This is a genomic window from Actinoplanes campanulatus (assembly GCF_014647795.1).
Taxonomy (GTDB): domain Bacteria; phylum Actinomycetota; class Actinomycetes; order Mycobacteriales; family Micromonosporaceae; genus Actinoplanes; species Actinoplanes campanulatus.
Window position 1 is genome coordinate 1 of the sequence record NZ_BMPW01000003.1, and the last position, 115,343, is coordinate 115,343.

Below are 115,343 nucleotides of genomic sequence, written 5' to 3' on the forward strand. Positions count from 1 at the left end.
CCGGGGCGAGCGACTCGCCACGGAGGATCGGCCACGAGAACGCCGGGTTTACCGAATGCGGGATCAGGTTCGACCGGCGCCCGCCCGGGGTCCGGCGATGCGCTGGGCCAGCCACACCGGGATCACTGAGAGGACGATCAGAACCGCGGCCACCACGTTGACGACCGGGGCCTGGTTGGGCCGGAACAGGTTGTTGAAGATCCAGATGGGCAGAGTGGTCACCCCGGGCCCGGCGGTGAAGGTGGTCACGATGATCTCGTCGAAGGACAGCGCGAAGGCGAGCAGCCCACCGGCCAGCAGGGCGGACCGGATCAGCGGGAAGGTGACGTACCGGAAGGTCTGGAAGCCGGAGGCGCCCAGGTCGGCCGACGCCTCCTCCAGGTTGGTGCCGGTCCGGCGCAGCCGGGCCAGCACGTTGTTGTAGACCGTCACCACGCAGAACGTGGCGTGGCCGACGATGATCGAGAACATCCCCTTGCCGATGCCGAGGTCGCCCATCACCGACCGCCAGGCGCTGTCCAGGGCGATGCCGGTGACGATGCCGGGCAGCGCGATCGGCAGCACCACGAGCAGCGAGATCGTGTCCCGGCCGAAGAACTGGAACCGCTGCACCGCGAAGGCGATCATCGTGCCCAGCACCAGGGCGATCGCGGTGGCGCCGAGCCCGGCCTGCACCGACGTGAGCAGCGCCTGCCGGGCGCCGTCGTTGGCCCAGGCGGCCGACCACCAGCGGGTGGTGAGGTCGTGCGGCGGCCAGGCGAAGGTGCGGTCGCCGTTGAACGAGTTGATCAGCACCAGCAGCAGCGGCACGTAGATGAACGTGAGCCCGAGCGCCATCACGGCACGCAGCGCCCAGCGGGCGGGGGCAGACAGCGTCACAGCTCCTCCAGGGCGCCGGAGCGGCGGACCGCGAGCAGGTAGATCACCATGATCAGCACGGGGACGGTGGCGATCGCGGCGGCGAACGGGAGGTTGTTGGCGGCGCCGATGTTGGCGTAGACCAGGTTGCCGATGAGCTGGGTCTTGCCGCCGACGATCTGCACGGTGATGTAGTCGCCGAGCGACAGCGAGAACGTGAAGATCGACCCGGCGAAGACCGACGGGACCAACGTCGGCAGGACCACCGACCGGAAGGTACGCCCGGCGCGCGCCCCCAGGTCGGCGGAGGCCTCCAACAGCGAGTCCGGCAGCCGTTCCAGTCCGGCGTAGACCGGCAGGATCATGTAGGGCAGCCACATGTAGGCGAGCACCAGGACGGTCGCGGGCAGCCCGTAGCCGGGCCCGTCGAAGAGGGTGTCCATGGGGCCGTTGTTGGCCAGCAGGATCCGCCAGGCGTAGGCCTTGACCAGGTAGCTTGCCCACAGTGGAGTGAGGATGGCGATGACCAGCCAGTGCCGGGATCTCGCCGACGCCACCTTGGCCATGAAGAACGCCATCGGCACGGCGACGACGACGCAGATGACGGTGACCGCCGCGGCCACGCCGACACTGCGCAGGGCGACGTTCCGGTACACCTCCTCGGTGAGGATGGTCCGGAAGTTCCCCAGGGAGAACTGCCGGACCACCTCGCCGGTGAAGCCGTTCACGGTCCAGAACGCCGACACCAGCAGCACCGCGAGCGCGCCGAGATAGGCGACGACCAGCCAGAGCAGGGGCGCCGAGAGCAGGCCGGCCAGGCGCAGGCGCGGGTGCCGGTGCAGGTACGAACCGAGACCTACCACGTCATCCCTTGATCGTCGTCCAGGCCTGGGTCCAGGCCGAGTAGTCCTTGCAGGTCACGTCCTTGCGCCCGTCGATGCACCGGGCGAGCGGGGTGGTCCAGTACCAGACCTGCTCGAAGTAGGCCTCGTCCTCGGCGTGGAAGGTGGCGCAGTGGTTCTTGTCCTTGGTCTCGGCGCAGGACAGCCTGTTGGACGGCGCCTCACCGAACCACTCGGCGACCCCGGCGTTGGCCGTGGGCGAGATGATGTGGTTCATCCACAGGTACGCGCAGTTGGGGTGCCCGGCCTTGGCGGACACCATCCACGTGTCGGACCAGCCGGTGGCGCCCTCGGCCGGCAGGATCGCCTCGACGGGCGCGCCGTCGGCCTTGGTCAGGTTGGTGATGACCTGCCAGGTGGTGCCGAGCACCGAGTTGCCGGCCTTGAAGGCCTGCACCTCCTTGGTGTAGTCGGACCAGTACTCGCCGATCAGCTCGTTCTGCTGCTTGAGCAGGTCGACGGCCGCCTGGAACTGGGTGTCGTCGAGGGCGTACGGGTTCTTGATGTTCAGTTCCGGCTTGGTCTTCATGAGGTAGAGCGCCGCGTCGGCGATGTAGATCGGCGAGTCGTACGCGGTGATCTTGCCCTTGTGCGGTGACGCCGGGTCGAAGACGGCGCTCCACGAGGTGGGCGCCGGGGTGACCGTGTCGGTGCGGTACATGAGCAGGTTGGCGCCACGGCCGTGCGGGGCACCGTAGGGCACGCCGTCGACCGAGTTCCAGGCCTTGTTCTTCAGGCCCTCGAAGACGTCCTTGTAGTTGCTGAGCAGATCGGTGTTGACCGGGGCGACGTCGCCGCCGTAGATGAGCCGCAGCGACGCGTCACCGGAGGCGGACACCACGTCGTACTCGCCGGTCTTCATGAGGGCGACCATCTCGTCGGACGTCCCGGCGATCTTGTTGTTGACCTGGCAGCCGGTCTCCTTTTCAAAGCCGGTGACCCAGTCGACGCTCTTGTCGGTGGAGCCGTCCTCGACGTACCCGGCCCAGGAGACGACGTTGACCTCGCCCTCGCCGGCGCCGAGAGCCGCCAACTTGTCGATCTTCGGGACGGTGAGGCCGCCGGGGCCGCTGCCGGCCGCGTCGCCGCCACCGTCACCGCCGCATCCGGCGAGCGTGAGCACGCCCGCGGCCAGTGCCGCCAACAATATTCTTCCGCTATGCATGCGCGGTCTCCTTCGCAACAGGGGGAATCTCGACGATGTGCTCGTCGTGCCAGGTCAGGTGCACCCGCTGGCCGCGGGCGGCCAGGGGCGCGCCGTCGTGGCGGTTCTGGGAGACGACGACGGCGCGGCTGCCCGCGTCGAGGTCGACGACATACCGGGTGACGGCGCCGGCGTAGACGACCTCGGCGACCGTGCCGGGCGCACCGGTGTCCGCGGAGATCTCGATCTTCTCGGGGCGTACCGAGAACACGCCGTCGCGGGCGAACAGCGCCCGGGACACGTCACCGGTGAACACATTGGAGGTGCCGACGAAACCGGCGACGAAGGAGCTGCGTGGCCGTTCGTACACCTCCTCGGGGGTGCCGACCTGGGCGATGCGCCCGGCGTCGAAGACCGCGACCCGGTCGCTCATGGTGAGCGCCTCGTCCTGGTCGTGGGTGACGAAGACGAAGGTGATGCCGACCTCGCGCTGGATGGCCTTGAGCTCCACCTGCATCTGCTCGCGCAGTTTCAGGTCGAGCGCGCCGAGCGGCTCGTCGAGCAGCAGCACCTTGGGCCGGTTGACCAGGGCGCGGGCCAGGGCGACGCGCTGCCGCTGACCGCCGGACATGGCGGCCGGGCGACGGCCGCCGAAGCCCTCCAGCCGGACCGAGGCGAGGGCCTGTTCGGCGCGCTCCCGGCGCTCCCGCCTGGCGACCCGGCGGACCTTGAGCCCGTACTCCACGTTCTCCAGCACCGTCATGTGCGGAAACAGGGCGTAGTCCTGGAAGACGGTGTTGACGTCGCGCTCGAAGGGCGCGAGCCGGGTCACGTCCCGCCCGCCCAGCTCGACGGTCCCGGCGGTGGGCAGCTCGAACCCGGCGATCATCCGCAGCACGGTGGTCTTGCCCGAGCCGGACGGGCCGAGCATGGAGAAGAACTCGCCGTCGGCGATCGCGAGGTCGACGCCGGCCACGGCATCGACCGCGCCGAACGACTTACGGAGCCCGGTCAGCCGGATGGCCGGGGTTGAGATGTCGGTCACGGCGAAAACGTATGGCGTCAGACTTTAAAGGTCAAGACAGCCCGGTAACCGGTTCGTTAACAGCCATACGGAAGAATCACGGCCCATGGGGACGTCCCGAGCCAGCGCGCGATCCGTGGTGTTCGCGCCACTCGACCCGCACAGCCGAGCCGAGACGGTCGTCCGTCGGCTCACCGACGCCATCACGTTCGGGCTGCTCACCGACGCCGAGCAGCTGCCCAGCGAGACCGACCTGGCGGCACAGTTCGGGGTCTCCCGGGTGACCGTCCGGGAGGCTCTGGTGGCGCTGCGGCAGCAGAACCTGGTGGAGACACGCCGCGGTCGTGGCGGCGGCAGCTTCGTGCGCGCGCCCACGGCGGCCGCCGACCGGTCCCTGCGGTCCCGGCTCTCCGAACTGAGCCTGCCCAACCTGCGCGACACGGCCGACCACTACGCGGCGGTCGCGGGGGCCGCCGCACGGCTGGCCGCCCAGCGCGCCGACGCCGACGACATCCTGCGCATCGAGGAGGTCGACGCCGACGTGGCCGGGCCGCTGCACCGGATGGAGCGGGCCTACCACCTGGAGGTCGCGGCGGTGGCCCAGTCCGCCCGCCTGGCCCGGGAGGAGATCCGGTTCGCCGGCGAGCTGGGCACGCTCCTCTGGTCCCCGATACTCCAGACCGCCGACAGCACCTATGATCCGCACGCGGAACACCGGGCCATCACGGCGGCCATCGCGGCCGGCGACGGCGACCTGGCCCGCAGACTCACCGAAGAACACATAGAGACGGCCGTCGAGCGGCTCGTTACGCTGCACTTGACGCTGGTCGAGCCGTAAAGGTGGGCCCCGTGGGACAGACGATCACAAGCGAGACGACAGCCCTGGCCGCACGCGTCACCACCCTGGCCGAGGCCGCCTTCGCCACCGCCGACGGGCTGCGCCGCCGGGCCGAGGATCTGTTCACCGGCGGGCGGCCCGCCTCGGCCGACCTGGCCGTGCTGCGCCCGTGGGTGACCGAGGCGCTGGGCGGGCTGATCAACGGGGCCGGGGTGATCACCGTCCCGCTCGCCGACGGGCGGCCCGGTCTGGAGTGGTGGATGGGTTCCCCGGCGCAGCGTTCCCGGCTGACCCTCGACCTGGACCCGGCCAGTGACACGTTCGTCGACGTGGGCCGTCAGCCGTGGTATTCGGTGCCCCGCGACACCGGCCGCCGCCACGTGACCGGGCCGTACGTCGACTACGTCTGCGCCGAGCAGTACGCGCTCACCTTCACCGTCCCGGTCACCGACCACGGCACGTTCGCCGGGATCGCCGGGGCGGACGTGTTCGTCGGCGACTTCGAACGCGCCCTGCGCCCGGCCCTGCGGGCGGTCGGCACACCGGTCGCGCTGGTCAACACGCACGGCCGGGTGGTCGCCGGCAGCACGGCCCACCACCTGGCGGGCTCCCTGATCCGGGACGCGCACATCCGGACGGCGCTGCTCACCGCGCTTCCGGCGGTGCTGCCCGGCGGGGTTCGGCTAACGCCGTGCGGCACCCTGCCCCTGGCGGTCCTGACCTGGCCGTGAGGTCGGCGCCCGGCATCGACCGTGGCAGGATCTGCTGGTGCGGATCGGGATGCTTGGATCGTTCGAGGTGCACGGCGACGACGGCGCCCTCACCGAGGTGCCCGGCGCACGGCTGCGCGGGTTGCTGATCGCCCTGGCGCTGGAGACCGGCCGGGTGGTGCCGAAGGCGGCCCTGGTCGACTGGATCTGGGGTGGACACTCGCCCGCCGACGCCACGAACGCCCTGCACCGTCTGGTCTCCCGGCTGCGCAAGGCGCTGCCGGACGGCGCGGTCGAGGGGCACGCCGAGGGCTACCGGCTGACCGTCGAGCCGGACGCGGTCGACGCCGTCCGGTTCGAGCGCCTGGTCACCACGGCGCACGCCCGGGCCGGCGACGACCCGGCCCGCCAGCGGCTGCTGCGGGAGGCGCTCGGCCTGTGGCGCGGGCCCGCCATGCGGGATGTCACGCTGCCGGACAGCGCGGCCTTCGGCGCGGCCGTCACCCGGCTGGAGGAGCTGCGCCTGGCCGCGCTGGAGGACCGGTACGAGTCCGGCGCCGGCCGCCCCGAACTGGTCCCCGAACTGACCACTCTGGTCGCGGCGCACCCGCTGCGGGAACGGCTGGCCGCCGCCCTGATGCGCGCCCTGGCCGCGGCCGGCCGGGGCAGTGAGGCGCTGCTGGTCTACCAGCGCACCCGGGAGGCGCTGGCCGACGCCCTGGGGGTGGACCCGTCACCGGAGCTGTCCGCCCTGCACGTCGCCCTGCTGCGCGGCGACGCCCGGCGGCCGGAGCAGCGGCGGACCAACCTGCGCGCCGAGCTGACCAGCTACGTCGGCAAGTCGGCCGACGTCACGGCGGTCCGGGAGCTGGTGGCCGGGCACCGGCTCACCACACTGACCGGGCCGGGCGGCTCGGGCAAGACCCGGCTGGCCGCGGAGTCCGCCCGTACCCTGCTCGATGATCTTCCGGACGGGGCGTGGCTCGTGGAGCTCGCCGCCATCGGCCCGGACGGTGACGTGGCGCAGGCGGCTCTCGCCGGGCTCGGCCTGCGCGACACCCTGCTCGGCGAGGCGCCGCCGGCCGGCCCGCTGGAGCGGCTGACCGCCGCCGTCCGGGACCGGGAGACGCTGCTCATCCTGGACAACTGCGAGCACGTGATCGAGGCGGCGGCGGAGTTCGCGCACCGGGTGCTCGGCGAGTGCCCGAAGCTGCGGATCCTGGCGACCAGCCGGGAACCGCTCGGCATCGTCGGCGAGGCACTGTGGCCGGTGGAGCCGCTGGCCCTGCCCGCGGACGACGGCGACGCCGCCGGCTCCCCGGCGGTACTGCTGCTGCGCGACCGGGCCGGCGCCGTCCGCAAGGACCTCGGGAGCGACCCCGCCACCCTGTCCACGATGGTCCGGGTGTGCCGGGCGCTGGACGGGATGCCGCTGGCCATCGAGCTCGCGGCGGCCCGGCTGCGGACCATGTCCCTCGATCAGCTCGCGCATCGCCTCGACGACCGGTTCCGCCTGCTCACCGGCGGCAGCCGTACCGCCCTGCCCCGGCACCGGACGCTGCGGGCGGTGATCGACTGGAGCTGGGAGCTGCTGTCCGGGGCGGAACGCACGATGCTGCGGCGGCTGTCGGTGTTCTCCGGCGGGGCGAGCCTGGAGGCGGCCGAGCGGGTCTGCGGCGGCGACCACCTGGAGCTGCTCACCTCGCTCACCGAGAAGTCGCTGCTGGTGGCCGAGGGGGACGGCGCGCCCCGCTACCGGATGCTGGGCACCATCAGGGAGTACGCCGGTGACCGGCTGGCCGAGGCCGGCGAATCGGAGCAGACCCGGCGGGCGCACCTGGACTGGTGCACCGAACTGGCCGAGACCGCCGAGCCGCATCTGCGCCGGGCCGGGCAGCTCCACTGGCTGGCGCTGCTCCAGGCCGAGCACGACAACATCGGGGCCGCGATGCGCGGGGCGCTGGCGACCGGTGACGCGCCCGCGGCGATGCGGCTGGCCGCGGGCGCCGGCTGGTACTGGTGGCTCAGCGGCAACAAGACCGAGGGCGTGGAGCTGATCCTGGCGGCCACCGGGACGCCCGGTGCGGTGCCCGACGACATCCGGGCCACCGTCTACGCGATCTTCACCATGTTCCTGACCGACGGCCCCGGCGACGAGCACCGGGCGGCCGAGTGGATCATCAAGGCGTACGAGCTGAGCCGGCACGCCCCACGCCACCACCCACTGATCGGTTTCACCGCCCCGCTGGAGCGCCTGCTGCGGGAACCGGGCGCGGTCCTGTCCGCCTTCGAACCGCTGCTCGACGACCCGGATCCGTGGGCCCGCGCGCTGGCCCGGCTGCATCTGGGCAAGATGCGGACACTGCTCGGCCACGGTGGACACGACGCGGACGCCCACCTCGAGACGGCGCTCACCGAGTTCCGGGCGCTCGGCGAGCGGTTCGGCATCTCGTTCGCGCTGATCGAGCTGGCGAACCGGATCGCCACCCGCGGCGAGTTCACCACCGCCTGCGGATACTACGAGGAGGCGATCGAGGTGGTCACCCCGATCGGCGCGGTCGAGGACGTGATCCGGATGCGGGCCCGGCAGGCGCAGCTGTACTGGCTGGCCGGTGACCGGGAGGCCGCCGCGACCGCGCTCGACGGGGCGCGGCGCTCGGCGGAGCGGGTCACCTGGCCGGGTTCGCTGGCCGAGCTGGCTCTCGCCGAGGCGCGCCTGGCCCACTGGGCCGGCGACCGGAAGCAGGCGTACCGGCGGCTCACGGCCGCGACCGGGATCCTGGGCGCGGACGCCGAGCGGCCGAACCTCCGCGGCGAGATCGAGGATCTGCTCGGCTACCTCACCGAGGATCACCACGAGGCCGGTACGCACCGCGCCGCCGCCTACCGCGCGGCGGTCGAGACCGGCCACGCGCCGCTGATCGCCCAGGTGCTCGTCGGCGTCGCCGACCAGGCGCTGCGCCACGACGACCCGGAGCAGGCGGCGCGGCTGCTCGCGGCGAGCACCGCGGTCCGGGGCCTGCCGGACTGCGCGCACCCGGACGCGGCCCGGATCGAGCGGACCGTCCGCGACCGCCTGGGCGAGGGGTTCGCCGAGGCGACGGCGGACGGCGCGGCTGCCGACTGGCGCCGGCTGGCCGAGGTCACGCTCGCCTCTCTCAGCGGGTGAAGACGTCCAGCGGGACCGCGTCGGCGATGGCCTGGAACCCGGCCGCGCCGGGGTGCAGGTGGTCGCCCGAGTCGTACGCCGGCCGGAACCGGGTGGGCACGGACGGGTCGTGGGTGGCCCGGTCCGCGTCGAGGACGGCGTCGCAGCCGCTGCCGGAGCCGCGCAGGAACTCGTTGATCTCACCGCGGGCCGACTCGCCGCGAGCGGTCCAGTAGCCCGCGCCCTCGTACGGCGTGAGCGTCGAACAGATCACCCGCAGCCCCGCCCCGTGCGCCCGCTCGACCAGCGTCCGGAGGGCGCCGATCAGCTCGGCGGCGGACGGCGGATCGGCCGCGCCCAGGTCGTTTATCGCGTCGTCCGAGATGATCACCCAGCGGGCGCCCGGCCGGCTGAGCACGTCGCGTTCGAACCGGTTCAGCGCGCTCTCACCGCGGTCGTCGGCGGTGAGCCGGTTGCCGCTGATCCCGGCGTTGAGCACCCCGACCGTGTGCCCGGCCGCGCGCAGGCGGTCGGCGAGCAGGTCGGGCCAGCGCTGGTTGCCGTTGAAACGGGAGCCGAACCCGTCGGTGATGGAGGCCCCGAACGCGACCACCGCACCGGCCGCGTCCGGGTTGCGCACGTCCAGCCCGGACAGGAAGTACCAGCTGCTCTCGGTCCTCGCCCCGGACAGCGTGCCGGCCGCCGCCTGGTCACCGGAGGCGACGTACGTGTCCTGCACCGCGATCCCGTGCGTGGTCCCGCCGGCCGTGGTGGGCAGGTGCACGGTGACCGCCACGTCCCCGTCCGCCGGCACCGGGAACGCCACCTCGTCGCTGACCGCGGTCTGCCCGGCCGGCACGGTCGCCGAGGTCGCGCCCCCGAACGTGACCGGCCGGGAGTCCGTGACGGTGCCGCCGCCGGTGCGGTTCGCCAGGTAGGCCGAGCCGATGACCAGCGGCCCGCTGCCGAACTCGTTGGAGAACCGGACACGGGCGCTGTCGCCGCCGATGCTGGTGTGCACGATCTGCCGTACCGTGTGATCTTGAAAAGACCGCCCACCGTGCTGGACCGCGGTCCCCCAGGTCCCCACCCACGAAGCCGGCGCGGCCGACGGGACCGGAGCCGATGGCGACGGCGGCATGGGCACGGGCGGCGCCGAACACCCCGCGGCGAGACTCAGCGCGAACGCCACCGCGCACCGCCGCATCGACATGCTGATCATCGGCGCACATTCTGCCAATCGACGGTCACCGCGCTGCTCGAGGTCAGCCCCACGGCGCCGGGCGCAGCGGCTCGCCGTTGACCTCGGTCTCCCCGGCCAGGCCCCACCACAGTTCGCCGCCGCCGATCAGATAGGCGTGCCAGGGCCCGACCTGGGCGCCGGACTCCAGCCCGTCGGCGACGGCCGTCAGGTAGGCGCCCAGCGACGGCCAGCCCTCGTCGAAGTAGGCCGGGTTGCTGGTCGGCGCGATACCGAGGCGGCCGTGGCCGGGGCCGTCGCGCAGGTCGATGACCAACAGCGAGACGTCGCAGGTGGAGAACGGGATCCAGCGCTCGTGCCACCACGGCTCGTCGTTCGGCGGGTGGACCGTGAAGCCGTCGACGTCCTCGGCGACGTCCATCCGGATCTCGTACGCCTCGGCGACCCCGGCCGCGGACAGCGGGACGCCCTCCGGCAGCAGATTGGCCCACCGGGTCAGGCCGTCGTGCCGTAGCAGCGACTCGACCAGCTCGTCCGGCATCGCCAGGCCCGTCCCGGCGATCCGCTCCCGGGTGGCCGGCGGCGCCAGCACCGACAGGCCGCCCGGGGCGTGCCGGCCCAGCCACCGCTCGATACGGATCCAGGCCGCGGTCACGTCACTCAACGATTTCTCCGGGTCAGCGGGGAAGGTCATGCCGCCGGTGGACGATCTTCTCGACGACGCCGCCGGGCAGCAGCCGCCGCAGCGCGAAGACGAGCGGCGCGTTGCTGCCCACCGCGTACCGTGCCTTCGGCCGCTTTGCCTCGATCGCCGTGACGATCGTGGCGGCGACCCGCTCGGCGGTGATCCCGGCCCGCTCGTTGCGGTTCAGCGCGGTCAGCATCCGCTCGAAGTCGGCCCGGTACGGCGAGCCGTCGCCGATGTACTTCGTGCGCCGCTCGCTGATGCCGGTCGCGATCGACCCGGGCTCCACCGTGGTCAGCCACACCCCGAACGGCGACAGCTCGTGCCGTGCCCCGTTGCTGAACCCCTTGATCGCGGCTTTCGAGGCGACGTACGACGAGCGGTACGCCAGCGGGAACGACGCCAGCATCGACCCGACCATCACCACCCGGCCGTGACCGCGGTCCCGCATCCCCGGCAGCGCGAGCTGCGTGAGCCGGACCGGGCCCAGCACGTTCACCTGGAAGATCCGCCGCAGCGCCTCGCCCGGCAGTTCCTCGATCGGACCGGACTGGCTCTCGCCCGCGTTGTTGACCAGCACGTCCACGCCGCTCAGCGTCCCGGCGAGGCCCTCGATCGAGGCGTCGTCGGCGAGGTCGAGTGCCACGTACTCGACGCCGGGCGCCCTCTGTTCCGGCTTGAGCGAGGACGGGTCACGGCTGGTGCCCAGCACGCGATAACCGCGGGCGGCCAGTGCCGCCGCGGTCGCTTTCCCGATACCGGACGAGGCGCCGGTGACCAACGCGGTGCGATTCACGTGAGCAACCTAGCTGCCCTTGACCGGCCGGTCACGCCGGGAGATCGTCACGCCCATGATCTCCGACGTGTGGCTGTCCGATTTCACGCCCGGCGCGGAGCTGTTCCGCAGCGAACGCGAGTTTCGCTTCCACGGCCACGGCATCACCCACAGCCCACTGATGTTCATCTCCTTCCCCGGTCCGGACGGTCCCCGGACCGCGATCCAGCTCCAGTTCCGCCCGGTCGACGTGCTGCGCGTCCAGCGGATCTACCCGGGTCTCGTGGTGCGCTGCGCCACCGCCGCGGAGGCCGCCGGGGTCACCGCGACGCTGACCCGCCCGATCGACGACGGCGCCCACGTCCTCCTGCTGGAGTCCGGGCCGGCCCGCGACTTCGTCGTCTGCCAGGGTTTCGGCTGGCGGGAGGGTGTGCTGCCGCGCATGCAGGCGGGCTTCTACAACGCACCCTCCCGGTACGACCCGATGTGGCCCACCGGCCCCTTCGCCGGCACCGTCAACGACCTCGACTTCTCCCCTCCCGCCGAGGTGGCCGCCACCGTGATCGAGGGCTTCCCCGACCAGACGTCGCGCCGGGACCGCCGCGGCTGGGCCTGGGTGTTGACCGCCCGCGACGGTTCCTCCCACACCACAGTGGGCGTGTTCCTCTCCGAGACCGACGCCGAGGAGGCCGCCGACCTGCTTCGCCCCACGGTCCGCTCCTGCCGGGTAGACCAGGTCCCGATCGCTTTCTGACCCGCCGGCTCCCCGTTGCCGTCTCGCGGTTGAAACAGCAACGGGCCCGGTGGGCGCACACGATCGGCCTCTCCGGCGGGCGGGCGCACACGGTCGGGCGGCCGAAGCCGCGACGGGCGCACACGGAAGACGGTGCGTGCGCGGCCACCAGGGCTATGTGCCACGTAGGCGACCACGAAGCCGCCACCGCGCGCGCCCACCCACCGTGACCGGCGGCACGAAGGAAGTGACGGGAGGCCCGGCCTGCCCGGGCCCCGATCTGCGCCCGGCGGGCGCGGCACGGGCGGGAGTGGGCAGCAAGATCGCGCCGACCGGACGGAACGGCCCCGACAAGGCGGGACGACGACACGCGTACCCGATAAGGATCGAAACGCGGGCCGGGACCACGAAAGATCTCGGGCCGGCCATGATCGAGCTGTTGCGCCGGTGTGGTTGCCGGGGTGGTGCCGCCGCCCCGCATAGGGTGGGAACTCTATGACTGTGCAGGATTCCGAAGCCGAGACCCGTCCCTGCGCCCACTGCGGGCGCCCCGTGCCGCAGCGCGCCTCCGCCGGGCGCCCGTTCCGCTACTGCCGTGACAACGACGGCGAGTGCCAGCGGGCCTCGCGCAACGTGCGGATGCGGCACCGTTCATCGCCGGGGCTGGCCGGGCAGGTGGCGCGCACCTGGGAGGTCGTCGACCGGCTCGACCAGTTGGTCGGCACGCTGACCGAGGCGCTGCACTCGGAGATGTCCCCGGCCGGGGTGGAACGCCAGCTCGCCGAGGTTCGGGCGGAGACGTCCGGGCAGGTGGCGGCGGCGCACGCGGAACGCGACGACGCCCGCCGCGACGCCGAGCAGGCGGCCGACGCGGCGATCGCGGCACAGCAGGTCGCGGCGGCGGCCACCGCCGAACGGGACGAGGCCCGGCGGCAGGCCGGTGACGCGCAGCGCGCCGCCGAGGAGGCCGGGCTCCGGGAGCAGGAGGCGGTCACGGCCCGCGACGAGGCGGTCCGGGCGGCGACCGCGGCCGCGGCGCTGCGCGAGCGGGCCGAGGCCGAGCGGGACGCCGCGGCCGAGGAGCTGGCCACGGCCGAACAGGATCTTCAGGGGGTACGGGCACAGCGTGACGCCACGGAACGGGACCTGAAGGCAGCGCTCCAGGACGCCAGGGAGTTCCGTGACCGGGCCGAGGAGGAGCAGCACCGCTCCCAGGAGCGGCTGACCGCGGCGCGGGCGGAGGCGGATCGCGCCACGACCGAGGCGGAGCAGGCCCGGCAGGCGGCGGCCGCCGCCGGACGGGACCGGGACGACGCGGCCGCCCGGGCACGGCAGGCGCACGCCGAGGCCGCCGCGAAACGGGACGAGCTGGCGGCGGTGGTCGCGGAACGGGACGGCCTCCGGCGTACCGGGGAGGATCTCGAACGTGCCGCCGAGCGCGCCGCGCGGGAACGCGCCGATCTGGAACGCCGCCTCGCGTCCGCCCGTGCCGACGCCGACGCCGCCCAGGAGCGGGTGGCCCAGTTGACCTCGCAGGTGAGCGATCTGGCGTCCGCGCTGGCCGCTCTGGGTGCCGCCCGCCCGGGCCCGCCGGCTCAACCTGCTCCGTCCGGCAACAGTTGAGCCGGCCCACCGGGTGTTTCGCCCGCTTTTCCAGGCCCTGGCCGTAAACTGGTGAAGTTTCTCACGTCCCACCGGCCTGTAAGCGGCGGAGCGGGAACCGATCACTACCGTGGGCGAGCCGGAGGGTGACCTACGGTTCCGTGATTTACGAGTGAATTCGACCCAGTGACCGACATCGCACCACCCGTAGAACTCCCAAACCGCCATAAGGTGGACCAAGGTCCACTCGGCGGCGGGCTCGGTTTGCCGGGTGGGGTGAGTGGCCGGTTACGCTCATAGCGTTAACACCGCCGATACAGGCGGCCGATAGGGACTTTGGCGGTGCCGGAATTCCGGTGGAGGAATCCGGCGGCCGCTCCTTTCGTTACACCAACGAGAGCAGCACCACTAAGCGAGGGGAAAGCCGATCATGGGCGAACGCATGCTGCGCGGCAGCCGTCTTGGCGCGGTCAGCTACGAGTCCGACCGTAACACCGAGCTGGCGCCCCGACAGTCCCGCGAGTACCTGTGCGTCAAGGGTCACCAGTTCGAGGTGCCGTTCGCCGTCGATGCCGAGGTGCCGACCACCTGGGAGTGCAAGTTCGACGGCAGTGTCGCCCGCCTGGTCGACGGCAACGAGCCGGAGCAGAAGAAGGCGAAGCCGCCGCGCACCCACTGGGACATGCTGCTCGAGCGGCGTTCGATCGCCGAGCTGGAGGACATCCTCAACGAGCGGCTGCAGGAGGTTCGCACCCGCCGAGGTCGCTGAAATCCGCACACACGAGAAGGCCGCCCCCTCCAGACGGAGGGGGCGGCCTTCTCGTGTTCCGACCGGCTAGCGGACTATCTCGCCCTCGATGGCGGCGGCCGGCGGGCGCGGCTGGTCGTCGTCGACGACCACGACGGTGACCGGGTCGCTCTGGTGCACGCGGACCCGGCGCGGCCCGAACAGGTCGCCGGTGGCGGCGCCGCCCAGGTTGCGCTGGGCGAACCGCTCCACTCCACGGCGGGCCAGGATCCGGCCCGGTGGCAGCAGCAGGAGCAGGCCGGCGACGCCGGTGAGGAAGCCCGGCAGGGCCAGCAGCAGCGCCCCGAAGAGGCCGATCAGGGAGTTGCTGACCTCCCCGCCGGGCGGGCGCCCCGCCCGGACCGCCTCCTGGAAGGCACGGAAGCCGCGAACGCCCTCGCGGCGCAGCAGTGCGATGCCGGAGACGCAGGACGCGACGAGCAGCAGGACCGCCCAGAGCGCGCCGATGGCGTCCGCCACCGCCAGGAAGACCACGATCTCCGCCACCGCCAGCAGCGGGAACGCGATCGGTAGGTAGGCAAGCCTGCTACGCCGCATGTCGAACTCCACTCACCGATGGGTGTCGCGAGCCCGTCTCACGACCGGCCCCGTCCAGCATGACACCTCACGGCCAGGTGGTGCTCTGCCGTTGCTTGCGGTTGAGCAGGTTGAGCAGGTCTTCCTTGCGGGCCTGAGCGCCCCACAGGGTGACCCTCAGCAGCTGTTCCTTGAAGATGTTGCCGCTCATCTTGCTGACGCCGTGTTCGCGCTCGGTGAACGTGATCGGCACCTCGATCATCCGGAACCCCTGCCGGTACGCCCGCCAGGCCATCTCCACCTGGAACGAGTAACCGGTGGAGGCGATGGTGCTCACCTCGATCTTGTCGAGGACCGACAGACGGTACGCCCGGTAGCCGCCGGTCGCGTCCTTGAACGGCATGCCCAGCGCCATCCGGATGTAGATGTTGCCGCACCGCGACAGCAGCAGGCGCCGCAGCGGCCAGTTGTGCACGCTGCCGCCCGGGATGTAGCGGGTGCCCAGGACCGCGTCGTGGTCGCCCAGCGCGTCCAGCAGGCTGGGCAGCTCCTCCGGGGCGTGCGAGCCGTCCGCGTCCAGCTCGACGACCGCGTCGTACCCCTTGTCCTTCGCCCACTGGAAACCGGCCTTGTAGGCCGCGCCCAGGCCCTCCTTGCCGGCCCGGTGCAGGACGAAGATGTGATCGTCGGCCTCGGCCAGCTCGTCGGCGATGGCGCCGGTCCCGTCCGGCGAGTTGTCGTCCGCGATCAGGATGTCGACGGCCGGGACCGCTTTACGAACCCGATCGGTGATCACCCGGACGTTGTCCGCCTCGTTGTAGGTGGGGATGATCACGAGGACCCGTCCCACTCCCGGGTAACCTTCCGCCTCGCTCACCGTTCCTCCGAAACCTGTACGCCGTCACTGTTGATAGTCCCCCGTCGGCGGCGCAACGGCAGCACACCGATGAGGGCGACGACCGTACCAAAGACGATGACCGCCTCCGGCCGAGCGCCCGAACGAGTCGCCAGCGTACGCGGTCCGTCCAGATTCATGTCACGCACCACCACCGCCGCTGTGTTGAAACCGGTCGAATCGTGCACATCACCTGTCGCGTCAACGAATCCGGACACTCCCACGGTGGACACCATCAGGGCCTCCCGGCCGTGCTCGACGGCCCGAAGGCGGACCATGGCCAACTGTTGGCGGGCCTCGGCCTCGTTGAAGGTGGCGTTGTTGGTCTGCACCGCCAGGATCTGGGCGCCGCCGGTCACCACGTCCCGGACGATCCCGTCGTAGGCGACCTCGAAGCAGATGACGTCACCGAGGACCGCGGCGCCGGTGTCGACGACCCCGGGCTCGTCGCCGCCGAGCATGTTACGGACCAGGTCGGCCTTGTCGCTGACCAGCCGGGCGATCGAGCGCAGCGGCATGTACTCGGCGAACGGCACCGGGTGGCGTTTCTCATACTGCTGGGCGTGGTCGGGGCCGGTGCCGGGCCGCCACAGGATGCCCACGTTGTAGATGTCGCCGGGCACCTCGGTGCGCTGGAGGGTGCCGACCAGGATGGGCGCCTTGATCGCGTCGGCGGCGGACTGGATGAGGGCGGCCGCGTCGGCGTTCTGGAGCGGGTCGATGTCGCTGGAGTTCTCCGGCCACACCACCAGGCCGGGCTGCTTCTGCCGGCCGGCGGCGACCTCGGCGGCCAGCGCTCGGGTGGCGTTGACGTGGTTGTCGAGCACGGCCCGCCGCTGGGCGTTGAAGTCGAGGCCGAGCCGGGGCACGTTGCCCTGCACGATCGCGACCGTGGTGGCGTCGCCGCCCGGCACGGTCAGCGGCAGGGCGGCCGGCGCGGCCAGCAGCAGGGCGGTCACGGCGGCGAAACCGGCGGCGGGCAGCAGGGTGCGGGGGCTCCACCGGCGCCAGGCCAGCGCCACTAGAGCGCCGCCGGCGGCCGCTACGGCGAAGGTGACCAGGGGGGCGCCACCGTAGGCCGCCAGCCGCAGGGTCGGCGCGTCACCCTGGCTGAACGCGATCCGCCCCCAGGGGAAGCCGCCGAACGGGGTGCGGTCGCGCAGGAACTCGCTCGTGGTCCAGATCAGCCCGGCCAGCAGCGGCCACAGCGCCCGCCAGCGGTCCACCAGCGGGGACAGCCAGGATCCGGCCAGGCCGGCGAGGCCCACGTACAGCGCCTGGAGGCCGGCCAGCAGCGTCCAGGGCAGCCAGCCGGCGGCGATCCGCGTCCACTCCAGCATGGGGAAGAACAGCACCACCCCGGCCAGCACGCCGAGCCCGAACCCGGCCCGCAGACGGCGCCGGTGCACGGCCGCGGCCAGCAGCGCCACCCCGACCGGTGAGAGCCACCACAGGTCGTACGGGGGAAGGGCCAGCAGCAGGGCCGCGCCGGCGGCGACCGCGAGGGCCACGGCCACCGGCGGGCGCAGCGGGCGCGCCGTCGGCTCCGGGCCGGCGCCCGGCTCGGCGAGCACCCGCGGGGGGAGAGTCATTTCCACCCGTGGCAGGCTACCCGCCCGCGACCTGCGACGACGGAGGGGCGCGGTCACGGTTCGACCACGCCCCTCGGGTGCTCCTGTCCTCTCCACGGCCGGTGAAATCCGCGGGATCTCGCCGTGACCTTCGGACCGACCCGCCGCGTGCCGGATGCCCGCGTCGTGCCGTTGTCTACTGGCCATGGACCGATCCCCGGAAGGGCCACCTGAACGCGGCCCGGTCCGCACCGCTCCGCGCGCCCCCGCCCCCTGGACCTGGCTGTACGCGCGACCCCTGCGAGGACTGCGGCCAGTGGGTGGAGGAGCGGAGCGGATCATGACCGCTCGCCGTGGAACAGGACCAGAAGACGGTACGTCGTCCACCCGCCGCCCTGTCAACCGGGGCCCCCGCGTTGCGGCGTGTCGTATTCACCGGCGTGTCACATCTCGTACCTGATCGAGTTACTCAGGAGTTCACCGGCGACCGCGGGATGGTCGGCCGACAGGAGACCGGCGGCGGCCAGAACGTACTGCTCGTCGATCACGGTGCGGGCCCGGTCCGGGGGCGCCCAGCCACCGGCCACATCGGACAGCACGGCGCCGAGGACCCGCTCTCCCCCACCGTGGCGCAGCACACCACCGGAGCCGAGCAGGAGACGTACGTCACACAACCCCGGACGGCCGCGCGCATGCCGGCGCAGAGCGACCACCGCGGCCGTCGCCGCCAGATCCCGGTCGTCGCCCGGTTCCGGCAACTTCTCCGCCACGGCCGCGGCCCGGGTGCCGTCCGCACCGGCGGCCACGCCCAGATCGCCCTCGACGGTGCGGGCCCGCCACAGGGTGCCGGCCACGTCCCGCCGGGGCCCGGTCTCGCTCTCCGGATCGGGAACGAGCGCCGAGTAGACGTCGGTGGTGGCGCCGCCCACATCGACGACCAGGATGCCGAACCCGGTCCGGTCGGCCAGCGCCTCGACCCCGGCGAGCACCGCGTCCGGGGTGGCGGCGCGCACCAGCGAGGCGAACCGGCGGCCCCGGGAGAGACGTTTGCCACCGATCACGTGACGCAGGAAGACGTCCCGGATCGCGGCGCGGGCCGGCAGCGGGTCCAGGACGCCGATGCGCGGCAGCACGTTGGCGGCCGGGGTCACCGGCACCCCGCGGGCGGTCAGGACGGCGAGCGCCTCGTCGCGTACGTCCGCGTTGCCGGCCAGGACCACCGGGAGCCGGATCCGGGCCGCGGCCAGGCGGCGGGCGTTGTGCAGCAGCACCTCGCCGTCGCCGCCGTCGGTGCCGCCCACCAGCAGCAGCACGTCCGGGCGGGCGGCGCGCAGCCGGGTGAGACCGGGCCCGCTCATCGGCCCGGCAGCGACGTGCACCACCTGCGCGCCGGCGGACAGGCCGACCCGGTGCCCGGCCTCGGCGGTGACCAGAGCCTCGTACCCGATCACGGCGAGCCGCAGCCCGCCGCCCGCGGAGGAGCAGACGCGCAGCTCGTCGCCGCCGCCCACGGCGGCGACGGCGGCATCCAGCCCGTGCAGCACGTCGGTCGCGGAGGTGGTCGGCACCTCGGCGCGGCGGATCAGTCGCGCGCCGTCCAGATCGATCTTGGCGGCTTTGGTGTACGTGGACCCGACGTCCACGCAGACCGCGGTCGTCACTTCGGTGGGACGACGACGGTGCCGGTCGCCGTGGTGGCGACGATCGGCTCGCCGAGCACCGCGGCGGCGGAGCCCTCGGTGCCGCGGCAGACCACCCGTACCTCGAAGTCGATCTTCCGGGAGCGGGTGCCCATCTTCACCACGGTCCCGGTGATCTCCAGCATGTCGCCGGCCCGCACCGGGGCCTTGAACTGCACGTCGTCGTAGGAGGCGAAGAGCCCCTCGTCGCCGTCCAGCCGGATGCAGATCTCGGTGGCCACGTCGCCGAACAGGCCGAGCGAGTAGGCGCCGTCGACGAGGTTCCCGGCGTAGTGGGCGTGGGCGTAGGGCACGTAGCGGCGGTGCGTCACGGTGATCATTTCGAGCTCCCGGCGAGGGCGTGAACGAGATAGGAGGCGACCTCGCGGGGCGTGGTGCCGCGGCTGAAGATCCGGTCGACGCCCAGCTCGTCCGTCATCAGCTCGTCGAACCGGGGACCGCCCACGATCAGCAGGGGCCGTTTGCCGGCCGGCAGCGCCTCCCGGAACGCCGCCGACATGGCCCGGGTGTTCTGGAGGTGCGCGTCGCGCTGGGTGACGACCTGGGAGACGAGCACCGCGTCGGCCTTCTTCTCCCGGGCGGTCTCCACCAGGTCGGGCACCGACACCTGGGCGCCCATGTTGGTGACCGACAGCTCGGAGTAGTACTCCAGGCCCTTCTCGCCGGCGATGCCCTTGAGGTTGAGGATGGCGTCGATGCCGACGGTGTGCGCGTCGGTGCCGATGCAGGCGCCGACCACGTTGAGCCGCCGCCGCAGCCGCCGTTTGATCGCGGCGTTGACCTCCTTGGCGCTCAGCAGCGGGAAGTCACGCTCGACCACCTGGACCTTCTCGGTGTCGACGAGGTGGTTCACCTTGCCGTACACGACGAAGAAGGTGTAGCCGTCGCCCATCTGCTTGGCGTGCACCAGCATGGCCGGGTCCATGCCCATCTTGCCGGCCAGCTGGAGGGCGGCGCCCTCGGCGCGTTTGTCGTGCGGGATCGGCAGGGTGAAGGAGATCTGCACCATGCCGTCGCCGGTGGTGTCCCCATAGGGCCGGATGATCACAGCGCCTCCGCGACCGGGTTGTAGTAGTCCTCGTCCTGCTTCTCGACGCCGTCCAGGCCCTTGCCCCGGTCCGCGGGCCGTTTCATGATCCCGAACGTGCCGTCCGCGATGGCGTTGAGCATGCCGTCGTCGACGATGCGCTCCAGCAGGTCGATCGCCTCGGAGAGGACCTGGTTCGCGCGGCCGCGGATGAACGGCCCGGGGGTGAAGTCCTCGTGCAGGTTCCCGGCGCCGTTGAGGACGTACCGGACGTTCTGCAGGGCGATGTCGCGGTCGGACAGCCAGGGCGTGACGACCGCCTCGGTCATCATGCCGACCAGCAGGATGCCCTGTCCGGTGAGCGCCCCGGCCAGGTTGAAGAAGCCGTCGAGCAGGTTGCCGCGGAACACGTCCCCGGTCATGTGCTTGGTCGGCGGCATCCACTTCAGCGGCGCGTCGGGGAACAGCTCACGGGCGAGCAGCGCGTGCGCCAGCTCCAGGCGGAACGATTCCGGCAGATCCGGATTTATCTCGAAAGCGTGCCCCAACCCGAGTTGCCAGTCCGCCAGGCCGGCCTCGTGGGCGAAGTACTCGTTCATCAGCTGCGACACCGTCACCGTGTGCGCGGCCTCGACGGCGTCGGCGGTGGTCAGGTAGTTGTCCTCGCCGGTGTTGATGATGATCCCGGCGCGGGCGTGGATCTGCCGGGAGAACCGCTGGTCGACGAAGGTGCGAATCGGGTTGATGTCGCGGAACAGGATGCCGTACATCGAGTCGTTGAGCATCATGTCCAGGCGCTCCAGCCCGGCCAGCGTGGCGATCTCCGGCATGCACAGGCCGGAGGCGTAGTTGGTCAGCCGCACGTACCGGCCGACCTCCTTCGACGTCTCGTCCAGGGCGGCCCGCATCAGCCGGAAGTTCTCCTGCGTGGCGTAGGTGCCGGCGAACCCCTCGCGGGTGGCGCCCTCCGGCACGTAGTCCAGCAGCGACTGGCCGGTGGACCGGATCACCGCGATCACGTCGGCGCCGGCCCGCGCCGCCGCCTGGGCCTGCGGGATGTCCTCGTAGATGTCGCCGGTGGCCACGATCAGATAGATCCACGGGCGCTGCTTCGGGTCCCCGTGCCGCTTGATCAGCCGGTCCCGCTCGGCCCGCCGCCGGTCGATCGTCCTGAGACCGGCCGCGGTGGCGCGCTTGGCCCGCTGCCGCGCCCTACCGGGAGAGGCCGGCATGGTGAACCGCACCGACCCCGCCGCGGCCTTCTGCGCCAGGACCGTCACGTCCTCCACACCGGTCGTCTCCATCGCGTGGAACACCGGCACGGCCACCCCGTGACCGAGCCCGACGTCCGCACGCACCGCGTCGACCAGCCGGTTCACCCACGGGATGCCGTCCGGGTCGGCGCCGGTCACCCCGGCCAGCCGCAGCACCGCACGCTCCACCGACACGGTCGTGTGCGACCGTGCCAGGTCGACCACCGGCTGCCCCGCCCGCGCGGCGAGCGCCCTTGCCCGCGCGACCACGGTCGCATCCAGATCCAGCTTCCCGGCCAACGAAACGCCTCCTGTTACCTCTCGAAAATCGTGTCGCCGTGCAGCACCGTGCGACGGCAGAGCGGACGGGCCGGTTCGGCGCCGTCGACGTCCGGCAGCAGGGCCGGGAGGCCGTCGGCCAGCCCGGCCGGGGTCTCCCAGGCCGCGAACGTCGCCGTCGCGCCCGGCTTGAGCACGCCCGCGTTCTGCACGGCGGCGGCCCGCCAGCCGCCCGCGCTGCTCGCCGCGAACGCCGACCGGACGCTCATCCGGAACCTCGGGTTCCGCGGGGCCGCGGCGGCCAGCACCACGGCCCACGGGTCGAGGGCCGTCACCGGCGAGTCCGAGCCGAACGCCAGCGCCACCCCGGTCGCGTGCATCGCCCCGATCGGGTTGCTGGCCAGCGCCCGGTCGGCGCCGAGGCGCTGCGCGTACATCCGGTCCGGGCCGCCCCACAGCGCGTCGAAGACCGGCTGGACCGACGCGATCACGCCGAACTCGACCATCCGGGCGATCATCGCCTTGTCGATCAGCTCGACGTGCTCCACCCGGTGGTGCCCCTCGCGCACCCTGTCGACGCCGACGCTCTTCGCGGCGATCGCGAAACCCTCCAGAACCGTCTCGATGGCGGCGTCGCCGATCGCGTGGAAACCGCCCTGGAAACCGATCCGGATGCAGTCCAGCAGATGCTCGGCGGCCTGCTCGGCGGTCAGGAACGCCTCGCCGCAGCCGTGGTCGCCGTCGTGGTACGGCGACCGCACCGACGCCGTCCGGGAACCGAGCGCGCCGTCCGCGTACAGGTCGCCGGCAGCGCCGTGCGCGCCCAGCTCCCGCGCCCGCTCGGCGCCGCCCAGCTCGCCCCAGTAGCCGAACACCTGCGGCAGGCCCTGCCCGGAGAGCGCGAGCACCGACGCGAAGTCCGCCTCGCTGGACGTCCCCGGGCCACCGCACTCGTGCACCGCCGCGATGCCCATCGACGCGGCCCGGGCCAGCGCGGTGCGCTGCGCCGCGGCCCGCTGCTCCGGTGTCAGCGAGCCGAGCGCCACGGCCCGCACCGCGTGGTGCGCGGCCTCCCGCACCCAGCCGGACTCGTGGTAGCCGTGCACCCCGGCCGCGACCGGCAGCAGCGACGACGAGGCGAGCGCCGAATGCACCGACGCCTGCGACAGGTAGACCTTGCGGCCGTCGGCGGCGCGGTCCAGCTGCTCCGCGGTCGGCGGCGTCTGGTCGCTCCAGGTCGACTCGTCCCAGCCGTGCCCGTGCACCACCCCACCGGCCGGGCGGGTCGCCGCGAACGCCGCCACCTTCTCCAGCAGCTCGCCCGGCGACCGCACCACCGACAGGTCCAGGCCGTCGAAAGCCAGACCGGTGTCGGTGGCGTGCAGGTGCGCGTCCACGAACGCCGGGGTGACCAGCGCGCCGTCCAGGTCGACGGTGACGTCGGCGGCCGGCGCGTCACCCGAGTCGCCCAGCCAGGCGATCGTGCCGCCCCGGGTGACCATGGCGGTGGCGCGGGGTTCCGCGGCCGAGTAGAAGCGGCCGTTGACGTAGCGAACCGAGGGTGTGTCAGTCATGCGCGTCAGTCTGCCGCGATCCGTGCCTCGAAGAGGGCGCGCACCGCGGGAACCTGGCGCAGCAGGTCCACCGCGAAATCGGCGTGACCCGGCACGAAACCGTTCCCGACCAGCATCGTCACGTCCGCGGCCAGGCCCTCGGCGCCCAGCGCGGCGGCCGGGAAGCTGGTCGCCATGGAGAAGAAGATCACGGTCCCGCCGGCCGCGGTGGCCAGGATCGCGCCGTGCTCACAGCCGGGCACGTCGACGCAGACCACGGTGACGTCGGCGGGTTCCCCGACCGCCTCGCTCACCGCGACCGGGTCCCGGGCGTCGGCGATCGCGATCTCGTCGGCGAGTCCGGCTTCGCGCAGCGCGTCCCGCTCGGCCTCGTTCAGAACCACGGCTTTGGTACGGGCGCCCGCGCGCCTCGCGGCGGCAAGGGTGAGGGATCCGCTCTTGCCGGCGCCGCCGAGCACCGCCACGGTGGCCGCCCTGTTCGCCCGGACCACCCGGTCGGTCAGCGCCGGGGCGCCGCACACGTCGTAGACGGCGAGCGCCAGCTCGGGCGCCAGGTCGTCGGGCAGCACCCCGACCACGGAACGGCCGAACAGGATCGCCGTGCCCTCGGCCGGCACCTGCTCGCTCAGCCCGTCCCACCCGGCCAGCCCGTCGGTGATCCGCAGCGGGGTCAGGGTCAGCGACACCAGCGTGGCGACACGGTCACCCGGCTTGACCGCCAGCGGCGACTCCGGGCCGACCTCGTCGACCACGCCGATCAGCATGCCGCCCGACCCGGTCACCGGGTTGTGCATCTTGCCCCGCGTCCCGACGATCTCCAGCACCTCGGCGCGAACGGCGGCTCCGTCGCCCGCGTGCTTCTGGGCGAGCTGCCGGTAGCTGGCGGCGTCCAGGTTGAGCCGCTGGACCCGGATGCGCACCTCGTCCGGCGCGATCCGCGGGTCCGCGTCCAGCTTCCACGCGGCCTGCGGCAGCACGCCGGCCGGCTCGATGACCCGCCGCAACCCGATGCTCATGCTCCCCATGCCTCTCTCACGTCAAAAACACTGTCATATCGCGGCCCTACCGTAAATCCTTCGCGTACCCGCTTTCTAGACCGGAGATTCTCCAGTACGTTGATCAGCAGTCCAAATGTCGGGAGGGATTGGCGTGGCAGAGACCGTGGCGGGACAGCCGTACGAGTACCAACGGCGTGAGCTGGTCGAGCCGGACTGGACCCGGTTCCCCGGCTGGCGCGACGTGACCGCCGCCCAGTGGCAGTCCGCCCAGTGGCAGCGGGTCAACTGCGTCAAGAACATCAAGCAACTGCGGGCCGTGCTCGGCGATCTCGTCGACGAGTCGTTCTACGCCGACCTGGAAGACGACCATCAGCGCCTGGCGACCATGTCGATGCTGCTGCCGCCGCAGATGCTCAACACCATGGTCCCGGACCGGGCGCCGGACACCGCGTCGTTCTACGCCGACCCGGTCCGGCGGTACATGCTGCCCGTCGCCACCGACCGGCACCTCGACTGGCCGTCACACCCGCACGCCACCCGTGACTCCCTGCACGAGCACGACATGTGGGTCGCCGAGGGGCTCACCCACCGCTATCCGACCAAGGTGCTGGCCGAGCTGCTGTCCACCTGCCCGCAGTACTGCGGGCACTGCACCCGGATGGACCTGGTCGGCAACAGCACCCCCACCGTCGACAAGCTGCGGCTGACGCTCAAGCCGGTCGACCGGTACACGCTGCACCTCGACTACCTCAAGGCCCACCCCGGGGTCCGCGACGTGGTGGTGTCCGGCGGCGACGTGGCCAACGTCCCGTGGAAGCAGCTCGAGGCGTACCTCATGGGGCTGCTGTCGGTGCCGACCGTGCGCGACATCCGGCTGGCCACCAAGGCGCTCATGGGGCTGCCGCAGCACTGGCTCCAGGACGACGTGGTCGAGGGCATGCACCGGGTCGCCGTGACGGCCGAGCGGCGCGGCGTCAACCTGGCCGTGCACACCCACGTCAACCACGTGAACTCGCTGACGCCGCTGGTCGCGCGCGCCGTGCGTACGCTGCTCGAAGTCGGCGTGCGTGACGTGCGCAACCAGGGTGTGCTGATGCGGGGTGTCAATGCCACCGTGGGTGACCTGCTCGACCTCTGCTTCGCGCTCCAGGGCGAGGCCGGGATCCTGCCGTACTACTTCTACATGTGCGACATGATCCCCAACGCGGAGCACTGGCGGGTGCCGGTGTGGCACGCCCAGCAGCTCCAGCACGACCTGATGGGCTACCTGCCGGGCTACGCGACCCCGCGGATCGTCTGCGACGTGCCGTTCGTGGGCAAGCGCTGGGTGCACATGATCGCCGACTACGACCGCGAGCACGGCATCTCCTACTGGACGAAGAACTACCGCACCTCGATCGAGGCCGACGACAGCGAGGCCCTCTCCAAGCTGTACGCCTACTACGACCCGATCGACACGCTGCCCGAGTCGGGCCAGGACTGGTGGCGCAAGCAGCAGCAGGCATGAGAAAAGGGAGGCACCTCGGTGCCTCCCTTTTCCTCTCGTGTTTTGACCGTTCTGGGGGCAGGGTGGTCTGGCGGTGTGGTGTGGGTGTGTTCGTGGTGGTGTGGGTGAGGGCGGTCATTTGCCCTTGTGGATGGCGTTCTTGCGGATGACTGGGTAGCGGGTTCGGCGTTTTCGGCGTCTTCCGGCGGGGCGTCCGGGTCCGGGGTGTCCGGGTTTCGCGTGGTCTGGTGGGTGCCAGGCGTTGTGCAGAGCGGGCGAAACCTGTCGGCGGGTCTGGCCGGGGGTCGGGGTTGTGGTGGTGGCGGGTTCCCAGGGCAGCCGGTGGTGGGTCAGGTGGGTGCGGGCCAGGAATAGGTGCAGGTAGGCGTAGGCGTGCAGGCGTAGCCAGGTGGTCAGGGTGTCGGGCTGTTGGGGGTGGAAGTCGCCGGCGTGGGCGGTGGTCTTCAGGTAGCGGAAGTAATGCTCGATGTCGTAGCGGGCCAGGTAGGTCATGACGAGGGTGAGCAGGTCGTGGCGGGTGCCGGAGTACCAGAGGGCGAGGCCGCCGGCGCGGCGGCTGGGGCGTAGGTGCTGGACCCGGGCGAGCAGGACGGTGCCCTCGACGATTGGCAGGGTGGACTGGCCGGTGAATCCGCGGCTGGCGCGGGTGAGTTTCGGGTGGACGTGGTGCCAGGCCCGGACGGTGACCGTGCCGTAGATGCCGACCGGGCCGCTGACACCGGCGTCCGGGGGCAGGTCCGGTTCGCGCAAGGCCAGCTGGAACCCGTGCCGGCGGGGACGGCCGCCGAGCGGGTGAGCGGCCCGGCGTTCGGGTCTGGTCCACATGGTCTGCGAGGTCGCCAGCCTGACCAGGACATCCGCGGGAATCCCGCGCTCGCGCAGCAGGTAGGTGATCCGGGCCGCGGGGTAGCCGGAGTCCAGCAGGAACAGTGACCGGTCTGTCATGCGGGCGCCGTCGGCCGCGCAGACCCGGGCGATGTGGTCCACGGTGACCTCCACCAGGTCGTCGTCGGAGGCGACCCGGTCGGCCAGGACCGGCACGACCCAGGAGTCCGGGGTCAGGGTCAGCCGGACGACGTGCTGATACCGCCACCCGGTCTTGATCAGCGCCGTGCCGCGCGGGCCGCCCGGGGTGTACTGCGGCTGCCGATCCGGGCTGGTGGCTGCGTGCGGCCGGGGCCACGCGGTGGTGTCGACGGCGTACACCCGGGGCAGGCCGGACCGCGCGGCGATGCGGCACGCCGCCCGTAACGCCCGGGTGGTGTCGACCGTGCCGTCGCGTAACGCCCGGTACGCCGCAGCGTGCCCGGTCACGGTACCCAGCGACAGATGCGCCGGGCAGCCACACCGTCCCTGATCCGCGGCCAGCCCGTCGACCAGCGTGAACAACGTCCTCGACCGGGAGGTCAGGACTCCCTCGCACAGCTCCCGCCGCCAAGAATCCAACAAGATCCGGCCCAGCTCGCTGTCACCGGTACCGGTAGCCGTTACGCTCCTCATCGAGGACCCTGCCCATTGATGATCTTTGTGTGAGAACTCAGATCATGGACAGGGTCCTCCCCATTCCGCTAGGCCTCGACCACCACGAATCCCCCCGATGGTCAAAACACGAGGAAAAGGGAGGCACCTCGGTGCCTCCCTTTCCTTCTCTGTTCGCCCTAGCTGAGGGCGTCCCGGACGTCGCGGCCCGCGTCCTTGACATGCTCGCCGGCCTGCTTGGCCTTCGCCGCCGTCACCTGGGCCTCGCCCTCGGCGTAGAGGCGCTCGTTGTCGGTCGCCTCGCCGATGCCCTGCTTCGCCTTGCCGGCCATCTCCTCAGCCTTGTTCTTGGCCTTGTCGGCGATGCTCATCGTCAGCCTCCTTGATCGGTTGCCCTCCCCCGACCAATGCCCGACAAGACCCGCTTTGAAACGACCCGTCCTTCCCTCAGGAGGCGATCTCCGCCAGGAGGCCCCTGATCTCCCCTTCCAGCTCCACGGCACCGATCTCGATCGCGGCGGCAAGGCTCTTTCGCAGCAGCACCCGTGCGTTCTCCGGGTCGTCCCGCGCAACCATCCGCGCCAGCAAGGTCCCGATGTAGGCGACACCGCCCGAATGCCCGAAACGGTCGAAAGTCAGGAACGCTTTCGTCAGGCGGTCCCGGGCGGACCGAGGGTTCCCCCGTTTCAGGGCCATCCGCGCCACCGCCATATCGATGACGGCGATCCCCAGCGGATCATCGATGCTTTCCCGCATGGGCAACTCGATGTCCTGCCGGATCCGCATGGCCTCGTCCAGCTCGCCATGCTCATACAGAGTGTCCGCGATTTTGGACAAGGTATCCGCCGCGGCACGAACATCCCCGAGCCGGTCGAGAATCGGCATGCGGATCTCACGCCGAATCCGCAATGCCTCCTCCCACTCACCTCGTTGCTCGAGAATCTGAGCGATCTCCTCCCATGTCACGGCAGTCGAGTTCAGGTCCCCGATCCGCTGGTAGACCGGCAGTTCAACCTCCCGGCGGATCCGCAGAGCTTCCGTGTGATCACCGAGTTCGGACAGCACGTCCGCGATTCCGCTCCACACCAACGCGATCTCCCGGGTCTCGCCGAGTCCCTCGAGCACCGGCAACTGAACCTCCCGCCGGATCCGCAACGCCTCGTCGAACTCCGCGCGCTCCAGGAGGATGTCGGCGATCTTGCCCCAGATGATCGCGACCTCCCGGCTCTCTCCGAGACGCTCGGAAACCGGCAACTGAATTTCCCGCCGGATCCGCAACGCCTCGTCGAATTTGTTCTGCTGATAGAGGACATCAGCTATCCGGCCCCAGATCATGGCGATCTCCCGGGTCTCACCGAGGCGCTCGAAGACCGGCAACGCGACCTCACGCCGAATCCGCAACGCCTCGTCGAATTCCCTCTGCTGGAACAGGACGTCGGCAATTTCCGCCCAGGTGACCGCGATCTGCCGGGTCTCGCCGAGGCGTTCGTAAACCGGCAGCTCAACCTCACGCCGAATCCGCAACGCCTCGTTGTACTCCCCTCTCCGGTACCGGGAATCGGCGATGACACCCTGACTGATGGCGGCCTCATGCTCGGAGCCCGCGGTGGTGAAGAGCTGGAAGGCCTGTTGCGCTGAACGTTCCGCACGGTCCAGCTCACCACGGGCCAACAAACGGCGAGCCTGTTCAACGAGAACCCGGGCATCCTCGAGACGGTCCTCATCGGACGACGCCTCCTCGGCGCCGTCTCCATTCGCCGCCGCCCGCTCAAGCAATGCGTCGCCGATGTCGCCATGGCCGCCGGCCAGCGCCGCGTCGGCCACATGCCGCAGCAGCGACACGGGGACCGGCATCGCACACCGGTCCAGCAGCGCAACGGCTTCCTGTCCCAGGTCGAGGGCATCCGAGGCCCGGCCGGTTCGAAGCTCCACCACGCCGTAGGACGCATTGGCCGCAACGATCACCGGATCGTCAGCGAGCAGGCCGAGCCGGGTCAGCTGCAACGCCAGCACCGGATCCCGATAGCGGCGTCCAGCGACGCCGCCCCAGGCGCTGTGCAGCGGCGATGCCGCCACGGTCGCCGTTTCCGCCCGCTCCTTCTCGGTGAGCGGGGCGAGCCGGCCGGCGGTCAAGCTGTTGGCGGCGCTGGCGGGCTGATCGGGTCGATAGACGTCGGCGAAGACGTCGACCAATCCCAGCGCGCGAAGCCGGTCCGGGGCTCCACCGGTCCGGGACGCCAAGACCTCCAAGACCGGCTCCGGGATCGGAAGGTCGAACAGTGTGAGAGCCCGAACCAGGGCGATGTTGTCGGAACCGGCCAGGTCGATCAGGGAATCCAGGGCCAGGTTCTCCAGGAAGCCGCGGACCTCGGTGTCGGAGGGCAGGTCGCCCTGGGAGAGGTAGGACTCCATGCCGGCCACGACGTTCTCGGCGCGGGACTCGTCGACCTCGTCGCTGTAGACCAGGCGGAGGGCGATCAGGTCCTGGAGGCCCGGGTTGCCGTGGCTCACCTCCACCGCGCGGCGGGCCAGGTCCTTGCGGGAGGCGCGGAGATCGTCCGTGGTCAGGGCCTTCTGGCGGGTGGAGAGTTTGCGCTGGGAGGCCTCCGACAGCGGCTCCAACTGGATCGGTTCGAGGCGGGTCTCCAGGCCGTTCACGGCGAAGCGGAAGCGGCTCGTGAAGAGCAGACGGCTGTCGGTCTCATCCGGGTCGAAGGCACGCAGGATCGCGGCGATGACCGGGGCGTGGGCGGCGGAAATCCGGTGGTCGCCGGTGGGGTGGGCTTCGAGGATCTGCTCCAGGTCGTCGACGATCAGCAGCAGGGGGCGCTGGCCCGTGCCGGATTGGGCGCACGGGCCGCTGACCAGGTCGATCAGCAGCGCTTCCAGGGTTTCGGGACGGTCGCGGACCCCGGGGAGCCGGCGTTCGATCAGCTCGCGGGCGTCGCGGTTGGTGGTGACGGCGGCGGCGATCGCGTCGAGGACGCCCAAGGCCGTGTAGTCGCCGAAGACGACGGCCACGGCGCGGTCGTTGAGGCGGTCGGCGATGCGGGCGGCCAGGCTGGACTTGCCCAGGCGGCCCTGGCCGTGCAGCAGAACGCCGGCGCGGTCGGTGTCGCGCAGCGTCAGCAGGGAACGCCGCAACTCACGGCGGCGGCCCACGAACATGCCGGGGGCGGCCACCGGGACGTGCTGCTTCTTCTTGTCCAGGAACGTCTTCGTGCCGTGGTCGGCCGACACCAGGGTGCGTTTGCGCTTCCCGGCGACGACCGGGCCGCCGCCCGTGGGGCCGAGCCAGATGCGGGCCAGGTGCCAGTCAGCCCGTACCTCCGCATGGGTTTGGGCGAGAAGCGCGCGGCGCGCGTCGCCGACGGCGACCGCCAGATCGGCGCGGGCGCCCAGGCGGCGGTAGAGCTCCTCGGCGAACAGGGTGGCGGCCACGTCGGTGACCGAGCCGTCCCAGCCGATCACCGCGGGGATGCCGGCGGTGATCAGACCGGTGGACATCGAATGGGCGATCACCGCGGTCGCGTCGTCCGGCTCGAGGACCAGGTCGCGGCGACCCTCCCCGGCGGGCAGGTGGCCGCGGGCGTCGGCGCCGGTCGCGGTGAGGCAGGCGGAGACGAAGACCAGGCGGGGCAGGGTGGAGAAGAGACGGACCAGCTCCGGCGCCGAGGTGGGACGGCCGTCGCCGACCTCGTCCTCCATCATCAGCACCGGTACGCCGGGGGCGTCCGCACTCGCACGCCAGTTGTTGACGCCGTGGCAGGAGAGGTGGACCACCGGCATGCCGCCCAGGTCGGCCAGCCGGTGACCCAGCTGCTCGGGGTCGCCGGTGTCCTCGACGACCAGGTCGACGCGGGTGTCGCCGACCGCGTCCAGGATGGCCGTCTCCTCGGCCTCGAAATCCAGCTCGAACTGACCGCGGGGGGACGACGCCATGAACATCAGGCCCAGGCGGTGGTCGTCCAGGGCCGGTGGGGTCTCGGCGCGGCCCAGGCGGCGCACCACCTCGAAACGGATCAGCGCGTCCTCGGCCAGGAATCCGCCCTGTGGCCGGGCCAGTACCTCGAACGGCGCCCGCAACACGGCCCAGACCTGGTCGGGCGGGTCCTTCGGAGCGCGTACCTCGAAGGTGGCCGGCGCACGCACCTGGGTGAGCAGGTCGCTGAGCTGGGCCTGATCGCCGTCCAGCCACGCGTAGAGGTCGCGGCCCAGCGCGACGAAGGTCGCGTCGCCGGCGTGCGCGTGGACCGCCTGCACGTAGCGGTCGGCGAGAGCGCGCAGCAGCGCCCCGTCGTCGTCCGTGAGCCTCCGGCGCGGGCCGATCCGCCGGCCCTCGGCCAGGATCTCGAAACCCGCGTCGTCCAGCACCAGCCCGGTGACCATCGCTCAGCCCTCCATCGACGCCGTTCACCGGGTCCTGACGGACAGGATCAGGAACGCAGCGTCGCCTTCGCCGCGGTGAGCGCGCGGTGCAGGCTGTCGCCGGACGGGTCGGTGTCCAGCAGCTCGGTGGTGATCTCGCGGAAGGTGGCGGTGTCCTCCCGGTCGGTGAGCAGGAAATCGCTGGCCGGGGTCTCGATGAAGACCACGTCCAGGTCGTCGTCCTCGGTGAAGGTGAGCAGCTCGAACGTGCCGCCCAGACCCGGATGGACGCCGAGCCGCAACGGCAGGACCACGATCCGGATGCCGGGCCGCTTCGCCATCGCGGCCAGATGGTCGAGCTGGGCGGTCATCACGTCACCGCCGCCGACCGGGCGCAGCAGGACGGCCTCGTCGACGACCTGGCTGAGGCTCGGCGGGAAGTCGCCGTCGAGCCGCTGCCACAGCGACTCCTGCCGTTTGAGCCGGACGTCGACGATGTTGCGGACCTGGCGGTCGCGGGTGGGGCGGCGCAGCACCGAGGAAGTGACGGCCAGCGCGTACTCCGGGATCTGCAGCAGTGGTGGGATGAAGGTGGCCTGGTAGCCGTACAGGTGGGAGGCGTCGTGCTCGAAGGCGATGAAATTCGTGAAATCCTCGGCGAAGTGCTCGTCGCGCCACCACATCCGCTGCCGTGAGGTGACCGAGAGTCGCACCAGGCGGCGCAGCTCCTCCGCGTCGTCCACGCCGTAGTGCCGGGCCAGGGCCTCGACCTCCACCGGGCCGATGGTGACCTTGCCGTTCTCGATCCGGTTCAGCTTGGACAGTGACCAGTGCATGGCACGGGCGACGTCGGATGCGGAGCGGTCGTCACGCAGCGTGCGCAGGTCCTTGGACAGGAGGGCCCGGGCGATCGCCGGGCCGGGCGTCGGCCCACCCATGGCTCCTCCCCTCTGGACACCACGCTCCCACCTTAGACCAGGTGCAAAGTGCACGCAGAGTCAGAATTGTGGCAATTTGCGCTATAAGCTGCTCTTGGCGTGGGTCAAGGGGCTCATGCCCGGTCACGTTAGATGGGGTGAGTGGACCATGGACGGTCTTTCCGGTGCGCCGCGCTGGCGCAAGAGCTCGTACAGCAGCAGTGGAGCCTGTGTCGAGGTCGCGCCGATACCCGAGCGGATCCTGGTGCGGGACTCCAAGAATCCGGAGGGTGCGGTGCTGAGCTTCGACCGGGAATCGTTCGCCGCCTTCATCGCGGGCGTGGCAGGCGGGGAATTCGACCGCCCCCGTTGATCGGGCTCCGGCCGGATCGGCCCTTCCGGGCGGTCGATCCGGTCTCGCACGGCCGCGCCTTCCGCAGCGAGATCCCATGCCACGCCGAGCGCTCTCCCGGTACCGAACGGCCCGGCCCTTCTTTCCAGCGCCCGGGCAGGTCGGCCCTTCTTTCCAGCGCCCGGGCAGGTCGGCCCTTCTTTTCAGCGCCGGACGGTCAGCTCAGGGCCGCGCGCAGCTTCCAGGACGATGGTCGGCGTGGGCGGTCCGGCAGGTCCACGCGGCCGGTGCACCAGAGCAGCACCTGGGCCGGATCACCGGGCGGAGCCTCCGGGAAGAGGCGCGCGAGCACGCCGGCGCACATCGCCGGTGGCGGTGTCCAGTCGAGACCGAGGCCCTGGGCGATGTCCCACGTGTGCACCAGGGTCTCGTCGACGCCGAGGGCCGCGAACCCGGTCGTGTCGGTCGGCCCCCAATGCCAGGCGCGCGCGTCCGGCCCGGCGACACGGAGCGCCGCACTCAGCATGGCGCCGCACGCGACCACCACGCTCAAGACCTCACGGGCCACGGCCGCCGGCTTGACGACCAGGTCGAACGGCAGGTAGGCCGCGGGCTCCCGGCCGGAGATCTGACCCGCATACGCCGCCAGGTCGTGTGCCACATGGGCCGCCGTCTCGCGGCAGGTCCACTCCAGCGGGCCGGCCCGCACCTCCCAGTCACGCTCCTGAACCGGCCGCAGGACCCGCATCATCTCGGCCACCGCGTCGTCGACGTCCCTGTGATCCATGGCCGCCATCATGCCCCCCTTTTCCATTGCGATCGTATCGTGAACGCGGGTAAGGTCAATGGCAATACAGTCGTATCGCATCGGGGGGTCCGTCATGCTCGTCGTCCCGCTCTCCCAGGTTTCCGCCGCCGACATCGCGCTCGCCGGCGGCAAGGCGACCGGGCTCGGCGAGCTGATCCGGCTCGGCGAGCGGGTGCCCGACGGGTTCTGTGTCACCACTGAAGCCCACCGGCGCGGTGCGCTCCCCGAGACCGAGGTGCGCGCCGCCTACGAGGCGCTCGGCGGCGGTCCGGTGGCGGTCCGGTCCAGCGCGACGGCCGAGGACCTGGCCGGCGCGAGCTTCGCCGGCCAGCATCTCACCGTCCTCGACGTCACCGGGCCCGAGGCGGTGCTCGCCGCGATCGCCGAGTGCTGGGAGTCGCTGCACGGTGAGCGGGCGAGGGCCTACCGCGATGCCCGCGGCGTCGGGCACGACACCGTGCGGATGGCCGTCGTGGTGCAACGGATGGTCCAGGCGGAGACGGCCGGTGTCCTCTTCACGGCGAATCCGGTCACCGGCCGCCGCACCGAGATGATGGTGGAGTCCGCCGCCGGCCCGGGCACCTCGGTGGTCGACGGGTGCGGCCCGGTGAGCCGCCGGATCCTGGCCGACGGCGCCGCGATGCCGGAGCTGTGGGCCCTCGGCGAGCGGCTGCAGCGACACCGGGGTTCCCCGCAGGACGTCGAATGGGCGATCGATCCCGCCGGCACCCTGTGGGTCCTCCAGTCCCGGCCGATCACAACCCTCTTCCCCGCACCGCCGGCGAGTGACGATCCGCGCGTCTATGTGGAGTTCGGTCACGTGCAGGGCATGTTGCGGCCGGTCACCCCGATGGGGATGGCGACGCTGAAGGACGTGATCAGCGCGATGCTCGCCTCGCTCGGTGTCCGGGCGGAGATCGTGGACATCGGCGGCCGCCTCTACGGCGACCTCACCGACCTGGCCCGCCACCCGGCAACCCGTAACCGCCTGGTCAAGCTCATGGCGGTGGACTTCGGCCCGCGAGCCCAGGCAGCCATGGAACACGTGCTGACCGATCCCCGGTTCGCGCCCGTCAAGGGCGGTTCGACCCGGTCCGCAGGCTCCCCGGCCACCGCGTTCCGGGCACTCACCGGCATCATCCGCGCGCTCGCCCGCCCCGCCGCGGCCCGTGCCCGCGTGGCTGAGGCCGTGGCCCGCCTCGCCGGTGAGGACGGTGCGGTCCAGGAAGACGGTCACGTCAGGGCCGCCATAGCGAGTGGCGACGACAAATCGGGGTTGCCGACTTCAATCCATTCGCCGACTTCGCCAACGCCTTCGACCTCGTCGGCATCACCGGCCTCAACAGGGTCCCCGGCGTCAACAAAGTCCCCGGCCTCAACAAGGTCCCCCGGCTTCGTCAGGTCCCCGGCGTCATCGGCGTCCTCGGCCTCAACAGGGTCCCCGGCCTCAACAGGGTCTCCGGCTTCAACGAACTCATCCGGGGCATCGGATTCCGATGATCTGACCTGGCCGATCGTCGCCGGGATGCTCGCATCCGCGCTGCCTGGGCGGTTGCTCGACGGCGTCGTCACCGACGATGAGATCCACACGGTCCTCGGCGGGCTGCCGCACAACGTGACCATCGAGATGGACCTGGCGTTGTGGCGGCTCGCCGATGCCGCCCGCGATCACGCCGATCTGCTGCTCGGCACCCCACCTACGGACCTCGCCGGGCTCTACCTGAGCGGCGGGCTGCCAGACATCGGGCTGGGCGCCTTCCTGGACCGTTACGGTCATCGGGCCGCCGCGGAGGCTGATCTCGGTGTTCCACGCTGGTCCGAGGATCCGGCTCCGGTGTTCGCGGCGATCGCCAACTACCTGCGCCTGGCCGACCTGGATCAGGCACCCGATCGCCGTTTCGCGCGCGCTGCCGAGCGTGCCGAGGCCGCGCTCGCCGACCTGGCCGTCCGCGCTCGGCGACGCCGCCCGGTCCGTGGAGCGCTGGCGGTGTTCCTGTTACGGCGAGCACGCGAGTTGGCCGGTCTGCGGGAGTCCGGCAAGTTCGCCGGCCTGTACCGTCTTGCCGCCGACCGCCGTCGCCTCCTGGAGACCGGAGCGCGACTCGTCGCGGCAGGCCGCCTCGCCGAGCCCGCCGACATCATGTTCCTGACCCCCGGCGAAGCGGCAGCCGCAGCGCGGGCCGCGGCCGAATCGGTGCCGGACCCAGCGGGCCGGCACACCGGTTCCCCATCCGGTTCCCCGGGTGAGACGAGCCTGACGACCGACGCCGGCATCGCGGATCTACCGGCGGTCGTCGCCGCCCGAAAAGCCTGGTACCAGGCCGAGTGCCTGCGGCGACACGTGCCACCGGTTCTGCTGTCCGACGGCACGGATGTCGAGGCAGCGCTCGCCGCGAACCGACACTTTTCCGACAGAGAGCCGCCGTCCGGCCAGGAAGGCGACACGACCAAGGCCACGCTGACCAGGCAGGAAGGCGACACGACCAGGGCCACGCCAACCAGGCAGGAAGGCGACGCGGACAAGGGCACGCTGACCAACCCGGAACACGGATCAGACCGGAACGCGCCGCTCGAGCGGGAACACGGATCGGACGGGGGCACGCCGTTCGGGTGGGAGCGCGGATCGGACGGGGTGGCGGCTTTGGGCGTACTTCGTGGGGTTGGCGCCTCGGCAGGCAGGGTGACCGGCCGTGCCCGGATCATCCATGATCCGGGCACGGCCCGGGTCGAGCCTGGGGAGATCCTCGTGGTGGCTACCACCGATCCCGGGTGGACGCCACTGTTCCTCACCGCGGCCGCCCTGGTCACCGAGACGGGGGCGATCATGGCGCATGGGCCCACCGTCGCCCGGGAGTACGGGATGCCGGCTGTCATCAGCGTTCCCGGTGCGACCCGGCTGATCGCTGATGGGCAGGTGGTCACCGTGGACGGTGCGGCCGGGACCGTGACCACCGCGTTGTGACAGCATCGACGCCATGCCCAAGAAGGTCGACCGTCAGAAGCGCCGTACCCAGATCGCCGACGCGCTCATGCGGGTCGCCGCCGAGCAGGGCCTCGAAGCGGTCAGCCTGCGCCACGTCGCGGCCGAGGCGGGCGTCTCCGCCGGGATGGTTCAGCACTACTTCCGCACCAAGGACGAGATGATGACCTTCGCGCTGGATGTGGTTCGGGAGCGTAACCAGATACGGGTTACCGACGCCGTCACCCATCTGGGCACCGCGCCGTCGCCGCGTGACCTGCTGCAAACGATCATCGGGACGCTGCTTCCCCTGGACGAGGTGACCCGTGCCGACGGGCGGGTCACCTTGGCGTTCCTGGCGTATACGGCCGTGCGACCACCGGCGTCCGCGGCCCTGCGCGAGGAGACCGAGCAGATGGTCGGCTTCATCGCCGGGCTGCTGCCGTGCCCCGATCCCGAGAACGCGGCGGCCGGACTGCTCGCCCTCATGGAGGGGCTGGGCGTCTACCTGCTGGGCGGGCAGTACACGCCGGAGCAGGCGCGCGGGATCCTCGACACCCACCTGGACCGCCTCTTCGCCGCGGCGCCCGAGCACACCGGCGGGATCGTGAGCGCCCGACCAGCGTGACCGGAAGCCGGCCGGCGAGCCCGTCGCCCCGGCCGGACCGGCACCAGACGAGCCGGTGACGACCAGCTCGGCCCGCCCCCGCGCACCGCGAGCAGCGGCAGGCGCGGCGACGACTGGCCGGACCCGCCCACACACCGATCACCGCGACCGGCGGCAGGCACGGCGGCGACGACTGCCCGGGCCTGCCCGGGCACCGATCTCCGCCCGGCGGGGGCGGCACAGGCTGGAGCGGGCAGCGAGATCGCGTCGACCGGACGGGACGGTCGTGATGAGGCGGGGCGAGGTCACGCGTACCGGAAAAAGAGCCGGAAGTGGAACGCGGACCTCGACCACGAAGGTTTTCAGGACGCTGCCGTGAGGTGTGGGGTCCGGGTCAGCCGACGACGTCGTCGGCGACGGAGGTGAGGACGCCGCGGACCGCTGCTAGGACCTCGTCGTCGACGCCCTGGCCGGCCAGGACGCCGAGCAGGTAGGCGCCGACCAGGTCGTAGTCCGCCGGGGTGATGCCCAGGCCGAAGTGCGCGCCGCGCAGATCGCGCCCGCTGTAGTCCTGTGGACCGCCGAGCACCTGGCTGAGCAGCGCGACCATGTGTTCCTTGAGGCGCGGCACGTCGGTCGCGGCGAAATAGCCGGACAGGCGGTGGTCGCCGAGAATCACCCGATAGAGCGCGTCGACGGCGGCCGTGACCGCCGGTCCCTCACCGATCCGTGTGTATAGGTCCACACCGAGAAGATAGAGCACCGGCGATGAAACGTCCGCCCGCCGCGGATTGGACCGCGACACTGCCGCCGTCGAGTGGGAGAGTTACCTGGTGAAACAGGCGCAGAGGCTCAAGGCCGTCCGGTACGACATCCGCGGCCCGGTGCTGCGCCGAGCCCAGGAGCTGGAGGACGCCGGGCACCAGATCCTCAAGCTGAACCTGGGCAATCCGGCGCCGTGGGGCCTGGCCACGCCGGACCCGATCGTCGCCGACGTGGTGCACAATCTCGCCGCCGCGCAGGGGTACAGCGACGCCCGCGGCATCTATTCGGCGCGGGTCGCGGTGGCGCAGTACTACCAGACCCAGGGTGTCACCTCCGTGCAGCCGGAGGATGTGATGCTCGGCAACGGCGTCTCCGAGCTGATCGTGATGGCGTTGCAGGCGCTGCTGGACACCGGTGACGAGGTGCTGGTGCCGAGCCCCGACTACCCGCTGTGGACCGGTGCGGTCTCGCTGTGCGGGGGCCGGGCGGTGCACTACCGCTGTGACGAGAGCGCCGGCTGGCAGCCCGATCTGGAGCATCTGGCGTCGCGGATCACGCCCGCCACCCGGGCCATGGTGATCATCAACCCGAACAACCCGACCGGCGCCGTCTATTCGCGCGAGGTCCTCGAGGGGATGCTCGACCTGGCCCGGCGGCACGGGCTGCTGGTGTTCACCGACGAGATCTACGACCGCATCGTGTACGACGGCGCGCTGCACCACACGGCCGCCGCCTTGGCGCCGGACGTGCCGATGATCAGCATGGGCGGGTTGTCGAAGACGTACCGGGCGGCCGGTTTCCGTTCCGGCTGGCTGGCGATCAGCGGTTTCAGCGGCCGGGACACCGACTACCTGGAGGGCCTGCAACTGCTGGCCAACATGCGGTTGTGCCCGAACGTGCCGGCGCAGCACGCGATCCAGACGGCGCTCGGCGGCTACCAGAGCATCAACGCGCTGATCCGTCCCGGCGGCCGCCTCTACGAGCAGCGCAACCACGCCTGGGAGCGGCTGGTCGCGATCCCCGGCGTCGACTGTGTCAAGCCGGAGGGCGCGCTCTACCTGTTCGCCCGCCTCGACCCGGCGGTCCACAAGATCTACGACGACGAGCGGATGATCATCGACCTGCTGGAGGAGCAGCACCTGCTGCTCTCGCACGGCACCGGCTTCAACATCGACACGCCGGACCACCTGCGCGTGGTCTTCCTGGCCCCGGTCGACGTGCTGGACGACGCGATCAGCCGGCTCGGCACATTCCTGGCCGACTACCGTCAGTGAGCGGACCTCAGCTCTCGGGGGCGGCGATCCGGGGTGGCCGGTTCTCGTACGGCGTGGACAGCACCACCGTCGTACGGGTGGTGACGTTCGCCGCCGTGCGGATGTCCTGCAACAGCCGCTCCAGGTCGGCCGGGCTCTTCACCCGCACCAGGAGCAGATAGAAGTCCTCACCCGCGACCGAGTAGCAGGAGTCGATCTCGGCGAGGTGGGCGAGCCGGTCGGGAGCGTCGTCAGGCTGTGACGGGTCGAACGGGCGGATCGCGACGAACGCCGTGAGGGGCAGGTCGAGCGCCTCGTACGAGACCCGGGCGGTGTAGCCGTTGATGACGCCGCGCTGCTCGAGCCGGCGGACACGCTGGTGCACGGCGGAGACGCTGAGGCCCACCCGCTCGGCCAGGTCGGTGTACGACAACCTGCCGTCCGCGGTCAGTGCCGACACGATCGCCTGGTCGATCTCTTCCACGGCGCCACATTACTGGTCGGTGAACAATCGGTCAGCAGGTGCCCGTGATGTCCAGCGGGTGGTCGGCCCGCAGGATGTCCTCCGGGTCCTCGGTGCCGGCCGGTGTCGGCGCCGAGGTGGCGGCGCCCGGCCGCAGCAGGCCCTTGCGGGAGGCGGCACAGTCCATCCACGCCATGTACGACAGCGTGTCCCCGGTCCACATGCCTTTGTCGGCCTTGCGCAGATTCTCGCTACGCGGGAACTCCCACTGAATCTCGTTGGCCGGATCATGGTCGACGATCATCCGATGGTCCAGCCGGCCGGCGATCATGGCGTCCCGGACGTCGTTCAGCGCGGCCTTCACCTCGGCCGCGCTGAACCCGGTGACCGCCTTCGCGGCCGGCAGCGTGATGCCGCCCGCGCCCTTCGGGTAGGACTCGGCGGGCGTGCCCTCGAACGGCCACCGAGCACACCCAGGCCGAGGGCCGCGCCGACACCGTCACGCCGGTCCATAGCCGTGGATGCTATGCCTCCGTTCAGCCTCCGGTCATCGACCGAGCGATCACCATCCGCTGAATCTGGTTGGTTCCCTCGACGATCTGCAGCACCTTCGCCTCCCGGAACCAGCGCTCGACCGGGTGCTCGGCGGAGTAGCCGTACCCTCCGAGGATCTGGACCGCGTCGGTGGTGACCCGCATGGCCATGTCGGTGGCGAACAGTTTCGCCTTCGCCGCCTCGATCGAGAACGGGCGGCCGGCGTCCTTGAGGCGGGCCGCGGACAGCAGCAGGGCCCGCGCCGCGGAGACCTGGGTGGCCATGTCGGCGAGCATGAAGCCGAGGCCCTGGAACGAGGCGATCGCCTTACCGAACTGCTCGCGCTCCTTCGCGTACCCGGTCGCGTAGTCGACGGCGGCCTGGGCGAGCCCGACCGCGCAGGCCGCGATGCCGAGCCGGCCGGCGTCGAGCGCCTTCATGGCGATGGCGAAGCCCTCGTTCTCGGCGCCGACCAGGCGGTCGCGCGGGACGCGGGCGCCCTCCAGCACGATCTGGGCGGGCGCGGACGAGCGCAGGCCCATCAGCCGTTCCGTCGCCTGCGGCAGCAGACCGGGGGTGGTGGCGTCGGCGAGCAGGCAGGAGATGCCGCGGGCGCCGGGGCCGCCGGTGCGGCAGAAGATGTTGTAGAAGTCGGCCCGGCCACCATGGGTGATCCAGGCTTTCGTGCCGGTCACGACATAGTCGTCGCCGTCGGCGACCGCGCGGGTGGCCAGGGCCGCGGCGTCGCTTCCGCCCTGCGGTTCGGAGAGGGCGTACGCGCCGAGCAGCTCCCCGCCGAGCATGTCCGGCAGCATCTTGCGCTGATCCGGGGTGCCGAAGGCGGCGACCGGGAAGCATGACAGGGTGTGCACGCTGACCGCCTCGGCGATGCCCAGCCACGTGCCGGCCAGGATCTCGAGGACCTGCAGGTACACCTCGTAGGGCTGGCCGGCCCCGCCGTCGGCCTCGGGATAGGGCAGGCCGAGCAGGCCGGATCGGCCCAGGGTGCGCAGCACGTCTCGGGGGAACTCGCCGCGCGCCTCGAAGTCGTCGACCTTGCCGGCGAGCTCGCGGGTGGCGAGTTCGGCGGTCAGGTCGAGCAGGTCGTGCGCTTCAGGGGTGGGAAGCATGCGATCCACGGTCATGGCCTCAGCTTAACGAGCGTTCAACCGGATGGTGTGACGAGTCCCGTCTCGTACGCCAGAACCACCGCCTGGGCACGGTCCCGCAGCTCCAGTTTCGCGAAGATCCGGGCGACGTGGGTCTTCACCGTCGCCTCGCTGAGCGTCAGCGTCTCGGCCAGCTCGGTGTTGGACAGGCCCCGGCCCAGCAGGGTGAGCACCTCCAGCTCACGCGGGGTGAGATGGGCCAGGTCACGGTGCACCGCCGGAGGCTGCTCCCCGACCGCGAACCGCTCCACCAGCCGCCGGGTGATCGACGGGGCGAGCAGGGCGTCGCCGGTGCCGACCAGGCGCACCGCCGCCGCCAGGTGGTCGGCCGTCACGTCCTTGAGCAGGAAGCCGCTGGCTCCCGCCGCCAGGGCGGTGTAGACGTAACGGTCCAGGTCGAAGGTGGTCAGCATGAGAATGCGGCAGCGCGGGTTGCGGGCCAGGATGCGGCGGGTGGCCTCGATCCCGTCCACCCCGGGCATCCGGATGTCCATCAGGACGACATCCGGCTCGAGGCGGCGCTCGGCATCGACGGCGGCGGCGCCGTCGGCCGCCTCACCCACCACCTCGATGCCGCGGGCGGTGAGGATCATCCGGAACCCGGTCCGGATCAGCTCCTGATCGTCGACGATGAGCACACGTGGCACCCGCTCCCCGCCCGGCGTCTCCGCAACGGCACTCATGAGGCTCCCAAGGTCGGCGGGGTGGTCATGACGCGTCCAGCGGGAGGCGGGCGCGAACCCGGTAGCCGCCGCCGAGACGGCGCCGGGCGTCGAGGTCGCCGCCGTAGACGGCGACCCGCTCGCGGAGGCCGGCGAGACCACGGCCCGCGCCGTCGCCGCCGCGGCCCGGTGGTGGGCCGCCGGTCAGCACGCTCGGGCCGGTGGTGAGCACCTCGACCCGCAGGGCATGCTCCGCATAACGGATGGTGACCTCGGCCTTTCCGCCGGCGCCGTGCTTCAGGGCATTCGTCAGCGCCTCCTGGACGATCCGGTACGCCGTCACGTCGATGCCGGTCGGCAGCGGGCACGGCTCGCCCGACACCCGGACGTCGACCGGCAGGCCGGCGAACGCGATCCGGTCCACCAGCGGGGTGAGCCGGGCCAGGCTGGGCTGCGGCGCGAGATCCTCCGGCTCGGTCTCGTCGGACCCGTCCGGCGTGGGCGCCAGCAGGCCCAGCAGGTGACGCAACTCGGTCATCGTGTCGCGCCCGGCCCGCTCGACCGCGGCCAGCGCCGACGCGGCCTCCTCCGGCATGCTCGCCAGCACCTCCCGCGCCGCGCCCGCCTGCACGATCATGACGCTGACGTTGTGGCTGACGATGTCGTGCAGCTCCCGCGCGATCCGCGCCCGCTCCGCACCGACCGCCGCCAGGGCCGCCGCCTCCCGCTCGCGCTCCAGCAGCCAGCCCCTCTCCCCCAGCGCCCGCTCGTGCCGCTGCCGGGCCCGGCGCAGCGCGAACCCGAGCGCCGCGGCGGCCAGACAGGCCACCACGAGTGCCACGACCAGCATCAGCGTCCTCACTCCGACACCTTGGCATGCCCGTGCGAGCGGCACATCAACCCGTGGTCGGCCCCGCCTACATCCCCGGTATGACAGACCCTGGGTGGTTGCATCCGGGAGCCGATGACGCCACTGTCGGTCGTCCGTAGCGTTCCCGGCATGACGACAGAGACGGTGGTGCGGCTCGATGGAGTGCGCAAGGAGTTCGGTGAGACGGCCGCCCTGGACGGCGTCTCGCTGGAGATCCGTCGCGGCGAGGCGGTGGCCGTGATGGGCCCGTCCGGCTGCGGCAAGTCCACCCTGCTCAACATGGTCGCCGGCCTGGACCGGCCGACCGCGGGCGAGGTGACCGTGCACGGCGAGCGCCTGGACCTGATGAACGAGACGGGGCTGGCGCTGTTCCGCCGCCACCACCTCGGCATGATCTTCCAGTTCTTCAACCTGCTCGACGACCTGTCGGCGCTGGACAACGTGGCCCTGGCCGCCCAGCTGACCGGGTCCTCGGCGGCCACCGCCCGGCGCCGCGCGCTGGAGCTCTTCGACGAGCTGGGGATCGCCGGCCGCCGCGACGTCTACCCGGCGGCCCTGTCCGGCGGCGAGCGGCAGCGGGTGGCGGTGGCCCGCGCGCTGATGAACAGGCCGGCGCTGCTGCTCGCCGACGAGCCCACCGGCGCTCTCGACAGCCGGGCCGGCGAGCAGGTGATGGACCTGCTGATCGACCTCAACCAGATCGGTCAGACGCTGCTGATCGTCACCCACGACGAGCGGCTCGCGCACCGCTGCGCCAGCCGGCTGGTCGAGCTGGCCGACGGCCGGATCGCCCGCGAGTCCGCCCTGGACCGGGTGTGAGCGCCGTGTGGGCGGCCGCTAAGGCCGCGATCCGCCGCCGGCGGCTCCAGACCTTCGTGATCGGCCTGGTCGCGCTCTTCTGCACGGCCACCGTGGTGGTGTCGCTGGCCCTGCTGGACGCGATGTCGGCGCCGTTCGACCGGGCCCTGGCTCAGCAGCGGGGAGCTCACGCGGTCGCCGCGTTCGACCCGGCCAAGGTGACCGACGCGCAGCTCACGGCCGCGCGTGACGGCGTGGAGGCGGCCGCCGGCCCGTTCGGGCAGGTGATGTTCGAGGTGGGCGGCGGGTCCGGCCCGGTCATGCGGGGCCCGCTGACGCTGGTCGGGCGGCCCGGCCCCGGTGGCGACGTGGACCGCCTCGACCTCTGGCGGGGGCGGTGGGCGTCGGCGCCGGGCGAGGTCGTGCTGAACGCGCCACCCGAGGATGAGACAAGCTTCGCCAGGGGCCCGTTCAGCCGGATCCCGTCGCTCACCGCGGACGGGACGACGCTGACCGTGGTCGGCTGGGCGTTCAGCGTGGGCGGCTCGGCGGACGGCTGGGTGACGCCGGAACAGATGACGGAGCTGCGGCCGACCGGGACGCAGATGCTGTACCGGTTCGCGGGCGACGTGTCCACGAGGGAGGCGGTTCAGCAGCGGCTCACCGGGGTGACCACGGGGCTTCCCGGGGGCGCGCTGATCGCGGCCCAGCCGTACCAGGTCGTCAAGGAGGAGGCGGCCGAGGGGTCCGGTGTCTATCTGCCGTTCCTGGGCACCTTCGGCGTGCTCGGCCTGATCATCGCGGTGATCATCGTGGGGAATGTGGTGAGTGGAGCGGTCATCTCCGGGTTCCGGCACATCGGGATGCTGAAGGCGCTCGGCTTCACCCCACGCCAGGTGGTCGCCGTCTACCTGACGATGGTGACGGTGCCGGCGACGGCCGGCGCGATCCTCGGCACCGTGCTCGGCGACCTCGGCGCGCGGCCGCTGCTGGAGGACACCTTCCGCGGGATGGGGTTCGGGCAGGACACCGGCGTGCCGGCCTGGGTGTGGGCGGCCGGGCTGGTCGGCATACCGGCGCTGGTCCTCCTGACCGCGCTGGTGCCGGCGTCACGCGCGCACCGCCTCTCCGCCGCCGAGGCGATCAGCGCGGGCAGCGCCCCACGGCGCGGTCACGGTCTGCGCGTGCAGAGAGCCCTCGGGGGAACACGTCTGCCACGCTCGGTCAGCCTCGGACTGGGGCACCTGTTCGCCCGTCCGGCCCGGACCGCGCTGACCATGGCGTCGCTGCTGCTCGGCGTGACCACGGTGACGTTCGCGACCGGGCTTTCCGACACGCTGATCCGGTTCTCGGCACTCGACGCGGCGGCCGGCGGTGACGTCAGCATCCGCCCGGAGCCGCCGGACGGGCCCACCGGGGTGACCAGCAGCCGCACCGACGACGAGGTGGAGGCGCTGCTGCGCGGCCTTCCCGGCACCGAGAGGATCGGGGTCGCGCTGGGCCGCCCGGTGTCGGCCCTCGGCCAGAGCGAGCCGATCCAGGTCAACTTCGTCCGGGGCGACGTCGCCGCGATGGGGTATGAGGACCAGCTTCTCGAGGGCCGCTGGATGGCCGCGCCGGACGAGATGGTGGCGACCTCGGAGCTGCTCAACAAGCGGGGGCTGGAGGTCGGCGACACGATCACCATGGAGTTGCAGGGCGTCCGGACCACCGTGACCGTCGTCGGCGAGACGCTGCAGAACCTGCCCGGTCCCGGGGACGGCCTTTTCGCCCCGTGGCGGGAGTTCGAGGACGCGGAGCCGTTCGACTACTTCTACCAGGTCGATCTCACCGAGGGCACGGACCGGGAGGCCTACATGCAGGCGATCCGCTCGGCCGATCCGGGGCTGTCGCCGTGGAGCCGTGGCGGCAGCAACGAACTCCAGGTGATCGTGACCGGCTTCTCCAGTGTGCTGGCCGTGCTGCTGGCCACGGTGGCGGCGCTGGGCGTGCTGAACACGGTGGCGCTCAACGTCCTGGACCGGCGCCGTGACCTGGGCATGCTGAAGTCCATCGGGATGACCCCACGCCAGGTGATCACCATGCTGGTCACCTCGATGGCGGCGCTCGGCGTGGCCGGTGGCCTGCTCGGCATCCCGTTCGGCATGGTCGCGCACCGGCTGGTGGTGCCGCTCTCCGCGGGCGCCGCCAAGGTGACGCTGCCGGAGTCGGTGCTGCGGGTGTGGGACCCGCTGCAGCTCGCCCTCCTGGTGCTCAGCGGTGTCCTGATCGCGGTGGTGGGCGCGCTGCTGCCGGCCCGCTCGGCGGCCCGCCTCACCATCGCCCGGGTCCTGCACAACGAGTAAGCCGCGCAACGACGTGGCTGCGCGCCAAGGCCGCGGACCACCAACCACGCCCGGCGGGCGCGGACCACCAACCACGCCCGGCGGGCGCGAGCCACCAACCACGCCCGGCGGGCGCGGCACGGGCCTGGGCCCCCGGTGGGCTCGCGGGGAGCGGACGGAACGGGGCCGTTGCGGTTGGCAACGGCCCCTTCCGTACGATATGCGGGTTTTAAGCGGCGGTGGGCAGCTCGGAGGCGAGCGACTCCTGCCAGATCGCCCAGCGGGTGTCGGGGCCGAGCGACTTCGCCTTCCGCATCGCCAGGCCGGCCCGGTGCACGATCTCGTCGTGGGTGAGCTCGCCGGGTTCGGTGACCGCCACGCCGATGCTCGCCGCCAGCGTGACCAGGCGGCCGTCGACGGCGATCGTGCCCAGGGCCGCGGCGATCCGGCCGGCCACCTCGTAGGCGTCCTCGGGCCGGGCCACGTCCGGCAGCACCACCGCGAACTCGTCGCCACCGAGGCGGACCGGCAGGTTCGGGCGCTGGGCGCAGCGGCGCAGCACCTCGGCGAACGCGACCAGCACCCGGTCGCCGGACCGGTGGCCGAGGGTGTCGTTGATCTCCTTGAAGCCGTTGATGTCGATCAGCAGGACGCCCGTCCGCCGGCCGCGGGCCCGGTCCGATGCCTGCCGGAACATGCCGCGGTTGCCGAGCCCGGTCAGGCCGTCGGTGAGCCCGCTCTCCCGCTGGGCCAGCGTCTGCCGGTACAGCACGAACCCGCTCAGCGCCGCCCCGGCGAAGGCGAGGCCACCCCACGGGAAGAGCTCGCCGTCGTTCCAGGCCCGCGCCAGCATCAAGATCTGCGCCAGCGTCCCGGCGATGAACAGCACCAGCGCACCGGCGGTGAACGATGGCGGCACCTGTCGACTCCGCGTCTGCAAAACCCCTCCTCCGTCCGGACCGGACCCCGGGGTGATCGGTCCCGCGCGAGCCGACTTGAGGAGGCGGACCCATAGGATCTGCTGATGGTCGTACCCCAGACACACGATGAGGCGGTCACCGCCGCCCACCGGCTCGCCGCGGTCCTGGCGCCCGGCGCGATCCAGCGCGACCGGGACGGCGCGGAGGTGGTCCCGTACGAGGCTCTGGCCGCCCTCGACGACTCCGGGCTGCTCGGCATCACCGTCCCGGTGTCCGACGGCGGCCCGGGGCTGGGCCCGCGAACCCTCGGCGAGGTGGCGCGGATCGTCGCGGCCGCCGACCCGGCGATCGCCCAGGTCCCGCAGAGCCACTTCCTGCTGGTGGACGTGCTCGCGGTGCACGCCGGCCCGGAGGCCCGCAAGCGCGCCTTCGGTGACGTGCTGGCCGGCCGCCGGCTCGGGAACGCGTTCGCCGAACGCGGCGGGCAGCACGCCCAGGATCTGCGCACCCGGATCACCGACGGCCTGCTGGACGGGGTGAAGTACTACACCACCGGGGCGCTGACCAGCGCGTGGATCGCGGTGAGCGCCCTCGACGAGACGGGGCGGCTGGTGCTGGCCCTGGTGCCGCGGGCCGCCGAGGGGGTGTCGGTCGACACCGACTGGGACATGCTCGGGCAGCGGGCGACGATCAGTGGGACGGCCACGTTCCGGCGGGTGCCGGTGGAGGCCGGGCTGCGTGTCGACTACGCGGGCGCGTACGAGGTCCCGCAGCAGATCGGGGCCCGGGCGCAGCTGGTGCACGCGGCCATCGAGGTGGGCATCGCGGGCGCGGCTCTGCGGGACGCCCGGTCCTACCTGCGGGAGAAGGCGCGGCCGTCCACCGAGGCGGTCCGGTCCGGTGCGGCGGCGGCCGTCGACGACCCGCACGTGCGGCACCGTTACGGACGGCTGGCGACCCGGGTGCGAGCGGCGGAGGCCCTGCTGGACTCGGCTGCCCGTACCCTCGAGGAAGTGGGGTTGATCCCCGCGGACGCCGAGGCCGCGGCACGTGGCTCGCTCGCCGTCGCGGCCGCGAAGGCCTTCGGCAGCGAGGTGGCGCTGGAGGCCGGGTCGGAGCTGTTCACCATGTGCGGGACGAGTTCGGCGGCCGCGAAGTACGACCTGGACCGGCACTGGCGCAACGCGCGCACGCACAGCGTCCACGACCCGATGGACTGGAAGTACGCGCACATCGCGGCCTACGAGCTGGCGGACCGGCTGCCGCCGAATCACGGGCAGCTCTGAAGGCCGGCCGTCGACGGCCGGCCTCCGAAGCTCTACCCCGTGTACCTGAACGACGCGAACACCACGTCGGCGCTGTGCGTGAAGCCGAGGCGGCCGTAGAGCCGGATCGCGTTCTCGTTGTCGTGGACCGCGTGCAGGAACGGCAGCTCGCCGCGGGCCAGGATGCCGGCCGCCACGGCGAGGGTGAGCCGTGCGCCGAGGCCCTTGCCGCGGTACGCCGGGTCGGTGCAGACCGCGCTCACCTCGGTCCAGCCGGGCATCCGGAACCGCTCGCCGGCCATCGCGACGAGGCGGCCGGAGTCCCGGATGCCGAGGTAGCGGCCGAGGTCGACGGTGCGCTTGAGGAACGGGCCCGGCTCGGCGCGGGCGACCAGGTCGAGCATCTCGGGGACGTCGTTCTCGGTGAGCAGGACGGCCTCCGGATCCTCGACGCCGGACATGCTCTGGCCGATCATCTGCACTCCCGGGGTGACCTGGTCCACCTCCCACCCCGCGCGCGGGGTGATGGACGGGCCGGTGAGGAGTGCGTAGTTGGTGATCGTCGCCAGATCACGCCAGGCGGCCGGGTCGGCTGGGTCGCTCAGCGCGGCGAACGGGGCGATATCGGGCAGGTATCGGGCGGCGTTGCCCGCGGCCTCGGCGAAACACGCCTGCGGCCCGGTGAGGGCGGCCCACACGGGGTTGTTCAGCACACCCCCGACCCTGCCTCCTGGCGGCGGGTCGCGCCAGTAGATATCCGTCTAACCACCCGCACGCTTATCTGTCGGGTTCCGTCATACGGTTGCCTCCCGGCGCGTGGACGGGGTCCCGGTGAGTTCCGGGATGTCGGCCGGCCACAGCGGCTTGGCGAAGTGGTAGCCCTGGCCGTAACGGCAGCCCATGGCGTCCAGGGCGGCCCGCTGACCGGCCTCCTCGATGCCCTCGGCGACGACCGCGAGGTCGAGGTTGTGCGACAGGGTGACGATGGCGTCGACCAGCGCGTGCTGCTGCCGGCTGGTCAGAATGTCGTCGATGAATGATTTGTCCAGCTTAACGACGTCCACCGGCATCTGCCGAAGGTAGCTGAGCGACGAGTAGCCGGTGCCGAAGTCGTCGATCGCGATCCGTACGCCCATGGCCCGCAACTGCTCGAGATCCGCCAGCACCTTCTCGGCATCCCGCAGCACGAGGCTCTCGGTGATCTCCAGGAGCAGCCACTGCGGCCGGGCCCCGGTCTCGGCCAGCGCCCGGCGTACCTGGTCGGCGAAGTCCGCGGTCCGGAACTGCCGCGCCGACACGTTGACGCTCACGTAGCGCAGCGTGGTCTCCGGGTTCTCGGCCCGCCACCGCGCGAACTGCCGCAGCGCCTCGCGGATGACCCACGAGCCGATCCCGACGATCGCGCCGCTCTCCTCGGCCGCCTCCACGAAGAAGAACGGGCTGAGCAGACCCCGGGACGGGTGCTGCCACCGGACCAGCGCCTCGACGCCGGTGATCCGCTGGTCGGACAGTTCCACGATGGGCTGGTACTGGAGGACGAACTGCTCCTCCTCGATCGCCTCGTGCAGGGCGGTACGCATCTCCAGCCGCTGCACCATGGCGGTGTGCAGGTCGCTCTGATAACGCCGCCAGCCGCTCTTGCCGCTGCCCTTGGCCAGGTAGAGCGCCAGGTCGGCGTGGCGCAGCAGCTCGGTGGCCGATTCGGCGTCCCGGCTCGTGGCCACCCCGATGCTGGCCGCCCCGCTGACCACGTGCGTGCCACCGTCGGCGTCGAACACCTCGATCGGCGCCCCCAGGGCCTCCACCAGCCGTGCCGCCACCGTCTCCGCGGCGTCCACGGTGTCGCTCTGCTCGACCAGGACGGCGAACTCGTCGCCACCCATCCGGGCCGCCGTGCTGCCGGCCCCGATGATCGCCGAGATCCGCTGAGCCACGGCGAGCAGAAGCTGATCGCCGACCGCGTGCCCGAGGGTGTCGTTGACCTCCTTGAAGTCGTCCAGGTCGACGAAGAGCACGCCGAGGGTGGCGCCGTCCCGCTCGGCCACGCAGAACGCCTGCTCCAACCGGTCCTTGAACAGCACCCGGTTGGCCAGCCCGGTCAGCGCGTCGTGGAACGCCTGGTGGGTGAGGTCGCTCTCCAGCCCGCGCCGGGCGGTCACGTCCCGCAGCGTCACCACGAGGCCGCCCACGGTCGGGTCGTCGCGCAGGTCCCGCAGGCCGCACTCGATCTCGATGGCGCGGCCGCCGGCACCCACCGCGGTCAGCTCGATGTCGTCCAGATCGCCGGCGTCCACCCGGTCGAGGACCTCCCGCATCGCCTCCGGTGACGCGATCAGCCCGGCGATCGGCGCACCGGTCGGGTCGGCGCCGAACAGGGTCTCCGCGGACGGGGTGGCGTAGCGGACGACACCGTCGCAGTCCAGGATCAGGATGACGTCGGAGGCGCTCTGGATCAGGGTGCGGAACCGGGCCTCGCCCTCCCGGCGGCTCACCTCGTCGGTCAGCCCGATCCGGTCCAGCACCGCGTTGATCTGTGCGCTGAGCGTCTCGAACGCCGGGCGCATCACGTGCAGGACGGGGTCCGGCGCGCCGAGCACCATGATCCCGACCCGTTCGCCGGGCAGCTGCTGGGTGGTGTAGAGGGCGTGCGGGAAGCCGCCCGAGTCCAGCCCGTCCGGCACATCGGCGGCGGCCACCAGCTTCACCCCCACCGTGGCGGTGCCCGGCTCGGGCACCGAGAGCTGGAGGTGGTACGGCTCGCCCGCGGGCATCAGCCGGGCCACCGCCTGGCGGATCGCGGCGGCCACGCCCAGGTCGGTGACGGCCGCGTTCAGCAGCGCCACGGCCTCACGCAGCGCCCGCTCCCGGAGACCGGCCGCCCGCTGGAGCCGGGCCAGGTCCGCGACCCGGCCCAGCACCAGCAGGAACATCACCGCCGCGGCGGCCGCGATGACCGGCGCGTCGGCCACGCCCTCCCGGCCCTGGAAGTATTCGACGGCCAGCACGGCCGGCGCGATCAGCGCGGCCGCGGTCAGCCAGAACAGCCGGTGGCGGCCCATCTCCGGGATGACCGGCTCGCCCGGCGCCGACAGCGACCGCATCGTCGGCGACAGCGCCGCGAAGCCCGTCGCCGCGTAGAAGACGATCCAGCCGAGGTCGACCGGGCCGCCCAGCACCCACGCGCTGTACAGACGCGACTGGCCGTAGAACACGTCGGCGACCAGCAGACCCACCACGGCGGCGCCCAGGGCGGCGACCGCGCCCCGCCGGCGGCCGGCGCCGGTGAACATCCGCAGGATCATCGCGAGCACCAGCACGTCGCCGAGCGGGTAGCCGATCGACACCAGCTTGCCCAGTCCCGACAGATGGTCGGCGCGGGCGCACGGCGCGATCCAGTACACCCAGGTCAGCAGGCCCAGCCCGACCGTCGGCACCAGCGCGTCCAGCAGCGCCGCGCGGTTGGCGGCGCCACCGCCGCGGGCCCGCGCCAGAAGCAGCAACCCGGCCGCCAGCGGCGGGTACGCCAGCAGGTAGAACAGGTCGGCCCACGGGTTGTGCCAGATGTCACCGGTGGTGAAGAGGACCAGCGCGACACTGATCAGAATCCACGGCAGCCGCCGCTCCGGGCGGTGCATCCGGACACCCAGCAGCACCGTCGCGGCGCTGGAATAGCCCAGCGCGGCCCACATGTAGCGGTGACTGTCGGGAACGGCGTAATAGACACCGGCGAGAGCCAGGATCCAGACACCGAAGCACGCGCGAACGGCTCGCGTCGACAAGGCGTACTCCGATCGTGAGGCGGCGGGCAATTGCCGACTCGCCGTATCGGGTCCGCGGGGGCCGACATGAGCCGCCCGCTGCGGCCGCAACCGTCCGGCAACCGGCCTCAGCCGGCCATCGCGTCCACCAGGCGCCGGGCCGACCCGGCCAGGTTCCACCGCTCGGCGAGCGCCAGCAGCGCGTCCGGGTGTCGTGGGGCGGTCGGCAGGACCGGGTCGAAGGCGGGCAGCGGCACGTCGGTGGCGACCTTGCAGACCGGCAGGGCGCGGCCCAGGTACTCCCGGGACGCCAGCAGTTTGGTCCGCACGCCGGGGGCGAAACCGGCGTCCGGGTCGTCCAGGGCGGCCAGGATGTGCTCGACCCCGCCGTACCTCTCGATCAGGCGCGCAGCGGTCTTCTCGCCGACGCCGGCCACGCCCGGCAGACCGTCGCTGGGGTCGCCGCGCATCGCGGCGAAGTCCGCGTACCACCGCGCCTCGACCCCGTATTTCGCCTGGACCAGCGCCTCGTCGGCGTCCTCCAGCTTGGCCACGCCACGGCCGCAGTAGAGCAGCCGGGTCCCGCGGGCGTCGTCGACGAGCTGGAACAGGTCACGGTCGCCGGAGACCACCTCGACCGGCGCGGGCTGCCCGTACGCCAGCGTGCCGAGCACGTCGTCGGCCTCGTACCCCTTCACGCCGAACGCCGGGATGCCGAGCGCCTCGAGGGTCTCCAGCAGCACCGGCACCTGCCGCTCCAGCGACGCCGGCACCTCCTCGACGTCGCCGTGGGCGACCCGGTGCTTCTTGTACGACGGCACCAGCTCCACCCGCCAGGCCGGGCGCCAGTCCGCGTCCAGCGCGCACACCAGCCGGTCCGGGCGGCGGGTGCGGATCAGCTGGGCGAGCATGTCGAGGAATCCGCGGATCGCGTTCACCGGTTCACCGGCCGCGGTTTGGGCCGCCTTCTCCGGTATGCCGTGGAACGCGCGGAAGTAGAGGCTCGGGGCGTCGACGGCCAGCAGAGGTCTCACGCGCACCACCCTATCGGCTCGGTGAACGAGGTGTTTCGCGGCCGAGTTTGATCTTTTTTGTTCAGCCACAAGAAATTCACGTTCGTCATCATCTGGAGACGTCCGGCTCCCGTAAACCTTCAATGTCCGAATCGGACGACATCGAAGGAGCCGTTGCATGCGCCTCTCCCCCCGTCCCCTGATCGCCGGCCTCACCGCCGGTCTGATCACTCTCGGTCTGCTGGCTTCCCCCGCCCAGGCCGCCCCGACCGGCATCCCGTCCAAGGCGACCGCACAGACCTACCTGAACGCCCTGACCGTGGCCGCCGAGGCGAACGCGAGCACCTACGACCGCGACCTGTTCCCGCACTGGATCACCATCTCCGGCACCTGCAACACGCGGGAGACGGTGCTGAAGCGGGACGGCACCAACGTCGTCACCAGCTCGGCGTGCGCCGCCACCTCCGGCACCTGGTACTCCCCGTACGACGGGGCCACCTGGACCGCCGCCTCCGACGTCGACATCGACCACGTGGTCCCGCTGGCCGAGGCGTGGCGTTCCGGCGCCAACGCCTGGACCACCAGCAAGCGGCAGAGCTTCGCCAACGACCTGACCCGCCCGCAGCTGATCGCCGTCACCGACAACGTGAACCAGTCGAAGAGCGACCAGGACCCGTCGACGTGGCAGCCGTCGGTTAGCTCCTATCGCTGCACCTACGCCAAGATGTGGATCGCGGTGAAGTACTACTGGGCGCTGAAGCTCCAGTCGTCCGAGAAGACCGCGCTCCAGACCATGCTCAACACCTGCTCCAGCTGACGCCTCATCCGCGCGACTCCGGCCGGCTCCCCGGCCGGCCGGTTTCGGCGAGACGGTGCCGCAGGTAGGCGCGGCACCGCGGCCACTCCTCGGCGACGACCGAGTACATCGCGGAATCCCGCAGACGGCCCTCCTCGCCCGGCGCCCACGAGCGCGACCAGTTGCGCAGCACCCCCTCGAACTGGGCGCCGAGCCCGGCGATCGCGGCCCGGGACCGGCTGTTGCGGGCATCGGTCTTCAGATCGACGCGGGCCGCCTCCCACACCTCGAAGGCGTTCTCGAACAGCAGGAGCTTGGACTCCAGGTTGACGCCGGTGCCCTGCGCGGAGGCCGTCAGCCAGCTGAAGCCGACCTCGATCGCGTGCAGCCGCTCGGTGCCGGGCCACTGGCGCGGGTCCAGGTAGGCGGTCGCGCCCACGGCGCGTTGCGAGACAAGGCAGATCTGAGCGTACGGTCGAAGCCAGCCGGCCTCCGCCCGCTCCAGTTGCAGGTCGATGTACGGCCCGACCTCGTCCGGCGCCGGCACCCAGGTCCACGAGAACGAGTCCCGGTCGCCCCCGGCGGCCCAGGCCAGCCCCTCGGCGTGGTGGTGGCCGAGCGGCTCCAGACGGACGCGACAGCCTTCCAGAACAGGATGATCCACAGCAATCCCCCATCGCGGCTTGACCGGCACGGGTGCGCCGGACCAGGTCCTCACCCGGGGCACCCCGCCCGCGAGCAGGGGGTTGCCGGCCAGCGAGCCGGGGCTTCGCGCTGGCGCTCATGACCTGTCCCGACCCTAGGGAATACTTGCCGGATGCTCAACGCGGTTCCGATCTGGTGATGGGCCGGGAGACGGTGGCCCCTGTCGCCGCCTTCCTCCCGGAGGGCTGACCCCCCGGCGTGCCGGTGCTCCCGGCGAGGGCCACGGCCACCCGGTCGAGGGTGGGGCCCGCGCCGGCCAGGGCGCCGTTGATCAGGGCGGCGAAGGTCAGGTGGCGGCCGTCGCGGGTGGTCACGTAGCCGGAGAGGGCGTTCACGCCGGTCAGCGTGCCGGTCTTGGCGCGGACGTTGCCGGCCGCGGCGGTGCCCCGCATCCGGTGGCGCAGGGTGCCGCCGACCAGGGGGCCCGCGGCGCCCGCAACCGGGAGGGCCGCCCGGAAGGCCGGGAACCAGGGGCGCCGCCGGGCCACCGTGAGCAGCGTGGTGAGTTGCCGGGCGGTGACCCAGTTGCGGCGGCTCAGACCGGAGCCGTCGCCCATGGTGAGCAGCCGGGTGTCGACGCCGAGGCGGCCGAGGGCGGCGGTCGCCGCGGCCAGCCCGGTCGGCCAGCTCCCCGGCCTCGTCGGCGTCGCGGCCCGGCCCATCGCCTTGACCAGCGTCTCGGCGATGCCGTTGTGGGAGAGCTTCAGGAGCGGCCGCAGCATCTCACGCAACGGGGCGGAGGCCCGCGTGGCGAGGGTCCGGGCCGTACGCGGGACCGGCCCCCGGCCCGTGCCCCCGGCGACCGTCACCCCGTGCCGGAGCAGCGCCGCCCGGAACACCCCGGCCGCGGTGAGGGCTGGATCCGGCACCGACACCAGCGTGGTCCCGGAGCGTCCGGGCGCAACGGATCCGGTGACCGTCACCGTCCGGCCGCCGTGGACCCGCACCGCGCTCACACTGTCGCCTCGCCCGGTGACCGCCCGGTTGACCACCCGCACGCTGCGGGTCGGCGGCCACACCGTGACCGACGGCCGCCGCCCGGCGGCGCCCCGGTAGCGGATCTCGACGGCGCCGGTGTCGGACCGCTCGTTCGCCGCGAAGGTGAGGGCCGAGACTCCGGCGGCCCAACCGGACGACTCGTCCTGCCACGACCAGTCCAGCCCGAACGGCACCCGGTCGAACCAGGTGTCGTCGACGACCAGCCGCCCGCTGAACCGTTTCCGGCTCCGGGCGACGTCCGCGGCCAGCCCGTCGAACCGCGCGACCGTCAGGGTGGGGTCCCCCTGCCCGCGCAGATGGAGGTCGCCGCCACGGGCGCGGACCGTGGTGCGGAACCGGTACCCCGGGCCGAGCACCTCGAGCGCGGCGGCCGCGGTGAGCAGTTTCTGGTTGGAGGCAGGCAGCACCCGCAGACCGGAATTGCGCTGGTAGACGGCGGCCCCGGCAGCGTCGCGCACGTCCACGGCGACGGTGGCGCCGGCCAGCCCGGCGCCGGTGAGGATCCGGTCGAGATCGCCGGTGACCCCGCCGGCCGCGGCCGCCGGGGCGGGGACGCCGAGCAGGGTGGCGGCCACCGCCACGACGAGGGCGCGGGCACGTCGCATGAAGGAGCCACCTCGGCGTCGGCGGGAACGGGACCGCCGCGATCGTCACACGGCGGCGCCCCGCCCGACGGCGGAATCCCCTACAGTGCGCCGAGAAGCGCGACCGTCCGCTGATCGGGCCCGTCGTAGTAGCGGTCGAGCACCCGCTCGAAGAGGGCCGGGTCGTCGGCGGCGCGGGCGAAGAGCGTCATCGACGAACGCAGTTTCAGGTCGTCGGGGTAGCCGAGGATCTCCTCGGCGGTGCGCCCGTGATGCTCCAGCATCGCCTCGGCGCACTGGAGCAGCCGCGGGCCCAGGACGGGGTGGCCGAGATAGTCGCGGGCTTCGCCGAGGTCCCGGACGGCGTAGGTCCGCGCCGTCGGGCTGGAGCCCAGCCCGGCCAGCTGGGGGAAGACGAACCACATCCAGTGGGTGCGTTTGCGGCCGGCTCTCAACTCGGCGAGCGCCTGCTCGAAGACGCCGTCCTGTGCCCGTACGAATCGGATCAGATCATCCACGCGCGCGTCGCGTCTCCCTGGCGTTGGCCTTCTGGATCGCGTCGACCAGCTCCGATTTGGTCATCCTCGACCGGCCGGAGATGTCCAGCTTGCGGGCCACGCCCAGCAGGTGTTCCTTGCTCGCGTTGGCGTCCACGCCACCCGCGGTGTCGGCTTTCGTGTCGCGGCCGCCGGCGGCCTTGGCGTCGCTCGGGCCCTTCTTCGCCTTCGGCTCCCAGTGGTCGCCGACCTTCTCGAAGGAGTGTTTGACCGCGGAGAAGGCGGTGCGGTGGGCGCGCTCGCCCTCGCCGTACTGGTCGACGGCGGAGTCGTGGGTCTTGACGAAGGTGTCCTGCGCCTTCTTCGGGGATCGCTTGAGGGTTTCGGGTAGTTCGTCACGTCCAGGCATACCGGAGAGGTTGCCCGCGGCCGGACCCGGCAAACGCCGGGCCGTCACCCGCCGGGAGCCGTACCGAACCGGGCGAACCTGACACCGGACGCGGTGGGGCCGGTTCGCCGGGCCACCCCGAGACCGCTGACACCCTCGACCGCGACCTCGACGATGTCGGCGTCGGCGAAGAGCACCGTCTCCCCGCCTGCGGGCATGGTGAGGATCAGCTCGCCGTGGTCGCGGACCTCCCCGCCGGCCGCGGTGAGCCCGCTGGCGCCGCTGATCAGGTACGGGTCGAGGTTGGGGTGCGGGGTGGCGATCAGCCGGTCGTCGCGTACCGAGAGAACCCAGGGAAGGCTGAGCGAGCCCGCCCAGACCGACCCGGGACTGGCCTCGGCTTCACCGAGGCGGGCGAGCACGCAGCGGCGCCCGGCCGCGTCGACGAAGGTGACCGTGGGGCCGAGGCGGCCCCGCCCGAACGCGCCCCAGGCGCGCGGCGTGAAGTGCAGGCCGTCGTAGCCGCCGACCGCGTAGGCGACCTCGTCGCCGCTGGAGACGAGCAGCACCCAGGCGCCGTCCAGCGGGAAGAGCCGCGGGCAGCTCCAGCCGGCCTGCTCGCGGGAGACGATCACACCGTCGTAGGCCCAGTGCAGCAGGTCGGCGGAGTGGTACTGGAGGACGGCGGCGGCCCCGCCGCGCATCGTGGCGCCGAGCAGCATCCGCCAGCCGCTTCCGGCCCACCAGACGTACGGATCGCGCATCTCGCTGACACCGGAGGGTGGCGTGGCTATCAGCGGGCCGGCCGGGTCCTGGCGCCAGCCGGTGATGCCGGGCGCCGCGACCGCGCGGGCCACCTCCCCGCCGTCGCGGGTGTGGAACAGCACCGGCCCGTCCGGACCGGCCACGACCGCACCGCAGCGGGCCGATCCGGGACCGGCGGGCGGCGCGGCCACCGCCTGCTCGGTCCACAGGATGAGATCGTCGGAGACCGCGTACCCCCAGGCCGGCTCCTGGCCGGAGAGGTACTCGTAGAAGAGCTGGTAGCGGCCGTCCGCCGCGAGGACACCGAAGAGGTCGCCGACCTGGCCGGCACGAGGGGTGAAGTGCAGCCGTGGCCGCGCTACGCGTTCCATGCCTCTGCCTAGCATCGCGGCGATGTCCGGCACCAGTGGGGGCGGCTGCCAATGCGGTGAAGCGGTTAATCTCAGGCGTGCCTTACACACCTGGGGAGACCGCCGAGCGGCTCGGCGTCAGCATCGACACGATCCGCTACTACGAGAAGATCGGGCTGCTGCACGGCATCCAGCGCAACTCCAGCGGCCGCCGGATCTTCTCCGACGACGACCTGTCCCGGCTGGGGCTGCTGCGCTGCCTGCGCGACTCGGGCATGCCGATCTCCCGGCTGCGGCGCTTCGCCGAGCTGTTGCAGACCGGTGACGAGGGCGCCGAGCAGCGGACGGCGCTGCTGCGCGAGCACGATCAGGAGATCGACGCGAAGATAGAGCAGCTGCGCCGGGAGCAGCGACGGGTCCGGGAGAAGATCGCGTGGTACACGTCGCGAGCCTGACCCTCTAGTAGCGGCAGCGCAGCACGACCAGGCTGTGCCTGGTCACGGTGAACTGCCCGCCGGCCCGCGCGGTCTTTCGCCTGGCGGCCAGCAGCGGGTCGGCGGTGTTCGCCGAGACCTCCCACGTCCGCCCGTAGTCGCGATCCGGCAGCGTGACCGCCACGTCCTCGTCGAGCGGGTTGAACAGCAGCAGGAACGAGTCGTCCCGGATCTCCTCGCCGAGGGCGTCGCGCTCCGGGATGCCGTGCCCGTTGAGGAAGACGGTCATGGTCATGCCGCTGCGGGTGTTCCAGTCCGCCTCGGTCATGACCTGGCCGTCCCGGCGCAGCCAGGCGATGTCGGGCAGTTTCGAGTCGCCGGCCGGGTCGCCGGTGAAGAACCGCCGGCGCCGGAAGATCGGGTGGTCGGCCCGCAGTTTGAGCAGCCGCCGGACGAACCCGGTGAGCACGTCCTCGTTGCGCGCCTCCACCCAGTCCACCCAGGAGATCTCGCTGTCCTGGCAGTAGACGTTGTTGTTGCCGCGCTGGGTGCGGCCGAGCTCGTCGCCGTGCGCGATCATCGGGACGCCCTGGCTGAGCAGCAGGGTGGCCAGGAAGTTCCGTTTCTGCCGCTCGCGCAGCACGATGATGTCGGCGTCCTCGGTCTCGCCCTCGGTGCCGCAGTTCCAGGACCGGTTGTGGCTCTCGCCGTCCCGGTTGCCCTCGCCGTTGGCGTCGTTGTGCTTCTCGTTGTACGACACCAGGTCGTGCAGGGTGAACCCGTCGTGCGCGGTGACGAAGTTGATCGACGCGATCGGGCGGCGGCCGTCGTCCTGGTAGAGGTCGGAGCTGCCGGTGAACCGGGACGCGAACTCGCCGAGCCCGGCCGGCTCGCCCCGCCAGAAGTCACGGACCGAGTCGCGGTACTTGCCGTTCCACTCGGTCCAGTTGGGTGGGAAGCCGCCGACCTGGTAGCCGCCGTCGCCGACGTCCCACGGCTCGGCGATCAGCTTGACCTGTGACACCACCGGGTCCTGGTTGACCAGATCGAAGAACGCGGCCAGCCGGTCCACCTCGTGGAACTCCCGGGCCAGGGCGGCGGCCAGGTCGAACCGGAAGCCGTCGACGTGCATCTCGGTCACCCAGTAGCGCAGGCTGTCCATGATCAGCCGCAGCGACTCGTGGTGCCGGACGTTGAGGCTGTTCCCGGTGCCGGTGGTGTCGTAGTAGTACTGCCGGTCCTGGTCGACGAGCCGGTAGTAGGCCGGGTTGTCGATGCCTCGGAAGGACAGCGTGGGGCCCAGGTGGTTGCCCTCGGCGGTGTGGTTGTAGACGACGTCCAGGATCACCTCGATGCCGGCCTGGTGCAGCGCCTTCACCATGGCCTTGAACTCCTGCACCTGCCCGCCCCCGCCGGCGAACGACGAGTAGCCGTTGTGCGGCGCGAAGAAGCCGATGGTGTTGTAGCCCCAGTAGTTGGTCAGGCCCCGCTCGACCAGTCCGCTGTCGTGGACGAACTGGTGCACCGGCATGAGCTCGACCGCGGTGACGCCGAGGCTCTTCAGGTACTTGATCATCACCGGGTGGGCCAGGCCGGAGTAGGTGCCGCGCACGTCGTCCGGGATGTTCGGATGCCGGATCGTCATACCCTTGACGTGCGCCTCGTAGATCACCGTCTCCCACATCGGGATCTTGAGCGGCCGGTCGTTGCCCCAGTCGAAATACGGGTTTATCACGACGGAGCGGGGTGAGAAAGGCGCTGAATCCGCATCATTATAAGAACCGATATCGCCGAAATCGTACGAGAAAAGCGCCGGATCCCACCGATAATCCCCGTCGATCGCCTTGGCGTACGGATCCAACAGCAGTTTGCCCGGATTGCACCGCAGCCCCCGGGACGGATCGTAGGGCCCGTGCACCCGGTAGCCGTACCGCTGCCCCGGCACCACCCGCGGCAGATAACCGTGCCAGACCAGCGCCTCCCGTTCCGGCAGGTCGATCCGGGTCTCCCGACCGTCCTCGTCGAACAGGCACAACTCGACCCGGGTAGCCGCCTCGGAGAAGAGCGCGAAATTGGTGCCGCCCCCGTCATAGGTGGCTCCCAACGGGTACGGGTTGCCCGGCCAGATATGCATGCGCCAACCTTGCCCAATACCGCCCCGCGCGGAAACTGTGACCAATCTCCCCCGGGTCGGGTTTCCCGATGGCGGGTACAACCGACAGGTGCCCCGTCGCTACCTGGAGGCCGGCCTCTACACACTCCCCATGGCGGCCATGACGATCATCGCGTCGCCGCACTCCGGCCGCCTGGTCGGCAGCCGCGGCACGCGCCTCCCCCTACGGATCGCCGGCACCGCGATGGCCCTCGGCCTGCTCCCGCTGACCTGGGCCACCGTCACCACCCCCGGATGGCAGCTGTTGGCCGGCTACCTCGTCTTCGGTTTCGGCTTCGGCATGGTCAACACCCCGATCACCAACACCGCGGTCTCCCGCCTCCCCCGCTCCCGGGCCGGCGTCGCCGCCGCCATCGCCTCCACGAGCCGCCAGGTGGGCGCCGCCCTGGGCGTCGCCGTCATCGGCGCGGTCGCCTCCGCGTCCGGCCCCACCACCCACGCGGCCTGGTGGATCATGCTCACCCTGAGCGTCGCGGTCCTGCTCATCGGCCACCTGACCGCAAACCCCGACGCCCCTCACTCTCCCCCGAGAGCTCACCGCCTGACGCCCGTCGCTCTTCTCAACCCCATTTCCGGTACGCACGTGCCGGCCCTCAACCGCACCACCCCGTCCCGCCGGCTCCGGCGACCACCTGCAACTCGAGCCCGTGCCGCCCGCACCGGGCTGAGCTGCCGGGCTGGGAGCGCGGGCGGTAGATGACAGTGAGGCATTCGACCAGCGGGGTCGGAGCTGTCTCAACCCGCCTGAGACAGTCCTGACAGCCAGCCGGGAAAAGGCATGCGTGACGCCCTGGCGTGGGCGGCCCCGGCGGGCCGCCTCGCGATACCTGGCAGGACCCGTTCCGCCCGCCTGCGCGGCACCATGATCACGATCGGCGGCGACCGGATGCCGATGCCGGGCCGGGCCTCACCGCGGCGAGCGGCTCCCAGGCCAGCGCCGACCGTTCCGCGTCCAGCATGATCCACCCCCGCGATCCGAACGGCCCCGGATCCACGACGAGCCCGGCGCCCGCCCCGAGAACCGGCTCCCCGGAACACGGGCGGCCCGAATCCACCACCGACCCGGCACCCGCCCCGAACGCCGGCTCCCCGGAGCCCGGGCGGGCCGGGGTCGGTTCGGCGACCGGAGACCGCGACTCGGGCGGGGCCGGGTGGGGCGGCGGCACGGTCCTGGAGGGGCGGCGGGTGAGCAGGAGCAGGGCCACGGTGACGAGCGAGATGGCCAGCCCGATGGTCAGGAGAAGGGGCACGCGGGTTCCGATCCGGGTGTCGCGGGAATGCGGTGACGGCGCCGAGTCAACGGCATTCCGGCGGCACCGGACATCCCTGTCCGCCCGATCGTGGCGGTAGTGCACGCGCCAGGGCTAACCGATTCACCCGGCCTGACGGACAATCGGGGCGTGAGTGATCTGTTGGACATCCAGCGCATCTACCTCGAACCGGCCGCCGCCGATCTGCCCCGGGGCCGCGAGATCCTGGCCCGCTTCCCGGAGGCGGCGATCGTCGAGGTGGAGAGCCACCAGCGGATCCCGGAGGTGCACGGTGACGAGGCGAATGTCCGGCGCTGGGTGCGGATCAAACGGGAGGCGCTGGTCCTGGGCGTGAAGAAGACGATGACCGCCCGCCCGAACGGCCGCTCCGCCGATTTCATCGCCCCGTCGACGGCGAACGGCTGCGCCATGGCGTGCGCCTACTGCTATGTCCCGCGGCACAAGGGATACAGCAATCCGATCACCGTCTTCGCCAACATCGAGCGCATTTCCGCGTACCTCCGAAGGCACGCGGCCCGGCAGGGCGGCAAGCCGCAGCCGAACGAATGCGACCCGGAGTCCTGGGTCTATGACATCGGGGAGAATTCGGACTGCTCGGTGGACGCGAGAATCAGCGACAACGTCCGGGATCTGGTCACGTTGTTCCGGGAGCTGCCGAACGCGAAGGCCAGCTTCGCGACCAAGCACGTCAACCGGGACCTGCTCGAATGGGATCCGCGGGGCCGGACGCGGATCCGGTTCTCGCTGATGCCGCCGGCCGATTCCAGGGTGCTCGACATCCGCACCAGCGGGATCGGGGAACGGATCGCGGCGATCGACGATTTCGTGGCGGCCGGCTACGAGGTGCACGTCAATCTGAGCCCGGTGGTGGTCCGGGACGGCTGGCTGGGGGATTGGGCCGAACTGCTGGAGCAGCTCACCGCCGGAACGAACGCGGCCACGAAGAGCCAGCTGGCGGCCGAGATCATCTTTCTGACCCACAATCGTGCGCTGCACGAGATCAACCTCGGCTGGCATCCGCGTGCCGAGGAACTGATCTGGCGGCCCGGCCTCCAGCAGGTGAAACGCTCGCAGAACGGCGATCTGAACGTCCGTTACCGCACCGGCGCGAAGGGCTCCTACGTAACGGCGCTCACCGATCTGATCGGCGAGCGTGCGCCGTATCTGCGCGTTCGTTATGCATTCTGAACCGGTGACAAAACCATATGACGTCTTCGATGCGGCAGCGGCGGACTACGACAGCGTGGGGGTGGATTTCGTCGGGCCGATGGGGTCGGCGCTGGTCGCCGCCGCCGATATCCGGGCCGGTGAGCGGGTGCTGGACGTGGGCTGCGGGCGCGGGGCGGTGCTGTTCCCGGCCGCCGCCGCGGTCGGGGAGTCCGGTTCGGTGACCGGAATCGACATGGCGCCGGCCATGGTGGCGCTGACCCGGGCCGCGGCGGCCGGGTTGCCGCAGGTCACCGTGGCGGTCGGCGACGGTCAGGCGCCGGACTTCCCGGCCGGCTCGTTCGATGTGGTGGCGCTCGGGCTGGTGCTGTTCTTCCTGCCGGATCCGGAGGCCGCGCTGCGGGCATACCTTCGGCTGCTGCGGCCCGGCGGCCGGCTCGCGTTCAGCTGTTTCGCGGCGTTCGACCCGGGCTACCGGGAGGCGATGCGGGTGATCGGCGAGCACACCGACGAGCCGTCTCAGCAGCCGAAACTCCCGGCGATGTTCGACAGCGAGGACACCTTGCGGTCCGCGGTCGGCGCCGCCGGCTTCGCCGACGTCACGATCGACGAGCTGACGGTACGCAGTGAGTTCCGCGACCTGGAGCATTTCCTCACCTGGGTGGACTCGCACGCGGGCCGGGCCGTGCTGCGCCGGGTTCCCGCCGAGCGCCGTCCCGGGTTGCTGGCCGCGCTCGCGCCGGTGCTGCCCGACCCGCCGGGGATGAGCACCGGGGTGCGCCTGGTCAAGGCGGTGCGCCCGGCGGACTGAGCCACCGGGCGCGTCCGCGAATGATCAGGTGAACCGGGCGGCGATCCAGTTCGCGACCAGGTCGGCGGACTGGATCACGGCGGTGTCGTGGGTGGCGCCCTCGATCGTCTCGAAGGTGAGCGAGACCCCGTACGCCTGGATCTGTCCGGCCAGCATCTCGGAGAGGAAGTAGGGGACGGCCTCGTCGTCGGTGCCGTGCACGAGCAGGATCGGCGAGCTCGGCGCGGTCTGCAGCGGGTTCTCGTAGGAGGCCATCTTGGTGATCACCGCGGCCGGCACGGTGCCGCCCTCGACCAGCTGCTCGGCGGTGAAGTTCTCGTAGGCGGCCATGATCTCGTACAGGCAGCCGGTCTGGAGGACGCCGAGCTGGGCCTCGGCGGGGGCGGCGAGGACGTTGGCGGGTTTGAAGCTCGGTTCGACGGCGGCCACGCCGAACAGGGCCATCACCAGGTAGCCCTGGACCGGGGTGCCCGCGATGTACGGGATGATCTCCTGTGCGTTGGAGAGCGGGGCGATCGCCACGGCGCCCTTGAGGACCAGGTTGCCGTCGTAGGACGGGGCGAGCTGACTGGCGAACAGCGAACCGGTGCCGCCCTGCGAGTGGCCGTCGACGACGTACTGGGTGGACAGTGCGGAGTCGAGGTTGCGGGCCGCCCGTACGTTGTCGATGATCGACCGGCCGGCGCTGGCTCCGACCAGGTAGGGGTGCTGCTGTACCGTCCCGAGCCCGGGATAGTCCGGCGCGGCCACCGTCCAGCCGCGTTCGAGCAGTTCGGCGACGGCGATCCGGGCCTCTTCCCAGAAGACCGCCTGGTTGGTGGAGGGTGCGCAGGTGTCGGCGAGCCCGGTGGTGCCATGTCCCCACGCCACGACCCGGTTCTTCTTGTTGGTGCGCGGGGTGAGGACCAGGCCGGTCGCGGTGATGACCCCACCGTTGATGTTGGTGGTGACGTACTGGATCCGCTTGCCGGTGGCGAGAGCGGACAGACTCGGCGGCAGGCTCGCGGTGGACGAGCTGAGCACGTATCCCGGCACTGTCGCGTACGCCGGTCCGGCGGTCGCGACGACCACCCCGCACGCGGCGATCACCGCGGCGAGGATGAGTCGGGAGATCTTCTTCATGGCACCCCGTTCCCTGCTGAATCCGAAATGGATGATCGATGGAGGCCACAGCCTAAAACCGCTCTCCCCCACCGTGGATCAGCATTCACGGGCACATGTCCGTGCCCTTTCAGGCATCCGCACACGTCAACTGAATGATGTGCCACCGAGATTCAAAAGATCCATTTAACCGGTCCTTCATGGTGTTAATCAGACACCGCTGGGGTACGTCTCCGGCTCGTGCGCGTCCACCCGGAGAGTGTGCAGTGGCCGCAGCGCCCGCGTCTCGGCGAACCACAGAAACGCGTCGTAACGTTCACCCAGCACGGTCGGCACGTAGTTGGCCCAGCGCTCCCGCTCCGCCCGGTAGACCACGCCGATCGCCCGGTGCGGCAGCACCGTGGTGAGCAGATCCGGTCGCGGGCCCTCGGCGGGGAAGACGAACAGCCCGCACGGCGGAGCGGCCGCGTGTAAGACTTCCTCCAGCGAACCGGGCCGCGCCTCGGGCACGCCCATGACCTCCATCGACTGTCCCCAGCCCGGGCCGGCCACCACCGTTCCCCGGTAGGTGCCGAAACCGACCAGCAGCACCTGGGCGTCGCCGTACCGTTCCCGCGCCAGCTGACCGATGGTGATCTCGCCGTACTGGGACTGATCGGTGGCCCGGGCGTCGCCGACGTGCGTGTTGTGCGCCCACACCACCGCCTTCGACGTGGGCCCGTACCGGCGCAGCAGCCGGTCCAGGGTCTGGTCCATGTGCCGGTCGCGGATGTTCCACGCCTCCGGGCCGCCGCGCACCATGGCCCGGTAGTAGCCCTCCGCCCCGGCCACCACCTCGGCGTTCTGCCACAACCCGAAGTCCCGGTCGCGGACCGCCGACAGCATCGTCACCACCCGGTCCTCGCAGGCGGCCGGCACGAGCTGGGTGGCCCAGCCGTACGCGTTGGGATCCTCGTTGAACGGCTCGAAGCACCGGTACGCGTCCAGCGCGGCCGGAACCAGATCCGGGTCGTGCTCGCGCAGCCAGGTGAGGATCTCGCGCATCGACTCCCACAGCGAGTAGACGTCCAGCCCGTGGAAGCCGACCCGGTCGTCCGGCGCCCGCCGCACGTTGCGGGCGTGCAGCCAGCGGGTGAAGTCGACGGTCTCCTCGTTGGCCCACATCCAGGTGGGCCAGCGGTCGTAGCGGACCAGCGCGTCCCGCGGGTCGGCCCGGTCGTCGCGGACCGCGGCGTTCACCCGCTCGCAGTCCGGCCAGTCCCCCTCCACCGCGACGAAGGAATACCCGCACTCGGCGATCAACCGTTTCGTGAGCTCGGCCCGCCACTCGTAGAACTCGTGCGTCCCGTGGGTGGCCTCGCCGATCATCACGACCCGCGCGGCGGCCGCACGATCCAGGAGGATCTCCAGATCCCCCGGATCCCGCAGCGGCCGGGCGATCGAGGCGACCTCGTCCCCGTACCGGATCATTACGGCCGGATACCCCGCGCGAAACGCCCTATACGTCCGATCTATGCCACGGCCGGTCGGCCCGGGTCACGGTGGCGCCGGCGGTCACCCGGACCCCGTACGCCGGACGGTCGTGCCCGTCGACCGGCCCCAGGTACTCGTGGCCGGTCAGGTGGCACCAGGCGGGCAGGTCGATGGGCGCGGCCGGGTCGGTGGCGATCAGGTGGACGACCGCCCCGCCGGGCAGCGTGGTCGTCAGTTTCCGCAGCTCGATCAGGAGCAGCACACAACGGCGGTCTCCACCGTCCAGAACGACCGGGCTCATGCCCCGATCATGCCTAACGGGGCCGGGCCGCCAGGATGCAGGTGTCGTCGTCCGGGTTGGCGCGGCGCAACCGGGCCAGCAGTTCGGCCAGCGGCTGCTCGGGGGCGGACCGCACCGCGTCGTCGACCGAGGTGATCACCGCGTCCAGGCCCACGTCCAGGCTGCGCCGCCGGTGCTCGACCAGCCCGTCGGTGTAGAGCAGCAGCACGTCACCGGTGTGGAAGCTGAGGACGGCGTCGCTGTACCGGGCGTCGTCGACCACGCCCAGCATCGGGCCGGGCGGCCGGGACAGCGGGGCCGTGTGCCCGCCCCGGCTCAGCAGCGGCGGCGGATGCCCGGCCTGCGCCCAGACCAGCTCGCCGCGCGCCGGGTCGAACCGGGCCACCACGGCGGTCGCCGACAGCTCCGGAGACTCCGCCTCCAGCTCGCAGGTCAGCCGGTTCAGGTGCTCGAGCAGCGTACCGGGATCGCTGGTGACCACGGCGAGAGCGCGCAGCGCGTGCCGCAGCTGGGCCATCGTGGTGGCCGCGTGCGTGCCGTGCCCGGCGACGTCACCGACGGCGAGCAGCACCGACCCGTCACGCAGCGCCGCCGCGTGGTACCAGTCACCGCCGACCAGCGTCTCGTGCCCGGCCGGCAGGTAGCGCACCGCCACCCGCAGCCCCGGCAGGTCGATCGGCTCGGCCGGGATCGGCAGGATGATCTGCTGGAGCCGGGCGGCCAGCTCGTGCTCGGCCGCGAGGGTGCGCTCCACCTCGGCCAGCCGTTCCACGTTGGTCTGCTGCTCGGTGACGTCCTGGACGATCCCGCAGATCCGCAACGGGCGCCCGCCACTGTCGCGCACCGCGTCGACGACCGTCCGCAGATGCTTGATCCGCCCGCCGATCCGGACCCGGGTGATCACGTCCACCCGCTCGGACCGCTCGAACGCCTCCCGGGCGGCCGCCTGGAGCGGACGGTCGTCCTCCACCACGATCCCGTCCGCCTCGTCCCGGCCGAGCGGCCCGAGCGCCGGGTCCCGCTCATAGATCCGGTACAGCTGCGGCGACCAGTAGATCTCCCCGCTGGTCAGGTCCCACTCGCCCCAGCCGAGGTTGCCGAGCTGCTCCATGCCGCCGAACCGGTGCAGCCGGTCCAGCCGCTCCCAGCTGACCAGCAGCCCCGGCCCGAGCCGCCGGGCCCGCACGGTGAACTCACCGTCCCCGATCCGCACCGCGCCGAGATCGGCCGGTTCCCCGGTCTCCATCACCCGCTGGTAGACCGCCCACCGCTCCTCGGCCGCCACGTCCGCCGCCGTCCGGGTCACCGGCATGCCGATCAGCTGCGACCCGAGCTGCCCGTCCGGAGTCACCGCCTCCGGGCTGGCCGCCGCCCACACCAGGTCGGCGAGCCGCCCGCGCCCGTCGATCTCGGCGAGCAGATAGGCCGCCATCCCCGGCAGCGAATCAAGAATCCCGCGCACGGTCGCCAGCCACGGCGTCCCACTCTCATCGACCCGGACCGGCACATCGCTCACCACCCGCGCTCCCACAGCGACCTCCCCGCCCGCTCTGGGTTTCCTGCTTACGCCAGCACAGGGCACCACGGCATCCCCCGATCATCCGGGCGGGTAGCCCCGGCAGGCGCTCCGTCGCACACGTCACCCGGACGAGCGTCCGACGTTCGGCCCCCATCCATCCGCTTCGCGGTCCCGGCCCCCCGATCACTCACCCTGACCGATCCGGTTCCCGCTCAAACCCTTCCCCGGTACGAACGAAGCGCCCCAAACTCAGCAACCACCCTCCACAGGGCACCACTCACCTCGCGGCGTCCCGTCGGCACACCACGGGTGGGCTAGACCCGTTTCGCCGGACAGCGTCGATGTGTTGATCTTCATGCTGCCCGGAGTGCCGATAGCGGACCCGGATGGCGGGTCTCGTAGGCGCCCGAGGCTGGAGTGCCCGCGGCGAGTGCCGTATCAGCCCTCGATGCAGCCCTACCGGCTCCTGAACTCGGACGTCCGCCAAACCGGGGCAGACCCAGGGCAGGTCCCCGACATCCACGATCCCCTCGACATCCGCAAGCTTCCCGCTCCCATCCGCCCATTCCGCAAACCCAACCCAACCCGTCCCACCGACCACTGTCACCATCCGCCAGCCCTCCACTACCTCCCACCGCTCTCCGCTTCCAGCACCCCCGACCTCCCCTTGGTAAACCCCTCCCGTCCAGCACCCCAACCTCCCCGCCCAGCCCTCATTCGCCGCCATCACCTCCATTACGTTCGGTCACTACCCAACCGCCACCACCACGTGTCCACACCCGACCACCACCACTCCAACGCCAGCCGCCACACCAACTCCCATCGGCCCAGCCCACCCCGGACCTTCCAGCACCTGATCGCTCCTACCGCCTTGCGGTCCCTGTCCCACGCGGCTCTCGACCCTGCAATCCGGCCAGCCGCCCCATGCATCCATCGAGCTCATCATTCGAGGCAGCCCGGCCGAATCTCGATGAAGCCGTTGTTGCAAGAGGTCACGCCCCGCCAAGCCAGCACGTCCCGATACCCAGCCGGCCATCCCCACGACGACGCCACACAGGCACTTCGCACCCTGCCCGGGCCGCTCCATCACGACACGCCCGTGCGCAGGCCGTTCCCATCACGGCATGCCCTTGCCCAAGCCGCTCCATCACGGCACACCCCTGGCCCAAGCCGCTCCACCACCGCACACCCCCTGGCCCAAGCCGCTCCATCACGGCACACCCCTGGCCCAAGCCGCTCCACCACCGCACACCCCCTGGCCCAAGCCGCTCCATCACGGCACACCCCTGGCCCAAGCCGCTCCATCACCGCACACCCCTTCGCGGCGGCCCGCCCGAGACGTGGACACGCTCCTCGTCCCCGACCCGCCCTTCTCCGACCGCCCGGGTCTCCCCTCGAGCCCTTCAACCGGCTCGGCGCGGGCAGCCACGGCATGCCCTTACTCCACCGGCCCCATAGCGCGCCGCCTTGGCCAGCGATTCCAGAAGCCAGGGGATTCACCGATGAGTCCTGCCGATACAGGCCCGTGATCCACAACCGTCCCCGGAGCGACCGCGGCACACCGACCCGCAGCACAGGTCGCACCACCGGGCGGAGACGACCCGGCCTCCCGCCTCCCGCCTCCCGCCGGACATCGCCTCCTCCGCGCCACCCCACTCTTCCGCGTTCCCGTCGCCCAACCGGAAAGAAGCCCATCCTCCACAGGCTTCCGTCCGCCAGCGCCAGGATCCGGAGCCAGCCCGAAACCAGGCAAGCAAGCAGGAGCGGGATAACAGTCCTATCCAGAAGCGAGCAGACCCAGATCCGGAAACCGTAACCAAGCCGGGAAAAGGCGCTAGCCCAGGCACGGAAACCCAAAGATTGCGCGGTGACGAAGTCAGACGTAGGCACGAAACCGGACACGCAGGCGAAAGCACACATAGGCCTGGAAGTAGCCACACAAGCCAGAGCAAGCACAGCATCACTAGAGACCGCGGGCGCGCGGGCACACAAGCACGAAACTCGAAAGGCCCGCGACCATGAAGGAAGCCACAAATTCCGAACCGAACACAGCAACCGCGGAAGCGCGCTGGCAAGCCGAGTCAGGCCGGCCCTCGGTCCGCCGAACACAGACGCGGACGGGAACACGAACGCGGCCGGAAACGCAAGCACGTATATCGACGAGGGCGCGAGCGCGGACACGGGCACGGGCGCGGACACGGGCACGGACGCAGACACGGGCACGGGCACGGGCGCGGACACGGGCACGGACACGGGCACGGACACGGAAGCGAGCACAGGCGCGGAAGCGAGCACAGGCGCGGACACGGGCACGGGCACGGACACGGGCACGGGCACGGAAGCGAGCACAGGCGCGGGCGCGGAAGCGGGCACGGCAGTGGCAGTGGCAGTGGACTGGCCGCATCGGAGTTGGGCGCGGCGCAAACGTTCGGCGTTGCGCTGGCGTAGGCCCCATTCGCGGTGACGTTCATGGGCGCGGCGGAATTGATCGGCGACTGGCGAATGATTACGCCGTTTGCTCGGATCGCCCATCGCTGCGATCACCCTTGGAGAAAATAGTTGCTGCTGCCGCATACCTATACTTTCCTACGTCCGCGAGAAGAACTGTAAGCCCGACCAAGAAGTCGATCATGCCAATTCCGGATCGAAGGAAATGTGAATAACAGACGTCGTTAATGACGCAACGACAAACATGCAACAGCTCAGCAATAATCGTCATCGAGTTCCGTCAGCTCACCGCGCATCGCATAGCCCAGCGCAATCACGCAGAACGATGACGCACTCAGCGCGCGGTCAGGCCGGCGAGCTGATTCGGTAGCGGCCCCACCCGCGCGACCAGCGAAGCGCGGTCAAGCCCAGCGCGACCAAGCCCAGCGCGGGCAGGGCGGCGCGGGCAGGGCGGCGCGGGCAGGGCGGCGCGGGCAGGGCTGCGGAGCATCACCGAATAGGGATGGCTGCCAGCAGAAACAGTGGTCGGCAACGGCGGTGGCACCCGATGGTCGCCGCCCAGTGACGGCACCAAGCAACAACAGCGAGTGGCCGACAACGCCGGCAGCCCTTCGATCGGGCGACCAGCGGCTGGCCACCAACGACGACAGCCGCCCCGCGAAGACAGCCGAACCCGGGACCGGCCGGCCCGTGACGATGACCGAGCGGCGAAGACGACCGACTCGCTCAGGACGACCAGCTTGTGAAGGCAGAGACCAGAAGTTAGGGATCGGGCAAAACCTATGAAGAGTGGGTAATTCGCAAACGGACGTCTGACACTGCGAGAGTACAAAAGGCCATTAAAGGTAGGAATCCTCAACCAAAGCGGGCCGAAGGGGCGGATCAAGCTATGAGAGGTGACCGCCAAGAGAGGGGCGCCGTGAGAGCGGATCGCTACGAAGTGGCGGGCTCTTCAGCAGGAGATCTTTCGGGGCCTGAGGAGCCAGCAGAGCAGGCATCGAGGGCCAAGTGACAGAGAAGCCACTAAATGGGGGTAATGGGGAGATGTCGCTGGAAAGTGCGCGGTTTACGGCGTACCGGGGAAAGGGGTTTAAAGCTCGAAAAGATCTCGCATCGCCTCGGCTAGGCGGGCCATGCTGGCGCCGGTCACCATGCCGATTCGTTCGGCGCCGGTGGAGGCTGGGAGGCGGCGCATGCGGTTGACGACGACGACGCCGGTGATCGGGTCCTGTTCGGTGAGGGCGACCGCGTACGGCGGAAGCTCGGTGACCCCCCGCTGCCGGACGATCGGCGCGCAGAAGGGTGCCGCGTTGCCGCGCTCGTTGTAGCTGTCGCCGGAGAGGACGAGGACGCGGTAGCGCAGATCGGCGCGATCACCGATGGTCCAGATCTCTCCGCGCCTCATGCCCGCGACAACCCGGATGTCGGCAGAGTCCGGATCGGCATGGCAGGAAGCGTACCGCCGCACCGATCTCCCCCGCGTTCGCCCCGCCCACGCATCGGAAACAATCGTTCAGGCCGCTCGCCGGGTGGCTTTCTGCTGGTACATGGCCTGGTCGGCGCGCCGGATCAGATCGTCGGCGCAGGTTCGGGCGTCGGAGTGGACGGCGCCGATGCTGGCGCTGACCCGGATCGACTCGCCGGCGACGACGATCGGCTCGGTCAGGGCCGCCCGGACCAGGGTGGTGAGCCGTTCGGCGTCCTCGCCGAGCAGGACGAACTCGTCGCCGCCGTAGCGGGCCGCGAACACGCCGAGGCCGCCGAGGCGGGCGCCGACCTCGGTGAGCAGCCGGTCTCCGGCCAGGTGGCCGAGCCGGTCGTTGACCTGTTTGAAGCCGTTGAGGTCGCAGAACAGCAGCACCACCGACGGGTGACCGGCCTCCTGTTCGCGGCGCAGCGCGGCGTCCAGGCGGTTCCACAGTTCGGCCCGGTTCGGCAGGCCGGTGAGCAGATCGTGGGTGGCCTGGTGGCGCAGCCGGCGTTCGGCCTGCTCGCGTTGCAGGCTGATCCGGGCGACCCGGACGCCGACCAGCGCGATGATCAGCAGGTTGCCGACGGTGAGCAGGGCGGCGTCGCCGGGCAGGCCGAGGATCTCGCGGACGCCGGAGACGGTGGGGATGACCGCGATCGCGCCGCCGAGGACGATGACCCGCCCGACGAAGAGGCGGGCGGGCGGCACCGGGCAGGGGTTGGCCAGGTCCGCCGCGCGGGGGTGCAGGGCGGCGAGGCCGACCAGCGCGTAGGCGACCACGAAGATCGTCTCGCGGAGGACGGTGGACTGGGCGGTGACGGTGCCGGTGGCGAGGATTCCGCCGACCGCGCCCGCCAGGTTGCCCAGGACGGACAGGATGAACAGGGCCAGCGGGGTGGAGAATCGCTCGCTGGTGCGCAGCACCCGGATCAGGGTGCCGAGGATGCCGGAGATCATCAGAACCGTGGCCAGCAGATTGGCCTGTTTGGCCAGCGGGACGCCGGCCCGGTCCAGGCTGGGTTCCAGCACGATGGTCCAGGTGAGGGCGGCGACGACCACGGCCACCACGCCGGCGTCGAGCAGGCCGCCGATGTCGGCGCGGCCACGGCGCAGCACCAGGGCGACGGCGGCGGCCAGCATGTGCAGGTTGCTGACCAGGACGATCAGGTCCCCGACGGCGGCGTTCCGGCCGCTCAGCAGAATGACGTTGTCGACCACCAGCCAGCAGAGGGCGAAGGCCATCAGCACGAACGGGCGCCGGTCGCCGGCCGGCACCCGGCCGACGAGGCGGATGATCGGGATCGCGGCGAGCACCGAGATCGCCAGCAGGATCAGGTCGCGGCCACCCTCGGACACCACCGGCATCGCGGCCGTGAGCGCGGTCGCGGCGCCGATGTAGGCCACCATTCCGAGGTTCCGGGTCACGTCACCTGCGATCGGTAGGCGCTCCGGGCACTTGAGGTAACCGCACCGGTGTTCACCACGTGGACGGGATCGAACCGCCGGGCTCCCGAACCCGTAAGAATGACCGCGGGGCCCGTAATGGGCGGGTAATCAGGAAGGACGTAGCACGATGTCGCAGAAGGCGCAGATCGGAGTCACCGGCCTGGCGGTGATGGGCCGGAACCTGGCCCGTAACTTCGCCCGGCACGGACACACCGTGGCGTTGCACAACCGGTCCTACGGCCGCACCAAGGAGCTCGTCGAGGAGTTCGGTCACGAGGGCAGTTTCCTGCCGGCCGAGACCGCCGAGCAGTTCGTGGCGAGCCTGGAGCGCCCGCGCCGTGTGGTCATCATGGTCAAGGCCGGCCCGGCCACCGACGCCGTGATCGACGAGTTCGCCCCGCTGCTGGAAGAGGGCGACATGCTGATCGACGCGGGCAACGCGCACTACGCGGACACCCGTCGCCGCGAGGCCGCGCTCAAGGCGAAGGGGCTGCACTTCGTGGGCGCCGGCGTCTCCGGTGGCGAGGAGGGCGCGCTGCACGGCCCGAGCATCATGCCGGGCGGCCCGAAGGAGTCGTACGACGCTCTCGGCCCGCTGCTGGAGGACATCGCCGCGAAGGTGGACGGCGAGCCCTGCTGCGTGCACGTCGGCCCGGACGGCGCCGGCCACTTCGTGAAGATGGTGCACAACGGCATCGAGTACGCCGACATGCAGCTGATCGCGGAGGCGTACGACCTGCTGCGCCAGGTGGGCGGCCACTCCCCCGCCGAGATCGCCGGCATCTTCGAGAGCTGGAACGAGGGCCGGCTGGGCTCCTACCTGATCGAGATCACCGCCGAGGTGCTCAAGCAGGTCGACGCCGCCACCGGTAAGCCGTTCGTGGACGTCGTGCTGGACCGCGCCGAGCAGAAGGGCACCGGCCGCTGGACCGTGCAGGCCGCCCTGGACCTGGGCGTCCCGGTGTCCGGTATCGCCGAGTCGGTGTTCGCCCGCGCCATCTCCGGTGGCGTCCAGGAGCGTGAGGCGGCGGTGAGCGCGGGTCTGCCGGGCCCGTCGGCGTCGGCCGGTTCGCACGCCGGTGACCTGGTGGCGGACGTCGAGCAGGCGCTGTTCGCCTCCAAGATCGTGGCGTACGCGCAGGGCTTCCAGCAGATCCAGGCCGCCAGCAAGGAGTACGGCTGGGACATCGACCCGGGCGCCATGGCGAAGATCTGGCGGGCCGGCTGCATCATCCGCGCCAAGTTCCTGGACTTCATCAAGCAGGCGTACGACAAGAACCCGGCGCTGCCGACCCTGCTCGTGGACCAGTACTTCCAGGACGCGGTGGCCGGCGCCCAGGACGCGTGGCGCCGGGTCGCGGTGACCGCCGCCCAGCAGGGCATCCCGGCGCCCGGCTTCTCCTCGGCGCTGGCCTACTACGACAGCCTGCGCGCCGAGCGCCTGCCGGCCGCCCTGATCCAGGGCCAGCGGGACTTCTTCGGCGCCCACACCTACCACCGGGTGGACAAGCCGGGCTCGTTCCACACGCTGTGGGCCGCGGAGGGCCGCCCCGAGGTCGACGCCTGATCCCACTGTGCGAGCCCGGCCGACGCGGATCGGCCGGGCTCGATTATCCTCAGCGGACATGACTGTGCCCCCCGGCATCGACGTGACCGTGCCGAACGCCGCCCGCATGTACGACTACTACCTGGGCGGCAAGGACAACTTCGCCGTCGACCGCGCGGCCGCCGACGCGGTCCTGTCCGTGGCGCCGGAGATGCGCGACGCGGCCCGCTCCGGCCGTGAGCTGATCAAGCGCGTGGTGCGGCACATGATCATCGAGCGCGGGATCCGCCAGATCATCGACATCGGGTCGGGCCTGCCCACCAGGGAGAATGTGCATCAGATCGCCCAGGAGATCGACCCGTCGGTGCGGGTGGTCTACGTCGACCGGGACGAGGTGGTCTGCCGCCACGGTCAGGCCCTGCTCAGCTCGGCGAACACCACGATGGTCCAGGGTGACCTGCGTGATCCGGCGGCGATCCTGGCCGACCCGGGCCTGCGGAAGCTGATCGACCTCGACGAGCCGGCCGGCGTTCTGATGATGTTCCTGCTGCACCTGATCCCGGACGGCGACGGCCCGCACGCCCCGGTCGCCGCGATCCGGGAGGCTCTGGCCCCGGGCAGCGTGCTGGCGATCTCGCACGCCGCCTCGGACGCCCGGCCCGAGCACATGGCCAAGATCTCGGCGATCTACCAGCGGGCGAACTCGCCGTTCACGCCCCGGGACCCGGAGACGATCCGGGCGTTCTTCGGGGACTGGCCGCTGGAGGAGCCCGGTCTGGTGCACCTGTGGCCGTTCGCCGAGCTGCCGGCCGGGGTGGACCCGGATCTGGCGGCGATGGGCTATGCCGCGGTCGCGGTCAGGCGCCGCTGAGCCTTCACCTCGTACATGGCGGCGTCGGCCCGCCCGATCAGGGCCTCCCGGTCGACGACGGCGCCGGCTCGGGCGACGGCGGTTCCGATCGAGACCCCGACGCGTACGGGCGTGCCGGCCACCTCGATCGGCGCCCGCAGCGACTCGGTGATCCGGTCGGCGACCGTCGTGCCGCCGCCCGGGTACTCGCCGCGCAGCAGGATCAGGAACTCGTCGCCGCCGATCCGGCCGACCAGGTCCTGCTCGCGGACCGCGGCGGTGAGCCGCCGGGCGACCTCCTGGAGCACGATGTCGCCGGCCTGATGGCCCATCCGGTCGTTGACCGGTTTGAACCCGTCGAGGTCGCAGAGCAGCAGGGTGACCTCGGCGAGCGGGCCGTCGCCGAGAGCGGAGATCTCCTCGTCGATCCGGTCGACGATATGCCGGCGGTTGTAGAGGCCGGTGAGCCCGTCGTGGTGGGCCTGGTAGGCGAGGGTGCGCGCGGCCCGGGCCCGCTGTGCGGAGAGCAGCCGCAACCGCAGCACCACCACCGGCACCACCAGCATCGTGGCGACCGGCAGCACCACGCTGGCCGGCCGGTCACCCTGCGCGGCCTGGACGGCGGCGATCATCGGGTTGGCGCAGAGGGCGGCGCCGAGCCAGCCGAGCGGCGGGTGTCCCACGGTGGCCGGGCCGGGCCCCGGCTGGGTGATGTGCGGGCCGGTCGGCAGCGCCGGACCGGCGGCCACGCACAGGTACGCCAGCATCATGAGCTGGGCGGTCCAGACGTGGCTGCCGTGCACGGTGAGCACCGCGACGAGTTCGGCGGCCATGGTGAGGATCCCGGCGGCCATCAGGAAGGCGACCGGGCCCCGTGCCTTCGGGGCGGTGACGCCGATCCGGATCAGGCAGCCGACCACCGCGGAGAGCAGCAGCAGGTCGGAGAGCAGCAGCGTCTTGCCGAGCAGGGTGGCGTCCGGGACGACGTTCGGGCGGATCAGCCATTCCCAGAGCGGCCCGGCGGCGCAGAGGCCGATCAGCGCGGCGTCGATGAGGCCGCCGGGGTCCTTGCGGCCGTGCCGGCGCAGCCCGATGCCCGTGCCGATCAGGAAGAGCAGGTGCGCGGAGGCGATCGAGAGGTCGGCGGCGGCGCCTTCGGCCCGGCCGAGGTGGTGGCCGGAGATCCAGTCCGGCCAGCGCAGTGTGGCGAGGCTCAGCAGGGCCATGCCGGTCGTGGCGATCAGCCACGGCAGGCGGTCGGTCAGGTGCCGGGCGGAGAGGGCGAGCAGGTAGACGATGACCGGGACGGTGGTGACCAGAGCGAAGACGACGGTCCGTGCGCCGGGGCCGGTCAGCGCGTAGGACGTGACCGCGGCCGCCGACAGTCCCACCACTCCGGCGTACACGGGCCAGGCGGGCGCCGTGGCACGCGGCCATCCCATGGGGGTTCCTCTCCTCGGCCCGGCTGCTGTCGGACATTTGATCGACCGCGCCGCGCCCGGCCTGAGGGAAATGCCGGGCTTGAGGAAGCGGGTCAGGCGGGCGCCGCGGCCGGTTCGGTGGCCGGTGCGTCCTCGGCGACGCGGCGGCTCAGCGCCCGGTAGGGGCGGCTGGCCAGGGCCAGTGTCGTGGCGATCACGCCGATCAGGCCGGTGAGGATGAAGACCAGGGCCATCCCGCGGTCGGCGCCGGTGCCGAACCAGGAGCCGATGGCGTCCGCGCCGGCTCCGCCGTCGCTCATGAACGGGATGAACACGAACTGGGTGATCGGGGAGATCAGGAAGGCGGTCAGCGGGGACGCCGCCTGTTCGGCGCTCTGGGCGAGGCCGAAGACCCGGCCCTGCCGCTCGTAGGGGACGACCCGCTGGAGGATGGTCTGCTCGGTGGCCTCCGCATACGGCATGAGCAGCATGTACACGTACATGCCGACGGCCATCGGGATGATCGACGCCCAGATCGGGAAGACCACGATGATCACCCACAGGACCACGTTGAGCAGCAGCAGGAGCCGGACCGGGCGAGAACCCAGACCGGTACGGGACACGAGCAGCCCGCCGAGGATGAAGCCGGTGCTGATCACGCCCCACAGCAGGCCCCACGTCTGCACCGAGACGAGCGACAGCCCGTACGCGTCGGCGAGGGCCATGAACACGCCGCCCAGGAAGTTGTTGAACGTGCTGAACAGGATGAGCGCGGTCAGACCCGGCACCCCGGCGATGATCCGGATCGTGCCGCGCAGGTCGACGCCGGGCCGGGCGGCCTCGCTGTGCTCCGGCTCCCGTTCCGGGATGCGCACGAACGTGAGGTGGACCAGCGACAGCGCGAGCACCGCCAGGGCCAGGACCAGCACCGAGAACATGCCGTCGAAGGCCACCAGCACGCCGCTGATCACCGAGGTGACCAGGAAGCTGGTGCCGGAGACGGTGCCGACCAGGCCGTTGGCGCGGTCCCGCCGGTCGGCGTCGATCAGCAGCGTGACCAGGGTGGGCAGCGCGATGGTGCGGATGTTGCCGGCGATCACGCCGAACATCAGCAGCAGCACGAACGTCCAGAGCCGCACGTCGGCCGGGTCCGTCCACGCCTGTTCGGGCACGGACAAGTGGACCGCGAAGGCGGCGCCGTAGAACGCGAGGGAGGCCAGGGCCGAGCCCTGGAGCGCGGTCTTCTTGCGATGACCGTCGACCAAGCTGCCGAACCAGACTCCGGTGAGCGCGGTCAGCACCAGGAAGATGCCGGAGATGACGCCGGTCGCGAAGACCGACCTCGTCTCGAGGTACACCCAGAAGGTGACGGCGAACCAGACGGTGAAGTTGATGACCGACACCAGCAGCGTGTTGAAGAGCAGCTGGTAGAAGGTCCGGACGTGCCCCGTGACGACGGTCATGGACTGCACGGTATTACCTGGACCCCGATTGAGGTCCAGCCGGTTTTCCGCTCAGGCGCGGACCGGATCGGCGGCCATCAGCGCGGCGTAGTCGTCGGCGGGCACCGGCCGGGACATGAAGAAGCCCTGCCCGTACCGGTAGCCCATGTCCCGCAGCCGGTTCAGCTGCTCCTGGTTCTCGATGCCCTCGGCGACCGCCTTGAGCTGGAGGTGCTCGGCGAGCTGGGCGACCGCGGCGGCGACCGCGAGCCGGCCCCGGTCGGCGCCCTCGGCGATGCCGTCGACGAACGACTTGTCCAGTTTCAGCACGTCGACCGGGAAGGCGCGCAGCAGGCTGAGCGACGACTGGCCGGTGCCGAAGTCGTCGAGAGCCAGGGGTACGCCCATCTCGTGCAGTGCCCGGAGGGTCTCCCGCACCTGCCAGCCGTCGACCACCGACGACTCGGTGACCTCGATGATCAGGTTGCGCGGGCGGAGACCGGTCTCGCTGAGCACGGCCGCGACCTCGTCGACGAAGCCGACCTCGCGAAGCTGGCGGACCGCCACGTTGACGTTGACGGACTCGACCGTGCGGTCCCCGTAGGTGGCGTGCCAGCGGGCGAGCTGTGCGCACGCCTCCCGCAGCACCCAGGCGCCGAGCGGCACGATCAGGCCGGTCCGTTCGGCGACCGGGATGAAGTCGGCGGGCGAGACGAAGCCGCGTTCCGGGTGCTGCCAGCGCACCAGCGCCTCGGCGCCGTGCAGGCGGCCGGTGACCAGGTCGTAGATGGGCTGGTAGAGCAGCCGGAGCTCGCCGCGGGCGATGCCGGCGCGCAGTTCGCCGGCGAGCATGGCGTGGTTGACCATGTCCTGCCGCATCCGCGGCTCGAACCGGGCCCAGGACGCCTTGCCGGCCTCCTTGGCGGCGTACATCGCGATGTCGGCGTTGCGCAGCACCTCGTCGGCGGTCGCGCCGGTCTCGGCGATCGCGATGCCGGCGCTGGCGTGCACCAGCAGGTGCTGCTCGCCGACGGTGAACGGGTCGGCGAGGGCCTGGAGGGCGCGCCCGGCGGCGGCCTCGGCGGCGGCCGGGTCGTCGGTGGGCAGCAGCACGGCGAACTCGTCACCGCCGAGCCGGACCGGCATCTCGCCGGCCGTGCACTGGGCGCGCAGCCGCTGCGCCACCTGGAACAGCAGCTGGTCACCGGCGGCCGGGCCGAGCGTGTCGTTGATCATCTTGAAGTCGTCGACGTCGATCAGCAGCGCGGCGGCCGGCTGGTCGTCCTCGATGCGTTCGGCGAGCGCCACCGTGAACCGGGCCCGGTTGGGCAGGCCGGTCAGGTTGTCGCTGAGCGCGAGGCGCTCCAGCTCGTCCTGCTGACGGCGGATGCCGCGCAGCGCGAGGGTGTTCTCCCGCAGGCTGAGAAGCTGGCGGGCGACGACGCATCCGGCGATCAGGAGCGCGCCGATGATCACGGTGCGCTGCCGGCCGCTCATGTCCTGGGCGCTGACGCTGATCACCAGGCCGGCCGTGGCGGCGACCGCGGCGAACGGGAGCAGGTTGAACAGCGACCGGTTCGAGGCCGGCACGGGCTGCCCGGCCGGCTGGTCGAGGGCCCGCCGCTGGAGGTAGGCGCTGACGGCGAGGGCCGCGCCGACGATCGGCAGGACGAGCACCGACAACGCCATCCGGGACCGGTCGTCCCCGGCGATCATCAGGATGGTGGTGACCACGCAGGCGACCGGGGCGGCGGTGAGGACCCGCAGCGCGGTGCCGTCGACGGCGGTGTCCGGGGCGGCGGCGGCCTTGCCGACGATCACCAGCAACAGCACCCCGCCGACGCCGACGACCGCGGCCACCAGCCGGGCGGCCAGCGAGGTGCCCTCGGGGGCCAGGTCGAACACGACGTACCAGAAGATGAGGGCGCTCGCGACGGCCACCGTCAAACCGTCGAGCACGGCGCGGAGCAGGGCGACCGGGGTCTTCTGGCGGCCGGGCAGGGCCAGGAAGGTGAACATCAGGAGACCGAGGCCGGCCAGCGTCGGGACGGCGACCTGCAGGGACATGCCGGTGTCGTTGTTGGCCCGGAGCATGGCGACCAGCGCGGCGACCAGCAGGAAGACACCGACCAGCGTCATCCGCCGCCAGAACCGGTGTACCGGCCGCGGCAGCCGGACCCGGGCGATCCGCAGGCAGGCGTACGCGCCGGCGGCCATCGCGATCGGGCCGCCGACGTAGCCGAAAAACAGCTCGTCGTCACCGCGGACGAGCAGCCACGCGAGGACGACGAGGATCGCCCCGGCGGAGACGAACACGGGCGCCAGCCCTCCGGGCCGTGGCCGGGCGACGCCGCCGGCGTTCTCGGGTTCGCTCATCGGAGATCTCGGCTCCTGCCCGGTAGGCATCTCCTTGCGGTCTACCAGTCGGCGCGGAAGCCCCGAATCTGAGTGGATTTCAGCCGGACAGTGCGGCCGACACCACAGCCCGGGCCTCCTCCTGGACGCGGGCCAGGTGGTCGGGACCCTGGAAGGACTCGGCGTAGATCTTGTAGACGTCCTCGGTGCCGGACGGCCGGGCCGCGAACCAGCCGGACTCGGTGACCACCTTGAGGCCGCCGATCGCCGCGCCGTTGGCCGGGGCGTCGGTCAGCACCGCGGTGATCGGCTCGCCGGCCAGCGTGGACGCGGTCACCTGCGACGGCGACAGCTTCGCGAGGATCGCCTTCTCGTCGCGGGTGGCGGGGGCGTCGATCCGGGCGTACGCCGGCTCGCCGAACCGCGCGGTCAGCTCCCGGTAGTGCTCGCTCGGCGTCCGCTGGGTCACCGCGAGGATCTCGGAGGCCAGCAGGTCCAGGATGAGGCCGTCCTTGTCGGTGCTCCACGGTCCGCCGTCGCGGCGCAGGAACGACGCTCCGGCGCTCTCCTCGCCGCCGAAGCCGATCGACCCGTCGAGCAGGCCGGGCACGAACCACTTGAAGCCGACCGGCACCTCGTCGAGGCGGCGGCCCAGGTCGGCGGCGACCCGGTCGATCATCGACGAGGACACCAGGGTCTTGCCGATGCCGGCCCCGGACGGCCAGCCGTCCCGCGACGAGTAGAGGTAGGCGATGGCCACCGCGAGGTAGTGGTTGGGGTTCATCAGGCCGCCGTCGGGGGTGACGATGCCGTGCCGGTCGGCGTCGGCGTCGTTGCCGGTGGCGATCTGGAAGCGGTCCCGCTGAGCGATCAGCGAGGCCATCGCGTACGGCGACGAGCAGTCCATCCGGATCCTGCCGTCCCAGTCCAGCGTCATGAAGCCGAACCGCGGGTCGACCAGCGGGTTCACCACGGTCAGGTCGAGCCGGTGCCGCTCGGCGATGGCACCCCAGTACGCCACGCTGGCCCCACCGAGCGGATCCGCCCCGATCCGCACCCCCGCGTTCCGGATCGCGTCGATGTCGATCACCGACGGGAGGTCGTCCACGTACGTGCCGAGGTAGTCGTACCCCTGAACGCTCTCCGAGGCCCGTGCCGCGGCCGCGGTGACCCGCCGCACGTCCTTGAGCCCCGCCGTGATCAGCGCGTTGGCCCGGTCCTGGATCCACCGGGTGGCGTCGGTGCCGGCCGGGCCACCGTCCGGCGGGTTGTACTTGAAGCCGCCGTCGTCCGGCGGATTGTGCGACGGCGTCACCACGACCCCGTCCGCCTTGGCCTTCGCCGACCGGTTGTGGGTGAGGATGGCGTGCGACAGCGCGGGCGTCGGCGTGTAGCCGTCACGGCTGTCGATCAGGACCGTCACCTCGTTGGCCGCGAACACCTCCAGCGCGGTGATCATCGCGGGCTCGCTCAGCGCGTGCGTGTCCCGGCCCAGGAAGAGCGGGCCGGTGGTGCCCTGCTCGCGCCGGTACTCCACGATCGCCTGGCTGGTCGCCGCGATGTGGTCCTCGGTGAACGCGGTCCGCAGGCTGGACCCGCGGTGCCCGGACGTCCCGAAGGCGACACCCTGCCCCGGTTGTGCGGGATCCGGGTGCTCGGTGTAGTAACGCGAGATGACCTTGGGAACGTCGATCAGGTCGGCCGGCTCGGCCGGCTCACCGGCACGCGGATGGTGGGACATGGCGGCTCCCTCGAGGACGGATCTGGGCGCTGCCACGGATCGTATCGACACGCCCTGCTTGAACCTTTCCCCACGCCGATCCGAACTACCTCATGTGACCCGGGTCTTACTGTTCCTGCTCGTCCTGCTGACCGGCACCCTCGCGCTGCCCGCCTCGCCAGCCGCCGCGCACGCCGCGCCGGTCGGGGCGAGCCCGGCGCCGGGCAGCCTGAACAACGCGGCGCCCACCGAGGTCACCGTCACCTTCAGCGAGCCGGTCACCCCGGTCGAGGGCCGGGTGCAGGTGATCGCCCCGGACGGTGAGCGGATCTCCGGCCGGGTCACCGTCGAGGGCGCGGTGGTGCGGATCCCGATCCGCAAGGCGGAACACCCGCTCGGCACGTACCTGATCAGCTTCCGGGTCATCTCCGCGGACAGCCATCCGGTCGGCGGCGCGATCACCTTCTCGGTCGGCGCGCCTTCGGCACGGCCCGAGGCGCCGGTGGAGTCGGCCGGGGCGCATCCGTCGGTCACCGCCGCGATTCCGATCTTCAAAACGATGGGGTACGGGGGGATCACGCTGATCGCCGGGCCCGCGCTGTTCCTGGCGTTCCTGTGGCCGCGGACCCGGTCCCGGCGCGGGGCGCTGCTGGCGATCCGGATCGGCCTGGGGCTCACCGCGGTGGCGACCGCCGGCGCGCTCGGCACCCAGGCGCAGCAGAGTTCCGGGGCCGCGCTGTGGCAGGTCACCGCCACCGAACTGGGTGAGGTGGGGACCAGCCGGTTCGGGTTGCTGCTGCTGGCACGGCTCGCGATCGTGGGCGCTCTCGCCGTACTCCTGCCTCCTCTCCTGCGGAAACCACTACGGACCGTGACCGCGCCGCGGACCGTGCCCCAGCCGGTCCTGGTCGGCGCCGGAGCGCCCGCGCCCGAACCGGCGCCCGCGCCGAGGCCGCAGCCGCGGGTCACATCGCGGAAGGTGCGGGCGTATGCCGTGCTCGGGCTGTCCGCGGCCGGTCTCGCGACGTGGCCGCTGACCGGGCACGCCATCGCCGCACCGCTACCCGCGGTGACCGTGAGCGCCGGAGTGGTGCACATGGCCGCCATGGCGGTCTGGATCGGCGGGCTGGTCACGCTGACCGTCTTCCTGCTGCGCCGGACCGAGCGGCGGGTGCTCGGCGTGATCCTGCCGGTGTGGTCGCGGTGGGCCGCGCTCTCGGTGTTGTGGCTGGTCCTCGCGGGGGCCGCGCAGTCGGTCATCCAGGTGGGCCGGGTGAGCGCGCTGTGGGAGACCGACTACGGCCGGCTGCTGAGCGCCAAACTCGGCATCCTGGCCGTGGTGCTGGCGGTCGCGGCCGGCGCCCGCCGCCTGGTGCTGCGCGGCTCGGCCGGAACCGGGCTGCGGCGGCTGGTCGGCGTCGAGGTGGTGGCGACCGTGCTGATCCTGGGACTGAGCTCGGTGCTGGTGCAGGTGGACACCGGGCGGATCGCGGCCGCCAAGGACCGGCAGATCACCGGCGCCGGCAAGTCCGAGACGCTGACCAGCGACCTGTACGCGGTCCAGTTCAACATCTACCCGGTGGAACTGGGCGAGTACAACACGGTGCACGCGTACCTCTACGCGCCGGACGGCTCGCCGATGCGGGCCGAGGAGTGGCAGGTCACGGCCCGGCTGCTGGACCCGGCCCTGGAGGCGGTGCCGCAGCCGTTCGCCCCGCTGCCGAACGGGAACCAGGCTCTCGGGTCGATGTCGTTCCCGCTGCCCGGCACCTACGAGATCACCTTCACCATCCGGGTCAGCGACATCGACCGGGCCAGCGTGAAGACGACCGTGACCGTCGGCGGATGACCTGGCCCGGCTAATGTTCGGCCCGTGCTGATCCTGCTCCCGCCCTCCGAAGGCAAGACCCCGGCCGCGGCCGGTGCGCCGGTCGACCCGTCGTCGCTGTGGCTGCCGTCGCTGACCGCCGCCCGGACCCGGGTGCTGAAGAGGCTGGTGGCGCTCTGTGCGCGCGGCAGCGAGCGGTCGATCGCGGACAGTCTGGCGGTGCTGGGGCTCAGCGCGGGGCAGCGGGACGAGATCGCCCGGAACGCCGCTCTTCTCCAAGCTCCCGCGGGCCCGGCGTCCGAGATCTACACCGGTGTTCTCTACGAGGCCCTGAATCCGGGCGATCTCTCCGCCGGGGCGCGGACCTGGATCGAGGACTCCGCGGTCGTCTTCTCCGGCCTCTGGGGCGCGGTCCGCCTCGGCGACCGGATCCCGGCCTACCGCTGCTCGGTCGGCGTCACCCTGCCCACCGTCGGCGGGCTCACCGCGTACTGGAAGAAGGCTCTGCGCCCGGCCCTGGACCAGGCGGCCGCCGGAACGCCGGTGCTGGACCTGCGCTCCGGCGCGTACGCCGCGATGTGGACCCCGGCGGAGAACGCCGCGGTCGTCAAGGTGCTGCACGAACGGATCGTCGACGGTGTGGCCAGGCGGTCCGTGGTGTCCCACTTCAACAAGGCCACCAAGGGCCGCCTGGTCCGCGCGCTGGCCGCCGAGGCGGCCACCCCGGACTCGGTGGACGAGCTGGTCACCGCACTGCGCGACCTGAAGTTCACGGTCGAGGAGCGTCCCGGGCCGGCCGGGCGGGCCCGTCAGCTCGAGGTGATCGTCACCGAGCTGTAGCTCACCTGGCTCATTCGGCCGACACGATGTCCACGACGAACCGCAGGTCGCCCTGCTCCGGGCCGTAGGCGAGGGCGGCCGGCACGTCCAGCTGGATCCGGCTGCCCACCTTCTGCCCGGGGATGGCCTGGTCCCAGCCCGGGATCAGCTGGCCGACGCCGATCTGGGCGGAGAACGGCTCGGACACGCCGTTCTTCCACGACGAGTCGATCTGCTCGCCGGTGAGGTAGTTGATCAGCTTGTAGTTGACCGTGATGGTCTGACCGGCCTTGACCGTCTCACCGGTCCCCGGCACCAGCTCCTTGACGGCCAGCGCGGTCACCGCGCCGGTGCCGGGCTGCACGTCGGGCTCGCTCGTGAGCGCAGCCGAACCGCCGGCCGCCGCGGTGGAGGTCGCGGTCGTAGGCACGGCCGAGGGCGGCACGGGCGCGGCCGGCTGGGCCGTCGCCGTGGGCTGCGACGCGACCGGCGCCTCGCTGCTGCCGTCACGGACCACGAAGAACACCCCTACCAGCACCGCGACGACGAGCGCGCCGCACAGCACACCGGCGATGGCCTGGCTTCGGCGCTTGTTGTCACTCATTCGCAAAACCCCTAGGTGTCGGAGACTCCGGTCACGCTACTCAACGATGTGATCGACACAACGGGGAACCTCCCCCGAATCGCCGATGGGGATGATCAACCGTAAGGTCCCCTCCCGCCTCCCCCTCTTCACCCCGGCCGTACGGGATGAGATCGTTTAACGCCCCTGTCCCGACGCCGCCCTGGAGGATCCTTGCCTCTGCTCGATCCCGGAGCGCGGCGGGAGTACCTCGAACCGGCCGCGGTGATCCTGGCCGGTGTCCTCGCCGTCGTGGCGTTCGGGCTGTTCATGCACGCCGGCGCGAACAGCGGCGGGCAGCCGGATGAACCGGATCCGATCGCCGTGCCCACGACGACCGCCGACCAGATCCCGATCCCGCTGCCCAGCGCGAGCCTGCCGCCGTCGGCGGTGCCGGTCGACGCGATCTCCATCGAGCGGGTCCCGGTCGCCGAAACCGTCGACCTGGCCGCCGAAGGCACGATCGACTGGGTGCACTGGGGCGAACAGGGCCGGTTCTCGCTGGAACGCGACGCCGGCGGCGAGTTCGCCATCCTGGAGGGCACGCCCACCGCGCCCCGGATCCGGCACGCCTCCAGCCCGCAGCGGTTCACCTGGCGCGGCGGCGAGCCGATGGCCAAGAGCTCCGGCGTGACCAGCGGAATCAACACCTGCGGCGCCGGCAACGGCTTCACCGTCACGGCGCCGGCCGGGACCGGCCGCAACGTCCTGACCGTGTACGTCGGGGCGATCCGCGCCCGCGGCGACATCCGCATCAAACTGTCCACCGGCGGCGAGCCGGTCACCGACATCCTCGAGAATCGAGAGCCGACGATGACGACCGCTGCCTATGTCATCTCCTATCAAGCCTCCGGAACTGGCAAGATCTCGGTCGAGTGGATCACCGGCGCAACCTTCGACGACAAGTGCGGCGGAGTGTCCCTGCAGGCCGCAACACTGAGCTGACCTGCGGAAACTCTCTACATCCGAAAGGGGAACCCTGTGTTCGCGGGCTGGGGATCGCGGGTCGCCCGCCTCCGTTGGCCGGTGCTGATCGTCGCGCTCGTCGCGGTGCTCGGCGCGGGCGTGTGGGGCTTCGGCGTGTTCGGTCAGCTCACCGAGGGCGGGTACAACGACCCGAGCAGTGAGTCGGCCCGCGCCGCCGAGGTGGTCGCCACCACCACGAAGGGCCAGAGCGGCGACGTCATCGCCATCTACACGCCGGACCAGGGCACGATCGACGACCCCGCGCTCAGCAAACGGATCAAGGATCGGCTCGCCGCGCTGCCGAAGTCGGCCGTCACCGCGCAGACGTCGTACTGGGACCAGCCGGACCCGGCCTTCGCCGCCGAGGACAAGTCCAGTGGCGTCGCGGTGGTCAGCCTGGTCGGCTCCGACGATGCCGCGAAGATGGATTCGTACGCCGAGATCGAGGACTCCTTCGCGGTGCCCGGGGCGCACGTCCAGCTCGGCGGCGGCATCCCGCTCGGGCACGCCTCGTCCGAGCGCTCGACCGAGGACCTGGCCTTCGCCGAGCTGGTGTCGCTGCCCATCGTCCTCGTGCTGCTGCTGGTCATCTTCGGCTCGCTGGTCGCCGCCTCGCTGCCGGTGCTGGTCGGCGGATGCGCGGTCCTCGGCTCGCTGGGCGTGCTGCACCTGATCGCGCTCAACCACGAGGTCAACTCGTTCGCCGTCAACGTGGCCAGCCTCCTCGGTCTGGGCATGGCGATCGACTACGGGCTGTTCATGGTCGGCCGGTTCCGTGAGGAGCAGGCCGACCACCCCACCGCCGAGGCCGTCCGCCGGACCGTGGCCACCGCCGGCCGTACCGTGGTGTTCTCCGCCACCCTGCTGATGACCGCCCTCGCCGGGCTGCTGCTGTTCCCGCAGGGCTTCCTCAAGAGCCTCGCGTACGGCGGGCTCGCCGCCGTCTTCCTCGCCATGCTGCTGTCGCTCACCCTGCTGCCGGCGCTGCTCGCCGTCCTCGGGCCGCGCGTCGACTACCTCCCGGTACGCCTTCCGTTCGCGGCCCGCACCGGCACCGGCGGCTGGCAACGGCTCGCCGCATGGGTGCTGCGCCGGCCGGTGCTCGTCGCCGTACCCATCCTGATCGCCCTTCTGGTCCTGGCGTGGCCGATCGCGGACGCCCGCTTCGGCGAGAACGACGAGCGGCAGCTGCCCGCCGGGGACCCGTCCCGGGTCGCGGTGGAGACGCTCAAGGCCGACTATCCGCAGTTCAGCGCGGACGGCGTACAGATCGTGGTGCGATCGGCGAACGGTGCGAAGCCGGACGTCGAGGCCTTCACCGACGCGGCCGGAAAGGTCGCCGGCGTCACCGAGGTGACCGCGACCGGCGGCAACGGCGAGGACGTCGTGGTGCTCACCGCCGACCTCGACGGCACCGACTCGTTCAGCACCGAGGCCCGGCAGGCCGTCGAGGACCTGCGCGCCCTCCCCGCACCGGCCGGCGCCGAGACACTCGTCGGTGGCGTCACCGCCCGCAACGTCGACAGCCTCGACGCCATCGCGGACGAGCTGCCGGTCATGATCGCCCTGCTGGTCGGCGCGACGCTGGTGCTGATGTTCCTGGCCTTCGGCTCGATCCTGCTGCCGATCAAGGCCGTCGTGATGAGCGCGCTCAGCCTCACCGCCACGTTCGGCGTCCTCGTGTGGATCTTCCAGGAGGGGCACGGGGCGTCCCTGCTCGACGTCACGCCGACCTCGCTGGAAGCCGGCATCGTCGTACTGATGGCCGCCGTCGTGTTCGGCCTCTCCACCGACTACGAGGTGTTCCTGCTCTCCCGGATGGTCGAGGCCCGGCTGCGCGGCGCCACCACCGACGAGGCGGTCACCCTCGGCCTCACCCGGACCGGCCGGGTGATCAGCGCGGCCGCCCTGCTGCTCATCGTCGTCACCGGCGCGTTCTCGCTGTCGTCGATCAGCACCATGCGCTTCATCGGCGTCGGCATGATCATCGCCCTGGTGCTGGACGCCACCGTCGTCCGGGTGCTGCTCGTGCCGTCCGTGCTCGCCCTGCTCGGCGACGCCTCGTGGTGGGCGCCGGGACCGCTGCGGCGTCTCCAGGAACGGGCCGGGCTCGCCGAATACGCGGGCGAGGAGGAACCTACCGGGCGTCACGCGTACCGGCCGCCGGCCCTCGACGGCACGGTGGTCAGCCGGGCGTTGCCGGCCGCGCCCGCGCAGGCGGCGCTGCCCGCTGCCGCCTCCCCCGAGGGCATGGTCCTCGACTACGAGGCGTTCCTCGAATACATCTCCGAGAAGGAGAACGGGACCGCGCCCTTCGACTTCCCGCTGCCGGGCTCGACGACCGTCGCCCTTTCCACCATCACCGGTACGCCCAGCGAATCGTCCCCGGACGCGGACCCGTCCGCCCCGCCCGCCGACGGTCCGGCAGCCGGCACCCCGTCGTCGGACGGCACCGCGGTCGACGACCCCACTCCGTCCGACGGCACTGTGGCCGATGACGCCCTTCCGTCCGACGGCATGGTGGCCGATGACGCCGTTTCGCCCGACGGCACTGTGGTCGACGACGCCGTTTCGCCCGACGGCATTGTGGTCGATGACGCCGTTTCGCCCGACGGCGCTGTGGTCGACGACGCCGTTTCGGCCGGTGATGCCTTTTTGTCCGCTGACGCCTCGGCCGCCGACGCCCTCGCGTTCGACGGCGCCGCAGTCGGCGGGGGCCCTTCCTCCGGCGGCCCTGTGGTCGAAGGCGCCCACTCGCTCGGCGGCCCCAGGGTCGACGATGCCCTTTCGTCCGACGGCGCCGCGGTAGACGCCTTCTCGTTCGACGACCCCGCGGTCGACGACCTCTCACCCGAAGACCCCACGGTCGGCGACGCACCTTTGCCCGGCGACGCCTCCTTGCCTGGTGGCGCCTTCTCGTCCGCCGATGCCTCCGCGCCTGGCGACGCCTTCTCGTCCGCCGACGCCTCGGTCGAGGATGCACTCTCGCTCGGCGACCCCCTGGCCGATGGCACCCTTTCGCCCAGCGATGCCCTTTTGTCCGCCGACGCGTCCGTCGACGACGCTCACTCGCTCGACGGCGCCGCGGTCGGCGGTGGCCCCGCCGAGGCGGCGGAGGTCTCGATCGCCGATGGTGGCGCCCCGGCATCGACCGGGGATGACCTGCACGGGGTCGAGGATCTCCCTATCCTCAGCGATGGCGGCGAGTCGCCCGAGCTGACCGAGGAGCCGATCACCTTCGCGGCCGTCGAGGACGCCCTCACTCCGACCGACCCGCTGTCCGCGGACCTCTCCCGCATCGCATCCGGCGAACTGGAACCCGCCGAGCTGGCACCCTCCCTCGACGACGACGCCGCTCCCGAGCCGGCCGACTCCGACGCCATCTGGGCCGAGGTCGAGGCGACCCTGGCCGCCGGAGCGGAGGCCGCGAACGTCGAGGTCCCCGTCCTGGAACCGACCTTCGACGAATTCGGTGTCTCGGCCACGCAGGTGATCCACCTGCCCACCGAGGCCGACACTTCGGCGACCCAGATCATCCAGCTGCCGCCCCCTGCCGAGCAGGCCAGCACCCTGGCCGACCCCACCCACGACCAGCACCCCGACACCTCCGCGACCCAGGTCATCCAGTTGCCGACCTCGATCGAGGAAACCATCGAGGAGACGGTCTCGGCCGACTCGGACATTCAGGACGAGACGCCGGTGGTCGGCCGGGCAGCGACCGAGCCGACGACCGAAACGTTCGCCCGGACCCCGGACACCGCTCCCCTCCAGAGCGAGACGACACCCGTCACCGCGACCGAGGCCCCGGCGCTGGACCCGTTCTCGTGGCGTTCCGATCCGAGGCTGGCCAACCTCGCCGCGCCGGGTTCCGAATCCTTCTCCTGGCTGGTCCGCCCCACCGAACCGAGCGGTGCCCCCACCGACCGAACCACGCCCACGACACCCGGCGACATCGCCGTCCAGGCCCCGGCTACCGCCGAAGCCGCCGCGGCTTCCGGTGTGGCGGAGACCATCGGCGCCGCTTCGGGTAGTTCAGGCATGGACGGCTACGGGTCCACATCCCGGCCGGACGCCACGCTTCCTCACCCACTCGCTGACCGGACCGGGCAGCGACGACCGCAGACCCTCGACGACTGGCTGGCCGCCTCTCGCCCGCAGTCTCCCGGCGACCTGCCCACGACCGGTGCACGCCGCCCGGAGACCCTCGACGAGTGGCTGACCACCACGTCGAGCGGAACTCCGGACACCGAGGTCACCACCCCGTCTCCCGCCGGCGACCCGGACACGGCCTCGACTGGCCCTTCCTCCGAAGACCCCGGCCGGAACGCCGAAGACCTCAACCGTGACGAGCCGCTCACCGTCGCAGAGCCGCTCACCGTCGCAGAGCCGATCACCGAGCCCGAGCCGACGACGGAACAGGTCACCGAGCCCGGATCGGCGACGGAACCGATCGACGAACCCCAGTCTGCGACGGAAACGATCGCCGAGGAGATCTACGAGGCAGAAGCGGCCCGCCATAGCGACGGGTTCGACGTCGCAACAGGTGTGGTCAGCGACGAGGCGATTCCCGCACAGGCTGAACCCTCGGTCGCGGAGGAAACCGAAACGACCATCGCCCCGGAGCAGCCCACCGCTACCGCGCCGCACGCCGACGAACAGTTCGATGAGCCCGCCGCGACCGAGACGACCTCGACCGGGGATTCCCCGGAGGAAGGGCCGTCCGTCTCGCTCGACGAGCCGACCGCGGAATCCAGCCCAGCCGACAGCCAGGACACGCTCTTCGCCGAGAACGCGGAAAGCGGCAACGACACGATCCTGATCGACGAGCCGACCGGGCTGGTCGAGGAGTACGCGGACGTCGAGCCCGCCCGGCCGAGCGTGACAACCGCGGAAACGGCAGTCGATGGAGGCGCCGTGACGGATGAGGTGGCCGCAACCGTCGCTGATCAGGACGTAATGCTCGACGATTCCGCGGAGGCCGGGGACGCCGAGGTGACCGACGAACCGGCAGCGGAACCGGTGACCCGCGAACCCGTCACGGCGGACGGCAGCGCAGCGATCATCGCCGAGCCGGCCGGCGAGACCCCCGCAGCCGTCGCAGAAACGGTCAGCGAGGCTCCGGCGGTCATCACGGAGCCGGTCAGCCCGGTGATTCCCAGGCAGGGTCGCCGGCCGCGGGCGCTCGACGACCTGCCGATCGGCGCGTGGAGTGAGGACGGTCAGCCGCTGGGACGCCGGCCGGAGACGCTCGACGACCGGCTTCGCGGGGCCGGGCGCCCGGCCACGCTGGCGGATCACCTCTCCGATCACGGCGGGGTTGCACGCCGCCCGGCGAACGGGGGGCCGGCCTGGGTCGCCGGTTCGGGCGAGCATCCGTACGATCGGCAGACCCGCCGTCCGGCTTCGCTGGCCGACCACCCGGGCCCGGCGCGGCCCTCTCGGGAGGCTGTCGCCGAGGAGCCCGAGCCTGGTTCCGCATCGAGTCCGTCCTGACCACGGGCAAGTTCCCGGCCGGCAACGGCTGATCTTGTCCGGCTGGCCGCGGGAGCTGTCTCAACGCCGTTGAGTCAGGCGCTGACAGCCAGCCGAACGGTTCCGGCCGGCTGTCAGCGCTGTCTCGGACGACCCGAAACAGCGCTCGCGGCCAGCCGGACAAATCGACCACGGCGCGCTTGCGAACGGCGGGGGGCCGCCGCGGGCGGCGAACGCCGTACCACTGACCGAAGAGTGCTCGCGTGGATGCCACCGTCGGCCGATAGGAGCGCCGGTAAGTACAGTGCGTGCGGGTAGGAACCAGAGGGGGACGTAGGAATGACCGGAGACCCGGGCGCCGTCAGTGTGGATCCGGACCGGCTCGCGGTGTGTCTCGCGGTCCTGGCCGAGGTGGAGGCGTTGTCGCCGGACCACCCGGACGCGGTGACCGTGCGGCGGGCGACCGCCGGACTGTTCAAGACGGTGAAGTTGCAGCGGCGGCGCGATCGCCGGCAGGCGGTGCTGGCCAACGACCGGGCGGTGACGGAGGCGACGGCCACCGGGGCGCCGGGGCGGATCGACGACGAGACGGCGGGCATTCCGCTGCGCAGCACGGTGCGCGGCGCCACGGCGGGTGTGCTGAAGCAGGCGCGCGGGTGCTACGTCTGCAAGCAGCGGTTCACCGTGGTGGACGCGTTCTATCACCAGCTCTGCCCGCGGTGCGCCGAGCTGAACCACGCGAAGCGGGACGCCCGTACCGATCTGACCGGGCGGACGGCGCTCCTCACCGGCGGGCGGGCCAAGATCGGCATGTACATCGCGCTGCGCCTGCTGCGCGACGGCGCGGATCTGACGATCACGACGCGTTTCCCGCATGACGCGGTCCGCCGTTTCACGGCGATGCCGGACAGCGCGGACTGGCTGCACCGGCTGCGGGTGGTGGGCATCGATCTGCGGGACCCGGCCCAGGTGGTGGGTCTGGCCGAGTCGGTGGCGTCACGCGGGCCGCTGGACATTCTGATCAACAACGCGGCCCAGACGGTACGGCGTACGGCCGGCTCCTACGCGGCGATCGCCGCCGCCGAGGCCGAGGCACTGCCCGGCGGAAGTCTGCCGGAGCTGGAGTATTTCGGCACGGCGGGCGCGTCCCCGGCGGCCGCTCTGACCTCCGGTGTGACCGAGTTGACGCCTCAGCAGATCACCGAGATGGCGCTGACGGCCCGTTCGGTGGCGATCGACGCGGGCGGCCTGGTGCCGGACACCACGCCGACGAACAGCTGGAGCGACCGGGTGCACGAGGTCGACCCGCTGGAGTTGCTGGAGGTGCAGCTCTGCAACGTGACGGCGCCGTTCATCCTGGTGAGCAGGCTGCGCCCGGCGATGATGGCGTCGAAGTTCCCGAGACGGTACGTGGTGAACGTCTCCGCCATGGAGGGGATCTTCGCCCGCGGCTACAAGGGCGCCGGGCATCCGCACACCAACATGGCGAAGGCCGCGCTGAACATGCTGACCCGGACCAGCGCGGACGACCTGTTCGCCGACGGGATCCTGATGACCAGCGTCGACACCGGCTGGATCACCGACGAGCGCCCGCATCCGACGAAGATGCGGCTGCACGAGGAGGGCTTCCACGCCCCGCTCGACCTGGTCGACGGCGCGGCCCGGGTGTACGACCCGATCATCCGCGGTGAGAGTGGCGAGGACGTGTACGGCTGCTTCCTGAAGGACTACGCGCCGGTCGCCTGGTGAGGGTACGCAGAACGGGCCGCACCTCGAGATGGTGCGGCCCGTTCGCGTGATCACTTGATCTTGTGCTGGTCCTTGAAGTTCAGTGCACCCAGCGGGCTCTTGTGCGTGTCGTACGCCTTGTACGCCTTGTCGTGCTTGTCGTACTTATTCGACTTGTAGACCTTGCCGGACTTTACTGACTTGTCAACCTTGCCTTTGTTGTACCACGGGCCGTCACCGTAAACACCGCCCCCGTAGACATCACCGTCTACGACAGCACCGCCCACGACAGCACCGCCCCCGTAAGGACCGCGCACGACAGCACCGCCCACGACGGCACCGTCGACGTCCGCGCCGTATCCGTACCGGAAGCTGTTCAGGCCGGCGCCGTACCCGAGGCCGCCCACGCCGTGGCCGTACCTGAACCCGACACGGTTATAGAACGGATTGACGTAGCCGCCCCCGATGTTGTACGTGTTCCCGTACAGGAAGTTCGGGCGGTACGGCCAGTCGCCTTGCCATCCGTTCCAGCGGTTCCAGCCCCAGTAGCCCCTATCGATCTGGAGAACCCAAATCCGGCCCCAACGGACATCCCACGCCGGTACGCAGTCGAAGTCTGTCCATGCACCGACCCCGGCGACCCAGCGGCCGGCATTGCGGCACGCCCACAGGTTGTTGTAGACGCCGACGACATAATCGTTGCCCCAGCCCACGTTCCAATCGCCCCAGCCGCCGCTCGCGACGGTCGCGGTACGGGGCGACTGGTCGGCGTCGGGCGCCGCCTGGGCGGGCGCAATTCCGAGCATCGCGCCGGCCGCCAGGGTCATACCCGCTAGTGCCAACATCCGCTTTGCGTTTTTCATTGTCACACCTTTTCAGGACAAATCGCCATGACGTCCGTAGCTCATCATGGGGTCCCGAGGGGAATCTGGCGTTTACCGGAATGTCGGCCGTTTGGCCGACCCGGAGAGTGGCCGTAAAGCCAGTAACGGAACGGTTGTGTTTAGCTCAAAAAGAACAGCTGACCAGCGGAAATGCACTTCTCACGGTAGCCCGCACGCTTACCTGGTGGTGACCCTGAAACGTCGCGCCGATGACGATAAAACGGTCATTAGGTAGCAAAATAGGCACCGTCTCCATCAGGCAGGGCGCGATAGGCGGGACGCAGCACCTCGACAATCGCGCGGCCATGATGGGCAAGCCCCGGAGCATCCAACTGATCGAGAAGAGCATCCGGCCGCAGGCCACCATCCCGCTCTCCCGTCCCTGCCCCACTCACTCCTCGCCCACTCGCTCCGGCCTCATCGGACCCACCCCCACCGGCCCCGGGCCTATCCGGCCCACGCCCGCCCGACCCAAGCCCGCCCGACCCAAGCCCGCCCGACTCACGCCCGCCCGACCCAAGCCCGCCCGACTCACGCCCACCCGACTCACGCCCACCCGACCCAAGCCCGCTCGGCTCGGCCACCGATCCGGCTTCGCCAGGATCTGGCCGCCCCCAGAAGGCGACCGGATCGGCGGCCGCGGCCCAGACCGCCCCCGCACTCCCGGCCACATCGGAACCTTTCGCCCGACCGGCGGCCGAGCCGAAGCCACTCGCCGCACCACCGTCCGAACCGGAACCCGCCGCACCGCCGACCGGGTCGAAGGTGCCCGCCGCACCGCCGGCCGCGCCCACCGCACCACCGGCCGGGGCGGAAGCGCCCGCCCCGGCGAGACCTGACGAGCTCTCGCGCGCGGCCGCGCCGGAGCCGATCGCGTCGACGGCCGCCGCCTCGCGCAGCCGCCGCAAGCGCATCAGGAGTTCGTCGCGTGGTCGGCCCCGCCAGGTGAACACCTCGAACGGATCGGCCTCGAAGGCGCGGGCCAGGGCATAACAGGTGGCGGCCAGGTGGGCGCACGGCATCGGCCAGCGCTCGCACGTGCAGTCCATCGCCACCTCGTCCAGCGACAACGGCAACAGGCTCAGCCCGGCCTCGGCGAAGACGGCCTCGACCCCGGCCGGCATCCGCCCGTCGAGCAGATCGGCCACGAACCGCGCCTCGGCGACCAGCGCCGTCTCCACCCGCGCCCACTCGGACGCGCCGAAGGCACGGACCGCGATCCGGGCCCGGAAGGCGACCGGATCGTCCGGCCCGCGGACCAGGGCGACGACCAGGCTGCCGGAGACGGTGAGGCTGCGCACGTGCCCGGCCCGCTCGTCACGGCGCCCACGAGCGAAGGTCGGCCCCATCCGCAGAGCCTCGAACATGCCGAGGAAGGCCAACGGGAACTCAGCCACCGAACACCTCCACCCGCGACGGAGAGCCACACCTGAGGTCAGTCAACGATCGCCTCCGGGGCCAGGGCGAACAGGTCGCGCAGGTCCTGAGTGGAGAGCGCGCTCAACCACCCCTCGCCGGACCCGACCACGCGCTCGGCCAGGACTCCCTTGTCGGCCAGCACACGGTCGATCCGCTCCTCCAGGGTGCCGAGGCAGACCAGCGTGTGCACATGGACGTCACGCCGCTGGCCGATGCGGAACGCGCGGTCGGACGCCTGGGTCTCGGTCGCCGGGTTCCACCAACGGTCCACATGCACCACGTGGTTGGCGGCGGTCAGGTTGAGCCCGGTGCCGCCCGCCTTCAGCGACAGCACGAACACTCCCGGCCGGTCGGCCCGCTGGAACTCGGCGACCATGGCGTCGCGGGCGCCCCGGGGCGTGCCGCCGTGCAGGTAGCGCACCGGCACCCCGAACCGGGCCGCCAGATGCGGGGTGAGCATCGCGCCGAACCGGGCGAACTGGGTGAAGCACAGCAGGCTCTCGCCGGCGCCGAGCGCGTGGTCGACGATCTCCTCCAGCCGGTCGACCTTGCCGGAGCGGCCGGCCAGCGGCGAGTTGTCCTTGAGCAGCAGCGCCGGGTGCACACACGCCTGTTTGAGTTTCGTCATGGCGGCCAACACCAGACCCTTGCGCCACTTCTCGCCCGGTTCGGCGAGCCGCTCCAGCAGGTCGTCGAGGACCGCGCGGTAGAGGCTGACCTGCTCGGTGGTCATCCCGCAGAGGTGCCGGACGTGCCGTTTGGCAGGCAGGTCGGCGGCGATGCCGTGGTCCGCCTTGGTCCGCCGGAGCAGGAACGGCCGGGTCGCCTGGCGCAGGCGGGCCGCGGCGTCCTCGTCCGCGTAGCGCTCGATGGGGACCGCGAACCGGGCCCGGAACGTGTGCGCCGACGCCAGCAGGCCCGGATTGACGAAGTCGAGAATCGACCAGAGCTCGGCCAGCCGGTTCTCCACCGGGGTGCCGGTCAGCGCGATCCGGTTGCGGGCCGGGAAGCGGCGCACGGCGCGGGCCGTCGCTCCGCCGCTGTTCTTGATGTGCTGTGCCTCGTCGAGCACCACCCGGTCCCACGAGACGGCGGCCAGCGCGTCGGCGTCGCGGACGGCTGTCGCGTAGGTGGTGAGCACGATGTCGGCCCCGGCGGCCAGGACGGCCGGTTCCTCCCGGTCGGCGCCGTGCAGCACCCGCACCCGCAGACCGGGCGCGAACCGGGCCGCCTCACGCTGCCAGTTGCCCAGCACCGACAGCGGGCAGATGAGCAGGGCCGGCCCCGCCCGGTGGTGCAGCAGCAGCGCCAGCAGCTGCACGGTCTTGCCGAGGCCCATGTCGTCGGCCAGGCAGGCGCCCAGCCCCAGCGAGTCGAGGAAGGCCAGCCAGGAGAAACCGCGAACCTGGTAGGGCCGGAGCGTCCCCACCAGACCGTCCGGCGGATCGAGCACCTCGAGCCGCTGGTCGAGCCGGCCGGTGAGCAGGTCGGCCAGCCAGCCCTCGCCGCGCGCGTCGGTCACCGGCAGCGGCAGCTCCTCGGGCGGCAGCAGGCGCATCACCCGCAGCGCGTCGCCCGCGGTCATCCGCCCGCCGCCCCGTTTCAGGAACGCCAGCCCGGCGGCCAGCCGCTCCGGGTCCAGGAAGACCCACCGGCCGCGGAGCCGGACCAGCGGCACCTTCGCCTTCGCCAGGTCGGCCAGGTCGTCCTCGGTGAGGGTGCGGCCGCCGAGCGCCAGGCCCCAGCGGTAGTCGACCAGCTCCCGCAGCCCGACCGCACGGTCGCGCAGGACCTGCGAGACCGGGTCGCGGCCGCGCACCTCCAGGGACAGCCCGAGGCTCGGCCGGCGGCGCCACCAGGCGGGCAGGAGAATGCCGTAACCCGCCTCCTCCAGCACCGCGGCGTGGCTCAGGAAGCGGTGGGCGCCCTCGGTGTCGAGCAGCATCTCGCCCGGGTGGACACCGCGCAGCGCCTCGGCCAGATCGGGGTAGAGCCGGGCGGCCCGGCCCAGGCCGGCGAGCAGCCGCTCCTGCGGGTGCGAGGTCCAGCGGCGCAGCGGGGCCGACCGGTCCCGCCAGACCTGGGCGGCCGGCACCAGCACGCTCGGCTCGTCGACCGCCTGGAGCAGGAACTCGAGACGCCACGCGTCCTCCGGCAGCGGCACCTCGTCGGGCATCACCGGCTCGTGCTCGCGGGGATCGCTCAACCGGAAGCAGACCCGCACCTCGGCGCCGCGCGCGGCCTGCTCGAACCAGGCGCCGAGCCGCCCGGCCAGTTCGTCGGCGAGCGCCGGGGTGGCGTCGAACTCCGGCTCCCCGGTCAGCGCGGCGAGCCAGCCGTAGTCGGCCAGGGTGACCCCGGCCTCGGCCAGCCGGGTCCGCACGAGCCCGTCCACCAGCCGCTCCAGCGCCGCCGTGAAGGGGTCGCCGCCGGTCTCCGGCCGCTCGGCACGGCAGGCCGGTGGCATCCGGTTGAGCAGGGCGGAGCGGCGGACCGCGTCGGCGCCGGACAGGACCGGCTGCCAGCGGGCCGAGGGACGTGGGCCCTCGATCCGGACGACCGGGAGCACCCGCCCGCGCCGGACCAGGCTCGCCGCGAACCCGCACAGCTCGACCAGCCACTCCACCGAGGGCGCGGCCCGGCCCTCGAACTCGGCCACCAGATCGACGTCGAGGAACGGCACCACCGCCAGCGGCACCCGCCACTGCCGGGCCCGCGGTGTGCCCCGGCGTGGTGGCAGCCCGAGATGCGGCGAGGCCAGCGGCCCGGCGCCGGTCGAGGGCAGCACCACCGTGGCCGTGCCGCCGTCGCCGGCCGGCAGCTCGGCGGACGGCACCGCGAACGGATGCTCCGGCGCCGCCCCGCGCCCGGCGGCGCCGTGGCCCGCGGCCGTGCCGTCCTCACCCCAGAGGGCCAGCGCCCCATCCGGCCGGAGGAGCCCGTGCAGGACCCGAACCCCGGCCGCGCCCGCGCGGACCACCTCGCTCATGCCGCCGACTCTAGGCCGCCCCTCTGACACTTCCGGGCCCCGAAGACGCCTCCGGCACCCCCGGCGTAACCAGCGTCACTCCCCGGTCCAGGCGGCCGCGAGCCGACGTCACTCCACGGTCCAGGCGGCCGCGAGCCGTCGTCACTCCACGGTCCAGGTGATCATCGGTGGGCGGACCCGGGCGCAGAGCGGCCCACCGTCGACATCGGTCAGGCCCAGGCGGCCGACCAGCACCCGGTCGCCGGAGCGAGCGGCCCGCAGCAGATCACCCGGGATGTCACCGAACATCAGCTTCGCCCGGCGGAACATCGCGAACGAGCCGTCCCCGGTGGCGCCCCAGCTCAGATAGAGGAAGCGGGCGCCCGGCCGGCCGTGCACCCACGGCCCGCCCACGTCGAGCAGGCCCTCGTCCCTCTCGCGGATGTCCACGTCCAGCTCCCAGACGGCACGGTCCGCATGCACCGGCCCCCGGTCCACGACCTCCCCACGCCGCTGCACCCCGACCTCCACGCCGCCGAGCCGCAGCGCCTCGGCCTGCGGGGCGCCGGACCGCCCGGGCAGTTCGTCCCCCTCGATCCGCATCCGCATGCCTCGACTGTAGGACCGCCGTGGTCCAGGTCCCCGCGTATCGCTTCCAGCCTCTTTTCCGGTACGCGTGAGGTCGCCCCGCCCGATCAGGACTGTTCCGCCCTACCCGCGAGCTCGCTGCCCGGTCCGGCCCGTGCCGCACGCGCCGGGCTGAGATCGGTGGCCGGGCAGGCCGGCCCGCCACCACATCCCCTCCCTGCCGCCGGTCACGGCGGCGCTCCAGGGCCCGCCGCTGCGGGCACGGTCGGACCTTGAGGACGGGTGGCCGCACACGGAGGACCCGGCGTGCGCGACCGCAGAGGTCATAAGCCATGTGAGCGCCCACGGCACCCGGACCGTGCGCGCCCACGCATCCCGAAGAGCCGCGACGATCCACTCCGCGTGGCCCTCGTCCATGCGGGTGGCGTGGATCCGGGCTGCGTGATGCCGGCGGTGGCGACGTGGGTGGAGGGTCGGCGGCAGCAACGGGACCCGCGCCACGGACGGCAGCGACGGGGTGGTGGCCCGGCCACCGATCTGAGCCCGGCGGGCGCGGCACAGGCCGGACCGGGCAGCCGGCTCGCGTGGCAGGGCGGAACGGCCCTGATAGGAACGGGACGGTGTAGCCGTACCGGAAACGGGTTGGGAGAGCGGGACCACCGATCACCGTGAGCAACGCCGAGCGGGTGACGTCACGCGGCGCTAGTGTGCGTTCATGGAGGGTGCCGGCGGGGCGTGGTGTGACGGCGCCCTGCTGCGATTCCGCTATCGCGACCCGCGGCGGCGGTTGGCCGGCGTGCGGGTGCTCTCCTCGGCGTTCCGCGCCGATCTGGCCTATCGTCCCGACCTGAAGACCTGGGAGCTGTGCCGGGAGCGGCCGCCGCTGTGGCGGCTGGAGTACCGGCTGGAGCTGGTCCACGCGGACGGCACCCGCAGCGAGGAGGGGCCGTTGGAGCTGCGCTGCCCCGGCTACACCGAGCCGGAGTGGCTGACCGCGCCGGCGGGGCCCGGGGTGTGGCGGCGGTTGCGGCTTCCGGTCCTGGGAGCGGCGCGGGTGTGGTCGCCGAACAGAACAGCCGGGCGGGTGCTGATGGCGCACGACGGCGCCGACTACGACCGGCTGGGTGCGCTGGGCCGGTTCGCGGCGACTTCTCCGGTGCCCTTTCACCTGGTGCTGCTGCCGGCGCGACGGCGGGAGGAGTGGTTCTCCGCCGATCCCGGCTATGCCGCGCTGCTCTGCTGCCGGATCCTGCCGCGGGTCCGGGCCGCCCTCGACGCCGGCCCGGTGATCGGCGCCGGGGTGAGTCTGGGCGCGCTGGCCATGCTGCACGCCCAGCGCGCGCATCCGGATGGTTTCGCCGGCCTGTTCCTGCAGTCGGGCAGCTATTTCCAGCCCCGGTACGACCGGCAGGAGTCCGGCTTCCCGCGATGGGGGCGGGTGGTCCGGTTCACCGGCCGGATGCGTGCCGCGTCCACCGGCCCGGCCGTGCCGGTGACGCTGACCTGCGGCGCCGCTGAGGAGAATCTGGCCAACAACCGGGACATGGCGGATTTCTTGCGGAAACAGGGGTATCCCGTGGCGTTCGCGGAGAATCCGGACGCTCATACGTGGACCGGATGGCGTGACGCTCTGCACCCGCACCTGACCGATCTCCTGCGACGGGTGTGGCCGGACTGACTCGAGAAGAAGGGGAGACGACGTGGCCGACGTCGAGCACACGATCGGAATGCTGCTGGGCACCGAGGACGACTGGCCACGCGCCTACGAGTCGCTGATGCGGCGGCTCGGGCTGGTCACCGCGGCGGACGGGCGCACCCATCGGGCCCAGCCGGTACGCGTCACGATCGAGCCGTTCAACCTGCGCGACAAGCCACGGCACGACCTGGTCATCGACCGTCTGGCGTACTGGTACTACCACCCGCGGGAGTGGCTCAAGAAGATCGCGCTGATGGACGACGTCTACCTGTTGAACAGCCCGTTCACCTTCCAGTCGATGGAGAAGCACGCGGCCTACTGCGCCATGATGCGGCTCGGGCTGAAGGTGCCGGAGACGGTCCTGGTGCCGTACAAGAACCCCCTCGAGAACTCCCGGTGGGCCTACACGGCGGCCCGTTACAACCGGCCGTTCGACCTGGAGGCGACGGCGGCCGGGATCGGGTACCCGCTGTGGATGAAGCCGTACGACGGGGGCGCCTGGGTCGGGGTGTCGAAGATCCGCGATCAGGAGGAACTGCATTCGGCGTACGACGCGTCCGGCGAGCGGCTCATGCACCTGCAGGCGTCGGTGGAGGGCTACGACGTCTTCGCCCGGAGCCTGAGCATCGGCCCGGAGACGATGGTGATGAGGTTCCGCCCGGAGCAGCCGATGCACGCCCGCTACGAGGTGGACCACGACTTCCTGTCGGCGGCCGCCGGCGACGAGGTGGTGACGATCTCCCGGCTGATCAACGCGTTCTTCCGGTGGGAGTTCAACAGTTGCGAGTCGCTGGTGCGCGATGGCGACGTGCACCCGATCGACTACGCCAACGCCTGCCCGGACGTGTCGCTGACCTCGCTGCACTACTACTTCCCGTGGGCCATGACGGCGCTGGTGCGGTGGACGGTCTACTGCGTGGTGACCGGTCGGCGGCCGCGGCTCGACATGAACACCGCCGGCTACTTCGCGATCGCGGACGATTCGGACCGGACATACGCCGAAAAACTGGAAGGTTATCGGGAACTCACCGATGACTACTTTGAAATAGAGAAATATCAGGAGTTCTGTGGCAAGCACCTCGGGACCATCGACGGCATCGTGTACGACTGGGTCGACTCCGACGAGTTCCGGTCGCTGCTGCGCGAGACCGTCCGCGCCATGTACCCGGTGCACGAGCACGAGAAGTTCCTGGCGCACTTCGGCGGACTGATCGACGCATGGATCCGTGACCAGGGGCGTTGACGCCGCAACAGGTACGCAACCAATATGTGTCCATGCATCTATGGGAGCGCTCCCTCAAGATAGCCACCGTCACCGCACTGGTCATCGCCGGAGCCGCGGCGCCGGCCTATGCCGAAGAAGTCGAACAGGTCGTCAACGGCGGTTTCGACAACGGCGCCGACCCCTTCTGGGCCAACGGCGGCATGACCATCGAGCTGGTCGACGGCCGGGCCTGCGTCGACGTCCCGGGCGGCACCACCAACCGCTGGGACGCCGCGATCGGGCAGAACGACATCGATCTGGTCGCCGGCGAGACGTACCGGTTCAGCTTCGACGCCTCCGGCGACCCGGCCGGCCACGTGGTCCGGGCGATCACCGGCCTGTCGGTCAGCCCCTACGACACCTACTTCGAGCAGTCACCGGTCCTCGGCGGCCTCACCCACTACGAGTACACGTTCACCGCCAGCACCAGCACCGCGCAGGGCCAGGTCGCCTTCCAGGTCGGCGGCAGCCCGGACCCGTGGCGGTTCTGTGTGGACGACGTCTCGCTGGTCGGCGGCGTGCCGCCGGAGGTCTACGAGCCGGACACCGGGCCGCGCGTGCGGGTCAACCAGGTCGCCTACCTGCCGGACGGCCCGAAGGGCGCCACCCTGGTCACCTCGTCGACGACCGCGCTGCCCTGGGAGTTGCGCACCGCCGCCGGCGCCGTCGTCGCCCGTGGAACCACGACGCCCCGCGGCACCGACGTGTCCTCCGGGCAGAACGTGCACACCATCGACTTCGGAAGATTCCGGAAGAACGCCACCGGGCTCACCCTCACCGCCGACGGCGAGACCTCACGGCCCTTCGACATCAAACCCGGGGCGTACGACAAGCTGCGCACCGACGCGCTCAAGTTGTACTACACCCAGCGCTCCGGCATCGAGATCCGTGACGACCTACGACCGGGGTACGCCCGCCCGGCCGGTCACGTCGACGTCGCCCCGAACCGCGGTGACGGCGCGGTGCCCTGCCAGCCCGGCGTCTGCGACTACACGCTGGACGTGCGCGGCGGCTGGTACGACGCCGGCGACCACGGCAAGTACGTCGTCAACGGCGGCATCTCGGTCTGGGAGCTGCTGTCGGAGTACGAGCACAACAAGGGCTCCCGCAAGGTGAACCTGACCATCCCGGAGAGCGGGAACCGCGTCCCGGACATCCTCGACGAGGCCCGCTGGGAGCTGGAGTTCCTGCTCAGCATGCAGGTGCCGGCCGGCAAGCCGAACGCCGGCCTGGTCCACCACAAGATCCACGACCAGGCGTGGACCGGCCTGCCGCTGCTGCCGCACCTCGACCCGCAGCCCCGTGAGCTGCACCCGGTCTCCACCGCGGCGACCCTGAACGTGGCCGCCACCGCCGCCCAGGCGGCCCGCCTCTACAAGCCGTTCGACGCGGCCTTCGCGGCCCGGGCGCTCGCCGCCGCGCGCACCGCCTACGACGCCGCCAAGGCGAACCCGGCCCTGTACGCCCCCGTGTCCGACGGCACCGGCGGCGGTCCCTACAACGACGACAAGGTGACCGACGAGTTCTACTGGGCGGCCGCCGAGCTGTACCTGACCACCGGCGAGAAGAGGTACGCGACCGACGTGCTGGCGTCGCCGGAGCACACCGCCGACGTGTTCGGCCCGGTGGCGTTCGACTGGGCGGTCACCGCGGCCGCCGCGAAGATGGATCTCGCCCTCACCCCGAACCGGCTGCCCGGCCTGTCCGCGGTGAAGGCCCAGGTCGTCAACGGCGCCGAGGAGTATCTGGCGGTCCAGAGACAGCACCCGTACGGCGTCGGCTACGCGCCCACGAACAACGTCTGGGACTGGGGCTCCAGCAGCATCATCGCCAACAACCTGGTGGTGATCGCCGCGGCCCACCGGATCACCGGAAAGGACCGGTACCGGGACGGCCTGCTGACGGGCCTGGACTACCTGTTCGGCCGCAACGCCCTGAACATCTCCTACGTCACCGGCTACGGCGAGGTCAACGCGAACAACCAGCACAGCCGCTGGTACGCCGCACAGCTCGACCCGTCGCTGCCGCACCCGCCGGCCGGCACCCTGTCCGGCGGGCCCAACTCGTCGATCCAGGATCCGGTCGCGCAGAACCTGCTCAAGGGCTGCACCGGCCAGTTCTGCTTCATCGACGACATCCAGTCCTGGTCCACCAACGAGCTCACCATCAACTGGAACGCGGCGCTCGCTCACCTGATCGGCTACGTCGCCGAAGACTGCTGAGTGCCCGGCTCGCCCTCCTCCCCTAGGCTGCCGGAAGGGACCTTCGGGAGGAGGGCACCGTGCGCGCCCTGCGTTTCGCCACCACCCTGTACACGAATCGGCTGTCCGTCGCCTACCACGGTTACCTGCGCGGCGACCCGATGTCCCGGCTGCACCTGGCGCCCGGCCGCCGCGACCCGTACGCGATCTACGACGGCCTCCGTGCCGAGGGCGACCTGGCGCCCACCCGCCTCGGCAACTACGTGACCCCGAGCCACCGGGTGTGCGACACGGTGCTGCGGGACCGCCGGTTCGGGGTGCGCGCCGCCGAGAACGTCGGCCCGCCGCCACCCGGCACCCAGGTGGACATGTCCTTCCTGGACCGCAACCCGCCGGACCACACCCGGCTGCGCCGCCTGGCCCAGCCCTCGTTCAGCCCACGGCAGATCGCCGGTTTCCGCCCCCAGGTCGAGCAGACCGTCGACAAGCTTCTCGAGGAGGCCTCCGCGGCGGAGACCTTCGACCTGGTCAGCGCGTTCTCCGCGCCGCTGCCGATCGCGGTGATCACGGACCTGCTGGGAGTGCCGGACGCCGACGCGAGCCGCTTCGCCGAGCACGGCGCCACCTTCGGCAGTGCCCTGGACGGGATCCGCTCGCTGCGGCACGCGGCCCGGCTCATCGAGGCCAGCCGCGAACTGGAGGGTGTCTTCACCCGGCTGATCGCCACTCGCCGCGACCTGCCCGCCGGCTCCGGGCCGGACGATGTGGTGGGCCGGCTGCTGGCCGCCGAGGGCGACCGGGTCGGGGCGGCCGAGATGATGCCGATGCTGCGCCTGCTGCTGGTGGCCGGCTTCGAGACCACGGTCAACCTGATCGGCAACGCGGTCGGCGCCCTGCTCGACCATCCGGACCAGTGGGCGGACCTCTGCGCCGACCCGGCCGGCCTCGCCGGACCGGCCATCGAGGAGACGCTGCGCTGGGACCCGCCGGTGCAGCGGACCGCCCGGTGCGCGCTGGAGGACGCCGAGGTGGCCGGGACGGTGGTCCGGCGCGGCCAGTTCGTGGTCACCCTGCTCGGGGCGGCCGGCCGCGACCCGGACGTGTACTCCGACGCCGGACGGTTCGACATCCACCGTGTCCCGGAGGCCGACCACCTGGCCTTCTCCAGCGGCATCCACTACTGCGTGGGTGCTCCCCTGGCCCGGCTGGAGGCGACCGTGGCGCTGCGGCGGCTGGCCGAGCGGATGCCCGGCCTGCACCGGGCCGGCCCGCTCCGGCGCCGCTCGTCCACCCTGATCCGCGGGCCGATCCACTTCCCGGTGGCGCGCTAGCGCCTTCTTCCGAAGAAGGCGCTAGATGCGGTAGGGCTGGACGGGCTCGGCGGGCAGCCCGAACAGGCTGGTCAGGCCGGTGATCCGCAGCTGCCGGTGGACGAACTCGTTCGGGTTGCGCAGCACGAAACGGGAGCCCAGGTCACGGGCCGCCTCGTAGCCGGTGACCAGCATGCCGATGCCCATCGAGTCCATGAACGTGACGAACGTCAGGTCCACGATCATCAGCCGGGGCCGGTCACGTTGGAGGGTCTCGAGCAGCACGCCCCGCAGCCCGTCGACCGTGGCCGCGTCGAGGCTGCCACGCAGGTCGACCACGAGCGCGCCGTCGGCCTGTCGCCGCGTGGTCATCACGGCCTCGCCCATCGTGCCCTCCGAGCCTGGCGAACTGCCCGTTCGCCCCACCGTACAGCCCTCGCGGCTGCCCTCGCAGGCTGCCGCGCAAGACCGCGATCACGGCGCACAACGCGTACGCCAAAGGGGTTTTCCGCGTCATGAGCCGCAGAATCCGCAACCGGAGGAGGGGGTTTCGGCGCATCGCGCCGGTCCGCGGTCCGATGTGCCAATCTGACGTTGCGGCGTGCCGATCCCTGGGCGACCGTGGCTGGCGACGGCGGCGGGGGCCGCCGGGGAGGAGGCAACCATGGCCAGGCACGGCATGTTCGCCACCCGTGACGTGGGATCGCTGATCAGCGGCACCACCGAGGAGGGCACCCGGCTGAAGAAGGCGGTGAGCGTCCGCCATCTCACCGCGATGGGCGTCGGGGCGATCATCGGCACCGGCATCTTCGTGGTCATCGGCGAGGGCTCGAGGATCGCCGGCCCGGCCGTCGTGCTGTCGTTCGTGCTGGCCGCGGTGGCATGCGCGTTCTCCGCGCTGTCCTACGCCGAGCTGGCGTCGAGCATCCCGGTCTCCGGCAGCGCTTACACCTACGCCTACGCCACCCTGGGCGAGGTGGTCGCCTGGATCATCGGCTGGGACCTGATCCTGGAGTACGGGGTGTCGGTGGCGGCGATCGCGCTCGGCTGGGGCGGCAACCTCAACGCGTTCCTCGACGCGGCCTTCGGGTGGAGCCTGCCGACGGCGATCGCGACGTCGCCGGAGGACGGCGGAATCTTCAACCTGCCGGCCGTGGTGGTCGTCCTGGCGATCACGTTTCTCCTGGTCCGCGGGGTCACCGAGAGCCTCCGGGTGAACCTCGTGATGGTCGTGATCAAGCTGCTGGTGCTGACGTTCTTCATCGTGGTGGCGTTCGCGAACTTCGGGACCGGCAACTTCACCCCGTTCGCGCCGCACGGCGTGGACGGGATCACCTCGGCCGCGGCGATCATCTTCTTCGCGTACATCGGGTTCGACGCCGTGTCGACCGGCAGCGAGGAGGCCCGCAACCCGGCGCGCGACCTGCCGCTGGCCATCATCGGCTCACTGGTCGTCTGCACCGTCTTCTACGTGCTGACCGTGATCGGCGCGATCGGCATCGCCACGCCCGAGCAGATGTCGGCCAGCGACGCCCCGCTCGCCGCCGCCCTCGACCAGGGGGCCGGGCTGAACTGGGCGGCCGCCGTCCTGGCGCTCGGGGCGGTGGTCGCGATCACCAGCGTGGTCCTGGTGATCTTCTACGGCCAGACCCGGATCTTCTTCGCCATGTGCCGCGACGGCCTGCTGCCCCGGCGCCTGGCCGCGGTCAATCAGAGGTACGGGACTCCGGCGCGGCTGACGATCATCCTGGGTGTGTCGATCTCGGTCCTGGCGGCGTTCGTCCCCCTGGGCACCATCGTCGAGCTGGTCAACATCGGCACGCTGTTCGCCTTCGTCCTGGTCAACATCGGCGTGATCGTGCTGCGCCGGACCCGGCCGGACATGCCCCGCCCGTACCGGGTCCCCTGGGTGCCGGTGCTGCCGCTGATCGGCATCGCCTTCGCCGTCTACCTGATGGCCGACCTGCCGCTGGACACCTGGATCCGGTTCGTCGGCTGGATGGCCGTCGGCCTGCTCATCTACTTCCTGTACGGCTACCGCCACTCCCGTCTCCGCGGCCCCGAGTCCCGCCGATCTTGAACGTGCTACCACCGGGATCGGTGGCGAAACGTCCAAGATCCGCTGGTTCGGGTGCTCAGGCGCGGTGGCGGCCGACGTGGTGGGGCGAGGTGGGAGCGGAGGCGGCGCGTTCGTCCCACGGGGAGGCGGACGGGGTGAGGTCGCGCAGCGGGACGTAGACGCGGGCGTCCACCGACTCGGCCAGCAGCAGGGCGGCCATCAGGGCGGTGGGGCGTTCGGCGGGGTCGCGGGCCAGGCAGCGGGAGCAGAGGTCGAGCACCTCGGGTGGGAGGCCGTCGATGTGCGGGAGGGGTTCCGGGTCGATGAACCGCTGGGCGACGACCATCTCGGTGTGGGTGCGGGCGGTCCACGGCAGGCGCCCGGCCAGACAGTGGTGGAGCAGCGTGCCGAGGGCGAACATGTCGGCGGCCGGGGTGGCCGGCCCGCCCTCGAAGCGTTCCGGGGCGATGTAGGCGGGGGTGCCCATGACCGGGCCGTCCGGGTCCGGGTCGGGTGAGCCGGCGACCGCGGCGATGCCGAAGTCGAGGACCTTCGCGCCGGCCGGGGTGAGCATGATGTTGGCCGGTTTGATGCCGCGGTGCACGACGTTCTCGGCGTGCGCGGCGGCCAGGGCGGCCGCGACCTCGGCGCAGACGCGCACGCCGATGCGCCAGTCGAGGCGCCCGGCGGCCAGGTGCGCGCTGAGGGTCTCGCCCTCGACCAGTTCCATCACGATGTACGGGACGTCCCGCCCGGCCGCCGGTGAGGTGCCGAAGTCGTGCACCCCGGCGACGTTGGGATGGGCGAGCCGCGCGGCCGAGCGGGCCTCGGCCCGGATCAGGGCGACGCCGGCCTCGCCGAGGGTGCCCTCCACCGCGGGCGCCATGATCTTGACGGCGACCGGCCGGTCGAGGACGTGGTCGTGGCCGCGCCAGACCTCTGACATGCCGCCCAGCCCGATGCGGTCCACCAACCGGTAGCGGCCACCCAGCGTCCGCATCGCACCCCCACCTCCGACCGGGCCCCTCCCGCTCGGGACTGCCGGATACCCCTGGCTATCCGGGCACAAACGCCACTTCCGCCCAGTGCGGTCGAATGGCCGGAACCACGATTTTCGGGGACGGTTAACGGCATCGTAATTAACCGTTTCCTGGAAACGCTCCCAAATAGCGCCTCCAATGTGGAGGCAGGGTGCTTTCGGGGTGGAAAGGAATGTGCCGGTCGTCACTCTTCGTATAGCCGGACCGGCCCCGCGATCGGTGCCGGTCCGTCCGCAGACGATTACCGTGCGCGACGCGCGTCAGGCCAGTTCGGTACGCAGGTCGTGCGCCCCGTCAGCCCTGGTCGCCTCGTAGTAGAGCCGCTGCCGCCCGTCCGGCAGCGCCACCAGGCTGAGGTAGCGCAGCCCGTACGGCTCGTGCGGACTGCCCACCGGCGGCCGGTCCTCCGCGGTGAGCTGCCCGAAAGTGCCGTCCGCCAGGCGCCGGCCGCGGGCCACCCCGGTGCGCTCCTCCCAGTTCTCGCCGGCCGTGGCCCGCCCGTCGTAGGCGACCGTGATCTCGTCGCCGTCGACCACCACCGACGAGACCCGGACGCCCCGGGCGTCCCACTCCCCCGGCCGGCCGGCCAGGGCGTTACGCACCCAGGTCCAGTGCACACCGTCCGGGCTGGTGGCGTACTCGGTGGTCATCCGGTCGGCGTCGGCCCAGCTCTCCAGGGGGTGGACCGACGCCCACAGGTGCCAGCCGTGCTCGTCGTGGTGCAGCACCGGGTCCTTGACACCGGCGGTCTCGTCGCCGGCCAGGACGGTGCGGGCGGGCGCGGTGGCCAGCCCCTCCGGGGTGCCGGCCTCGAGCAGGTCGACACGCCAGTGCTTGGTGCCCGGGGTGGCGGCGCTGACGTAGAGCCGCCACCTACCCTCGGGGGTACGGACCAGGGCGGGCCGCTCCAGCGACTCGGCGCCGAAGCGGTCCTTGCCGATCTCCGCGACCACGGTGAAGTGCAGGCCGTCGGCCGAGCGGGCCACCACGTTGGCGATCCCGCGGCCCTCGCCGATCGGGAGCCGCAGGCGGTAGGCGAGGTAGACACAGGAGTCCGCGAGGACCGTGCTGGGGGCGCCGGACCAGGCGCCCGGCTCGGTGCCCGGCGGTTCCACCACCACGGTGGAGTCCTCCCATCCGGGCAGGGGCAGGGCGGCGATTCCGGTGGTCAAGGTGGCTCCCTGAGGTCGGCGGCAACGCGTCAAGTTTGCATGATCTATGGGAAATGTGGGCTTTACCGGGCCCGGGCGTGTCGGTCCAGGCTCAGCCAGTCGTCGTAGTTCTCGCCGGTGACGTCCTGCAACAGGGCGATGTCGTCGGCGAAGTAGGGCAGCAGCGCGGCCCGCTCCGCCGGGGTGGTGACCGGCCGATTGCCCCGCTTGCGGTGCAGCAGGGTGAGCAGTGGCCCCCGGGCGGCCAGGCGCAGCGGCACCGGGAAGCGGTGGCCGAAGGTGCCGCCCGACCGCAACAGGCCGCGGATCGCCCGGTTCACGCGGTTGTCCTCTACGTAGTGGCGGTTCACGTTCTCCCGCGGGATCGCGGTGAGCACCCCGGTGCGCACGCCGAGGAAGGCGCAGACCCGGTCCAGCGTCTCGGCCGGTTCGTCCTTCAGGTCCCGGTAACGCAGGAGCAGCACCTGGTCACGGGAGAAGCGCTGGTAGAGGTGCTGGAGCTGACGGCCGTACAGGCCCAGGCCGATGTAGTGCCAGAAGTCGGCCCAGTGCGCCGCCTTACGGGCCTGCTCGGCGTGGCAGGCGGCCAGGAAGTCGGCCTCCTCCTCGAGGCCGGCCACCCACAGGTGGGTCCAGTTGGAGTGGGCCCGGTCGACCGGATCGCGCAGCAGGATGATCAGCCGCACGTCCGGGATCAGCGCCTTGATGCGGTCGTGGGCGGCCAGGTCGTACAGGTAGAAGGGGGTGGCCTCGCCCTTGAGGACACCGGGCGGCGGCGGGTCGAACAGCCTCTCGTAGTCCGGCCGGCGCCACACGTGTTCCTGGTAGGTCTGCACGTCGCCCGGCCCGCCGACGGCCGGCGGCGGCCCGTCGGAGAGGAAGAACTTCGGCTCCTTCACCTGCGGCAGGAACAGCTGCGGGTGCCCGGCCAGTGCGGCGTGCAGCGCGGTGGTGCCCGCCTTGGGCACACCGGCGATCAGGAAGTCGGGAAGTGACATGGAATCTCCCCCTCGGCTCAAAGTGACACTAAGCCTACAGATCCACTAGGAATTTGCGGGCGGCCAACTTGGTCAGAGATGCCCGATCCAATACCCAGGGTCATCGAAAATCAGCGATCCGGCCGAGCACCGGCCATCGAATTCCGCCGAACCGGACGATCACCGGTCGGCCGTACCGGCGACGGGGTGGAGGATCCCCCATCGACCGAACGGTCACCTGGTCAGCGAGGCCCCAGGATGCGGCGCCACCAGCGCAGAGCCGGCCGGAACCGGGGGCAGAGGCCGGGGTCGCAAAGCGCGCATTCCGACCCGGATCGGTAGTGCTCGTGCGCCCGAATCGAGTGCCCACAGACGCAGAGTCCGGTTTGAATCACCATCGCCTCACCAACGGCGGACGGCCCCGGAGGCTACGGGTGGCCGGTGGCTGTCCCCCCTGGATCAACCGTAACGCTCACGGTCCGCTGTCAGAGCGTCACCAAGACAGCCAGGAATCTATACAGCGCGTAAACAGACAGGTCCGGAAAGTAAGCAAATAGCAATCCCGCCGTCCGTCGATCTTGTCCTGATTTGCGGTGATCAACTGGGGCTTTATCCATTTGCCAGAGACTCTCCGGACTGATCCACAGTTATGACCAATGCCCGTTACGCTACGTAACGAATGTGTCCTTGATCGCGTGCGGCCACCTGCTAGTACTTGCTCCAGCCATACTGCGACTGTCAACTTCAGGTCACCTGTGACTTGAACCTTTCTCGCGGTCTGTTGACGCTACGTAATCCCTTGCTAGGTTGATTTCCTGCAGCGAGCGGCGGTGCGATCTCTTCAGGAATTCGCGCAACAAAGTCGCATTAGCCGCCCCCGGAAGGGACCGACATGGAGCTTTCGCACTTGAACACGAACACCGACAGTAACCGTCCGCAATCACCGACCGTGAGTGTCGTGATTCCCACCCTGAATGAGGAGCGGAACCTGCCGCACGTGTTCGCGAAGCTGCCGCCGATGATCAGTGAAGTGATCATCGTCGATGGCGGCTCCAAGGACCGGACCGTGGAGGTGGCTCGCGAACTGCGCCCGGACGCGGTGATCGTTCAGCAGACCCGGATCGGCAAGGGCAACGCTCTGGCGTGTGGCTTCGCCGCGTGCACCGGCGACATCATCGTGATGATCGACGCCGATGGCTCGACCGACCCGGCGGAGATCCCGCTCTTCGTGGACAAGCTGATCAAGGGCGACCACTTCGTGAAGGGGTCCCGCTTCAGCCACGGCGGGCACAGCCACGACATCACCAAGCTGCGCAAGCTCGGCAACGACGGCCTCAACCTGGTGGTGAACGTCCTGTTCCGGACGCACTTCACCGACCTCTGCTACGGCTACAACGCCTTCTGGCGCTCGGTCGTGCCGGCCCTCGACCTGCCGGACGTCTCGCTGCCCCGCCCATCCGACGGCAGCAAGCTGTGGGGCGACGGCTTCGAGATCGAGACGATGATCAACATCCGCGCGGTCGCCGAGAAGCTGAAGGTCGGCGAGGTCGGCAGCACCGAGCACGAGCGGATCTTCGGCGAGAGCAACCTGAACACCTTCCGCGACGGGTTCCGCGTGCTCCGCACCATCTTCAGCGAGTACGGCCGGATGCGCCGCCGCCGTGGCGCCGGCCTCCGCCCGTTCGTCGAGGGCCTCCAGCACGTCGCGCCGCCGGCCGCCACCCCGCAGTCACGCGGTCTCGGCCAGGTCGTCAACCCGCCCGCGCCGGCCGCACCCGCGCACCCGGTCGCCACCCGGCACCCGGCCGACCCGCGCCGCGACGCGAGCCACCTCAACCGGGCGGCCCGCCGCGAGGACGTCGGCGCCCGCCGCTCCGACGACATCAACAAGATCCGCAGCCGCGCGCTGGACGACCTCGGCACCCAGCCCACCCAGGACCTGAGCGCCGCCCGGGCCCGGATGCTGGACGACCTCGGCAACGTGCAGACCCAGGACATCAACAAGCTCCGCAGCACGACTCAGCTCGACGACTGACCTGAGCGCCCCTCCCGCCCACAGGAGCACTCCCCTCGTGAACCACACCCACGCCACGACGATCGTCATTCCCACCTACTCCGAGGTGCGGTGGGACTACCTGACTCGCACTCTGGCCTCGGCACGTGCCCAGACGCACACCCCCGACGAGATCGTCGTGGTGGTCGACCACAACCCCGCGATGTACGAGCGGATCCAGCGTGAGCTGCCCGGCGTCACGGTGCTGCAGAACGCGTACGCCCAGGGCGTCTCCGGCAACCGCAACACCGGGGCGTTCCACGCCCGGACCCCGCTGGTCGCCTTCCTGGACGACGACATCATCGCCGACCCGAACTGGCTGGCCCGGCAGATCGAGCCGTTCGCCGACCCCGCCGTGGTCGGCACCGGCGGCGCGATCCAGCCCGCCTGGGAGGGCCCGGCCCCGCGCTGGATGCCGGCCGAGTTCCTGTGGGCGGTCGGCGGCTCGTACGCCGGCATGCCCACCGAGACCGCGCCCATCCGCAACGTGTGGTCGGCCAACATGATCGTCCGCAAGGACGTCTTCGAGGCCGCCGGCGGCTTCCGGGTCGGCTTCGGCAAGCTCGGCTCCCGCAACCGGCCCGAGGACACCGACCTCTGCCTGCGCATGAGCCAGGTGGACGGCGGCCGCTGGATGTACGTGCCGAGCGCGATCATCCAGCACGAGGTCCCGGTCGAGCGGGCCAGCTTCACGTTCTTCGTGCGCCGGTGCTACGCCGAGGGCCGCGGCAAGGTCCAGATGGCCGGCCTGCACGAGAACGACGCGCTCGGGGCCGAGCGCGACTACCTGTGGGCCCTGCCCAAGGCGATGTTCCGCTACTTCGGCGCCGGCCTGACCGGCAAGGGCGCCGACAACTTCCTGCGCTCCGGCGGCGTCGTCGCCGGCGTGGCCGCCGCCGGATTCGGTGGCGTCGTCGAGACCGTCAGCTCCAAGCGGCCCAGCCGCCGTACCCCGGTGGAGGCCACCCCGTGACCGCGACCGTCCCCGCCGCTCCGCGGCTCGACGAGGAGAGCGGCATCCTGCCCGCCGTCGTCCTCGACCTGGACCTGTCGGAGCCCCTGCCGCCGGTCGGCGCGGTGTCGCCCGACGGCCGCCGGGTCCAGCAGGCCTGGGCCCTGGTCCGGCTCTTCACCGAGCCGCTCGGCACCGTCCTGGTGGACGTTCCGCAGCACGGCCTCACCCCCGGCGACCTGGCCGCGGCCATCGACCG

At 71.5% G+C, this 115,343-nt stretch carries 91 protein-coding genes and 1 riboswitch (1 of these 92 running past the window's edge); of the genes, 34 read left to right on the forward strand and 57 right to left on the reverse strand.

Annotated features, from left to right (window positions below; translation table 11 throughout):
• Positions 1-63 precede the first annotated feature (63 nt).
• From IEZ13_RS06970 to IEZ13_RS06985, 4 genes are read right to left on the reverse strand one after another with little or no spacing between them, the layout of a single operon-like run.
• On the reverse strand, positions 64-879 hold the full coding sequence (locus IEZ13_RS06970) for an ABC transporter permease (RefSeq protein WP_229794520.1): 816 nt from the start codon (positions 877-879) through the stop codon (positions 64-66).
• Positions 876-1,721, reverse strand: coding sequence for an ABC transporter permease (locus tag IEZ13_RS06975; protein WP_183218910.1), 846 nt, complete (start codon positions 1,719-1,721; stop codon positions 876-878). Before IEZ13_RS06975 ends, IEZ13_RS06970 begins: the two co-directional genes overlap by 4 nt.
• A 1-nt stretch (position 1,722) precedes the next feature.
• Positions 1,723-2,925, reverse strand: a complete 1,203-nt coding sequence (locus IEZ13_RS06980; protein ID WP_183218911.1) for an ABC transporter substrate-binding protein — start codon at positions 2,923-2,925, stop codon at positions 1,723-1,725.
• The gene (locus IEZ13_RS06985) at positions 2,918-3,949 is read right to left on the reverse strand and encodes an ABC transporter ATP-binding protein (RefSeq protein ID WP_372441849.1); all 1,032 of its coding nucleotides are present in this window, start codon (positions 3,947-3,949) and stop codon (positions 2,918-2,920) included. Before IEZ13_RS06985 ends, IEZ13_RS06980 begins: the two co-directional genes overlap by 8 nt.
• Positions 3,950-4,034: 85 nt before the next feature.
• Here IEZ13_RS06985 and IEZ13_RS06990 point away from each other — a divergent pair, with 85 nt between their 5' ends.
• The 3 genes from IEZ13_RS06990 to IEZ13_RS07000 are packed head-to-tail and all read left to right on the forward strand — an operon-like array spanning position 4,035 to position 8,645.
• The gene (locus IEZ13_RS06990; RefSeq protein ID WP_183218912.1) at positions 4,035-4,766 is read left to right on the forward strand and encodes a FadR/GntR family transcriptional regulator; all 732 of its coding nucleotides are present in this window, start codon (positions 4,035-4,037) and stop codon (positions 4,764-4,766) included.
• An 11-nt stretch (positions 4,767-4,777) separates the two neighbouring features.
• A complete protein-coding gene (locus IEZ13_RS06995) occupies positions 4,778-5,497 on the forward strand; it encodes a PDC sensor domain-containing protein (RefSeq protein ID WP_183218913.1) in 720 nt (239 codons plus the stop codon).
• 37 nt (positions 5,498-5,534) lie between these two features.
• Positions 5,535-8,645, forward strand: a complete 3,111-nt coding sequence (locus IEZ13_RS07000; protein ID WP_183218914.1) for an ATP-binding protein — start codon at positions 5,535-5,537, stop codon at positions 8,643-8,645.
• Here the strand turns inward: IEZ13_RS07000 and IEZ13_RS07005 are convergent.
• The 3 genes from IEZ13_RS07005 to IEZ13_RS07015 form a co-directional block, all read right to left on the reverse strand.
• A complete protein-coding gene (locus IEZ13_RS07005) occupies positions 8,635-9,714 on the reverse strand; it encodes an SGNH/GDSL hydrolase family protein (RefSeq protein WP_203833718.1) in 1,080 nt (359 codons plus the stop codon). The two genes, IEZ13_RS07000 and IEZ13_RS07005, sit on opposite strands and share 11 nt — an antisense overlap.
• 175 nt (positions 9,715-9,889) lie before the next feature.
• Positions 9,890-10,519, reverse strand: coding sequence for an SMI1/KNR4 family protein (locus tag IEZ13_RS07010; protein WP_203833719.1), 630 nt, complete (start codon positions 10,517-10,519; stop codon positions 9,890-9,892).
• Positions 10,503-11,306 (reverse strand): SDR family oxidoreductase, encoded by an 804-nt coding sequence (locus tag IEZ13_RS07015; protein ID WP_183218915.1) that lies wholly within the window; start codon positions 11,304-11,306, stop codon positions 10,503-10,505. The genes IEZ13_RS07010 and IEZ13_RS07015 overlap by 17 nt, the downstream gene beginning before the upstream one ends.
• A gap of 55 nt (positions 11,307-11,361) precedes the next feature.
• On the opposite strand from IEZ13_RS07015, the gene IEZ13_RS07020 reads away from it, so the two are divergent.
• The 3 genes from IEZ13_RS07020 to IEZ13_RS07030 all read left to right on the forward strand — a co-directional run bounded on the left by IEZ13_RS07020 (position 11,362) and on the right by IEZ13_RS07030 (position 14,389).
• Positions 11,362-12,039 carry a hypothetical protein gene (locus IEZ13_RS07020; RefSeq protein ID WP_183218916.1) on the forward strand — a complete coding sequence of 226 codons (678 nt, stop codon included), beginning with the start codon at positions 11,362-11,364 and terminating at the stop codon, positions 12,037-12,039.
• A gap of 474 nt (positions 12,040-12,513) precedes the next feature.
• Positions 12,514-13,641, forward strand: a complete 1,128-nt coding sequence (locus tag IEZ13_RS07025) for a coiled-coil domain-containing protein (protein ID WP_183218917.1) — start codon at positions 12,514-12,516, stop codon at positions 13,639-13,641.
• 409 nt (positions 13,642-14,050) lie between these two features.
• Positions 14,051-14,389 carry an RNA polymerase-binding protein RbpA gene (locus IEZ13_RS07030; protein ID WP_183218918.1) on the forward strand — a complete coding sequence of 113 codons (339 nt, stop codon included), beginning with the start codon at positions 14,051-14,053 and terminating at the stop codon, positions 14,387-14,389.
• 66 nt (positions 14,390-14,455) lie between these two features.
• Here the strand turns inward: IEZ13_RS07030 and IEZ13_RS07035 are convergent, their stop codons facing one another.
• From IEZ13_RS07035 to kdd, 9 genes are all read right to left on the reverse strand, one after another.
• Entirely contained in the window at positions 14,456-14,965 is a 510-nt protein-coding gene (locus tag IEZ13_RS07035) for an FxsA family protein (RefSeq protein ID WP_183218919.1), read from the reverse strand.
• Between the two features lie 67 nt (positions 14,966-15,032).
• A complete protein-coding gene (locus tag IEZ13_RS07040; protein WP_183218920.1) occupies positions 15,033-15,821 on the reverse strand; it encodes a polyprenol monophosphomannose synthase in 789 nt (262 codons plus the stop codon).
• On the reverse strand, positions 15,818-17,431 hold the full coding sequence (gene lnt, locus IEZ13_RS07045; protein ID WP_183219335.1) for an apolipoprotein N-acyltransferase: 1,614 nt from the start codon (positions 17,429-17,431) through the stop codon (positions 15,818-15,820). The genes IEZ13_RS07040 and lnt overlap by 4 nt, the downstream gene beginning before the upstream one ends.
• Positions 17,432-17,853: 422 nt before the next feature.
• Positions 17,854-19,071, reverse strand: a complete 1,218-nt coding sequence (locus IEZ13_RS07050) for a glutamate mutase L (RefSeq protein ID WP_183218921.1) — start codon at positions 19,069-19,071, stop codon at positions 17,854-17,856.
• The gene (gene kal, locus IEZ13_RS07055) at positions 19,068-19,430 is read right to left on the reverse strand and encodes a 3-aminobutyryl-CoA ammonia lyase (protein ID WP_183218922.1); all 363 of its coding nucleotides are present in this window, start codon (positions 19,428-19,430) and stop codon (positions 19,068-19,070) included. Before kal ends, IEZ13_RS07050 begins: the two co-directional genes overlap by 4 nt.
• Entirely contained in the window at positions 19,427-20,158 is a 732-nt protein-coding gene (gene kamE, locus IEZ13_RS07060) for a lysine 5,6-aminomutase subunit beta (RefSeq protein WP_183218923.1), read from the reverse strand. The genes kal and kamE overlap by 4 nt, the downstream gene beginning before the upstream one ends.
• Complete coding sequence (gene kamD / locus IEZ13_RS07065; RefSeq protein WP_183218924.1) at positions 20,155-21,690, reverse strand: lysine 5,6-aminomutase subunit alpha; 1,536 nt, start codon at positions 21,688-21,690, stop codon at positions 20,155-20,157. Before kamD ends, kamE begins: the two co-directional genes overlap by 4 nt.
• Positions 21,691-21,704: 14 nt before the next feature.
• On the reverse strand, positions 21,705-23,243 hold the full coding sequence (locus IEZ13_RS07070; protein ID WP_183218925.1) for an amidohydrolase: 1,539 nt from the start codon (positions 23,241-23,243) through the stop codon (positions 21,705-21,707).
• 5 nt (positions 23,244-23,248) lie between these two features.
• On the reverse strand, positions 23,249-24,259 hold the full coding sequence (gene kdd, locus IEZ13_RS07075; protein WP_183218926.1) for an L-erythro-3,5-diaminohexanoate dehydrogenase: 1,011 nt from the start codon (positions 24,257-24,259) through the stop codon (positions 23,249-23,251).
• A gap of 115 nt (positions 24,260-24,374) precedes the next feature.
• On the opposite strand from kdd, the gene IEZ13_RS07080 reads away from it, so the two are divergent.
• Entirely contained in the window at positions 24,375-25,748 is a 1,374-nt protein-coding gene (locus IEZ13_RS07080) for a KamA family radical SAM protein (RefSeq protein WP_183218927.1), read from the forward strand.
• A gap of 114 nt (positions 25,749-25,862) precedes the next feature.
• Here the strand turns inward: IEZ13_RS07080 and IEZ13_RS07085 are convergent, their stop codons facing one another.
• From IEZ13_RS07085 to IEZ13_RS07100, 4 genes are all read right to left on the reverse strand, one after another.
• Positions 25,863-27,248 (reverse strand): transposase, encoded by a 1,386-nt coding sequence (locus IEZ13_RS07085; RefSeq protein WP_183218928.1) that lies wholly within the window; start codon positions 27,246-27,248, stop codon positions 25,863-25,865.
• A 158-nt stretch (positions 27,249-27,406) separates the two neighbouring features.
• The gene (locus IEZ13_RS07090; protein ID WP_183218929.1) at positions 27,407-27,598 is read right to left on the reverse strand and encodes a CsbD family protein; all 192 of its coding nucleotides are present in this window, start codon (positions 27,596-27,598) and stop codon (positions 27,407-27,409) included.
• Positions 27,599-27,674: 76 nt separating this feature from the next.
• Positions 27,675-31,616: a CHAT domain-containing protein gene (locus tag IEZ13_RS07095; protein WP_183218930.1), complete on the reverse strand. Its 3,942-nt coding sequence runs from the start codon at positions 31,614-31,616 to the stop codon at positions 27,675-27,677.
• Between the two features lie 47 nt (positions 31,617-31,663).
• Entirely contained in the window at positions 31,664-32,533 is an 870-nt protein-coding gene (locus IEZ13_RS07100) for a helix-turn-helix domain-containing protein (RefSeq protein ID WP_183218931.1), read from the reverse strand.
• Positions 32,534-32,681: 148 nt separating this feature from the next.
• On the opposite strand from IEZ13_RS07100, the gene IEZ13_RS07105 reads away from it, so the two are divergent.
• Positions 32,682-32,885 carry a DUF397 domain-containing protein gene (locus IEZ13_RS07105; RefSeq protein WP_183218932.1) on the forward strand — a complete coding sequence of 68 codons (204 nt, stop codon included), beginning with the start codon at positions 32,682-32,684 and terminating at the stop codon, positions 32,883-32,885.
• Between the two features lie 196 nt (positions 32,886-33,081).
• On the opposite strand, the gene IEZ13_RS07110 is transcribed toward IEZ13_RS07105, so the two are convergent.
• Positions 33,082-33,651, reverse strand: a complete 570-nt coding sequence (locus IEZ13_RS07110) for a maleylpyruvate isomerase N-terminal domain-containing protein (RefSeq protein WP_183218933.1) — start codon at positions 33,649-33,651, stop codon at positions 33,082-33,084.
• A gap of 94 nt (positions 33,652-33,745) precedes the next feature.
• Here IEZ13_RS07110 and IEZ13_RS07115 point away from each other — a divergent pair, with 94 nt between their 5' ends.
• Positions 33,746-36,634, forward strand: a complete 2,889-nt coding sequence (locus tag IEZ13_RS07115) for a PEP/pyruvate-binding domain-containing protein (protein WP_229794522.1) — start codon at positions 33,746-33,748, stop codon at positions 36,632-36,634.
• 13 nt (positions 36,635-36,647) lie between these two features.
• Entirely contained in the window at positions 36,648-37,259 is a 612-nt protein-coding gene (locus IEZ13_RS07120; RefSeq protein WP_183218934.1) for a TetR/AcrR family transcriptional regulator, read from the forward strand.
• A 373-nt stretch (positions 37,260-37,632) separates the two neighbouring features.
• Here IEZ13_RS07120 and IEZ13_RS07125 read toward each other — a convergent pair whose 3' ends face one another.
• Positions 37,633-37,983, reverse strand: a complete 351-nt coding sequence (locus IEZ13_RS07125; protein WP_183218935.1) for a group I truncated hemoglobin — start codon at positions 37,981-37,983, stop codon at positions 37,633-37,635.
• An 88-nt stretch (positions 37,984-38,071) separates the two neighbouring features.
• Between IEZ13_RS07125 and IEZ13_RS07130 the strand changes: the two genes are divergently transcribed.
• Complete coding sequence (locus tag IEZ13_RS07130) at positions 38,072-39,277, forward strand: pyridoxal phosphate-dependent aminotransferase (RefSeq protein ID WP_183218936.1); 1,206 nt, start codon at positions 38,072-38,074, stop codon at positions 39,275-39,277.
• 7 nt (positions 39,278-39,284) lie between these two features.
• Here IEZ13_RS07130 and IEZ13_RS07135 read toward each other — a convergent pair whose 3' ends face one another.
• The 5 genes from IEZ13_RS07135 to IEZ13_RS07155 form a co-directional block, all read right to left on the reverse strand.
• Positions 39,285-39,740, reverse strand: a complete 456-nt coding sequence (locus IEZ13_RS07135; RefSeq protein WP_183218937.1) for an Lrp/AsnC family transcriptional regulator — start codon at positions 39,738-39,740, stop codon at positions 39,285-39,287.
• A 31-nt stretch (positions 39,741-39,771) separates the two neighbouring features.
• Positions 39,772-40,083: a hypothetical protein gene (locus IEZ13_RS07140; protein WP_183218938.1), complete on the reverse strand. Its 312-nt coding sequence runs from the start codon at positions 40,081-40,083 to the stop codon at positions 39,772-39,774.
• Between the two features lie 172 nt (positions 40,084-40,255).
• Positions 40,256-41,398 (reverse strand): acyl-CoA dehydrogenase family protein, encoded by a 1,143-nt coding sequence (locus IEZ13_RS07145; protein WP_183218939.1) that lies wholly within the window; start codon positions 41,396-41,398, stop codon positions 40,256-40,258.
• Positions 41,399-41,418: 20 nt separating this feature from the next.
• Complete coding sequence (locus IEZ13_RS07150) at positions 41,419-42,105, reverse strand: response regulator (protein ID WP_183218940.1); 687 nt, start codon at positions 42,103-42,105, stop codon at positions 41,419-41,421.
• A gap of 25 nt (positions 42,106-42,130) precedes the next feature.
• Positions 42,131-42,934 carry a sensor histidine kinase gene (locus IEZ13_RS07155; protein ID WP_183219337.1) on the reverse strand — a complete coding sequence of 268 codons (804 nt, stop codon included), beginning with the start codon at positions 42,932-42,934 and terminating at the stop codon, positions 42,131-42,133.
• A gap of 150 nt (positions 42,935-43,084) precedes the next feature.
• Here IEZ13_RS07155 and IEZ13_RS07160 point away from each other — a divergent pair, with 150 nt between their 5' ends.
• Positions 43,085-43,774: an ABC transporter ATP-binding protein gene (locus tag IEZ13_RS07160; protein WP_183218941.1), complete on the forward strand. Its 690-nt coding sequence runs from the start codon at positions 43,085-43,087 to the stop codon at positions 43,772-43,774.
• The gene (locus tag IEZ13_RS07165) at positions 43,771-46,098 is read left to right on the forward strand and encodes an ABC transporter permease (RefSeq protein WP_229794523.1); all 2,328 of its coding nucleotides are present in this window, start codon (positions 43,771-43,773) and stop codon (positions 46,096-46,098) included. Before IEZ13_RS07160 ends, IEZ13_RS07165 begins: the two co-directional genes overlap by 4 nt.
• A gap of 208 nt (positions 46,099-46,306) precedes the next feature.
• Here IEZ13_RS07165 and IEZ13_RS07170 read toward each other — a convergent pair whose 3' ends face one another.
• On the reverse strand, positions 46,307-46,996 hold the full coding sequence (locus IEZ13_RS07170) for a GGDEF domain-containing protein (protein WP_229794524.1): 690 nt from the start codon (positions 46,994-46,996) through the stop codon (positions 46,307-46,309).
• Positions 46,997-47,101: 105 nt separating this feature from the next.
• Between IEZ13_RS07170 and IEZ13_RS07175 the strand changes: the two genes are divergently transcribed.
• Positions 47,102-48,283: an acyl-CoA dehydrogenase family protein gene (locus tag IEZ13_RS07175; protein WP_183218942.1), complete on the forward strand. Its 1,182-nt coding sequence runs from the start codon at positions 47,102-47,104 to the stop codon at positions 48,281-48,283.
• Positions 48,284-48,315: 32 nt separating this feature from the next.
• Here IEZ13_RS07175 and IEZ13_RS07180 read toward each other — a convergent pair whose 3' ends face one another.
• The 3 genes from IEZ13_RS07180 to IEZ13_RS07190 all read right to left on the reverse strand — a co-directional run bounded on the left by IEZ13_RS07180 (position 48,316) and on the right by IEZ13_RS07190 (position 53,063).
• Positions 48,316-48,975: a GNAT family N-acetyltransferase gene (locus IEZ13_RS07180; RefSeq protein WP_183218943.1), complete on the reverse strand. Its 660-nt coding sequence runs from the start codon at positions 48,973-48,975 to the stop codon at positions 48,316-48,318.
• 81 nt (positions 48,976-49,056) lie between these two features.
• Entirely contained in the window at positions 49,057-52,041 is a 2,985-nt protein-coding gene (locus IEZ13_RS07185; RefSeq protein WP_183218944.1) for a putative bifunctional diguanylate cyclase/phosphodiesterase, read from the reverse strand.
• A 107-nt stretch (positions 52,042-52,148) separates the two neighbouring features.
• Positions 52,149-53,063, reverse strand: coding sequence for a 5'-3' exonuclease (locus IEZ13_RS07190; RefSeq protein ID WP_183218945.1), 915 nt, complete (start codon positions 53,061-53,063; stop codon positions 52,149-52,151).
• 148 nt (positions 53,064-53,211) lie between these two features.
• On the opposite strand from IEZ13_RS07190, the gene IEZ13_RS07195 reads away from it, so the two are divergent.
• On the forward strand, positions 53,212-53,850 hold the full coding sequence (locus IEZ13_RS07195; protein ID WP_183218946.1) for an HNH endonuclease family protein: 639 nt from the start codon (positions 53,212-53,214) through the stop codon (positions 53,848-53,850).
• Between the two features lie 4 nt (positions 53,851-53,854).
• Here the strand turns inward: IEZ13_RS07195 and IEZ13_RS07200 are convergent, their stop codons facing one another.
• The 5 genes from IEZ13_RS07200 to IEZ13_RS07220 form a co-directional block, all read right to left on the reverse strand.
• A complete protein-coding gene (locus IEZ13_RS07200; RefSeq protein WP_203833720.1) occupies positions 53,855-54,493 on the reverse strand; it encodes a GNAT family N-acetyltransferase in 639 nt (212 codons plus the stop codon).
• 10 nt (positions 54,494-54,503) lie between these two features.
• Positions 54,504-54,618: riboswitch (SAM riboswitch) on the reverse strand.
• Between the two features lie 32 nt (positions 54,619-54,650).
• Entirely contained in the window at positions 54,651-56,138 is a 1,488-nt protein-coding gene (gene dacB, locus IEZ13_RS07205) for a D-alanyl-D-alanine carboxypeptidase/D-alanyl-D-alanine endopeptidase (RefSeq protein ID WP_183218947.1), read from the reverse strand.
• Positions 56,139-56,218: 80 nt separating this feature from the next.
• On the reverse strand, positions 56,219-56,635 hold the full coding sequence (locus IEZ13_RS07210) for a DUF1810 domain-containing protein (protein WP_183218948.1): 417 nt from the start codon (positions 56,633-56,635) through the stop codon (positions 56,219-56,221).
• Positions 56,628-57,023, reverse strand: coding sequence for a ChaB family protein (locus tag IEZ13_RS07215; protein ID WP_183218949.1), 396 nt, complete (start codon positions 57,021-57,023; stop codon positions 56,628-56,630). The genes IEZ13_RS07210 and IEZ13_RS07215 overlap by 8 nt, the downstream gene beginning before the upstream one ends.
• A gap of 44 nt (positions 57,024-57,067) precedes the next feature.
• On the reverse strand, positions 57,068-58,138 hold the full coding sequence (locus IEZ13_RS07220; RefSeq protein ID WP_183218950.1) for a glycoside hydrolase family 32 protein: 1,071 nt from the start codon (positions 58,136-58,138) through the stop codon (positions 57,068-57,070).
• 77 nt (positions 58,139-58,215) lie between these two features.
• On the opposite strand from IEZ13_RS07220, the gene IEZ13_RS07225 reads away from it, so the two are divergent.
• Positions 58,216-58,572: a MerR family transcriptional regulator gene (locus tag IEZ13_RS07225; protein ID WP_183218951.1), complete on the forward strand. Its 357-nt coding sequence runs from the start codon at positions 58,216-58,218 to the stop codon at positions 58,570-58,572.
• A 4-nt stretch (positions 58,573-58,576) separates the two neighbouring features.
• Here IEZ13_RS07225 and glgX read toward each other — a convergent pair whose 3' ends face one another.
• The gene (glgX, locus tag IEZ13_RS07230) at positions 58,577-60,685 is read right to left on the reverse strand and encodes a glycogen debranching protein GlgX (RefSeq protein ID WP_183218952.1); all 2,109 of its coding nucleotides are present in this window, start codon (positions 60,683-60,685) and stop codon (positions 58,577-58,579) included.
• Positions 60,686-60,773: 88 nt separating this feature from the next.
• On the opposite strand from glgX, the gene IEZ13_RS07235 reads away from it, so the two are divergent.
• A complete protein-coding gene (locus tag IEZ13_RS07235; RefSeq protein WP_229794525.1) occupies positions 60,774-61,424 on the forward strand; it encodes an MFS transporter in 651 nt (216 codons plus the stop codon).
• 166 nt (positions 61,425-61,590) lie between these two features.
• On the opposite strand, the gene IEZ13_RS07240 is transcribed toward IEZ13_RS07235, so the two are convergent.
• On the reverse strand, positions 61,591-61,974 hold the full coding sequence (locus IEZ13_RS07240; protein WP_183218954.1) for a hypothetical protein: 384 nt from the start codon (positions 61,972-61,974) through the stop codon (positions 61,591-61,593).
• A 150-nt stretch (positions 61,975-62,124) separates the two neighbouring features.
• On the opposite strand from IEZ13_RS07240, the gene IEZ13_RS07245 reads away from it, so the two are divergent.
• On the forward strand, positions 62,125-63,183 hold the full coding sequence (locus IEZ13_RS07245) for a spore photoproduct lyase family protein (protein ID WP_229794526.1): 1,059 nt from the start codon (positions 62,125-62,127) through the stop codon (positions 63,181-63,183).
• A gap of 4 nt (positions 63,184-63,187) precedes the next feature.
• A complete protein-coding gene (locus IEZ13_RS07250; protein ID WP_229794527.1) occupies positions 63,188-63,973 on the forward strand; it encodes a class I SAM-dependent methyltransferase in 786 nt (261 codons plus the stop codon).
• Positions 63,974-63,997: 24 nt separating this feature from the next.
• On the opposite strand, the gene IEZ13_RS07255 is transcribed toward IEZ13_RS07250, so the two are convergent.
• From IEZ13_RS07255 to IEZ13_RS07280, 6 genes are all read right to left on the reverse strand, one after another.
• Entirely contained in the window at positions 63,998-65,095 is a 1,098-nt protein-coding gene (locus IEZ13_RS07255) for an alpha/beta fold hydrolase (protein ID WP_183218956.1), read from the reverse strand.
• Between the two features lie 189 nt (positions 65,096-65,284).
• Positions 65,285-66,544 (reverse strand): erythromycin esterase family protein, encoded by a 1,260-nt coding sequence (locus tag IEZ13_RS07260; protein WP_183218957.1) that lies wholly within the window; start codon positions 66,542-66,544, stop codon positions 65,285-65,287.
• Between the two features lie 28 nt (positions 66,545-66,572).
• Complete coding sequence (locus IEZ13_RS07265) at positions 66,573-66,848, reverse strand: sulfurtransferase TusA family protein (RefSeq protein WP_183218958.1); 276 nt, start codon at positions 66,846-66,848, stop codon at positions 66,573-66,575.
• A gap of 13 nt (positions 66,849-66,861) precedes the next feature.
• Positions 66,862-68,364, reverse strand: coding sequence for a PP2C family protein-serine/threonine phosphatase (locus tag IEZ13_RS07270; RefSeq protein ID WP_229794528.1), 1,503 nt, complete (start codon positions 68,362-68,364; stop codon positions 66,862-66,864).
• 3,541 nt (positions 68,365-71,905) lie between these two features.
• A complete protein-coding gene (locus IEZ13_RS07275; protein WP_183218959.1) occupies positions 71,906-72,220 on the reverse strand; it encodes a type II toxin-antitoxin system PemK/MazF family toxin in 315 nt (104 codons plus the stop codon).
• 108 nt (positions 72,221-72,328) lie between these two features.
• A complete protein-coding gene (locus IEZ13_RS07280; RefSeq protein ID WP_183218960.1) occupies positions 72,329-73,711 on the reverse strand; it encodes a GGDEF domain-containing protein in 1,383 nt (460 codons plus the stop codon).
• A 148-nt stretch (positions 73,712-73,859) separates the two neighbouring features.
• On the opposite strand from IEZ13_RS07280, the gene gndA reads away from it, so the two are divergent.
• Both gndA and IEZ13_RS07290 read left to right on the forward strand, forming a co-directional pair.
• Positions 73,860-75,299 carry an NADP-dependent phosphogluconate dehydrogenase gene (gene gndA / locus IEZ13_RS07285; RefSeq protein WP_183218961.1) on the forward strand — a complete coding sequence of 480 codons (1,440 nt, stop codon included), beginning with the start codon at positions 73,860-73,862 and terminating at the stop codon, positions 75,297-75,299.
• Between the two features lie 58 nt (positions 75,300-75,357).
• Positions 75,358-76,149, forward strand: a complete 792-nt coding sequence (locus tag IEZ13_RS07290; RefSeq protein ID WP_183218962.1) for an SAM-dependent methyltransferase — start codon at positions 75,358-75,360, stop codon at positions 76,147-76,149.
• On the opposite strand, the gene IEZ13_RS47715 is transcribed toward IEZ13_RS07290, so the two are convergent.
• From IEZ13_RS47715 to pgm, 4 genes are all read right to left on the reverse strand, one after another.
• The gene (locus tag IEZ13_RS47715) at positions 76,119-77,570 is read right to left on the reverse strand and encodes a GGDEF domain-containing protein (RefSeq protein WP_183218963.1); all 1,452 of its coding nucleotides are present in this window, start codon (positions 77,568-77,570) and stop codon (positions 76,119-76,121) included. The genes IEZ13_RS07290 and IEZ13_RS47715 overlap by 31 nt on opposite strands.
• A gap of 92 nt (positions 77,571-77,662) precedes the next feature.
• Positions 77,663-79,012, reverse strand: a complete 1,350-nt coding sequence (locus IEZ13_RS07300; protein WP_183218964.1) for an MFS transporter — start codon at positions 79,010-79,012, stop codon at positions 77,663-77,665.
• Positions 79,013-79,063: 51 nt separating this feature from the next.
• Positions 79,064-81,367, reverse strand: a complete 2,304-nt coding sequence (locus IEZ13_RS07305) for a putative bifunctional diguanylate cyclase/phosphodiesterase (protein WP_183218965.1) — start codon at positions 81,365-81,367, stop codon at positions 79,064-79,066.
• Between the two features lie 79 nt (positions 81,368-81,446).
• A complete protein-coding gene (pgm, locus tag IEZ13_RS07310; RefSeq protein ID WP_183218966.1) occupies positions 81,447-83,087 on the reverse strand; it encodes a phosphoglucomutase (alpha-D-glucose-1,6-bisphosphate-dependent) in 1,641 nt (546 codons plus the stop codon).
• A 94-nt stretch (positions 83,088-83,181) separates the two neighbouring features.
• Between pgm and IEZ13_RS07315 the strand changes: the two genes are divergently transcribed.
• Both IEZ13_RS07315 and yaaA read left to right on the forward strand, forming a co-directional pair.
• Positions 83,182-84,915 (forward strand): copper resistance CopC/CopD family protein, encoded by a 1,734-nt coding sequence (locus IEZ13_RS07315; RefSeq protein WP_183218967.1) that lies wholly within the window; start codon positions 83,182-83,184, stop codon positions 84,913-84,915.
• Between the two features lie 24 nt (positions 84,916-84,939).
• Positions 84,940-85,734 (forward strand): peroxide stress protein YaaA, encoded by a 795-nt coding sequence (yaaA, locus tag IEZ13_RS07320; protein WP_183218968.1) that lies wholly within the window; start codon positions 84,940-84,942, stop codon positions 85,732-85,734.
• 10 nt (positions 85,735-85,744) lie between these two features.
• Here yaaA and IEZ13_RS07325 read toward each other — a convergent pair whose 3' ends face one another.
• Positions 85,745-86,317 carry an FKBP-type peptidyl-prolyl cis-trans isomerase gene (locus IEZ13_RS07325; RefSeq protein ID WP_183218969.1) on the reverse strand — a complete coding sequence of 191 codons (573 nt, stop codon included), beginning with the start codon at positions 86,315-86,317 and terminating at the stop codon, positions 85,745-85,747.
• 192 nt (positions 86,318-86,509) lie between these two features.
• On the opposite strand from IEZ13_RS07325, the gene IEZ13_RS07330 reads away from it, so the two are divergent.
• The 3 genes from IEZ13_RS07330 to IEZ13_RS07340 all read left to right on the forward strand — a co-directional run bounded on the left by IEZ13_RS07330 (position 86,510) and on the right by IEZ13_RS07340 (position 94,522).
• Complete coding sequence (locus tag IEZ13_RS07330; RefSeq protein WP_183218970.1) at positions 86,510-87,280, forward strand: hypothetical protein; 771 nt, start codon at positions 86,510-86,512, stop codon at positions 87,278-87,280.
• Between the two features lie 81 nt (positions 87,281-87,361).
• The gene (locus IEZ13_RS46325; protein ID WP_229794529.1) at positions 87,362-92,794 is read left to right on the forward strand and encodes an MMPL family transporter; all 5,433 of its coding nucleotides are present in this window, start codon (positions 87,362-87,364) and stop codon (positions 92,792-92,794) included.
• A gap of 318 nt (positions 92,795-93,112) precedes the next feature.
• Positions 93,113-94,522 carry an SDR family oxidoreductase gene (locus IEZ13_RS07340; RefSeq protein ID WP_183218971.1) on the forward strand — a complete coding sequence of 470 codons (1,410 nt, stop codon included), beginning with the start codon at positions 93,113-93,115 and terminating at the stop codon, positions 94,520-94,522.
• Positions 94,523-94,572: 50 nt separating this feature from the next.
• On the opposite strand, the gene IEZ13_RS07345 is transcribed toward IEZ13_RS07340, so the two are convergent.
• The 4 genes from IEZ13_RS07345 to IEZ13_RS07360 form a co-directional block, all read right to left on the reverse strand.
• Positions 94,573-95,364, reverse strand: a complete 792-nt coding sequence (locus IEZ13_RS07345; protein WP_183218972.1) for a hypothetical protein — start codon at positions 95,362-95,364, stop codon at positions 94,573-94,575.
• Positions 95,365-95,612: 248 nt separating this feature from the next.
• Positions 95,613-96,782 carry an SWIM zinc finger family protein gene (locus IEZ13_RS46330; protein ID WP_229794530.1) on the reverse strand — a complete coding sequence of 390 codons (1,170 nt, stop codon included), beginning with the start codon at positions 96,780-96,782 and terminating at the stop codon, positions 95,613-95,615.
• 38 nt (positions 96,783-96,820) lie between these two features.
• Positions 96,821-99,793: a DEAD/DEAH box helicase gene (locus IEZ13_RS07355; protein ID WP_183218973.1), complete on the reverse strand. Its 2,973-nt coding sequence runs from the start codon at positions 99,791-99,793 to the stop codon at positions 96,821-96,823.
• A gap of 141 nt (positions 99,794-99,934) precedes the next feature.
• Positions 99,935-100,381 (reverse strand): DUF5990 family protein, encoded by a 447-nt coding sequence (locus IEZ13_RS07360; protein WP_183218974.1) that lies wholly within the window; start codon positions 100,379-100,381, stop codon positions 99,935-99,937.
• Positions 100,382-101,075: 694 nt separating this feature from the next.
• Here IEZ13_RS07360 and IEZ13_RS07365 point away from each other — a divergent pair.
• Genes IEZ13_RS07365 through IEZ13_RS07380 form a run of 4 tightly spaced genes read left to right on the forward strand, consistent with a single transcriptional unit; the run spans position 101,076 to position 106,852 of the window.
• The gene (locus tag IEZ13_RS07365) at positions 101,076-102,038 is read left to right on the forward strand and encodes an alpha/beta hydrolase (protein WP_183218975.1); all 963 of its coding nucleotides are present in this window, start codon (positions 101,076-101,078) and stop codon (positions 102,036-102,038) included.
• A gap of 22 nt (positions 102,039-102,060) precedes the next feature.
• Positions 102,061-103,299, forward strand: coding sequence for an ATP-grasp domain-containing protein (locus IEZ13_RS07370; RefSeq protein ID WP_183218976.1), 1,239 nt, complete (start codon positions 102,061-102,063; stop codon positions 103,297-103,299).
• Positions 103,300-103,331: 32 nt separating this feature from the next.
• Positions 103,332-105,542 (forward strand): glycoside hydrolase family 9 protein, encoded by a 2,211-nt coding sequence (locus IEZ13_RS07375; protein ID WP_183218977.1) that lies wholly within the window; start codon positions 103,332-103,334, stop codon positions 105,540-105,542.
• Positions 105,543-105,601: 59 nt separating this feature from the next.
• Positions 105,602-106,852, forward strand: coding sequence for a cytochrome P450 (locus IEZ13_RS07380; RefSeq protein ID WP_183218978.1), 1,251 nt, complete (start codon positions 105,602-105,604; stop codon positions 106,850-106,852).
• 21 nt (positions 106,853-106,873) lie between these two features.
• Here the strand turns inward: IEZ13_RS07380 and IEZ13_RS07385 are convergent, their stop codons facing one another.
• Positions 106,874-107,203 carry an STAS domain-containing protein gene (locus IEZ13_RS07385; RefSeq protein WP_229794531.1) on the reverse strand — a complete coding sequence of 110 codons (330 nt, stop codon included), beginning with the start codon at positions 107,201-107,203 and terminating at the stop codon, positions 106,874-106,876.
• A 292-nt stretch (positions 107,204-107,495) separates the two neighbouring features.
• On the opposite strand from IEZ13_RS07385, the gene IEZ13_RS07390 reads away from it, so the two are divergent.
• Entirely contained in the window at positions 107,496-108,911 is a 1,416-nt protein-coding gene (locus IEZ13_RS07390; RefSeq protein ID WP_183218980.1) for an amino acid permease, read from the forward strand.
• Positions 108,912-108,966: 55 nt separating this feature from the next.
• Here IEZ13_RS07390 and IEZ13_RS07395 read toward each other — a convergent pair whose 3' ends face one another.
• The 3 genes from IEZ13_RS07395 to IEZ13_RS07405 all read right to left on the reverse strand — a co-directional run bounded on the left by IEZ13_RS07395 (position 108,967) and on the right by IEZ13_RS07405 (position 112,100).
• A complete protein-coding gene (locus IEZ13_RS07395) occupies positions 108,967-109,890 on the reverse strand; it encodes a serine/threonine-protein kinase (protein WP_183218981.1) in 924 nt (307 codons plus the stop codon).
• 300 nt (positions 109,891-110,190) lie between these two features.
• Positions 110,191-111,102, reverse strand: a complete 912-nt coding sequence (locus IEZ13_RS07400) for a hypothetical protein (protein WP_183218982.1) — start codon at positions 111,100-111,102, stop codon at positions 110,191-110,193.
• A 62-nt stretch (positions 111,103-111,164) separates the two neighbouring features.
• Positions 111,165-112,100, reverse strand: coding sequence for a sulfotransferase family protein (locus IEZ13_RS07405; RefSeq protein WP_183218983.1), 936 nt, complete (start codon positions 112,098-112,100; stop codon positions 111,165-111,167).
• 871 nt (positions 112,101-112,971) lie between these two features.
• Between IEZ13_RS07405 and IEZ13_RS07410 the strand changes: the two genes are divergently transcribed.
• The 3 genes in view from IEZ13_RS07410 to IEZ13_RS07420 are tightly spaced (at most 37 nt apart) and all read left to right on the forward strand, a layout consistent with a single transcriptional unit that may run on beyond the window.
• Positions 112,972-114,114 carry a glycosyltransferase family 2 protein gene (locus tag IEZ13_RS07410; protein ID WP_183218984.1) on the forward strand — a complete coding sequence of 381 codons (1,143 nt, stop codon included), beginning with the start codon at positions 112,972-112,974 and terminating at the stop codon, positions 114,112-114,114.
• Between the two features lie 37 nt (positions 114,115-114,151).
• Positions 114,152-115,105 (forward strand): glycosyltransferase family 2 protein, encoded by a 954-nt coding sequence (locus IEZ13_RS07415; RefSeq protein ID WP_183218985.1) that lies wholly within the window; start codon positions 114,152-114,154, stop codon positions 115,103-115,105.
• On the forward strand, positions 115,102-115,343 hold the 5' end (the start) of the coding sequence (locus IEZ13_RS07420) for a glycosyltransferase family 2 protein (RefSeq protein WP_183218986.1). 1,084 nt of this gene lie beyond the right edge of the window; only the first 242 of its 1,326 coding nucleotides appear in the window; its start codon is at positions 115,102-115,104; the stop codon falls past the right edge of the window. The genes IEZ13_RS07415 and IEZ13_RS07420 overlap by 4 nt, the downstream gene beginning before the upstream one ends.

Bases quoted from the DNA above. Each gene is read 5' to 3' on its own strand.
- IEZ13_RS07265 (WP_183218958.1), bottom strand. From the start codon at position 66,848: ATGAGCCCGGTCGTTCTGGACGGTGGAGACCGCCGTTGTGTGCTGCTC.
- IEZ13_RS07260 (WP_183218957.1), bottom strand. From the start codon at position 66,544: ATGATCCGGTACGGGGACGAGGTCGCCTCGATCGCCCGGCCGCTGCGG.
- IEZ13_RS07160 (WP_183218941.1), top strand. From the start codon at position 43,085: ATGACGACAGAGACGGTGGTGCGGCTCGATGGAGTGCGCAAGGAGTTC.
- IEZ13_RS07345 (WP_183218972.1), bottom strand. From the start codon at position 95,364: ATGAAAAACGCAAAGCGGATGTTGGCACTAGCGGGTATGACCCTGGCG.
- lnt (WP_183219335.1), bottom strand. From the start codon at position 17,431: ATGACTCTCCCCCCGCGGGTGCTCGCCGAGCCGGGCGCCGGCCCGGAG.
- IEZ13_RS07080 (WP_183218927.1), top strand. From the start codon at position 24,375: ATGTCGGGAGGGATTGGCGTGGCAGAGACCGTGGCGGGACAGCCGTAC.
- IEZ13_RS07155 (WP_183219337.1), bottom strand. From the start codon at position 42,934: ATGCTGGTCGTGGCACTCGTGGTGGCCTGTCTGGCCGCCGCGGCGCTC.
- IEZ13_RS07025 (WP_183218917.1), top strand. From the start codon at position 12,514: ATGACTGTGCAGGATTCCGAAGCCGAGACCCGTCCCTGCGCCCACTGC.
- gndA (WP_183218961.1), top strand. From the start codon at position 73,860: ATGTCGCAGAAGGCGCAGATCGGAGTCACCGGCCTGGCGGTGATGGGC.
- IEZ13_RS07340 (WP_183218971.1), top strand. From the start codon at position 93,113: ATGACCGGAGACCCGGGCGCCGTCAGTGTGGATCCGGACCGGCTCGCG.
- IEZ13_RS07175 (WP_183218942.1), top strand. From the start codon at position 47,102: ATGGTCGTACCCCAGACACACGATGAGGCGGTCACCGCCGCCCACCGG.
- IEZ13_RS07275 (WP_183218959.1), bottom strand. From the start codon at position 72,220: ATGAGGCGCGGAGAGATCTGGACCATCGGTGATCGCGCCGATCTGCGC.
- IEZ13_RS06980 (WP_183218911.1), bottom strand. From the start codon at position 2,925: ATGCATAGCGGAAGAATATTGTTGGCGGCACTGGCCGCGGGCGTGCTC.
- IEZ13_RS07360 (WP_183218974.1), bottom strand. From the start codon at position 100,381: ATGCGGATGCGGATCGAGGGGGACGAACTGCCCGGGCGGTCCGGCGCC.
- IEZ13_RS07120 (WP_183218934.1), top strand. From the start codon at position 36,648: ATGCCCAAGAAGGTCGACCGTCAGAAGCGCCGTACCCAGATCGCCGAC.
- IEZ13_RS07365 (WP_183218975.1), top strand. From the start codon at position 101,076: ATGGAGGGTGCCGGCGGGGCGTGGTGTGACGGCGCCCTGCTGCGATTC.
- IEZ13_RS07255 (WP_183218956.1), bottom strand. From the start codon at position 65,095: ATGAAGAAGATCTCCCGACTCATCCTCGCCGCGGTGATCGCCGCGTGC.
- IEZ13_RS07095 (WP_183218930.1), bottom strand. From the start codon at position 31,616: ATGGTCACCGGGCTGGTGCTGGACGACGCGGGTTTCGAGATCCTGGCC.
- kal (WP_183218922.1), bottom strand. From the start codon at position 19,430: ATGATCACCGTGACGCACCGCCGCTACGTGCCCTACGCCCACGCCCAC.
- IEZ13_RS07215 (WP_183218949.1), bottom strand. From the start codon at position 57,023: ATGCCTGGACGTGACGAACTACCCGAAACCCTCAAGCGATCCCCGAAG.
- IEZ13_RS07385 (WP_229794531.1), bottom strand. From the start codon at position 107,203: ATGACCACGCGGCGACAGGCCGACGGCGCGCTCGTGGTCGACCTGCGT.
- IEZ13_RS07085 (WP_183218928.1), bottom strand. From the start codon at position 27,248: ATGAGGAGCGTAACGGCTACCGGTACCGGTGACAGCGAGCTGGGCCGG.
- IEZ13_RS06990 (WP_183218912.1), top strand. From the start codon at position 4,035: ATGGGGACGTCCCGAGCCAGCGCGCGATCCGTGGTGTTCGCGCCACTC.
- dacB (WP_183218947.1), bottom strand. From the start codon at position 56,138: ATGCGACGTGCCCGCGCCCTCGTCGTGGCGGTGGCCGCCACCCTGCTC.
- IEZ13_RS07405 (WP_183218983.1), bottom strand. From the start codon at position 112,100: ATGTCACTTCCCGACTTCCTGATCGCCGGTGTGCCCAAGGCGGGCACC.
- IEZ13_RS07290 (WP_183218962.1), top strand. From the start codon at position 75,358: ATGACTGTGCCCCCCGGCATCGACGTGACCGTGCCGAACGCCGCCCGC.
- IEZ13_RS07145 (WP_183218939.1), bottom strand. From the start codon at position 41,398: ATGACCGTGGATCGCATGCTTCCCACCCCTGAAGCGCACGACCTGCTC.
- IEZ13_RS07010 (WP_203833719.1), bottom strand. From the start codon at position 10,519: ATGACCTTCCCCGCTGACCCGGAGAAATCGTTGAGTGACGTGACCGCG.
- IEZ13_RS07035 (WP_183218919.1), bottom strand. From the start codon at position 14,965: ATGCGGCGTAGCAGGCTTGCCTACCTACCGATCGCGTTCCCGCTGCTG.
- IEZ13_RS47715 (WP_183218963.1), bottom strand. From the start codon at position 77,570: ATGGGATGGCCGCGTGCCACGGCGCCCGCCTGGCCCGTGTACGCCGGA.
- IEZ13_RS07305 (WP_183218965.1), bottom strand. From the start codon at position 81,367: ATGAGCGAACCCGAGAACGCCGGCGGCGTCGCCCGGCCACGGCCCGGA.
- IEZ13_RS07020 (WP_183218916.1), top strand. From the start codon at position 11,362: ATGATCTCCGACGTGTGGCTGTCCGATTTCACGCCCGGCGCGGAGCTG.
- IEZ13_RS07150 (WP_183218940.1), bottom strand. From the start codon at position 42,105: ATGAGTGCCGTTGCGGAGACGCCGGGCGGGGAGCGGGTGCCACGTGTG.
- IEZ13_RS07410 (WP_183218984.1), top strand. From the start codon at position 112,972: ATGGAGCTTTCGCACTTGAACACGAACACCGACAGTAACCGTCCGCAA.
- IEZ13_RS07105 (WP_183218932.1), top strand. From the start codon at position 32,682: ATGGACGGTCTTTCCGGTGCGCCGCGCTGGCGCAAGAGCTCGTACAGC.
- IEZ13_RS07195 (WP_183218946.1), top strand. From the start codon at position 53,212: ATGCGCCTCTCCCCCCGTCCCCTGATCGCCGGCCTCACCGCCGGTCTG.
- IEZ13_RS07100 (WP_183218931.1), bottom strand. From the start codon at position 32,533: ATGGGTGGGCCGACGCCCGGCCCGGCGATCGCCCGGGCCCTCCTGTCC.
- glgX (WP_183218952.1), bottom strand. From the start codon at position 60,685: ATGCATATCTGGCCGGGCAACCCGTACCCGTTGGGAGCCACCTATGAC.
- IEZ13_RS07030 (WP_183218918.1), top strand. From the start codon at position 14,051: ATGGGCGAACGCATGCTGCGCGGCAGCCGTCTTGGCGCGGTCAGCTAC.
- IEZ13_RS07220 (WP_183218950.1), bottom strand. From the start codon at position 58,138: ATGGAACGCGTAGCGCGGCCACGGCTGCACTTCACCCCTCGTGCCGGC.
- IEZ13_RS07115 (WP_229794522.1), top strand. From the start codon at position 33,746: ATGCTCGTCGTCCCGCTCTCCCAGGTTTCCGCCGCCGACATCGCGCTC.
- IEZ13_RS07070 (WP_183218925.1), bottom strand. From the start codon at position 23,243: ATGACTGACACACCCTCGGTTCGCTACGTCAACGGCCGCTTCTACTCG.
- IEZ13_RS07325 (WP_183218969.1), bottom strand. From the start codon at position 86,317: ATGAGTGACAACAAGCGCCGAAGCCAGGCCATCGCCGGTGTGCTGTGC.
- IEZ13_RS07110 (WP_183218933.1), bottom strand. From the start codon at position 33,651: ATGGATCACAGGGACGTCGACGACGCGGTGGCCGAGATGATGCGGGTC.
- IEZ13_RS07300 (WP_183218964.1), bottom strand. From the start codon at position 79,012: ATGACCGTCGTCACGGGGCACGTCCGGACCTTCTACCAGCTGCTCTTC.
- IEZ13_RS07395 (WP_183218981.1), bottom strand. From the start codon at position 109,890: ATGCGGACGCTGGGTGGCCGCTACCGGTTGGTGGACCGCATCGGGCTG.
- IEZ13_RS07390 (WP_183218980.1), top strand. From the start codon at position 107,496: ATGGCCAGGCACGGCATGTTCGCCACCCGTGACGTGGGATCGCTGATC.
- kdd (WP_183218926.1), bottom strand. From the start codon at position 24,259: ATGAGCATCGGGTTGCGGCGGGTCATCGAGCCGGCCGGCGTGCTGCCG.
- IEZ13_RS07355 (WP_183218973.1), bottom strand. From the start codon at position 99,793: ATGAGCGAGGTGGTCCGCGCGGGCGCGGCCGGGGTTCGGGTCCTGCAC.
- pgm (WP_183218966.1), bottom strand. From the start codon at position 83,087: ATGTCCCACCATCCGCGTGCCGGTGAGCCGGCCGAGCCGGCCGACCTG.
- IEZ13_RS07375 (WP_183218977.1), top strand. From the start codon at position 103,332: ATGCATCTATGGGAGCGCTCCCTCAAGATAGCCACCGTCACCGCACTG.
- IEZ13_RS07090 (WP_183218929.1), bottom strand. From the start codon at position 27,598: ATGAGCATCGCCGACAAGGCCAAGAACAAGGCTGAGGAGATGGCCGGC.